General features: G+C 68.5%; 74 protein-coding genes, 1 tRNA gene and 6 pseudogenes (1 of these 81 cut by a window edge). 33 read left to right on the top strand and 48 right to left on the bottom strand.

Annotated features, from left to right (window positions below; all coding sequences use genetic code 11):
* Positions 1-48 precede the first annotated feature (48 nt).
* From ABD357_RS40615 to ABD357_RS40600, 4 genes are all read right to left on the bottom strand, one after another.
* Entirely contained in the window at positions 49-1,467 is a 1,419-nt protein-coding gene (locus tag ABD357_RS40615) for a GH1 family beta-glucosidase (RefSeq protein WP_344396465.1), read from the bottom strand.
* Between the two features lie 104 nt (positions 1,468-1,571).
* A complete protein-coding gene (locus ABD357_RS40610; RefSeq protein ID WP_344396476.1) occupies positions 1,572-2,405 on the bottom strand; it encodes a carbohydrate ABC transporter permease in 834 nt (277 codons plus the stop codon).
* Between the two features lie 86 nt (positions 2,406-2,491).
* On the bottom strand, positions 2,492-3,520 hold the full coding sequence (locus ABD357_RS40605; RefSeq protein ID WP_344396463.1) for a carbohydrate ABC transporter permease: 1,029 nt from the start codon (positions 3,518-3,520) through the stop codon (positions 2,492-2,494).
* Positions 3,517-4,845 (bottom strand): ABC transporter substrate-binding protein, encoded by a 1,329-nt coding sequence (locus ABD357_RS40600; RefSeq protein ID WP_344396462.1) that lies wholly within the window; start codon positions 4,843-4,845, stop codon positions 3,517-3,519. The genes ABD357_RS40605 and ABD357_RS40600 overlap by 4 nt, the downstream gene beginning before the upstream one ends.
* 347 nt (positions 4,846-5,192) lie before the next feature.
* Here ABD357_RS40600 and ABD357_RS40595 point away from each other — a divergent pair, with 347 nt between their 5' ends.
* Positions 5,193-6,248 carry a LacI family DNA-binding transcriptional regulator gene (locus ABD357_RS40595; protein ID WP_344396461.1) on the top strand — a complete coding sequence of 352 codons (1,056 nt, stop codon included), beginning with the start codon at positions 5,193-5,195 and terminating at the stop codon, positions 6,246-6,248.
* 76 nt (positions 6,249-6,324) lie between these two features.
* Here the strand turns inward: ABD357_RS40595 and ABD357_RS40590 are convergent.
* The 7 genes and pseudogenes from ABD357_RS40590 to ABD357_RS40560 form a co-directional block, all read right to left on the bottom strand.
* Positions 6,325-6,397: transfer RNA gene (locus tag ABD357_RS40590), tRNA-His, on the bottom strand.
* A 104-nt stretch (positions 6,398-6,501) separates the two neighbouring features.
* Positions 6,502-7,104: an oligoribonuclease gene (orn, locus tag ABD357_RS40585; RefSeq protein ID WP_344396460.1), complete on the bottom strand. Its 603-nt coding sequence runs from the start codon at positions 7,102-7,104 to the stop codon at positions 6,502-6,504.
* A gap of 14 nt (positions 7,105-7,118) precedes the next feature.
* Positions 7,119-7,604, bottom strand: a pseudogene (locus ABD357_RS40580) (IS200/IS605 family accessory protein TnpB-related protein); the annotation flags it as partial.
* Positions 7,604-8,069 (bottom strand): annotated as a pseudogene (locus ABD357_RS40575) (IS5 family transposase); the annotation flags it as partial. The pseudogenes ABD357_RS40580 and ABD357_RS40575, both read right to left, overlap by 1 nt.
* Positions 8,066-8,917 carry a methyltransferase domain-containing protein gene (locus ABD357_RS40570; protein WP_344396459.1) on the bottom strand — a complete coding sequence of 284 codons (852 nt, stop codon included), beginning with the start codon at positions 8,915-8,917 and terminating at the stop codon, positions 8,066-8,068. The gene ABD357_RS40570 and the pseudogene ABD357_RS40575, both read right to left, overlap by 4 nt.
* Before the next feature lie 376 nt (positions 8,918-9,293).
* Positions 9,294-10,517, bottom strand: coding sequence for a helix-turn-helix domain-containing protein (locus ABD357_RS40565; protein ID WP_344396458.1), 1,224 nt, complete (start codon positions 10,515-10,517; stop codon positions 9,294-9,296).
* A 377-nt stretch (positions 10,518-10,894) separates the two neighbouring features.
* Positions 10,895-11,239 (bottom strand): hypothetical protein, encoded by a 345-nt coding sequence (locus tag ABD357_RS40560; protein ID WP_344396457.1) that lies wholly within the window; start codon positions 11,237-11,239, stop codon positions 10,895-10,897.
* Between the two features lie 400 nt (positions 11,240-11,639).
* Between ABD357_RS40560 and ABD357_RS40555 the strand changes: the two genes are divergently transcribed.
* Positions 11,640-12,167 carry a universal stress protein gene (locus ABD357_RS40555; protein WP_344396456.1) on the top strand — a complete coding sequence of 176 codons (528 nt, stop codon included), beginning with the start codon at positions 11,640-11,642 and terminating at the stop codon, positions 12,165-12,167.
* A gap of 203 nt (positions 12,168-12,370) precedes the next feature.
* Positions 12,371-12,961: a GPR1/FUN34/YaaH family transporter gene (locus ABD357_RS40550; protein ID WP_344396455.1), complete on the top strand. Its 591-nt coding sequence runs from the start codon at positions 12,371-12,373 to the stop codon at positions 12,959-12,961.
* 101 nt (positions 12,962-13,062) lie between these two features.
* On the opposite strand, the gene glmS is transcribed toward ABD357_RS40550, so the two are convergent.
* The 9 genes from glmS to ABD357_RS40505 form a co-directional block, all read right to left on the bottom strand.
* On the bottom strand, positions 13,063-14,880 hold the full coding sequence (gene glmS / locus ABD357_RS40545; RefSeq protein ID WP_344396454.1) for a glutamine--fructose-6-phosphate transaminase (isomerizing): 1,818 nt from the start codon (positions 14,878-14,880) through the stop codon (positions 13,063-13,065).
* 26 nt (positions 14,881-14,906) lie between these two features.
* Positions 14,907-15,164, bottom strand: coding sequence for a hypothetical protein (locus ABD357_RS40540; RefSeq protein ID WP_328771391.1), 258 nt, complete (start codon positions 15,162-15,164; stop codon positions 14,907-14,909).
* 127 nt (positions 15,165-15,291) lie between these two features.
* Positions 15,292-16,179: a DUF4429 domain-containing protein gene (locus ABD357_RS40535; RefSeq protein WP_344396453.1), complete on the bottom strand. Its 888-nt coding sequence runs from the start codon at positions 16,177-16,179 to the stop codon at positions 15,292-15,294.
* 74 nt (positions 16,180-16,253) lie between these two features.
* The gene (locus ABD357_RS40530) at positions 16,254-18,056 is read right to left on the bottom strand and encodes an IucA/IucC family protein (RefSeq protein WP_344396452.1); all 1,803 of its coding nucleotides are present in this window, start codon (positions 18,054-18,056) and stop codon (positions 16,254-16,256) included.
* On the bottom strand, positions 18,053-18,601 hold the full coding sequence (locus tag ABD357_RS40525; RefSeq protein WP_344396451.1) for a GNAT family N-acetyltransferase: 549 nt from the start codon (positions 18,599-18,601) through the stop codon (positions 18,053-18,055). Before ABD357_RS40525 ends, ABD357_RS40530 begins: the two co-directional genes overlap by 4 nt.
* A complete protein-coding gene (locus tag ABD357_RS40520; RefSeq protein WP_344396450.1) occupies positions 18,598-19,875 on the bottom strand; it encodes a lysine N(6)-hydroxylase/L-ornithine N(5)-oxygenase family protein in 1,278 nt (425 codons plus the stop codon). The genes ABD357_RS40525 and ABD357_RS40520 overlap by 4 nt, the downstream gene beginning before the upstream one ends.
* Entirely contained in the window at positions 19,859-21,325 is a 1,467-nt protein-coding gene (gene desA, locus ABD357_RS40515; RefSeq protein WP_344396449.1) for a lysine decarboxylase DesA, read from the bottom strand. Before desA ends, ABD357_RS40520 begins: the two co-directional genes overlap by 17 nt.
* A gap of 186 nt (positions 21,326-21,511) precedes the next feature.
* Positions 21,512-22,357: a siderophore-interacting protein gene (locus ABD357_RS40510; RefSeq protein ID WP_344396448.1), complete on the bottom strand. Its 846-nt coding sequence runs from the start codon at positions 22,355-22,357 to the stop codon at positions 21,512-21,514.
* 316 nt (positions 22,358-22,673) lie between these two features.
* Positions 22,674-23,720, bottom strand: coding sequence for an ABC transporter substrate-binding protein (locus ABD357_RS40505; protein WP_344396447.1), 1,047 nt, complete (start codon positions 23,718-23,720; stop codon positions 22,674-22,676).
* Between the two features lie 838 nt (positions 23,721-24,558).
* Here ABD357_RS40505 and ABD357_RS40500 point away from each other — a divergent pair.
* Positions 24,559-25,614 (top strand): UDP-glucuronic acid decarboxylase family protein, encoded by a 1,056-nt coding sequence (locus ABD357_RS40500; RefSeq protein ID WP_344396446.1) that lies wholly within the window; start codon positions 24,559-24,561, stop codon positions 25,612-25,614.
* A gap of 154 nt (positions 25,615-25,768) precedes the next feature.
* Here ABD357_RS40500 and ABD357_RS40495 read toward each other — a convergent pair whose 3' ends face one another.
* Positions 25,769-26,086, bottom strand: coding sequence for a hypothetical protein (locus ABD357_RS40495; RefSeq protein WP_344396445.1), 318 nt, complete (start codon positions 26,084-26,086; stop codon positions 25,769-25,771).
* A 490-nt stretch (positions 26,087-26,576) separates the two neighbouring features.
* On the opposite strand from ABD357_RS40495, the gene ABD357_RS40490 reads away from it, so the two are divergent.
* The 9 genes from ABD357_RS40490 (at position 26,577) to ABD357_RS40450 (ending at position 34,177) form a co-directional block, all read left to right on the top strand.
* Positions 26,577-28,064: a prenyltransferase/squalene oxidase repeat-containing protein gene (locus tag ABD357_RS40490; RefSeq protein ID WP_344396444.1), complete on the top strand. Its 1,488-nt coding sequence runs from the start codon at positions 26,577-26,579 to the stop codon at positions 28,062-28,064.
* Positions 28,043-28,702: a hypothetical protein gene (locus tag ABD357_RS40485; protein ID WP_344396443.1), complete on the top strand. Its 660-nt coding sequence runs from the start codon at positions 28,043-28,045 to the stop codon at positions 28,700-28,702. The genes ABD357_RS40490 and ABD357_RS40485 overlap by 22 nt, the downstream gene beginning before the upstream one ends.
* A gap of 14 nt (positions 28,703-28,716) precedes the next feature.
* Complete coding sequence (locus tag ABD357_RS40480) at positions 28,717-29,058, top strand: cupin domain-containing protein (protein WP_344396442.1); 342 nt, start codon at positions 28,717-28,719, stop codon at positions 29,056-29,058.
* Positions 29,059-29,165: 107 nt separating this feature from the next.
* A complete protein-coding gene (locus ABD357_RS40475; RefSeq protein ID WP_344396441.1) occupies positions 29,166-29,687 on the top strand; it encodes a hypothetical protein in 522 nt (173 codons plus the stop codon).
* Positions 29,687-30,508, top strand: a complete 822-nt coding sequence (locus ABD357_RS40470) for a nucleotidyltransferase domain-containing protein (protein WP_344396439.1) — start codon at positions 29,687-29,689, stop codon at positions 30,506-30,508. Before ABD357_RS40475 ends, ABD357_RS40470 begins: the two co-directional genes overlap by 1 nt.
* A 275-nt stretch (positions 30,509-30,783) precedes the next feature.
* Positions 30,784-31,716 (top strand): glycosyltransferase, encoded by a 933-nt coding sequence (locus tag ABD357_RS40465; protein ID WP_344396438.1) that lies wholly within the window; start codon positions 30,784-30,786, stop codon positions 31,714-31,716.
* Positions 31,717-31,737: 21 nt separating this feature from the next.
* On the top strand, positions 31,738-32,409 hold the full coding sequence (locus ABD357_RS40460) for an O-methyltransferase (protein WP_344396437.1): 672 nt from the start codon (positions 31,738-31,740) through the stop codon (positions 32,407-32,409).
* Between the two features lie 22 nt (positions 32,410-32,431).
* The gene (locus ABD357_RS40455; RefSeq protein ID WP_344396436.1) at positions 32,432-33,253 is read left to right on the top strand and encodes an ATP-grasp domain-containing protein; all 822 of its coding nucleotides are present in this window, start codon (positions 32,432-32,434) and stop codon (positions 33,251-33,253) included.
* 183 nt (positions 33,254-33,436) lie between these two features.
* The gene (locus tag ABD357_RS40450) at positions 33,437-34,177 is read left to right on the top strand and encodes an SDR family NAD(P)-dependent oxidoreductase (RefSeq protein ID WP_344396435.1); all 741 of its coding nucleotides are present in this window, start codon (positions 33,437-33,439) and stop codon (positions 34,175-34,177) included.
* A 259-nt stretch (positions 34,178-34,436) separates the two neighbouring features.
* On the opposite strand, the gene ABD357_RS40445 is transcribed toward ABD357_RS40450, so the two are convergent.
* Genes ABD357_RS40445 through ABD357_RS40430 form a run of 4 tightly spaced genes read right to left on the bottom strand, consistent with a single transcriptional unit; the run spans position 34,437 to position 40,388 of the window.
* A complete protein-coding gene (locus ABD357_RS40445) occupies positions 34,437-35,603 on the bottom strand; it encodes an acyl-CoA dehydrogenase family protein (protein ID WP_344396434.1) in 1,167 nt (388 codons plus the stop codon).
* A gap of 6 nt (positions 35,604-35,609) precedes the next feature.
* Entirely contained in the window at positions 35,610-36,566 is a 957-nt protein-coding gene (locus tag ABD357_RS40440) for a hydroxymethylglutaryl-CoA lyase (protein WP_344396432.1), read from the bottom strand.
* The gene (locus ABD357_RS40435; RefSeq protein WP_344396431.1) at positions 36,563-38,752 is read right to left on the bottom strand and encodes an acetyl/propionyl/methylcrotonyl-CoA carboxylase subunit alpha; all 2,190 of its coding nucleotides are present in this window, start codon (positions 38,750-38,752) and stop codon (positions 36,563-36,565) included. The genes ABD357_RS40440 and ABD357_RS40435 overlap by 4 nt, the downstream gene beginning before the upstream one ends.
* A gap of 19 nt (positions 38,753-38,771) precedes the next feature.
* Positions 38,772-40,388, bottom strand: a complete 1,617-nt coding sequence (locus ABD357_RS40430) for a carboxyl transferase domain-containing protein (RefSeq protein WP_344396430.1) — start codon at positions 40,386-40,388, stop codon at positions 38,772-38,774.
* An 85-nt stretch (positions 40,389-40,473) separates the two neighbouring features.
* Between ABD357_RS40430 and ABD357_RS40425 the strand changes: the two genes are divergently transcribed.
* The 3 genes from ABD357_RS40425 (at position 40,474) to ABD357_RS40415 (ending at position 43,372) form a co-directional block, all read left to right on the top strand.
* The gene (locus ABD357_RS40425) at positions 40,474-41,076 is read left to right on the top strand and encodes an SACE_7040 family transcriptional regulator (RefSeq protein ID WP_344396429.1); all 603 of its coding nucleotides are present in this window, start codon (positions 40,474-40,476) and stop codon (positions 41,074-41,076) included.
* Positions 41,077-41,249: 173 nt separating this feature from the next.
* Positions 41,250-42,407, top strand: coding sequence for an acyl-CoA dehydrogenase family protein (locus tag ABD357_RS40420; RefSeq protein ID WP_344396428.1), 1,158 nt, complete (start codon positions 41,250-41,252; stop codon positions 42,405-42,407).
* Between the two features lie 35 nt (positions 42,408-42,442).
* The gene (locus ABD357_RS40415) at positions 42,443-43,372 is read left to right on the top strand and encodes an acyl-CoA thioesterase (protein ID WP_344396427.1); all 930 of its coding nucleotides are present in this window, start codon (positions 42,443-42,445) and stop codon (positions 43,370-43,372) included.
* A 486-nt stretch (positions 43,373-43,858) separates the two neighbouring features.
* On the opposite strand, the gene ABD357_RS40410 is transcribed toward ABD357_RS40415, so the two are convergent.
* The 4 genes from ABD357_RS40410 to ABD357_RS40395 form a co-directional block, all read right to left on the bottom strand.
* Positions 43,859-44,647 (bottom strand): phosphatase, encoded by a 789-nt coding sequence (locus ABD357_RS40410; protein ID WP_344396426.1) that lies wholly within the window; start codon positions 44,645-44,647, stop codon positions 43,859-43,861.
* A 146-nt stretch (positions 44,648-44,793) separates the two neighbouring features.
* The gene (locus ABD357_RS40405; protein WP_344396425.1) at positions 44,794-46,491 is read right to left on the bottom strand and encodes a thiamine pyrophosphate-binding protein; all 1,698 of its coding nucleotides are present in this window, start codon (positions 46,489-46,491) and stop codon (positions 44,794-44,796) included.
* Positions 46,488-47,468, bottom strand: coding sequence for an agmatinase (gene speB, locus ABD357_RS40400; RefSeq protein WP_344396423.1), 981 nt, complete (start codon positions 47,466-47,468; stop codon positions 46,488-46,490). Before speB ends, ABD357_RS40405 begins: the two co-directional genes overlap by 4 nt.
* Positions 47,469-47,522: 54 nt before the next feature.
* On the bottom strand, positions 47,523-48,983 hold the full coding sequence (locus tag ABD357_RS40395; protein WP_344396422.1) for a sodium:solute symporter family protein: 1,461 nt from the start codon (positions 48,981-48,983) through the stop codon (positions 47,523-47,525).
* Positions 48,984-49,106: 123 nt separating this feature from the next.
* On the opposite strand from ABD357_RS40395, the gene ABD357_RS40390 reads away from it, so the two are divergent.
* Positions 49,107-50,591, top strand: a complete 1,485-nt coding sequence (locus tag ABD357_RS40390) for a PucR family transcriptional regulator (RefSeq protein WP_344396421.1) — start codon at positions 49,107-49,109, stop codon at positions 50,589-50,591.
* A 17-nt stretch (positions 50,592-50,608) separates the two neighbouring features.
* On the opposite strand, the gene ABD357_RS40385 is transcribed toward ABD357_RS40390, so the two are convergent.
* The 3 genes and pseudogenes from ABD357_RS40385 to ABD357_RS40375 all read right to left on the bottom strand — a co-directional run.
* Positions 50,609-52,108, bottom strand: coding sequence for an FG-GAP-like repeat-containing protein (locus ABD357_RS40385; protein ID WP_344396419.1), 1,500 nt, complete (start codon positions 52,106-52,108; stop codon positions 50,609-50,611).
* A 207-nt stretch (positions 52,109-52,315) separates the two neighbouring features.
* Entirely contained in the window at positions 52,316-53,149 is an 834-nt protein-coding gene (locus tag ABD357_RS40380; protein WP_344396418.1) for an endonuclease I family protein, read from the bottom strand.
* A gap of 282 nt (positions 53,150-53,431) precedes the next feature.
* Positions 53,432-53,578, bottom strand: a pseudogene (locus ABD357_RS40375) (sigma factor); the annotation flags it as partial.
* A gap of 154 nt (positions 53,579-53,732) precedes the next feature.
* Here ABD357_RS40375 and ABD357_RS40370 point away from each other — a divergent pair.
* Positions 53,733-54,590 carry a serine hydrolase gene (locus tag ABD357_RS40370; protein ID WP_344396417.1) on the top strand — a complete coding sequence of 286 codons (858 nt, stop codon included), beginning with the start codon at positions 53,733-53,735 and terminating at the stop codon, positions 54,588-54,590.
* A 12-nt stretch (positions 54,591-54,602) separates the two neighbouring features.
* Here ABD357_RS40370 and ABD357_RS40365 read toward each other — a convergent pair whose 3' ends face one another.
* The 3 genes from ABD357_RS40365 to ABD357_RS40355 form a co-directional block, all read right to left on the bottom strand.
* On the bottom strand, positions 54,603-55,211 hold the full coding sequence (locus ABD357_RS40365) for a hypothetical protein (protein ID WP_344396416.1): 609 nt from the start codon (positions 55,209-55,211) through the stop codon (positions 54,603-54,605).
* Between the two features lie 131 nt (positions 55,212-55,342).
* Positions 55,343-55,564 carry a DUF397 domain-containing protein gene (locus ABD357_RS40360; RefSeq protein ID WP_344396415.1) on the bottom strand — a complete coding sequence of 74 codons (222 nt, stop codon included), beginning with the start codon at positions 55,562-55,564 and terminating at the stop codon, positions 55,343-55,345.
* Positions 55,557-56,351, bottom strand: coding sequence for a helix-turn-helix domain-containing protein (locus ABD357_RS40355; RefSeq protein WP_344396414.1), 795 nt, complete (start codon positions 56,349-56,351; stop codon positions 55,557-55,559). Before ABD357_RS40355 ends, ABD357_RS40360 begins: the two co-directional genes overlap by 8 nt.
* 115 nt (positions 56,352-56,466) lie before the next feature.
* Here ABD357_RS40355 and ABD357_RS40350 point away from each other — a divergent pair, with 115 nt between their 5' ends.
* The gene (locus tag ABD357_RS40350) at positions 56,467-56,751 is read left to right on the top strand and encodes a hypothetical protein (RefSeq protein WP_344396412.1); all 285 of its coding nucleotides are present in this window, start codon (positions 56,467-56,469) and stop codon (positions 56,749-56,751) included.
* Positions 56,752-56,794: 43 nt separating this feature from the next.
* Here the strand turns inward: ABD357_RS40350 and ABD357_RS40345 are convergent.
* Positions 56,795-57,451 (bottom strand): annotated as a pseudogene (locus tag ABD357_RS40345) (phosphotransferase family protein); the annotation flags it as partial.
* 177 nt (positions 57,452-57,628) lie between these two features.
* Here ABD357_RS40345 and ABD357_RS40340 point away from each other — a divergent pair.
* From ABD357_RS40340 to ABD357_RS40325, 4 genes are all read left to right on the top strand, one after another.
* The gene (locus ABD357_RS40340; protein ID WP_344396411.1) at positions 57,629-58,672 is read left to right on the top strand and encodes an esterase-like activity of phytase family protein; all 1,044 of its coding nucleotides are present in this window, start codon (positions 57,629-57,631) and stop codon (positions 58,670-58,672) included.
* A gap of 76 nt (positions 58,673-58,748) precedes the next feature.
* The gene (locus ABD357_RS40335; RefSeq protein ID WP_344396410.1) at positions 58,749-62,480 is read left to right on the top strand and encodes an ABC transporter ATP-binding protein; all 3,732 of its coding nucleotides are present in this window, start codon (positions 58,749-58,751) and stop codon (positions 62,478-62,480) included.
* Between the two features lie 91 nt (positions 62,481-62,571).
* Positions 62,572-62,964 carry a hypothetical protein gene (locus tag ABD357_RS40330; RefSeq protein WP_344396408.1) on the top strand — a complete coding sequence of 131 codons (393 nt, stop codon included), beginning with the start codon at positions 62,572-62,574 and terminating at the stop codon, positions 62,962-62,964.
* Between the two features lie 296 nt (positions 62,965-63,260).
* Positions 63,261-64,715 (top strand): aminopeptidase, encoded by a 1,455-nt coding sequence (locus ABD357_RS40325; RefSeq protein WP_344396407.1) that lies wholly within the window; start codon positions 63,261-63,263, stop codon positions 64,713-64,715.
* A 51-nt stretch (positions 64,716-64,766) separates the two neighbouring features.
* On the opposite strand, the gene ABD357_RS40320 is transcribed toward ABD357_RS40325, so the two are convergent.
* The 6 genes from ABD357_RS40320 to ABD357_RS40295 all read right to left on the bottom strand — a co-directional run bounded on the left by ABD357_RS40320 (position 64,767) and on the right by ABD357_RS40295 (position 71,595).
* Positions 64,767-65,402, bottom strand: a complete 636-nt coding sequence (locus ABD357_RS40320) for a hypothetical protein (protein WP_344396406.1) — start codon at positions 65,400-65,402, stop codon at positions 64,767-64,769.
* A 569-nt stretch (positions 65,403-65,971) separates the two neighbouring features.
* A complete protein-coding gene (locus ABD357_RS40315; protein WP_344396405.1) occupies positions 65,972-66,619 on the bottom strand; it encodes a Rid family hydrolase in 648 nt (215 codons plus the stop codon).
* Complete coding sequence (locus ABD357_RS40310) at positions 66,616-68,217, bottom strand: flavin monoamine oxidase family protein (RefSeq protein WP_344396404.1); 1,602 nt, start codon at positions 68,215-68,217, stop codon at positions 66,616-66,618. The genes ABD357_RS40315 and ABD357_RS40310 overlap by 4 nt, the downstream gene beginning before the upstream one ends.
* A gap of 202 nt (positions 68,218-68,419) precedes the next feature.
* Positions 68,420-69,220: a sugar phosphate isomerase/epimerase family protein gene (locus ABD357_RS40305; protein WP_344396403.1), complete on the bottom strand. Its 801-nt coding sequence runs from the start codon at positions 69,218-69,220 to the stop codon at positions 68,420-68,422.
* A 40-nt stretch (positions 69,221-69,260) separates the two neighbouring features.
* Entirely contained in the window at positions 69,261-70,229 is a 969-nt protein-coding gene (locus ABD357_RS40300) for a bifunctional helix-turn-helix transcriptional regulator/GNAT family N-acetyltransferase (RefSeq protein ID WP_344396402.1), read from the bottom strand.
* A 316-nt stretch (positions 70,230-70,545) separates the two neighbouring features.
* Positions 70,546-71,595: a LacI family DNA-binding transcriptional regulator gene (locus ABD357_RS40295; RefSeq protein ID WP_344396400.1), complete on the bottom strand. Its 1,050-nt coding sequence runs from the start codon at positions 71,593-71,595 to the stop codon at positions 70,546-70,548.
* A 179-nt stretch (positions 71,596-71,774) separates the two neighbouring features.
* Here ABD357_RS40295 and ABD357_RS40290 point away from each other — a divergent pair, with 179 nt between their 5' ends.
* Complete coding sequence (locus tag ABD357_RS40290; RefSeq protein WP_344396399.1) at positions 71,775-72,926, top strand: Gfo/Idh/MocA family protein; 1,152 nt, start codon at positions 71,775-71,777, stop codon at positions 72,924-72,926.
* A gap of 34 nt (positions 72,927-72,960) precedes the next feature.
* Here the strand turns inward: ABD357_RS40290 and ABD357_RS40285 are convergent, their stop codons facing one another.
* Positions 72,961-74,163: an RNA-guided endonuclease InsQ/TnpB family protein gene (locus ABD357_RS40285; protein WP_344396397.1), complete on the bottom strand. Its 1,203-nt coding sequence runs from the start codon at positions 74,161-74,163 to the stop codon at positions 72,961-72,963.
* Positions 74,164-74,192: 29 nt separating this feature from the next.
* On the opposite strand from ABD357_RS40285, the gene ABD357_RS40280 reads away from it, so the two are divergent.
* The 4 genes from ABD357_RS40280 to ABD357_RS40265 all read left to right on the top strand — a co-directional run bounded on the left by ABD357_RS40280 (position 74,193) and on the right by ABD357_RS40265 (position 77,497).
* Complete coding sequence (locus tag ABD357_RS40280) at positions 74,193-74,351, top strand: Arc family DNA-binding protein (protein WP_344396396.1); 159 nt, start codon at positions 74,193-74,195, stop codon at positions 74,349-74,351.
* Positions 74,352-74,435: 84 nt separating this feature from the next.
* Entirely contained in the window at positions 74,436-75,638 is a 1,203-nt protein-coding gene (locus tag ABD357_RS40275) for a dihydrodipicolinate synthase family protein (protein ID WP_344396395.1), read from the top strand.
* Between the two features lie 26 nt (positions 75,639-75,664).
* A complete protein-coding gene (locus ABD357_RS40270) occupies positions 75,665-76,462 on the top strand; it encodes a sugar phosphate isomerase/epimerase family protein (protein WP_344396474.1) in 798 nt (265 codons plus the stop codon).
* Between the two features lie 183 nt (positions 76,463-76,645).
* The gene (locus tag ABD357_RS40265; RefSeq protein WP_344396394.1) at positions 76,646-77,497 is read left to right on the top strand and encodes an MBL fold metallo-hydrolase; all 852 of its coding nucleotides are present in this window, start codon (positions 76,646-76,648) and stop codon (positions 77,495-77,497) included.
* Positions 77,498-77,569: 72 nt separating this feature from the next.
* Here ABD357_RS40265 and ABD357_RS40260 read toward each other — a convergent pair whose 3' ends face one another.
* Positions 77,570-78,028 carry a hypothetical protein gene (locus ABD357_RS40260; RefSeq protein ID WP_344396392.1) on the bottom strand — a complete coding sequence of 153 codons (459 nt, stop codon included), beginning with the start codon at positions 78,026-78,028 and terminating at the stop codon, positions 77,570-77,572.
* 131 nt (positions 78,029-78,159) lie between these two features.
* On the opposite strand from ABD357_RS40260, the gene ABD357_RS40255 reads away from it, so the two are divergent.
* Positions 78,160-79,347, top strand: coding sequence for a serine hydrolase domain-containing protein (locus ABD357_RS40255; RefSeq protein ID WP_344396391.1), 1,188 nt, complete (start codon positions 78,160-78,162; stop codon positions 79,345-79,347).
* A 191-nt stretch (positions 79,348-79,538) separates the two neighbouring features.
* Here ABD357_RS40255 and rbsK read toward each other — a convergent pair whose 3' ends face one another.
* Positions 79,539-80,438 carry a ribokinase gene (gene rbsK, locus ABD357_RS40250; RefSeq protein WP_344396390.1) on the bottom strand — a complete coding sequence of 300 codons (900 nt, stop codon included), beginning with the start codon at positions 80,436-80,438 and terminating at the stop codon, positions 79,539-79,541.
* Between the two features lie 186 nt (positions 80,439-80,624).
* Here rbsK and recD2 point away from each other — a divergent pair, with 186 nt between their 5' ends.
* Positions 80,625-82,895, top strand: coding sequence for an SF1B family DNA helicase RecD2 (gene recD2, locus ABD357_RS40245; protein ID WP_344396388.1), 2,271 nt, complete (start codon positions 80,625-80,627; stop codon positions 82,893-82,895).
* A gap of 209 nt (positions 82,896-83,104) precedes the next feature.
* A complete protein-coding gene (locus ABD357_RS40240) occupies positions 83,105-84,394 on the top strand; it encodes a citrate synthase (RefSeq protein ID WP_344396387.1) in 1,290 nt (429 codons plus the stop codon).
* A gap of 559 nt (positions 84,395-84,953) precedes the next feature.
* Here the strand turns inward: ABD357_RS40240 and ABD357_RS40235 are convergent.
* Positions 84,954-87,209: a heavy metal translocating P-type ATPase gene (locus ABD357_RS40235; protein ID WP_344396385.1), complete on the bottom strand. Its 2,256-nt coding sequence runs from the start codon at positions 87,207-87,209 to the stop codon at positions 84,954-84,956.
* A 21-nt stretch (positions 87,210-87,230) separates the two neighbouring features.
* Positions 87,231-87,455: a heavy-metal-associated domain-containing protein gene (locus tag ABD357_RS40230; protein ID WP_344396384.1), complete on the bottom strand. Its 225-nt coding sequence runs from the start codon at positions 87,453-87,455 to the stop codon at positions 87,231-87,233.
* Between the two features lie 560 nt (positions 87,456-88,015).
* Between ABD357_RS40230 and ABD357_RS40225 the strand changes: the two are divergent.
* A pseudogene (locus ABD357_RS40225) lies at positions 88,016-88,159 on the top strand (IS30 family transposase); the annotation flags it as partial.
* 167 nt (positions 88,160-88,326) lie between these two features.
* Here the strand turns inward: ABD357_RS40225 and ABD357_RS40220 are convergent.
* Complete coding sequence (locus tag ABD357_RS40220) at positions 88,327-88,530, bottom strand: helix-turn-helix transcriptional regulator (protein ID WP_344396382.1); 204 nt, start codon at positions 88,528-88,530, stop codon at positions 88,327-88,329.
* Positions 88,531-88,910: 380 nt separating this feature from the next.
* Here ABD357_RS40220 and ABD357_RS40215 point away from each other — a divergent pair.
* Positions 88,911-89,021: pseudogene (locus tag ABD357_RS40215) on the top strand (5-deoxy-glucuronate isomerase); its annotated part runs 352 nt beyond the window's last position; the annotation flags it as partial.

The raw sequence follows: 89,021 nt of genomic DNA, 5'->3' as shown, positions 1-89,021 counted from the left end.
CACCCCCCTCAAGTGCCGCGCCCCATCCCCCCGTTCCCCTGTTTCCCCCTACTCAGTGGTCACCGCAGGCAGCTCCCCCGTGCGAGCCGCCTGCGCGTACCAATGGGCGCTCGACTTGGGCGTACGAGCCAGGGTCGAGTAGTCGACGTACACCGCGCCGAAGCGCTTGCCGTAGCCGTAGGACCATTCGAAGTTGTCCATCAGGGACCAGAGGTAGTAGCCGCGGACGTCCGCGCCGTCGGTGATCGCGCGGCGGACGGCCGAGAGGTGGCCGTGGAGGTAGGCGATCCGCTCGGGGTCGTGGACGCGGCCGTCGGGGTCCGGCTTGTCGTCGTAGGCGGCGCCGTTCTCCGTGATGTACAGCGGGAGTCCGGGGGCCAGGCTCGTGTAGCGCATGATCAGCTCGTGGAGGCCGGTCGGGTCGATCGTCCAGCCCATCTCCGTGCGCTCGCCCGGGGTTTGGTGGAACATCACGTCCTCCGCGCCGGGCCAGGGGGAGTACGGGCTGGCGCCGTGGCCGTCCGCGCGCGGGCCGGTCGGGGCGGACCCGGCGGCTGAAACCAGTGCCGGGGTGTAGTAGTTGAGGCCCAGGGCGTCCAGGGGCTGGTGGATCAGCTGGAGGTCGCCGCCCTGGACGTAGGACCAGTCCGTGACCGATGACGTCGCCTCGAAGAGCGTCTCGGGGTACACGCCGTGCAGCATCGGCCCGTGGAAGACGCCGTTCGCCAGGTCGTCGATCCGCTGCCCGGCCGCCAGGTCCGCCGGGTCCTGCGAAACCGTCCTGACCACCGAGGAGTTGAGGCTCACCGCGATCGTGTTGCGGGCGGGCATCGCGGCGCGCAGGGCCGAAGTGCCGAGCCCGTGCGCCAGGTTGAGGTGATGGGCCGCCTTCAGCGAGGCCGCCGCGTCCGTACGGCCCGGAGCGTGCACCCCGGACCCGTACCCCAGAAAGGCGCTGCACCAGGGCTCGTTGAGGGTGATCCACTGCTCGACGCGGTCGCCGAGGGCCTCGCCGACGATCTGCGCGTACTCCGCGAAACGCAGCGCCGTGTCGCGCTCCGGCCAGCCGCCCGCGTCCTCCAGCTCCTGCGGCAGATCCCAGTGGTAGAGGGTGAGGGCCGGCTTGATGCCGTGCGCGAGCAACTCGTCCACCAGGCGGCGGTAGAAGTCGAGGCCGCGCTGGACGGCGGGGCCTCGGCCCGTGGGCTGCACCCGCGACCAGGACACCGAGAAGCGGTACGCGGTCAGGCCCAGTTCCGCCATGAGGGCCACGTCGTCGCGGTAGCGGTGGTAATGGTCGACAGCGATGTCACCGTGTTCGCCACCGGCCGTCTTCCCCGGCGTATGACTGAAGGTGTCCCAGATCGAGGGCGTACGGCCGTCCTCGCGCACCGCCCCTTCGATCTGGTACGCGGAGGTCGCGGCTCCCCAGAGGAAGGCGGGGGGAAAGGTCACAGGCTCAGGCATGGAAGCGCTCCCATAAGGGGTCGTGGAGGCCGAGGGGTAGGTGGGGGAGGTGAGCGGGGCCGAGGCGGCGATGACCCGGCCCCGTCGGGCGGAGGCGCGGCGGGTCAGCCCTTGATCGCGCCTTGCATGATCCCGCCCACGATCTGCTTGCCGAACAGGAGGAAGGCGATGAGCAGCGGCAACGTGCCGAGCAGCGCGCCCGCCATGATCACCGACTGGTCGGGGACGTAGCCGGTACCGAGGGCGTTGAGCGCGACCTGCACGGTCGGGTTCTCCTGGTTGAGGGCGATGATCGGCCACAGGAAGTCGTTCCAGGCGAACACGAAGGTCAGCAGGCCGAGCACGGCCATCGCGGGCCGCGCCGCGGGGAAGACCACGTGCCACACGATCCGCAGACTGCTCGCGCCGTCCACGCGCGCCGCCTCGATCAGCTCGGTGGGCAGCGCCTGCACCAGGTACTGCCGCATGAAGAACGTGCCGAAGGCGGTGACCAGCGTCGGCAGGATGACGGTCTGCAGCTGGTTGGACCAGCCGAGGTCGGCCATCCACAGGTACAGCGGTACGACGGCGAGCTGCGGCGGGATCATCATCGTGCCGATGGTCAGCAGCAGCAGGGCGCTGGAGAACTTGAACCGCAGCTTGGCGAAGGCGAAACCGGCCAGCGTGGAGAACAGGACCGTGCCGACGGTGATGGTGGTCGCGACCAGCGTGGTGTTGAACATCGCGGTGCCGAGAGAGGCCTCCTCCCATGCACGCTCAAGGTTCTTGAACAGATTCCCGCCGAACCACAGCGGCGGCGGCGTCTGTGCGAGCCGCTGGTCGGTGCGCGAGGCCGCGATCGCCGTCCACACCAGCGGCGCCAGCGAGACGAGAGCGAAGAGGGTCAGGACCGAATAGCTGAGCGGGCCCGCGTGCAGCTGCTTGCCCGCGCCGAGCATCCGGGGGCGCCGGAAGCCCCGGTCGCCCTTCGCCTTCGCCCCCTTCTCTTGCTCCTTCTCCTGAGTGAGGGGCACTTCGCTGGTGGTCATTGGGACTTCCTCAGGCGTCGGGAGACCAGCAGATTGATCACGGCGATGAGCAGCAGGATCAGGAACATCGACCAGGCGATCGCGGACGCCTTGCCGAGGTTGCCGACGATCCAGCCCTGGTCGTACATGTACAGACCGAGCGTCTGGTACTGGTGGTCGGAGCCGCCCTTCGAGCCGCTGACCCCGCCGAACAACAGGGGCTCGCCGAAGAGCTGCGTCGCGCCGATCGTGGAGACGACCACCGTGAACAGGATCGTCGGCCGCAGCATCGGGACCGTCACATGGCGGAACTGCTGCCAGCGCCCCGCACCGTCGAGGGCCGCCGACTCGTACAGGTCGGCGGGGATCGCCTGCATCGCCGCGAGGTAGATCAGCGCGTTGTAGCCGGTCCACCGCCAGATCACGATCGTGGACACGGCGAACTTGGAACCCCAGTCCGACTCACGCCAGTTGACGGGATCGACCCCGACGAAGTCGAGCAGCCAGTTGATCAGGCCGCCGTCCCAGGAGTACAGCAGCACGAACACCAGCGTGGCCGCCGCCACCGAGGTGGCGTACGGAGTGAGCATCACCACCCGCCACACGGTCGAGCCGCGCAGCTTGTAGTTGAGCAGGTGCGCGAGCCCGATCGCCATGATCAGCTGCGGCACGGTCGAGATCACGCCGATGAGGAGCGTGACCCACAGGGAGTTCCAGAAGAAGTCGGAGGACAACAGGTTCTGGTAGTTGTCCAGACCCGCCCAGGTCTGGTTGTCCAGGTCGGACAGCTGCACGTTGTGCAGCGAGTACCAGGCCGTGTACAGCAGCGGGACGAGCGAGAAGGCCCCGAAGAAGATGAAGAAGGGGGAGATGAACGCGTACGGCGACGCCTTCATGTCCCAGCGGTACAGCCGGCTGCGCCAGGAGCTGGGGCCTGGGGGCGGCGTACCGCGACCTTGAGCGCCCCGGGCCGCGCCCGGCTGTTCGCCGGGCGCGGCGTCGGCGCTCGCCGCGGGTTGCGCGAGAGCCTGCTTGGAGCTTGTCACTGGCCGAGCACGTCCTTGATCTCCTCGGTGGCCGCCTCCCAGCCCTCGTCCGGGGTCTTGCCCTTCTGCTCGACCTGCAGGACGCCGACGTCCGTGATGGCGGTGCCGATCGGCTGGTCCTTGATGCCGAAGATCTGCGTCGGGATGGTCTTCGCCGAGTCGGAGAAGATCTGCGCGATCGGAGCGTCCGAGAAGTACGCCGTGGTGTCGGCCTGCGGCTTCAGGTCAGCGTACGCCGACGGGGTCGAAGGGAAGCTCGCCTGCTTGGCGAAGACCTTCGCCTGCTGCTCGGGGGCGGTCAGCCACTTCGCCAGCTTGATGGCTTCCTTCTGGTTCTTGCCGGCCGTCGGGACGCCGACGAACGCGCCGCCCCAGTTGGCCGCGGTCGGCGCCGCCGCCACGTCCCACTTGCCCTTGCCGGAGTCACCGGACTTCTCCTGGATGTAGCCGATCATCCACGCCGGGCAGGCCACCGTCGCGAAGGTGCCGTTGGCGTAGCCCTGGTCCCACGGCTTGTCGAACTGCTTCAGCTTCGCCGACATGTCGCTGGTCGCCACTTCCATCGCGGCGTCCCAGGACTTCTTCACGCCGTCGGACTTGTCCCAGATGACCTCGCCGTCCTTGTCGTAGTACCGCTCGGCCTCGCCGCCGAGCGCGGCGTTGTAGACCGATGAGGCGGAGTCCACGAACTTGGTGCCCTTCGGCGCCTTCTCCATGTACTGCTTGCCGAGGTCGACGTACTTGGACCAGTCGCCCTTCCACTGCTCGGCGAGCTTGGTGCGGTCCGTCTCGAGGCCGGCCTTCTCGAAGAGGTCCTTGCGGTAGCAGACCGCCATGGGACCGATGTCGGTGCCGAGCCCGATCAGCTTGCCGTCCTTGGTGGTGGCCTGCGCGTTCTTCCAGTCCAGCCACTGGGACTTGTCGACTTCCTTGCCGAGGTCGACGAACTTGTCGCCCTGCGTCTGCACGGCTTCGGCGATGTTGCCGACCTCGATCGCCTGGATGTCGTCGGTACCGGAACCGGCTTGCAGGCGCGTGAGAGTCTTGGGCCAGTACACGTCGGTGCGGGTGGTGACGTTCTCCTTGATGGAGATGTCCGGGTTCAGCTTCATGTACTCGTCGTAGAGACCGGCCTGCTTGTAGCCGAAGACACCGAAGGTGCCGATGGTCAGCGTGGTCTTGCCGCTGCCGTCACTGCCACCGTCCGAGTTCGACGAGCCGCCGCCGGAGTCCTCTGCACAGCCGGCCAGCAGCCCGGCGCCCAGCGACGCCACGGCCGCGAGGACTACCACCTTGCGGCGGCCGGTTCGGGTACGTGCGCGCATTGTCGTCCTCCTGTTGCCCTGACGTGCCGACCCCCCGGCCAACTCTCTTGCTGGGCCCGTGTGTTCTGACTTGCGGCTCGGGCGGGGAACGTGCGGGATGTGTATGTGCCAGGTACTGTGGGAGCGCTCCCACTGATGATGTGTTGAAGGTTCGCCGCTCGATGCGGGGGTGTCAAGGGACCGGACAGCGAGATATGTCTTCAGTTATCGGGCTGTTAGCTAACAGCCGGGGAGTGATCAAGTCCGGTACGGGCGTCGGTGGAGGGGCGCCGGAAGCCGCGTACGGACCGACACTGTTAGATTCCAGGCCACACGCGGTGCGAGCCGTGTCGGACGGGAGGCAGGGGATGGTAGTCCACGGAGCGCGGGGCCGCAGCGGCAGGCGGCCGACGCTCGAGGAGGTCGCCGCGCGCGCCGGAGTGGGCCGCGGCACGGTCTCCCGCGTCATCAACGGCTCCCCCCGGGTCAGCGACGCCACGCGAGCCGCCGTCGAGGCGGCGGTCGCGGAACTCGGTTACGTCCCGAACACGGCGGCCCGCGCTCTCGCCGCGAACCGCACAGACGCGATCGCCCTCGTCGTCCCCGAGCCCGAGACCCGCTTCTTCGCGGAGCCGTACTTCTCGGACATGCTCCGGGGCGTGGGCGCGGCCCTCTCGGACACCGAGATGCAGCTCCTGCTGATCTTCGCCGGCAGTGACCGGGAGCGGCGCAGGCTGGCCCAGTACCTGGCGGCGCACCGGGTGGACGGTGTCCTGCTGGTCTCGGTCCACGCGGACGACCCGCTGCCGGATCTGCTGTCCCAGCTGGAGATCCCGGCGGTGATCAGTGGTCGCAGATCCGCGGAGGAGACGCTGCCGTCCGTCGACTCGGACAACTACGGCGGCGGCCGGGCCGCGGTGGAGCACCTGCTCGACCGGGGCTGCCGCACCGTGGCCCACATCGCGGGCCGCCTCGACGTCTTCGGCGCCCAGCGGCGCATCGACGGCTACCGCGACGCGCTGCGCGACGCGGGCAGGGAAGTCGACGAGGACCTGATCATCACCGGTGACTTCACGGAGGCGGGCGGTCGCCGCGCGATGACGGAACTGCTCGCCCGCCGCCCCGCCCTGGACGCCGTCTTCGCCGGCTCCGACGTCATGGCGGCCGGCGCCCGCCAGGTCCTGCGCGAGGTGGGCCGCCGCACACCCGACGACGTGGCCCTGGTCGGCTACGACGACTCCGCCATCGCCCGCCACATGGACCCGCCGCTGACCAGCGTCCGCCAGCCGATCGAGGACATGGGCCGCGCGATGCTCGACCTCCTGCTCGACGAGATCGCAGACCGCCGTCCGGCGGTCTCGCGGGGGCTGGACAAGCGGCAGTTGGTACTTCCCGCGACGTTGGTGGAGCGCGACTCGTCGTGAGGGGGCGCTCATCCCCCGGTACCGGCGAACGACGAAGGCCCGGCCTGTCTGTGCAGGTCGGGCCTTGATCTTTGAGGGTGAGTGACGGGACTTGAACCCGCGACATCCTGGACCACAACCAGGTGCTCTACCAGCTGAGCTACACCCACCATGACCGGCGGTTATCCGCGTGGACTTCCCGACCGGCCGAGAAAAAGTGTACAGGGTCTCGAGGGGTGCTCGCGCCCGCGTTTACGGGGCCGCCGGACATGCCCTACTGCGCAGGCAGAACGTGCTTCGCGGCGATCGTGCGGGCCGTGTCCGAGTCCGGGCCCGGGGGCGGAACGAAGATCGCCTCGCGGTAGTAGCGGAGTTCGGCGATGGATTCGCGGATGTCCGCCAGGGCGCGGTGGTTGCCGTTCTTCTCCGGGCTGTTGAAGTACGCCCGGGGATACCAGCGGCGGGCCAGCTCCTTGACGGAGGAGACGTCGACGATCCGGTAGTGGAGGTACTCCTCCAGGCTCGGCATGTCCCGCAGCAGGAAACCGCGGTCCGTGCCCACCGAGTTGCCGCACAGCGGGGCCTTGCCCGGCTCCTTCACGTGCTCCCGGACGTACGCCATGACCTGCTCCTCGGCGTCCGCCAGTGTCGTACCGGCGGCCAGCTCGGAGAGGAGACCGGAGGCGGTGTGCATGGCGCGCACCACCTCCGGCATGGTCTCCAGCGCCGTGTCGGGCGGGCGGATCACGATGTCCACCCCTTCGCCGAGCACGTTCAGCTCAGAGTCGGTGACCAGTGCGGCCACCTCGATGAGCGCGTCGTCGGACAGCGAGAGGCCGGTCATCTCGCAGTCGATCCACACCATGCGATCGTTCATATGTCTTACCGTACCTAGAGGCCGAGCGGAAGTGAGTCCTGGTGCCAGGACCACTGCTCAGCCGCGCACCCCGTACGGTGTTGGGGACGCTGGTCGCCCGCTTTCGCGCCACCTCCGGGCAGCACGCATCGCGTGTGTGTGCCGGGAAGTTGGGGGCGGGGTTCCTCACGCCTGCGGATCTCCGGTCTGGCCTGGTTGGTCCGATGCCCCGCGCGATCTCTCTGGTCGTGTGGGGGCGGTGCCGTCCGTCGCCGGATTGGATGGCCGAGGGCGCGTCGCCCGACCGCGATGCTCGCCGCATCGTGCCGGGACACCTTGCGATTCTTGCTGGTGAGGGGCCGCTGCCAGTGCTGGGCGCCCCATCGGGAGGTGTAGGCCGGGTCGACCGCGACGACGGCGATGTCCTGTTCAGCGGCCATCGAGGCCAAGCGGGTCTTGAGTTTCGCGGTGGGAAAGCGGGCCAGGAGGCGGCGGAATCGCTTGTTGTGACCGTTTCGCTCGTTGTCAGGCCCCCGCGGGATCGGCCTATTGCGTGGCCCGCTGGCTCACCCCTGCTCGCAGGAGCTTCGGTCTTGCTGCGGCAGGTGGCGGCGCCGGTGTCCTTCTCCGGCCGGGCCGTGTTCGTGGCGTGCTGGTGGGCCCGGTTGATTGTCGAGTCGACCGAGACCGTCCAGTCGATTCCGTCGATCGAGTCCGCCTGGGCGGTCAGCTGCGCCAGAACCGCGTCCCAGGTGCCGTCAGATGCCCACCCGCGATGGCGCTTCCATACCGTCTGCCAGGGCCCGAACGCTTCGCGGGGCAGATCTCCCAGGGGTCCCGGTGCGGTGCCGATAGATGATCCCTTCGATGATGCGACGGTGGTCGGCGAACGGACGCCCTGGCTTCCCTGCGTTGTGGGGAAGGCAGGGCGCCAGGCGTGCCCACTGCTCATCGGTCAGCAGACGCATGCGCCCGCTCGTGGTCACCGAGGCTGGTAGGCGGTGGCCAGCACGGAGACGGTGACCTGATCGGGCAGGAAGCCGTCATCGTTGAGGTCTGCACGGCTCACGTGGCGTGCGCTCGGCGTCATCGCTACCAGGTCCAGGGCATCCAGCCTGGTCAGGGTCGCGCAGTACTCCACCTGTTCGGTGACGGCGGCCTCGAAGAAGGGGGCCAGCGTCCGGTGTAGGCGCTGTTCCTTGGCCGGGTCGATCGTGACCATCGCAGGTAACCGGCCGCGCAGCTCGCCCAGGTGCCGCCCGGTGGGACGGACCACGATAAGCCGACCGGTCGGGCGCAGCACCCGGTGGAACTCGGCCGGGTTGCGCGGGGCGAACACGTCCAGCACGACATCGGCCACCCCGTCGGCAAGAGGGAAGGGACGGAAGACGTCCCAGGCCACCGCGGCGGCTCGGTCGTGGGCGCGGGCTGCCGAGCGCAGCGCGCGCACCGATGTGTCCAGGCCCAGACCGCGGGCGCCGGGCAACTGGTCGAGTACTCCGGCCAGGTAGTAGCCCGTGCCACATCCCACGTCCACAACCGTGGCCTGCTCAGACACGGCGTCGGCCGCCAGGCGGGCCCCAACTGTGCGGATGGGCACGTAGGTGCCGGTGGCCAGGAATCGGTCCCGGGCCTGGACCATCGCTGTGTCGTCGCCGCTGGTGGCGCGGGTGCCCGCCAGCAGGCTGGCGTAGCCGTGGCGGGCGATGTCGAAGGTGTGGCCCACCGGGCAGCGCAGTGCGCCGCGGTCGGGGTGCAGATGGCGTGTGCGGCACGTTGGGCAGCACAGCAGGTCGAGGGACAGTTCGAGGGCAGGGGGAAGCGACACGGGCACGAGGCACTCCTGGCAAGGGTGAAGGGAAGAGACCGTGCCTGCACGCGCGCTCAGACCGTCACTGCCTCAGGAAGGAATGGGCAGCGTTGGAACGTGGTTCACGCAGCAGGCACACCAAGGAGGGCGACGCCGTCCGGCATCGCCCTCAACGTCTTCCGATCACAGGAAGCAGCAGTGCGGGGTGCTCATGAATGCCACGTCATGAGTCTACGAGCATTGGCGAAGCCCCGCATGCCCCACCGGAGTTGGGAGACACGACCCAGCGTGCACCACGACCGGCCAGCGGTACCGCTCCGAGGTCGCTAAACCGCTTGTGCCCGGGGCGGGCGGCAGCCACTCGACGGCGCCGCGCCCGCCCCGCTACGGCCTTATGTCCCTACGGCGCGCTCCGCTGCCCCGGCAGGCTCGGCCGGCCGTTGGCGTACATCTCGTTGCCGCTCTTGCCCGGCTCCGTGGACAGGGACGCCGTCGGGCCCACCGCGTGGGCGGCGGCCGTGCGGCGGGTCTGCTGGGGGACCGGGGCGGACTCCTGCAAGGGCTGCGGCGGTGGCGGTTCCTCCGCGTCCGAGGGCTTGTCGGACTGCGGGCGCCGGGCGCGGTAGGCGGCCCGGTACGCGGCGGGGGACGAGCCGAGCTGCCGGCGGAAGTGACCGCGCAGGGCCACCGGGGAGCGGAAGCCGCAGCGGCCCGCCACCTCGTCCACCGAGTAGTCGGACGTCTCGAGGAGCCGCTGCGCCTGGAGCACCCGCTGGGTGATCAGCCACTGCAGCGGAGCGCTCCCAGTGAGCGAGCGGAACCGGCGGTCGAACGTACGACGGCTCATGTACGCGCGGGCCGCCAGCGTCTCCACGTCGAACTGCTCGTGGAGATGCTCCAGCGCCCAGGCGACGACCTCCGCGAGCGGGTCGGCGCCGATCTCCTCTGGTAAAGACCGATCGAGGTAGCGCTCCTGACCGCCACTGCGCCGGGGCGGGACCACCAGACGGCGGGCCAGCGCTCCGGCTGCTTCGTTTCCGTGGTCCGTCCGCACGATGTGCAGACAGAGGTCGATGCCCGCCGCCGTACCCGCCGATGTCAGTACGTCGCCGTCGTCCACGAACAGTTCGCGGGGATCGACGTGGACGGACGGATAGCGCTTGGCCAGCGTCGGTGCGTACATCCAGTGGGTGGTCGCCGGCCGGCCGTCCAGCAGCCCTGCCGCGGCGAGTACGAAGGCGCCGGTGCACAGCCCGACTATGCGGGCGCCCTCCTCGTGGGCCCGGCGCAGTGCGTCGAGCGCCTCCTCCGGCGGCGGCGAGGTGATCGACCGCCAGGCAGGCACGACTACGGTGCCCGCCCTGGATATCGCCTCCAGCCCCTGCGGCGCGGTGAGTTCGAGTCCCCCTGTGGTCCGCAGGGGCCCCTCCTCCCCGGCGCAGACAAGCAGCCTGTAGCGCGGCACGCCGGCGTCCTGGCGGTCAATCCCGAACACCGACAATGGAATGGAACTCTCGAAGATGGGGCCGCCGCTGAACAGCAGCACCGCGACGATCTCCTTGCGGCGTCGCCCGGAAAGTTTCCGGGCCGCGGCTTCCGGCGCGGCAGTGGAGTCGTGGCTCATACTGCTAAGCCCCCCTCGGTGGTCGCGGCTCCTCGGTTGTGTCGCTCCTGCACGTTTCCCCTCGGTCCTGCACGAGTCCCCCGCCGTAAGACAGCATGATCGAATCTACTGTGTCCCGTGGTACCTACGTGACCAGTTCAGCACTCGGCAGATTGTCGACATGGCAACTTGGCGTGAAGCATTCGATCACGAAGCGTTGCACTCGTGGGCCGTACAGGGAAGTGCGCCTCGCCTCCGTGGCCGGTCCCCGTAGGGTGCGACGCCCCTTGGTGCCCCTTTCGGTGCAGGTGGAACGGGGCGTGGAGACCCCTTCGGCCAAGGAATGCGCAGGAGCCGGAAGTTGGCTGAAAAGCACCGGGCGTGTGAGCGGAAACCGGTCAGTCGACCGGCGCGTTTTCTGAGGCCCTCCGGCCCCCTCTGTGCGCTCCTGTACCGCCCCTGACGCGCCGTCGGCGACTCGCAGCCCGTTTCCCGTCCGGTTTCTCGCTCACCGGGCCCGCAGCGAACCGCTCGGACCGCCTCAGCAGGGCCCGGCACACCGCCGTCACGGCCGCCAGCCCGAGGGCCGCGCCGGCCGCGCCCGCCAGGGAGGTTCCGTACGCGACGAGCACCACGGGGACCAGTACGCAGCTGAAGGCCGCCCAGCGCACCACATCGCTCACGGAGTCGCCGACGGAGTCCTGCGCGGCGGGCTTCCCGGAGGAGGGCTGGGGTGCGGACACGGTGGGCCTCCCTGGAGCGGTGGCTTGGGCCTCCATGGAGCGGTGGCTTACGGGAGTTCAACGCCTGTTCGACCGGCCGGTCACGGAATCCGTCCCGTAGCGGCAGGCGCCGGGTCAAACCGAGCGGTCGTAGCACACGGTGCAGCGGCAACGGACCGATCAACTGCCGTACCAGGACGATCGAAACCCTGTGCAAAGAGCCTGTACGTGGCAGCAACCATTGCGTTGCGGGTGCCCTCTCGTGCATGCTCCCTGGAACCCTCCCGCGGCCGTCGCGGGATCTGGGCAGAGGAGGCGTGCCGCCGTACCCTTGGGGGTATGGGGTTGGGAAGATGATTCCCGGACACAGCTCCGTAGCACCTGTCGTCCCACCCATGAGGATCCAAACGCCGAGACAGCCATGGCCGGTCAAGAATTCTTCGATCCCGCGGACCGCAAGCGCCCCGTCGTCGATCCCACGGCGTCCGAGCCCTTTGCGGCGGAAGAGACACGTCAGTCCTGTGACCCCGCGTTCAAACACGGCGTCGTCGTCGGTTTCGACGGCTCGACGTCCAGTGAGCGCGCCCTCGCCTATGCGATCGGGATGGCACACCGCTCCGGCTCCGGCCTGATCATCGTGCACGTCGCCAACCGGCTGCCGACCACGGTGTGGGCGGGCTGTGAACCCCCGGTCTTCGTTGACGTCCCGGACCACCGCACCGAGGTGCTCGGGCTGGAACTCGCCTGCGCGGACTATCTCGCCGAGGTGTCCTGGATCCTCGTCGAGCGCGGCGGCGACATCTGCCACGAGCTCGAGGAGGTCGGGCGGGAGTACGAGGCGGACGCGATCGTCGTCGGCTCCACGCACGGCATCGTCGGGCGGATCTTCGGCTCGGTCGCGGGGCGGCTCGCGAAGCGGGCGCAGCGCCCTGTCATCGTCATCCCGTGACGCGTCTTCGTCCCCGTTGCTCCAGGCGTCGTCCCAGGTGAGGCGAGGCGCGGCCGGGTGTCGGCGCGCTCGTGACGCGGCATAAACCTACTCGCGCGTAGAGGTGGTTTGTGCCCTTGTGAAGGGTACATACCGGTCGCTGGGGCGACACGGTCCCGGCGTAGGGCATCACGCAAGCGCTCCTGTACGAAAGGGGGCCCGCCGTGAACAACGACGTCACTGCGGGAAGCACCATCACCACCCTCGGTCATCTCGCCCTCGGTGTCACTCTGCTGTTCTTCGGTCTCGGTCACACCGAAGTGATCGACGGCGTGACGGCGGCCGACGCCGTGGGCCTCGCCACGTACGTAGGCGGTATCGCGCTCTTCATCGCGGGCCTGCTCGCGTTCCGCGACCGTGACATCGTCACCGGCACGGCCTTCGCGGGGTTCGGAGCCCTGTGGTTCGCCTGGGGTGCGATGGCGGGCGACTGGGGAGTCACCGCCGGTAGCGCGTTGTCGGACAACGCCGCAGGGCTCTTCTTCCTGCTGTTCGCTCTCGTCGCGCTGAGCCTGACCCTCGGGGCGGCGGCCCGCGGACCGCTCGCACAGGGCGCCTACGGGCTGTTCTTCGTCGCGCTTGTGCTTCTCGCCATCTCGAACTTCGCGGACAACGAAGCGCTCGGCAAGGTCGGCGGCTGGTTCGCCGTGGCAGGCGGTGCCGTGGCCTGGTACGCCGCGACGGCGTTCCTGGCCCACTGGCCCGCCGCACTCCCACGACGCGCTGCCGGCCGGAGGATGACGGCTCCCGGCTGAGGCAGCCACGAGCCGAGGTAATGGGCGACCTCGGCTCCCGCAGGAACGGTCCCCTGTGTGCTGGTGGCACACACAGGGGACCGTTCGCGCAGGTTCGGGGACTACTCCACCGTGACCGACTTCGCGAGGTTCCTGGGCTTGTCGATGTCCCGGCCCAGGGCCAACGCCGTGTGGTAGGCGAGGAGTTGGAGCGGGATGCCCATCAGGATCGGGTCCAGTTCGTCCTCGTTCTTCGGGACGACGATCGTCTGGTCGGCCTTCTCCTGCTCCTGGTGGGCCACCGCGAGGATCTTGCCGCTGCGGGCCTTGATCTCCTCCAGGGCGGCGCGGTTCTTCTCGAGCAGGTCGTCGTCGGGGACGATGGCCACGGTGGGCATGGCCGGCTCGATCAGAGCCAGCGGGCCGTGCTTCAGCTCGGATGCCGGGTAGGCCTCGGCGTGGATGTACGAGACCTCCTTGAGCTTCAGCGAGGCCTCGCGGGCCACCGGATAGCCGCGTACGCGACCGATGAAGAGCATCGAGCGGGCTTCGGCGTACTGCTCGGCCGTCTTCTTGATCGCGTCCTCCTGCTCGAGGATCTCGGAGATCTGGCCGGGCAGTTTGCGCAGGCCCTCGATGATCCGCTTGCCGTCCCGGACCGACAGGTCACGGGTGCGGCCCAGGTGCAGCGCGAGCAGTGCGAAGGCGACCGTGGTGTTGGTGAAGCACTTCGTGGAGACGACGCACACCTCGGGGCCCGCGTGCACGTACATGCCACCGTCGGCCTCACGGGCGATGGCGCTGCCCACCACGTTCACGATGCCCAGCACCCGCGCGCCCTTGCGCTTCAGCTCCTGCACGGCGGCCAGTACGTCGTACGTCTCACCGGACTGCGAGACCGCGACGTACAGTGTGTCGGGGTCGACGACCGCGTTGCGGTAGCGGAACTCGGAGGCCGGCTCGGCGTCCGCGGGGATACGGGCCATCTCCTCGATCATCTGGGCGCCGATCATGCCCGCGTGGTACGAGGTGCCGCAGCCGAGGATCTTCACGCGGCGGATCTTGCGCGCCGCGCGTGCGTCCAGATTCAGGCCACCCAGGTGCACGGTGGAGAACCGGTCGTCGATGCGGCCGCGCAGGCACCGGTCCACGGCGTCGGCCTGCTCGGAGATCTCCTTGTGCATGTACGTGTCGTGGCCGCCCATGTCGTACGAGGCCGCCTCCCACTCCACGGTGGTCGGCTCGGCCGTCGTACGGGTGCCCTCGGTGGTGTACGTACGGAAGTCGTCGGCTTTCAGCGTGGCCATCTCGCCGTCGTCGAGGGTGACGATCTGGCGGGTGTGGGCGACCAGGGCGGCGATGTCCGAGGCGACGAACATCTCCTTCTCGCCGATGCCGAGGACGACCGGGGAGCCGTTGCGGGCCACCACGATGCGGTCGGGGAAGTCGGCGTGCATGACGGCGATGCCGTACGTGCCCTCGATGACACGCAGCGTGTCGCGGACCTTGTCCTCCAGCTTCACGGCCTGCGAGCGGGCGATGAGATGCGTGAGGACCTCGGTGTCCGTCTCGGAGAGGAACTCGATTCCGTCCGCCTCCAGCTTCTTGCGCAGGTCGGAGGCGTTGTCGATGATGCCGTTGTGGACGACGGCGACCTTGCCCTCGGCATCCAGATGCGGGTGCGCGTTGACGTCGGAGGGTGCGCCGTGCGTGGCCCAGCGGGTGTGGGCGATGCCGGTGGTGCCCTTGAAGCGGGCCGGAATCTTCGCCTCCAGGTCGCGCACCCGGCCCTTGGCCTTGACCATCTTGAGGCCGGCCGTCTTCGGGCTGGTCACGACGATGCCGGCGGAGTCGTAGCCGCGGTACTCCAGGCGCTGCAGGCCTTCGAGCAGCAGCGGCGCCACGTCACGCTTGCCGATGTATCCGACGATTCCACACATACAGAAGGCCCCTAGCCCTAGACGATCTAGCCATAGACGATGCGGCGCAGCTGTCTGAGCGTGAGCTCGGGCGGTGCGACCGCGCGGTACTTCAGGTCTGCCGCGATCCGTTCGAAGATCGCCGCGTTCACCAGGCCCTGAACCTGGAGCTCGCGATGGCGGCGACGGACGTATTCCTCGGTCGTCTCGTCGAAGTAGGCGAGCACGTCCTGGATCACCCGCAGTGCTTCGCCCCGACTCAGGGCGGTGGAGCGCGTCAGATGATCAACGAGTTCGTCGTGCACTCGATGATCCTGAATGATGGGGCGAGTGATCGCAAGAAATCTGCCCGATATCGGGCAGTACTGTGGCGGAACTGTCTCAAAGAACCTGCACTGACCGCAAAAGATCTATGTCAGGCCGGAGGTCGTCTCAGAGGCGCTTCAGGATGGCCTGCTTGGCCAATGTGAACTCCTCGTCCGTGAGGATGCCCGACTTGTGTAGTTCGCCTAGTTCGCGCAGGCGGCGCAGGAGGGCGTCGTGGTCGGGCTCGGTGGGCGGCTCGGCGTCCTGGGCCGGGGAGTTGGACGGTGTGGGCACCCTGTCCTCCGGGGACGCCGCCGACGGGTGCGGCAGGCGAGCCTGTACCGCCGCCGCGACCAGTGCCATCAGCGGGTCCTTCTTGAAGCCCCACAGCTCAACGGAGTTCGGGTCGTACTTCGGCGGGGCCTTGGTCGGGGCGTTGCGGACGGTGAAGCGGAGACAGCCGTTCTCCAGGCCGACGGCCGGGTGCCACTCCACGGACTGGATGTCCGCGAGGTAGAGCGTGCGGGGACCGGCCGCCGCCTTGGCCTCCTCCGTCTTCCAGTTCCAGTCCAGCCGTACGCGCTCCCCGTCGAAGCTCGCGGTGCCGTCCCCGGCGGACACCGACAGCGGCACGGACGGGCCCGGCAGCAGATAGCGGTCGACGGCGGTGGCCGGTACCTGGTCCAGCAGCAGCGCGTTGCGGATCTCGTCCACGAAGTACTCGGCGACGCCGTAGCGGTCGGAGTCGACGGCGAGCTGATACGGGTCGTTCGGCTCGGCGAGCTTGCCGCCGGTCGCCTGCAGCAGGGGGTCCGCGCCCTCCCGCAGCCGGAGCTTCAACCGCCCGGACTTCTTGCCCTGCTCGAAGGAGATTCCCGCCAACGCGCCCAGCGGGACCGTCAGTTCACCCAGCGTCTTGCGCAGCAGGCTCACGCTCTTGTCACGCCCCGGAGTCAGATGCAGGGCATCGCCGTCGAAGGTCCAAGTACCGTCCTTTTGGATGATTTCCGCCATACGGCAATTCTGTACGACGGCGGGCGCCCCCCGGGACCGTACTTGGGGGCGCCCGCCTGCTTGTGGGGCTGCTGCTACAGCCCTGCTATGGGGTTCTTCAGGTTGCCGACGAGCTGGAGCGCTCCGGCCGGGTCGGCGAGGTCGACCATCTGCTTGTTGTTGCGCAGTTGCAGCCGGTTGAGGCACGACAGCGCGAACTCAGGCGCGAACATGTCGTACTGCCGGAACTTGTCGGCCAGTTCGGGCGCGGATGCCTGATAGTCGCGTACGCAGTCGGCGACCGTCCGCCAGAAGTCGCTCTCCTCGATGACGCCCTCCTCGGCGAGGTTCGCGGCCAGGAAGCGGAAGAAGCAGTCGAAGACGTCCGTGAGGATCGACAGGAGCTTCTTGTCCTCGGGTACCTCGACGCGGATCCGCTCGACCACCGGCGGCAGCACCGCGTCCGGGTCCATCACCGCGATCTCCTCGGCGATGTCCTTGTAGATCACGCGCTGTACGACGCCGTCCTGCAGGACGAGGATGACGTTCTCGCCGTGCGGCATGAAGACGAGGTCGTACGCGTAGAAGCTGTGCAGCAGCGGCGTGAGGTAGGCGTGCAGATAGCGGCGCAGCCACTCCGCCGGCGCGAGGCCCGAGCGCTCGATCAGCGCCGCCGCGACGGACGCGCCCTCGTGGTCGACGTGGACGAGGGAGGCCATGGTGGCGAGTTGCTCGCCCTCGCGGAGGGAGGGGACCGGGCTTTCGCGCCACAGGGCGGCGAGCATCTTGCGGTACGGGGAGTAGCGGTCGGTGGCGGCCTCGTACTCCAGGTGCCGATAGCCGACGGCCGCGCGCTCGCGGATGACGGACAGGCCGGTGGACTTCAGCACCGGGTCGTTCTCGACGAGTTGGGCCAGCCAGTCGTTGATGGCCGGCGTCGCCTCCATGTACGCGGCGGAAAGACCGCGCATGAAGCCCATGTTGATCACCGACAGGGCGGTCTTCACATAGTGCTTCTCCGGGGCGCTCTTGTTGAAGAACGTCCGGATCGACTGCTGGGCCAGATACTCGTCGTCTCCCTCACCCAGGCACACCAGGTGCTGCTGGGCGACTTCGGCCGCGAAGGTCACGGAGAGTTTGTTCCACCACTGCCAGGGGTGGACCGGGATGAGGAGGTAGTCCTCCGGGTCGAGGCCCTTTTCGGTCAAGGTGACGGAGAACCGCTTCAGCGTCTCGTCCCCGAGCTCGGACCGCAGCAGGGACTCGTAGTCCAGGCCCACGCCCGCCGTGAACGCCGCCCGCGAGCGGTGCGCCGCCAGCCAGATCAGCCGTACGGGGCTCGCGGTCTCAGGGGCGTACGAGAGGTACTCGTGGACCCCGAAGCCCAGCCGCCCGTTGTTGGCGACGAAGCAGGGGTGGCCCTCGGTCATCCCCGTCTCGATCTCCTGGAAGCCGCTCCTGGCGAGTTCGGCGGAGGTGAGCTGCTGCTTGGTGAGCTTGTAGCAGGTGCCGGAGACGGTGGAGGAGATCTCCTCCAGATAGACCGGCAGCACCTCGTCGCTCAGGCCCAGCGCACCCTTCAGCTCGATGAAGAACTCCAGGGCGTGCAGGGGGAGTTCCTTGCCGTCGCGGTGCCGGGTGATCGACTCGGCGTCGACCTGCCAGTGGTCGAGGGCGCGACGGGCGGCGGTGAAGCGGTAGCGGGTGAGGCCGTCGTCGCTGCGTACGACATACGAGCCGTCGTCGGCGGCCTCAGGCGTGAGGAGCCGCTCGTGCGCAAACTCGGCGAGGGCCTTGCGGATGAGGAGGCGGTTGGCGCGCGCCCAGCGTTCGGGGGTCAGGTGCGCCACGGCGTCGGACAGATGCGGTCCGGTTGCGGTGTCGGTGGTCAGGGTCATATCGCCACTCCTCGCGAAGCCAGGAACTGTGCCCGAGTGCAGAACGACAGCAACGCGCGCTTCTCCGGCTTCTGGATCTCACGTACGGGCACAAAGCCGACGGCCTTGTTCAGCGCGTGCACCGCCGTGTTCGTCACTTCCGGTTCGACGACGACCCGCCGGGTGCGCGGGTCCGCGAACAGGGACTCCATCACCGCGGTGATCACGGCCCGGGTGAACCCGTGCACGGGGGTGTCCGTCGGCGCCACCAGGAAGTGCATGCCGACGTCGCCGGGCTCGGGCTCGTACAGGCCGGCCAGTTCGACGTACCGCGGGTCGTAGCGCTCCATCAGGAACGCCGGCTCGCCGTCGTGCAGCCCGATGAACGCGTCATGGTGCTCATGGGCGGCGATCCGCATGTACTCGCGCTCCACGTCCTGGAGCCGGGCGCCCTGCATCATCCAGTAGGCCGCCTTGGGGTGGGTGACCCAGGAGTGCAGCAGCTCGGCGTCGGAGAGCGGGTCGAGGGGGCGCAGCGAGAGCGCCCCGATGGTGGTGGTGCTCATGCGGCGAACTCCTGGAACGCGATGGTCTTCTCCACGGGGTAGTACTCGGTGCCGAGCAGCTCGCGGATGATGTACGCGTTGCGGTACGCGCCCATGCCGAGGTCCGGCGACGTGATCGAGTGCGTGTGCACACCCGCGTTCTGCAGGAAGATGCCGCGCCCGGTCGTGTCGATGGCGTAGTTGCGGGCCACGTCGTAGTTGCCGTGCTCGTCGTAGAGGATCCGGTCCCGTACGGGCTTCAGGAACTCCGGCTCCGCGTACCTGTAGCCGGTCGCCAGGATCAGGCCCTCGGAGTGCAGCTCGTAGTCCTTCTCCTGCTCCTCCTGACGCAGGCCGAGGATGTACGTGCCGTTCTCATGACTCGCGCTGTTCAGCGAGGAGTTGGTGAGCAGCCGGGTGGGGACCGGACCGCCGAGGTTCTTCCGGTAGAGCAGATCGAAGATTTCGTTGATCAGCTCACCGTCGATGCCCTTGAAAAGGCCCTTCTGCTCGGACTGGAGCCGGTAGCGGGTCCGCTCCGGCAGCGCGTGGAAGTAGTCGATGTACTCCGGGGAGGTCATCTCCAGCGTGAGCTTGGTGTATTCGAGCGGGAAGAACCGCGGCGAGCGCGTGACCCAGTTCAGCCGGTAGCCGTGGACGTCGATCTCACTCAGCAGGTCGTAGTAGATCTCCGCGGCGGACTGCCCACTGCCGACCAGGGTGATCGAATTCTTCGCCTGGAGCTCCTGCTTGTGCTGCTGGTAGCGGGAGTTGTGGATGAAGTCCCCGCCGAGACCCTGACAGGCCTCGGGGATGTACGGCGGCGTTCCCGTGCCGAGCACGAGGTGGCGGGCGCGGTAGGTCTCGCCGGCTTCCGTCCGTACGACATAGACGTGATCGGCGTACGTGACCTCGGTGACCGTCGTGTTGAAGCAGATGCTGGAGAGCTGCGCGGCGGCCCAGCGGCAGTAGTCGTCGTACTCGACGCGCAGCGGATAGAAGTTCTCGCGGATGTAGAACGCGTACAGACGCCCGGAGGACTTCAGGTAGTTGAGGAAGGAGTACGGGGATGTCGGGTCGGCCAGGGTGACCAGGTCCGACATGAACGGCGTCTGGAGGTGCGCGCCCTCCAGGAACATCCCGGAGTGCCACTCGAAGTCCGGCTTGGACTCCAGGAAGATGCCGTCGAGTTCGGTGATCGGCTCGGTGAGACAGGCGAGGCCGAGATTGAAGGGGCCGAGGCCGATCCCGATGAAGTCGTAGGTCTTCTCGGGGGGTTCAGGAAGCGCGGTCAAGGGACTCTCCCAGGTACTGCTCGGCGTGGCCGGCTATCAGACCGAGTACGGCGGCGATGTCGTCCGTCGTGGTCTCGGGGTTGAGCAGGGTGAACTTCAGGTAGTGGCGGCCGGCGACCTTGGTGCCCGCGACGACCGCGTCACCGGAGGCGAACAGGGCCTTGCGGGCGTACAGGTTGGCGCGGTCGATCTCGGCCGGGTCGGTGTCGGACGCCGGGATGTAGCGGAAGACGAGGGTGGACAGCGACGGCTGAACCACCACGTCGAAGCGCGGGTCTGCGGCGAGCAACTCCCAGCCTTCTGCGGCCAGTTCACATACCTCGTCGAAGAGCTCGCCGATGCCGTCGGCGCCCATCACCCGCAGCGTCATCCACAGTTTGAGCGCGTCGAAGCGGCGGGTGGTCTGCAGGGACTTGTCGACCTGGTTGGGGATGCGCTCCTGCACCATGCGGCGCGGGTTGAGGTACTCCGCGTGATACGTGGCATGCCGCAGCGTGGCCGCGTCCCGGACCAGCACGGCGGATGAACTCACCGGCTGGAAGAAGGACTTGTGGTAGTCCACGGTGACGGAGTCGGCGCGCTCGATGCCGTCGATGAGGTGGCGGTTCTTGAGGGACGTGAGCAGCCCGCAGCCGTACGCCGCGTCGACGTGCAGCCAGGCGCCGAACTGCTCGCACAGCTCGGCGATCTCGGGCAGCGGGTCGATGGAGCCGAAGTCGGTGGTGCCCGCGGTGGCGACGACGGCCATCGGGACCAGCCCGTCGCGGCGGCAGCGCTCCAGCTCATGGGCGAGCGCGACGGTCTGCAGCCGCTTGTCGTGGCCGACGGGGATGGAGACCACGGAGTCCTCACCGAGCCCGAGGAGTTTCGCCGACTTCTTGACGCTGAAGTGGCTCACCTCGGAGGCGAAGACGCGCAGATTGGCGTACGAGGCCGGCTCTTCCCACCCTGCCCGCCCTGGCTTGGCCTCCTCGCGCGCCAGCAGCAGCGCCTGGAGGTTGGACTGGGTGCCGCCGGACGTGAACACGCCGTCGGCGGCCGGGCCGAGGCCGATGCGTTCGGTGGTCCAGTCGATGAGCCGGCGCTCGATGAGGGTGCCGCCGGCCGACTGGTCCCAGGTGTCGAGCGAGGAGTTGACGGCTGAGAGGACCGCCTCGCCGACGACGGCGGGGATCACGACCGGGCAGTTGAGATGCGCGAGATAGCGCGGGTGGTGGAAGTAGATCGCGTCGCGCAGATAGAGCTCTTCGAGCTCGTCCAGGGCCGCGGTGGTGTCGCGCAGCGGCCGGTCGAGGTCGATCCTGTCGATGCTCGGCGCGAGGGTGTCGACGGTGACGCCGGTGAACGGACGGTCGGTGGTGGCGAGTTTGGCCGCCACCCGCTCGATTCCTTCGGTCACGGAGCGGCGGTACCGCTCCGCGGTCGTGTCATTGAGCAGGTGCGAGCGCATGGGGGGTGTTTCCTCCGGGGCGGGAGCGGATGGGGTGGGGAGAGCGGTGTCCTTGAGAGTGCGTGGGGCGCCTTACTTAGGTAAGGCTAACCTAATTTCTCGAGCCTCGCTGGCCCCTCATGTCCCTTTAGTTGCGCGTTTGCTTGCCTTTGGTGGCTGTGCGTGTTGGATGAATCACCCTCCCTGTCACTCTGCTTGCGCGCGCAGTTGCTCCTCGGTCAGCCCGCGCCGCCAGTAACCGACGAACGTGACCTGTTGACGGTCGATCCCGCGCTCCCGCACGAGGTGCCGGCGCAGCTCCTTCACTTGGCCCGACTCGCCCGCGATCCAGGCGTACGGGCTGTCTGCGGACGGGAGTTGGGCGGCTCGGATCGCGTCGTGGGCCATGGAGGGCCCCTCGTCGCGTACGAGCCAGGTGATGTCGGCGTCGGCGGGGTTGATGAGTTCGAGACGGTCGCCTGCGTGCGGGACTTCCAGCCAGGCGGCCGCCCTGGTCCCGGCCGGCAGGGACTCCAGGATGGCTGCGGCGGCGGGCAGGGCGGTCTCGTCCGCCCAGAGGACGATCAGGTCGGTGTCGGCGGGTGGGCGGAAACGGATCGCTGTGTTGTCGGCTACGGCGGGGCCCAGCAGCACGACTCGGTCACCGGGCTCGGCGCCGGCGGCCCAGCGGGAGGCCGGGCCGGCCGGGGTGGCGGCGTCGGGTTCCGTGCCGTGCAGCACGAAGTCGATGTCGATCTCGTCGGGGGTGCGCCTGAGGGCGCGGAGGGTGTACGAGCGCATGGTCGCGCGTACGTCTTCGGGGGTGTCGATCCAGGCCTGGCGCCAGCCCTCGCCGTACTCCATCGGCATGACGGGGTGCTCCTGGCCGGGGCGCGGAAGGAAGAGGGAGAGGCTCTGGTCGAGGCCGTTGGAGGCGAAGGCCTTGAGGTCTTGGCCCGCGAAGGTGACTCGGACGAGGGAGGGGCTGAGCCGCCTCGTCCGGACGACCTGGAGGGAGAAGAAGCGGTACGGGGTGGCTGTGGCCGTTGCCATGCGGGCTCCTGAGTTTCGTCAGGGGGTGGGGGGTTGTTGTTGTTCCCGGGCTGCGGGTGAGTTGTGGCTTTCGCGCAGTTCCCCGCGCCCCTGAAGGGGCGCTGCTGCCGGCGACCGCCCTGAAAGGGAGCCGGGCCAGGCGCCGCAGGCAGAGGGGCCGGGGGCGCCCCGTTAGGGGCGCGGGGCTGTGTCAATATGCGGCTCGGCCGCGTGGGCGCGAGCAACCACGACGAAACCGCGCACCCGCTCAACCGCCGGAGGCACCCGCGGGGAACTGCGCGACCAGTCACGACCGGCCTGCTGTTTTCGAACCCGCTCAGCTGACCTTCTTGGCCTTCTCGATCGCCTCGGCAAGGTTCTCCAGAAGCGGCGCGCACTTGTCGTAGGACAAGATCGGCTCCGGGTCACGAGCGATGACCTGCCCAGCCTTCACCGCAGGCAACTGCTTCCACGTGCCCTCGGTGATGTCGGCGGGCTGGATCGCCGAGGAGCGGTTGTCCATCAAGATGAGGTCCGCGTCGTACTTGTCGACGTTCTCCCAGCTCAGGTTCTCGAACCAGCCGCCGCTGGCCTTCAGCACGTCGGCGGGGGGCTCGACGAAGTTCACGCCGAGTGCCTTGTAGTACTCCAGGTCGACGGAGAGGTTCGAGGTGGAGACGTAGAAGATGTCCTGGCTCGCGGAGCCGGCCAGCACCTTGATGCCGGGGTTGGCCTTGACGGCGGCGCGCACCTTGGCGGAGGCGTCCTCGAAGCGCTTCTTGGCGGCGGTCACCTTGGCGGCCTTGACGTCGGCGCCCAGTGACTCGGCGAGCGCCATCATGCGCTGCAGCGGCTCGGTCAGCCGACGGTCGTAGACGGAGATGCCGACGCTCGGGGCAAGGGCGGCGATCTTGTCCTTGGACTCCTCGGGGACGTACCAGAGCGTGCCCGCGTCGTCGAACATGGTGGTGATCAGCACGTCGGGCGCCAGGGTCGCGTACTTCTCGACGTTGAACTGGCCGAACTCGTTGCCGAGAATGGTCACTTTGTTGATGTCGAGGTCGCCGGCCTGGACGTCGGCCTTGCCGTCCTTGGTCTTGGTGGGGCCGAAGACGCCCTTGACCTCGATGCCGTAGTCGTGGAGGGCTGCGGCGACGCCGGTGAACGCGACGATGTTCGCCGGGACCTTGTCGGTCTTGGCGGTCTCGCCGCGGTCGTCCTTGAAGCTCCAGGGGCCGGACTTGGCGGCCTCCTTGGAGTCGGCCGAGCCACCGCTTTGCGCGTCGTCGTCGCCGCAGGCCGCGAGGACGGCGCCGAGGCCGAGGGCGCCGCCCGCGGCGAGAATGCCGCGGCGGGTGAGGTGGGCGGAACGGGCGTTGAACATGGTGGTGACTGCTTTCGCACAGGGCGGATCGCCCACGGGACAATTTCCAAGGAAGGTTAGCCTAACCTCACAAACTGTCCAGTGGGGGGGGTGACGAGGAGCGGGCAGAGGGTCAACCCGAGAGCGCCCAACTCCGGTGCCGCCGACAGGGGTTGCGCGCGGGTGGGGTTTTCTCGCCGGTTGCGGACACAGGCCCCCGGGCCGAAACGGTGAACCTGAAACCCCGCAAACTCACCCTGACCAGCTAGTCAGCACCTCCCGCGCAGCAGGGGAAGCTCAACCGTCGTCCGGAAGGGCTTCCCCAGGCCGCACAACGGCGCTTCCGTCTCACCAAAGAGCTCCTGGAAAGTGCCTGCTCAGCCGGTCGATCAGAAGGCATGTCGGACAAGGGGGGACGGCACATCCCGGGAGCGGTGGTACCGCAGGTCCAGGTGGTTGCCCCTCTGGCGGTATGGCTGTGACACAGGAGACACTTCCCTGGCCAGTGACACCGACGACCATGCTCGGCGTACGGCCCGACCCGTCCGCATTCCGGAACGCAGCAGCAGAACGCAGGACATTGATCGGGCGTGCGGCGTGGCCACGTCCTTGTGCTGTGATGTGGAGTGGGGGAGCCGATGGGTTCGCTGATTTGTGACGCGGCAGCTCAGAGGGCCGTGTCGCGTGGAGCAACCGGATGCGGGGGCCGCCGAGTTGGTCGCCCGCCCGGAGGGGGCGCGGGGACGTTCTGCAGCGGTCGGCAACGACTACTTCGGTGCCCACGGGGACCACCGCCTGAACGCGTGCACCCTGCCCGGACCGACCTTCTCCGACTGTGCGCGATCCGAGGACTACACAGGTGAAATTCACACGCATTGTCATAACAGGCGGAGCCGGGTTCCTCGGGTCCCACCTCTGCGACTACTTCCTGGCCGCCGGCGCGGAGGTCGTATGCCTGGACAACTTCAGCTCCGGCCGGAAGGAAAACCTGAAGTCGTCTGCGGCTTCAGGGCGACTGACGGTCGAAGTGACCGACGTTGCGGACGGCTGCGATGTCCCGGGCCCGGTCGACGCAGTGCTGCATCTCGCTTCGCCGGCGTCCCCGACGGACTATCTGAGCATGCCGTTGGCCACCATGAAGGCAGGTTCTTCAGGCACCTTCCACGCACTGGATCTGGCCCACCGCAAAGGCGCCCGCTTCGTGCTGGCATCGACCAGTGAGACGTACGGAAACCCACAGGTGCATCCGCAGCCGGAGACCTACTGGGGCAATGTCAATCCGGTTGGCCCGCGCAGTGTGTACGACGAGTCGAAGCGCTTCTCGGAAGCCCTGACCATGGCTTGTCACAGGAGCCAGGGCCTCGACACCGCCATCGTCCGCATCTTCAACACTTTCGGACCACGCATGCGTAAGGACGACGGCAGAGCGATACCCACCTTCATCACCCAGGCACTGGCCGGGAAACCCATCACTGTTGCGGGCTCCGGCACCCAGTCCCGCTCCCTCTGCTACGTGCACGACCTTGTCGCGGGCGTCGTCCGGATGCTCCATTCGAACCTCGCCGGCCCCGTCAATCTGGGCAACCCCGAGGAACTGACCGTCCTGCAGATCGCCGAGCTGGTCAGAGAGCTCACGGGATCCAGCTCGCCCATAGTCTTCGTGGATCGCCCCACGGACGATCCCGACGTTCGCTGCCCGGACACCACACTCGCCAACCGGCGACTCGACTGGGCACCTCGATTCTCTGTCATCGACGGCTTGAAGCAGACCATTGCCTGGTTCCGGGAGAACGAACAGGCTCCGCTGGAGCAGCCCAGCGGCCAGACAGCCTTTTCCACCACGGACGTTGGGGACATCGGACCACTGTCCGGCGCCACCGAGACCAACTCGGAACCCACGTGCGGCACGCCCTGACGGCCAGGGCATGCCACCTCCGCGGCGCCGATGCACGGCTCAACGACCATTCAGCCGCGAAGCGCTCCGTCCTCGAAGCCCTGGCAGGACTTCGAGGACGTCACACAGGGGGCTGACGACATCGGCCTCCATGAGGCCGCGGACCGCCGTCCGGTTACCGCTTGCGATCACCCCAAGACTGGCGCTTGCGGCGACGGAGGCGGCGGACATTGCCGCGGGGCCTCTTCGCGCGGGCCCGCGGTGACTTTTCGGCACGGAGCCAGTAGCGGACGAGCATGATCAGTCCGTCCTGGACGCTCGGCAGGAGCAGCACCACCACGCCGTCCAGCAGTCCGTCCACGGCCTCGACACCAGTCAGGACGAACAGCGCCCTGATGGCGACCCCGGCAATCCAGCCGATGTCGAAACGGGTCAACATCCGGCTGATGCGGCCGCGCAGGGCACGGGCACGCACAGCGATCTTGGCGAGCATGTTCTCGGGTTCCCTTCCGTGAGGAGTTGGAAGGGAGGCGCCTCCCGGGAATCAACGTGCCAAACAGTTGCCGGGAATTGCCGGGAAGGATCGTCGAGCTGCGGGAGAAAGCGCCGAGTCCCGGCTGCCGCACCGCCGATGTCCGGCGACCTTCCACGACGGCCGGACCGCTTGGCCGCGTCCGCGCCGCCGGCATGACCGCCTGCCCAGCGCACTTGCGCTCCTCAGCGATGACCGCGTCGTGGGTCTCGTTGAGACGTCAGGTGGGAGCCGAACGTGCCGTAGTGGCTGGTCACGGCTTTCTCCACCGGGCGGAATGCAGCGCTCTGCATCACTAACATCAAGAGCCTCGGTGGTCACCTTGAGAACAGTTTGATCGAACTGGAACATTTCGATTACGACGGGGAATCCAACACCGACGATTTCAGGTACAAAGAGCAGACAAGAGTAGGGTCGTGGGGTAGCCTCCCGTCAGGAGCTTGAGAACCGCATGGAAGAGACGCCACCTGCCGATGACATCGATATATACATCGAGGCCTTGAAAGCGCTCATCTCGCCTGGGGTATATGCGGCTCCGCTGGAGGACTCACCACTCATCGATCTTCCTGCGGTGGTCAGAAGGGTCGGACTGAGATCCTCGCCGGGAGCAAGAGCCCGAGGGTTCATTGTTGTCCTGGAAAGGGTTGTCGCCGAGCAACTCAAGATGAATGATCGTCAAGCGGCGGAGATGTTGTTCGCCCTTGGGGACTGGACCGGAAAGCCGGCACAGGAACGCCGTGTCGCCGTCGCCAAGCTCCGGGACAAGCACTGGACGTGGGAAAAGAATTATCGGAAGGAACCACTCCATCTTGACCTGCGCAAGGTCTACCTGGCGCTGAGCCGGGACGTCGACGCCCTCAGCGATTCGAGCTCGGTCCATAACCTCCTCCAACCGGTCCAGGTAACGCTTCAGTCAGCTGAGGAACCGCACTATCGGAATGTGGACTCGGTTGTTCGGCGATCGTGCGCATGGGTCCAGCGGGTGCAGAACAAGGATGGTGGCCTCCCTTCTGACAACGAGGGATCCATGAGCTGCACATGGTCGACCGCCGGCCTGCTCTGGGCCATGGCCGAGGCAGGGGAGGACGCCGCCGCTCTATGGAGGCAACGTGCCTTGATCTGGGTCCTCGACCACGGAAACCAGGACCGGGGTATTCCTATCGTCGGTAAGGGGGACCCGTCGATCACAGATGCCACCGCGCAGGCACTCCTGGCCACCCGCGCCTGCTATGAGTCGACTGGCGATCGTTTCTACCGGGACAAGATGACTGACCTCACGAACTGGCTGGTCCTGCACCAGGAACCCGGCTCAGGATGGGCGTGGCGACCCGGCAGGGAAGCCAGCTGGACCGCATCAACGTGCTTCGGTCTGATCGCTCTGGGCGCTGTCCTTCCCCTGCTCCCCGATCAGCGAGAAAACATCCAGAACTCGATCCGAGTCGCACAGCAGTGGTTGCTGACGACACAGAACAACGACTGCGGCTGGGGATCACAAGCAGGTGATACCTCACGGGTGGCGATTACCGGAATGGTACTGTTCACGCTTTCACGATTGGCTGCGGCGCCGCGGATGGATTCCACTGATCTCATCGGCGGAGCGCTCGATTTCATCAAGGAACGGCGGAGGCCGGATGGTACCTGGGCCTCTACGATTGACCGACCGATGGGGCATACGATAACAAGGTTCGGTGACGCATATTGTCTTCTGGGGATAGCCGCGGCATTGGCATCGGACTCCGAGCCCTCCATAGTTGACGGCGTCCGGGCACTGATGAAGTCGCATCAGGGCTCCTATTTCCAGTATGAAGACACCGTCATGCACAGCTGGCCGACAAGAGACGGGATCCTGGCTCTCTCGGCGGCGTGGGAGAGGCTCCGGCCGGAGAAACGGCCCAATGGGGATGAAGGTGGGGGAGCATGGGGTTACGCCAGCAACTGACGAGTATGAACCAGGAGCAGGCCGACTGGAACCACATCGCGCAGGCGGCACGTGGGCTGATTGCACGCGCTGACGCGGAGAACCTTGTAGCCAGATGGCATCCGCTCGGATTCATAGATATTCCCATATCAGAAGGGGCTGCGGCTGCGTGCCGCAAGAGCACCCATACCACGATCCACGTGTGGCACCCGGAATTCTCTCGTCCGCAGGATCCTCTCGATACTTGCCACTCACACGGCTGGCATCTGGACAGCGTGGTTCTTCATGGCAGCTTCGTGAACGAAACATATGATGTGGAGGCCGACGCGGCGGCCCCCTACATGCTGTATGAGGTGTCCTATGGCGCAGGCGTCTCTATTTCGCAATCCACGGGTCGGCGTGTCACCGTTCGGATCGAAAATGAAGAGCGAATACAACAGGGGACGCGTTACCAGATTCCGGCTGAATTCTTCCACTGGACACGAACGAACGGTGATGATCTGGTCATCACCGTGATGTCCAGCGGCGGTTTCACGGGAAAATCGCCCATGACCGTTCGGTCGGCCGACTCCCGACTCACCTATGAGTACGAACGCACGTTTTGTTCGAGTGGGGTGCGGAAAACCGTGTTTCAAGACATTCTGAGCAGGCTTACTTGAAAGGCGAAAAAGGGATGGCCATGTACCGCTTTCCGAATTCAGACGGTGTGATTCGCCGGTTCGCGGACGTAGAGATCACAAATCTGATCACCGGAGCAGCAAAGTCGGCCTTCAGTCTCTCCGTCGCAACGTTGAGGGGTGTGCACCCGCCGACCGTGAGCCGGCTCAGTGACCGGGCGTACTACATCGTCGAGGGGTCTCTCATGTTCACTGTGGCCACCGAGAAGTTCAAGGCGGCCGCGGGGGACGCCGTCCTGGTACCCAAGGGGGCGACACACGCGATGGAGGGAACGGCGCAGTACGTGGTGGTGAACGCACCCCCCTTTGATGCGACTGCTGAAGATGCAGCTTCATGACCGGGCCTGCGCCTGCCTGGCCTGTGGCCATCAAACCCACCGCCGCAACGCGAGAAGGGTCGTGTTACCACTGCCCGGACAGTGCCTTCGTCCCGGAACGAGGAACGATGAGGCGATTGGTGCGCGCCTGGAGTGATACGGCTGAAACGCCCGCGGCGGGCATCGTCGCACGGGGCGAGAACATCTGTGAGCTCCTGAGCATCAACATTCTGGGCGGGGTGTTCCTGGCATTCCTTGCGGAGCACCATGACCTGGCCTTTTCGCACCTTCTCACCGCGTATGTGGACGAGCGCAGGTCGGACATCATCAGGTTGCTTTACGCGGATCTGGACGACCAACCTCCGGGCGACCCGAGATATCGCCGCGTCTACCGGAACAACCAAGGCCGCTTCCTGGTGCTCCAGGCGGAGACGCGCCGCCTGGAGGTGTCTGTTCTGGCGCGCCTGCTGAACGAGGAGAAGAAGCGGTACCGGAGAGCAATGATCACGCACGTTCCACGACGGGACACAACGGCGGGTGATCACCTGATACATGTTCCGAGTGATTGCCGCGAAGCCGTCCACCATGTCGGAGCCCTCGCATCGGCCGCCGCTGACTTCCCTCAGCCGCACACCATCCAGGAGACTTGATGCCGCCCAACTCTCTTGCGCAACTGGTGGATCGCCTCGTGCGAACCGTCGGCGAAGACCTGCCGCTCTGGATCGAATCCGTGTCAATCGCGGGTTCGTACGCACGCGATGAACACGACGAGCACTCGGACCTCGATCTCTTCTTCCTCATCGCACCCGGTAGCGACGCGACCGTGGACCACGCTGCCGACATTCTGATCGACTGGGCCGGTGATGTCGTACTCCGCCGCGGTCCGGTATTAGTACCGCACTTCGGTTACTCGATCACCGCTGTCCTGGCGGATCTTTCCGTATGCCAGATGAATGTCAACACCCGGGAAACAATTGAGCTCAATCCGATGAGGTCCGCCAGCCGGCTAGTGTTGGACCGGAATGGATACATGACCTCGTTGGTCGCACAATCGAAGTCGATGCTCATCGATATCTCGAAGGTGTACCACGAGCACTACTGTTACTTCTGGATAAGGGCGTTGTACGCATTTCGCAGTGCCCAGAGAGGGGAGCTGTGGCGGGCAATCGAGTATCTGGCTGACATGCGCAAGGCGATGCAGCAGATCATTCGCATCCAACATGGACGTTATAGCCCGGTGGTGGGCCCGTACCATCCTGCCAAACGGTACGAAGAGCAGATGGGTGCTGACGGGGCCCGAATACTTGAGTTCAGTCAACCTGCATACTCCAGGCAAAGCATTCTGCAGAGCATACTCAAGTCCGTTGAATGGTTTATTCGGGAAACCCAGGACACTGCTCATTTTCCGATCGAGCCGGACATGCGCGGCTCTGCGGAAAAGATCGAGCGTGTTGTGCGGGGTGGAGTGTGAGCAGCCACATCATCGCATGCGGCCCAAGTGGCTTCGCTGGGGCGGGCCGAATCATGTGCAACGGTCTCCAGAACGCCGCCGAGCACGGGGGAAGATGCACTTATGTCGGGCCGGCCACACCCTTCCCATGGAGACGGGAGGGAAGCGGGGAAGTTGAGGTGACATGGCGAGACGGGCCGGTGAGGTCAGGCGCCATAGGAGCCGGTGCCGCCATCGCCAACGAGTCCGTACTACTGCCGCTGGAACTGGCGGATTCCTTGATGAGGGCAGCGCGGTTGTCCGCTGCCGAAGGAAACGCCCCCCTCATATGGGCGCACTACCTGTTCCCCTATGGCGCGGCCGGGCTGATGGCCGCCGGTCTCCTGCGTGGCTGCGGTGTACCGGTGCGGCTTTGGCTGAACCCGGCCGGCTCCGACATCTGGGAGATAGGACCCCAGCTCAGGGAGCTTGCCACTGGTCTCCTCCGCGATCCGGGAGTGGACCGTATTGTCACCTACTCCCCATCCTTCGCCGCCGAACTCTCGGACCAGTACGGGGTGAACCGGTCCATCGACGTGCTGAAGCCCTGCCTCAGCGGCAGGTACCGCCCACTGTCGGCCCTGGACCGTACTGCTGCACGGCGCAGACTGGGTCTGCCTGCCGATGCGTTTCTCATCTCGATGCACAGCAACATGCGGCCGGTGAAGGCGCCGGAAGACGTCCTGTGTGTCGCGCGCCGAGTGGCCGGCCTGCTCGACTCGAGGAACGTGGTTCTCCTTCTGGCCGGACCCGCGCCCAGTATCCCGTGGGACCTGTCACCCCTTGACATCCGATTGCTTGGGCTGCTCCGTGATGTGACCGAAGTTCTGCAGGTCTCGGACGCGGAACTCAACCTCAGTCGTCACGATTCGTTCAATCTGAGCCTCGCTGAGGCAATGGCGTGCGGCGTTCCGGTGGTCACCACCGATGTGGTCGGTATCGCCCCTGACATTCAAGCCTGTGATGCAGGCGCCACCGTCCCCCTGGAGCCTCCCGTACCGCGCGATCCGCGCCGGTGCTATCGGGCGGCGGTCGACGCACTGTGTCGTTTCGCTTCGAGGGAGGAAGAACGATCGGCCGCCGGCCGGCGCGCCGGCGAGCACGCTACGGCTGCCTTCTCCGGCGCGGCGCACTGGACGCGACTTCGTTCATTGCTGTCCGCCGAGTTCGCCGGGGCTTCGCAGCCGTGATCCACGACCGTCTGGGGAGCCATGGAGTTCGAGCTGGCAAGAGCTGTCGTCGATGAACTGCCCGGACCCCATATCCGGGCCCATCGCGGCCGCATGTTGTACGACCACATCAGGCAGTGGCGGCCCACCCGGGTACTGGAACTGGGAACAGCGCGTGGTGGTTCCGCAGTTTTCATCGCGGCCGCGCTCAGGGCCAACGGAGCCGGCCGTCTCACGAGTGTGGATTCATGCCGCAGGGAATGGAAAGAACCCTCTGCGCAGGAGACGCTGGAGAGAGTCGACCTGGCTGATCTGGTAGTGCTCGACCGAAGTTTCTCCACGTACACCTGGTTCCTGAAGGTGCAACTGGAACAACACCTCAAGAAGGGGGGAGACCCCGCTTCGGCCTACGACCTGATCTTTCTCGACGGGGCCAAAGAATGGTCGGTCGACGGCTTGGCCGTGGTGCTGGCGGAAAGGCTCCTTGCTCCGGGGGGATGGCTTGTCATGGATGATCTCGGATGGAACTTCGAAAAGCATTCATACGGCCCTAGGCACTATGAAGTGGAAGTCTCCGGACTGAGCGAGACGGAGCGACGCACACCCCATCTGCGCGCCGTATTCGACCTCCTGGTAAAAACGAACCCGGCGTTCGCCCGACTGATCGACGAGGATGGCTGGTGGGGCTGGGCACAGAAAAAGGAAGCCAGTTAGCCGGTTTCTGTCGAACACGACCGTGATCGCTCCGGAACTGGAGGCTGAGGCATTGCATGACATCGGATACTTCCTCAGGGGGGCTGCGGAAAATCTCGGTTGGGACTACCAGGCGCTGCGGGGTGGCTGGCTGCATGAACTGCAGAAGGGCGGCACGAAACACTACGTCATCGGCTACTCTTTTCCGCACAACTCAAATACCGCAGCCAGAGTCGCCATGGACAAGGTTGCGACGTACACAGTCCTGTCGGCCGCCGGCGTCGACGCCGTCCAGCACTTCCTGGTGCTGGCCAAAGGGCGAAGTCGGCGGGAGATTCGGCGGCTGTGCCACAACCAGCTGAGACTGGCCGGGCTGTCTGCCTCGGAAGTAGTCCTGAAACCCGTAACGGGAAGCAATGGCCGTGATGTCGAGCGAGCAGTCACATTCCGTGCCGCCCGGAAAAAGCTGAACCAGTTGCTGGGGCGCTACGATGGAGTGGCCGCTGTTTCTCCGTACTTGAACCTCCGGCGCGAAGTTCGAGTGATCGTCCTGGACGGTGCGCCGCTGCTCATCTTCGAGAAGATCCGCAATGCTGACTGGCGGCACAACCTTGCGTTCGGTGCAGCACCGAAATTGCTGTCCATCCATGAAAATGAGCGGTTGATCACTGGCGCCCTTCGTGCCTGTGAAGTTATCGGGCTCAGACTGGCCGCCGTAGATCTGGTTGAGTCCGGCGATCGATCGTGGCGGATACTCGAAGTGAATGAAGGAATCAACTTGGGGTCTGGATTCGCCGGGCAGGGTTCCGAGTATTTACGAGCTGCGGCAACCACGTATCACGCGATTGTGCGCGCTCTTGAATGACTCACGACCGGCAGCAGTACACGGAGTGCTTACCTTTTCATCCGCCCGGGGGTTCGAGAGTTCACCTGTTCGGAAGGTCACCTTGCCGTTGTGTCCTCGATTGACCGGTGCAAGGGGCCGGGGTAGTCTTCTGTGCCGGTATTACTCATGCGGTATTGCACATGCCGGTAGGGGGCTTGATTCGTGGATATCGAGGGTGCGCACGCTGTGGTCACTGGCGGCAGCCGGGGGCTGGGAAGGGCGATTGCATTATCGCTTGCCGATCGTGGTGCGACGGTGTCGATCACCTATAAGTCCGACAAGGAGGCTGCCGCGGAAGTAGGTGATCTCGTCGTTGCTCGTGGCGGAAAGTGCAACATTATTCAGCTCGATTTGCTTTCGGAGTCGAGCATTGAGAATTTCGCTCGCCGTGTCGCCGAACTCCAGGAGCCCGACATTCTGGTCAACAATGGCGGAGAGTTGCGGCGTCCAGGGAGTTGGGACAAGCTCCTCGGCAGTGACTTGGACGCCACCATCGCGGCGAACGTCACCGGGCACATCCGTGTCATGCAGAAGATCGTCCCTTCCATGGAACGGCGTGGTGGTGTAGTGGTCAACATCACTTCCGCATACGGCTTGGCAGGGTCGGCCGGCGTGACGGCCTATGCGGCTGCCAAAGCCGGATTGGTGTCGGTGACCTCCGGCCTCGCGAGGGAATTGGGTTCGAAGAATATCCGGGTCAACGCCGTGGCCCCTGGAAACTTCGACACGGCAATGACTCGGGGCGCCTCTCCGGAATTCAAGGAGCGCGTATTGTCAATGATTCCGCTGGGGCGATTCGGCCGACCCGAGGAGATCGGTCATGCGGTTGTCTTCCTGGCCGAGGCCGACTATGTCACGGGTCATGTACTGGTGGTTGACGGCGGCCAGCTGCTGCACATGTGAGTTCAGCGGGGCCGCTGATCGAGGGGGCCGGTGTCCGCAACGCTTGAGGCTCCCGTGCCGTTGAGGGAGGTGTTCGAAGTCTCAACTCACCGGCTCAGGAGCCTCGTTGGTTCCCTGTCCTGCCGCACTCGACCTGTCCCATGCCTTGGTCGAGAGGGTCATTATGCTCATCTGGAGGCCGCTGGGAAAGGGACCAGCTCAGCAGGCCGGCCCTTTTGTCCGGCGGTTCACATCACACGGATTTCCGACGGGGAAGGGATCATCCCGCCAGCCCCAACTCCCGTGCGATCAGCATGCGTTGGACCTCGCTCGTGCCCTCGCCGATCTCCAGGATCTTGGAGTCGCGCCACATACGGGCCACCGGGTACTCGTTCATGAAGCCGTAGCCGCCGTGGATCTGGGTGGCGTCGCGGGCGTTGTCCACGGCGATCGTGGAGGAGTAGAGCTTGGCCAGGGCCGCCTCCTTCTTGAAGGGGTCGCCGGTCACCAGGCGGGAGGCCGCGTCGCGCCAGGCCAGTCGGGCCGTGTGGGCCTTCATCTCCATGTCGGCGATCTTGAACTGGATCGCCTGGTTCGCGCCTATCGGCCGGCCGAAGGCCTGGCGCTCCTTGGCGTACTTGAGGGATTCGTCGACGCAGCCCTGCGCAAGACCCGTCGCCAGGGCCGCGATGGCGATACGGCCCTCGTCGAGGATGCGGAGGAACTGGGCGTAACCGCGGCCCTCCTCACCGAGCAGGTTCGCGGCCGGTACGCGGACGTCGTCGAAGGACAGCTCGCGCGTGTCCGAGGCGTTCCAGCCGACCTTCGAGTACGCGGGTGCCACCGTGAAGCCCGGCGTCCCCGACGGGACGATGATCGCCGAGATACGGGGCTTGCCCTCGGCCGTGCGGCCGGTCACCGCCGTGACCGTGACCAGACCTGTGATGTCCGTACCGGAGTTGGTGATGAAGCATTTGGTGCCGTTGATGACCCATTCGTTCGTCGCCTCGTCCAGACGGGCTGTCGTACGGGTCGCGCCCGCGTCCGAACCGCCGTCCGGTTCGGTCAGGCCGAAGGCGCCGAGGATCTCGCCCGTGCAGAGGCGGGGCAGCCATTCCCGCTTCTGGGCCTCCGTGCCGAAGAGATGGATCGGCATGGCGCCCAGCGAGACGCCCGCCTCCAGCGTGATCGCCACCGAGGAGTCCACGCGGGCCAGTTCCTCCAGCGCGATGCCCAGCGCCAGATAGTCGCCGCCCATGCCGCCGTACTCCTCCGGGAACGGCAGCCCGAACAGGCCCATCCGGCCCATCTCCCGCACGATCTCGTACGGGAACTCGTGCCGCTCGTAGAAATCACCGATCTTCGGGGCCACGACGTCGTGGGCGAACTCCTCGACCGTACGCCGGAGTTCTTCGAGTTCGGGGGAGAGTCGATGGTCAAGTGACATGGGGGATCACTCCTTGTGGGAGAGGGCGCGGACGGTGCGGGAAGGGCTGGGCCGGCCCAGTCGTTCGGCCATCCAGACGCTGGTGGCGACGAGACGGTCGAGGTCGACCCCGGTGCCGATGCCGAGGCCGTGCAGCATCCACACGAGGTCTTCGGTGGCGAGGTTGCCGGTGGCGGACTTGGCGAACGGGCAGCCGCCGAGGCCTCCGGCGGACGCGTCGACGGTCGTGACCCCGTGCTGAAGGGCCGCCAGGGTGTTGGCGAGGGCCTGCCCGTATGTGTCGTGGAAGTGCACGCCGAGGGCGTGCGTGGGGACGCCTGCTTCGTTCAGCGCGCTGAGCAGTGCCTGTACGTGCCCCGGGGTCGCCACGCCGATCGTGTCGCCGAGGCTCAGTTCGGCACAGCCCATGTCCAGGAGTGCCTTGCAGACCCGTACGACCTGGGGGACAGGGACCGGGCCCTCCCAGGGGTCGCCGAAGCACATGGAGAGATAGCCGCGGACGTGGGCCTGCTGCGTCCTCGCCCGCTCGACCACCGGCTCGAACATGGCCAGCGCCTCGTCGACGGTCCGGTTGAGGTTGGCCTTCGCGAAGGACTCCGTGGCGGACGCGAACACGGCGATACGGCTCGCGCCGAGCGCGAGGGCGCGGTCCAGCCCGCGTTCGTTGGGCACGAGCACGGGCAGGACGGTGTCGCTCAGGTCGGCGAGGTCCCGTACGAGGGGGAACAGCTGCTCCGCGTCGGCCAGTTGGGGCACCCACTTGGGGTGTACGAAGCTCGTGGCCTCGATGGTGGTGAGCCCCGCATCGGCGAGGCGCCGGATGAACTCGGCCTTGGTCTCCGTCGGGACGGTGGCCTTCTCGTTCTGCAGACCGTCGCGGGCACCGACCTCGTGGATCCGGACGGTGGCCGGGAGGCCCTGGGCGGGAACGGCCATCGGAAGTCCCAGTGCGGGTGTGGTCATGAGGTGGCCTCCTCCTGCTCCTGTCCCAGTTCCTGCTCCTGGGGAGCGATGACGGCCAGCACCTGGTCCATGGCGACGGTCGAACCCGCTGTGACGTCCAGCTCGGTGACGGTGCCGGCATGCGGGGCGGAGATGACGTGCTCCATCTTCATCGCCTCCACCACCAGCAGGCTCTGTCCGGCGGCCACTTCATCCCCCACGGCGACCTTCACGACGGTGACGGTGCCGGGCATGGGGGCGGTGAGGGAGTCGACGCCGGTGCGAGCAGCTCCGCTGAGGGAGGCGGCTACGGGGTCATGGTCGTGGACGTTCCAGGCGTCGCCGTCACGGCCGAGCCAGGTGCCTGCCGGCAGGGTGGTGAAGGTGTGGGTGACGCCGTTCAGGTGGAGGGTGACCGTGGAGGGGTTTTCTTCCCCAAACCCGCCCCTTCCCGAAGCTGGGGGCAAGCCCCCAGACCCCCGGAGCGGTTCGGCTGCGCCGTCGAGCAGGAACTCCATGCCTGCCGCGGTGCTCCGCACGCGGACGGTCACGGGTTCGTGGCCGGGTACGCGGAGGTGGTGCACGGTCCAGGCGGGCTCGCCGCCGAGCCGCCACCCATTGGGCACGGAGAAGGGATCCACCCAACTGCCACCCTCTGAGCCCGGTCCCGAACCCCTCAGCCCGTGGCTCACTTGTGAGGCCGGTCCCGCACCACTCAGCCCGTCCGGCGTTTGAGGACGAGGCCGTTCAGGCCGATCGGGGGTCTGGGGGCGGAGCCTCCAGTTTCGGGAAGGGGCGGGGCTGGGGAAAAGTTCCGCTTGTCGCAGCAACCCCGCCGCCACGTACACCTCACCCGGCACCTCAGCCGAGACCAGCCCGTCAACCTCCCGCTCCACGAGCCCTGTGTCCAACTCGCCCGCCACCACCGCGGGATGGGCCAGCAGGCGCCGCAGGAACCCGGCGTTGGTCTGCACGCCCAGCGTGACCGTCTCGGCAAGCGCAGCCCGCAGCTTCCGCAGCGCGGTCGCCCGGTCCGGTCCGTACGCGATGACCTTCGACAGCATCGGGTCGTACAGGCTGCCGACCTGCGTGCCCTCGCTCAGCCCCGAGTCGGTGCGGACCCCGTCCCCCTGCGGCTCGCGCAGAGCCAGAACCGTCCCCCCGGACGGCAGAAACCCCCGCGCCGGATCCTCCGCACAGATCCGCGCCTCAACCGCATGCCCCGTGAGCACAATGTCGCCCTGCCCGAACGCCAGCCGCTCACCCGCCGCAACCCGAAGCTGCCACTCGACAAGGTCGATCCCCGTGATCATCTCCGTCACCGGGTGCTCCACCTGAAGCCGGGTGTTCATCTCCATGAAGCAGTACGCCGACGGGTCGTCGCCCGGCACGATGAACTCGACCGTGCCCGCACCCACATACCCGCAGGACCGCGCCGCCTCGACCGCCGCCGCCCCCATGGCCGCCCGCGTCTTCTCGTCGAGCAGCACACTCGGCGCCTCCTCGATGATCTTCTGGTGCCGGCGCTGGAGGGAGCACTCACGCTCGCCCAGGTGCACCACATGGCCGTGGCCGTCCGCCAGGACCTGGATCTCGATGTGCCGGGGCCGGTCGATCCACCGCTCCACGAGCAGCGTGTCGTCACCGAAGGATGCCCGTGCCTCACGCCGGGCCGCCGCGATCTCCTCGCTCAGGACCGACAGGTCGCGCACCAGCCGCATCCCCTTGCCGCCACCGCCCGCCGAGGGCTTGAGCAGTACGGGAGCGCCCAACTCGCGGGCCGCGTCCTCCAGTTCGGGATCGGCTGCCCCCGGCACCACCGGCACCCCGGCCGCCCGCACCGTCTCCTTGGCGCGGATCTTGTCGCCCATGAGCTCGATGGCCGAGGCGGGCGGCCCGATGAAGACGAGCCCGGCGTCGGCGCAGGCACGCGCGAAGGAGGCGTTCTCGGCGAGGAAGCCATAGCCCGGATGCACCGCCTGCGCGCCCGTGCGTGCCGCCGCCTCCAGCAGCCGCTCCGCCGACAGATAGCTCTCACCCGCCGGCGCCGGACCGATCCGTACGGCCGTGTCGGCCTCCCGGACGTGCCGTGCGTCGGCGTCCGCATCGCTGAAGACGGCCACCGAGCGCACACCCAGCGACCGGAGCGTACGGATGACACGGACCGCGATCTCGCCCCGGTTGGCCACAAGCACTGTCTCGAACATCGTCAAGAGTCCCTCACCCTCACATCCGGAAGACGCCGAACTGGGGCTCGCCCAGCGGGGCGTTCGCGCACGCCGTCAAGGCCAGTCCCAGCACCTGCCGGGTCTCCATCGGGTCGATGACCCCGTCGTCCCAGAGCCGGGCCGTCGCGTAATAGGCGTTCCCCTGACGCTCGTACTGCGCGCGGATCGGCTCCTTGAAGGCCTCTTCCTCCTCCGCCGGCCAGGACTCGCCGCGGGCCTCCAACTGGTCGCGCTTGACGGTCGCGAGGACCGACGCGGCCTGCTCGCCGCCCATCACGGAGATCTTGGCGTTGGGCCACATCCACAGGAAGCGAGGGGAGTACGCCCGGCCGCACATCGAGTAGTTGCCCGCGCCGTACGACCCGCCGATCACCACCGTCAGCTTCGGTACGCGCGTACTGGCCACCGCCGTGACCATCTTGGCGCCGTGCTTGGCGATACCGCCCGCCTCGTAGTCACGCCCCACCATGAAGCCCGAGACGTTCTGCAGGAACAGCAGCGGGATCCCGCGCTGGTCGCACAGCTCGATGAAGTGGGCGCCCTTCTGGGCCGATTCGGAGAACAGGATGCCGTTGTTGGCGACGATCCCGACCGGATGCCCGTGCACCCGCGCGAACCCCGTCACCAGCGTCTGCCCGAACTCCGACTTGAACTCCGCGAAGCGCGAGCCGTCGACCACGCGCGCGATGACCTCGCGTACGTCATAGGGGGTACGGGAATCCACCGGCACCACGCCGTAAAGCCCGGCCGGGTCCACCTTCGGCTCCACGGCCGGTGCGACCGTCCAGGGCAGTGCCCCGCGCGCGGGGAGGGTGGAAACGATGGTGCGCACGATCCGCAGTGCGTGCGCGTCGTCCTCCGCGAGATGGTCGGTGACACCCGACACACGCGCGTGGACCTCGCCGCCGCCCAGCTCCTCGGCGGTGACGACCTCTCCGGTGGCGGCCTTCACCAGGGGCGGGCCGCCGAGGAAGATCGTGCCCTGGTTGCGCACGATCACGGCCTCGTCGCTCATGGCGGGGACATACGCCCCACCCGCCGTGCAGGAGCCGAGCACCGCCGCGATCTGCGGGATCCCCGCCCCCGACATCCGCGCCTGGTTGTAGAAGATCCGCCCGAAGTGCTCGCGGTCGGGGAAGACCTCGTCCTGCATGGGCAGGAACGCGCCCCCGGAGTCCACCAAGTACACACAGGGGAGGCGGTTCTCCAGCGCCACCTCCTGGGCGCGCAGGTGCTTCTTCACCGTCATCGGGTAGTACGTGCCGCCCTTGACGGTCGCGTCATTGGCGACGACCACGCACTCGCGGCCGCTCACCCGCCCGATCCCGGCGATGACCCCTGCCGCCGGAGCCTGGTCGTCGTACAGCCCGTCGGCGGCGAGCGGGGCCAGCTCCAGGAAGGGTGAGCCGGGATCCAGCAGGGTGTCCACGCGGTCGCGCGGCAGCAGCTTTCCGCGCGCGGTGTGCCGGGCGCGCGCCCGCTCGCCGCCGCCGAGCCGGGCCACGGCCAGCTTCTGCCGCAGCTCGTCCACGAGCGCGCGGTGCGCCGCCTCGTTGGCCCGCCAGGCCGCCGACGCAGGGTCAGCCGCGCTGGTCAGCTCCGGTGCCTCCTGCATCGTGGAGTCCCCTCACTTTGTTAATGAGCGTTAACCGTTTCCATCAGGTTAACGAGCGCTAACCTCGCTGTCTAGAATTGCCTCCATGGCCATCAGAACCGACGCCCTCACCCGCCGCGAGCAGATCCTCAAGGAAGCGGCCCGGCTCTTCGCCGAGCGAGGCTTCCACGGCGTCGGTGTCGACGAGATAGGGGCGGCGGTCGGCATCAGCGGACCGGGCCTGTACCGGCACTTCGCGGGCAAGGACGCGATGCTCGCCGAGCTGCTCGTGGGGATCAGCGAGCAGCTGCTGACCGGTGGCAAGCGGCGGGCCGCCGAGGCCGCCGGGAACCCCGAGGCGGTCCTCGACTCGCTCGTCGAGGGGCACATCGACTTCGCGCTCGACGACCGCCCTCTGATCACCTTGCACGACCGCGAGCTGGACCGCCTCCGGGACAGCGACCGCAAGCTCGTACGGCAGCTCCAACGGCAGTACGTGGAGCTGTGGGTGGAGGTCGTACGCGAGGTGTACCCGGACCTCGCGGAACCCGGCGCCCGGGCCGCCGTCCACGCGGTGTTCGGGCTGCTGAACTCGACACCGCATCTGGGGCGTCCGGGCTCGCTGCCCGGCCGGGCGGGGACGGCGGCGTTGCTGCACCGGATGGCGCGGGGGGCGTTCGAGGCGGCGGCCGTCTCGGCTCCGGGGTGAGCCGGTCCTACGGTGACTGGTTCCGGCGTGGCGCGGTGTCCGTGTGACCTGCCGTCAGCGTGACCTACGTCTCTGGACGACTGTAGTGACCGGCGGGTAGCGTTAGCTGAGCAAGCGCTTAGACGACACGCGGCGCTTGGGACCGAGCAGCGCGAGCCAAGGAGCCGTACACGATGCGCCGTACCGTCTTCACCGAGGATCACGAGGCGTTCCGGGAGACCCTGCGAGCCTTCATCGAGGCCGAGGTCGTCCCCGTGTACGACGAATGGTTCGCCGCGGGCCAGGCGCCGCGCGACTTCTACTACAAGCTCGCCGAGCTGGGCGTCTTCGGGATCCGCGTCCCCGAGGAGTTCGGCGGCGCGGGCATCGACTCGTACAAGTTCGAGGCCGTGATGTACGAGGAGACCGCCCGCGCGGGTGTCTCCTTCGGCGGCTCCGGTGTGCATGTGCTGCTCGGTCTGCCGTACATCAAGATGCTCGCCACCGACGAGCAGAAGAAGCGGTTCCTGCCGAAGTTCGTCTCCGGTGAGGAGATGTGGGCCCTCGCGATGACCGAGCCGGGCACCGGCTCCGACCTCGCGGGCATGAAGACCACCGCGAAGCTCTCCGACGACGGCACGCACTATGTGCTCAACGGCGCCAAGACCTTCATCACCGGCGGTGTGCACGCCGACCGCGTCATCGTCTGCGCCCGCACCTCCGCCCCGCGCGAGGACGACCGCCGCTTCGGCATCTCCCTGTTCGCCGTGGACACCAAGTCCGAGGGCTACTCCGTCGGCCGCAAGCTGGACAAGCTCGGGCTGAAGACCTCCGACACCGCCGAACTGGCCTTCGTCGACGTGAAGGTGCCGGTCGAGGACCTGCTCGGCGAGGAGAACAAGGGCTTCGCCTACCTCGGCACCAACCTCGCCTCGGAGCGCTGGGGCATCGCCTTCGGCGCGTACGCGCAGGCAGCGGCGGCGGTCCGGTTTGCCAAGGAGTACGTCCAGGACCGTACGGTCTTCGGCAAGACGGTCGCCTCCTTCCAGAACACCAAGTTCGAGCTGGCCGCCTGCCAGGCCGAGGTCGACGCCGCGCAGGCCGTCGCCGACCGCACGCTGGAAGCCCTGGACGCGGACGAGCTGTCCCCGGCCGAGGCCGCGAGCGCCAAGCTGTTCTGCACCGAGGTCGCGCACCGTGTCATCGACCGCTGCCTCCAGCTGCACGGCGGCTACGGCTTCATGAACGAGTACCCGATAGCCCGTCTGTACGCCGACAACCGCGTCAACCGGATCTACGGCGGCACCAGCGAGGTCATGAAGATGATCATCGCGAAGGACATGGGTCTGTAGGCCGTGCGCAGCTGCCGCACGGCACAACCGACATCATGAACGAGGCAAGCGAGGCAAACAGCGAGGCGAGCGAGGCAAGCCGGCCACGCGAGGCACTCGACTCCCTGCTCGATCTGCTCGACCTGGAGCGGATCGAGCAGGACATCTTCCGCGGCCGGTCCCGGTCCTCCGTCGTCCCGCGCGTCTTCGGCGGCCAGGTCGCGGCGCAGGCCCTGGTCGCCGCCGGGCGTACGGTTCCCGAGGACCGGCTCGCCCACTCCCTGCACTCGTACTTCCTGCGCCCCGGAGACCCCGGCGCGCCCATCGTCTACACCGTGGACCGGATCCGCGACGGACGTTCCTTCACGACCCGGAGGGTCGTGGCGGTCCAGCACGGGCAGCCGATCTTCCACCTCTCCGCGTCCTTCCAGACGTACGAGGAGGGCCTGGAGCACCAGGCCCCCATGCCTGACTCGCCCGACCCCGAGACCCTGCCGACCGCGGCGGAGACCCTGCCGACGTACGCGGACGCCTTCTGGGAACCGGGCGTTCTGGAGCGGCTGTTGGAGGCCCGCGCCGCGGTTGACCTCCGGTACGTGGACGCACCGCCGTTCGCCAGCGTCGGGGAGCCCCGCGAGCCGAGCTCCCAGGTGTGGTTCCGCACGAACGGCAAGCTCGACGACTTCACAGACGATCCCCTGCTGCACGTGTGCCTCGCCACCTACGTCTCCGACATGACGCTCCTCGACTCCGTGCTCCTCGCCCACGGGCGGGGTGGCTGGGCCGTGGGGGACGTGGTCGGGGCCTCGCTGGACCACGCGATGTGGTTCCACCGGCCGTTCCGGGCGGACGAGTGGCTCCTGTACGACCAGGAGTCGCCGTCGGCGTCGGGCGGGCGGGGGCTGGGGCAGGCCCGGATCTACACGCGGGAGGGCCAGTTGGCGATCACGGTGATCCAGGAGGGGGTTGTGCGGGTGCCGCGGTGACGGTTCCCTCCGGGGGTTGGGCGGGGTTTGTCTCGCCCCCGCCGCCCCTACCCGTCCCATACCAAGGGGCTGCGCCCCTGGGCCCCGCTGGGGCTGCGCCCCGGACCCCGCTGGGGGCTGCGCCCCCAGACCCCCTTCGGGGCTGCGCCCCCAGACCCCCTTCGGGGCTCCGCCCCGGACCCCCCTTCGGGGGCCAGCCCCCGGACCCCCCTTCGGGGGCCAGCCCCCGGACCCCCCTTCGGGGGCCAGCCCCCGGACCCCCGCTCCTCAAACGCCGGAGGGGCTGATTTCTTGCAGCCCCGGTCCGCATCAATCAGCCCGTCTGGGGGCACCTCCCAGCGATAGCTGGGGGAGTTTGAGGACGAGGCCGTTCAGGCCGATGGGGTCTGGGGCGCAGCCCCAGCGGGGTCCAAGGGGGAGCCCTTGGTGGGGTCCGGGGCTGGCCCCGGTATGGGACGGGTAGGGGCGGCGGGGGCGTATCCCCCTCTAGACCAAGTCCGCCGCGTCCAGCAGATACGCCGTCATCGGGTCATAGTGCCGCGGACTCGTGACGTGGTCGTCCAGGGGAATCGCCACCTGGAGCGTGCCCTCGGATTCCGCGAGGAACAGCGCGGGGTCGTTGGAGTCCGCGTACCCCATGGAGTCGATGCCCTGCTGGCCGGCGAAACCCGCCCAGCCGTGGTCGGCCACGACCAGGTCGGGCAGCGGCCGGCCCTCGCGCTCGAGCCCCGCCAGGATGGCCCGCATCGGCTCACCGGAATGCGTGTGCCAGAGCGTGGCCCCCTGCTCCAGAACCGCCACGTCCGCGAACTGCATGACGTACCCCTCGTCCGTCTGCAGCCCCTCCGGAATCACCACGATCTCGCACCCGGCGGCACGCAACGCCGCCGCCGTCGCCCGGTGCACATCCAGCAAGCCGCCCGGATGCCCCGTCGCGAACAGCACCCGCTGCTGCCCGGCCGCCGCCTTCCGCAGCCGTGACGCCATCCTGTCAAGGGCATCGACCGTCAGCTCCGGATCGATGGTGTCCTGCCCGTGGCGGTACTCCGGGTCGTCGTTCACTCCGCAACGCTCCGCCATCACCGCGAGCACGTCCTGCTCGTCGGTCCAGCGGTCGCCGAGCTCAAGGCCGAGCCAGAAGTTGCGGTCGCCGTTCGACAGTTTGCGGTAGTGGGAAAGGTTGTTCTCGCGGGGGGTGGCGACATCGCCCGCGATACGCGTCCGTACGAGGTGGTCGACGAGTTCGGCGCGGCTGGGGGTCCCGGGTATCGGCATGGTCCCTATTCTGCCGGTGCGCTCCGCTTGGCGAACTGGTGTTCCGCAGCCTGGGACGGGGGGTCACGTGGTGTTCGTCACCCAGGCCCCGTGACGGGCGGCGGGCAACCGGTGGGAGCGGGGCAGTCCGCAGGGTTCCATTCTCTTCAGCCCAGGTGCGTGGGCGCGAACATCCGTAGCACCGCCGGGAGGACGATCACCGACGGGCCGGGGCTTGACAGGGCCTTCGCCAAGTCGCCCTCGAGTGTCTCGGGGGTCGTACGGGCTCCTGGCACCCCGAACGACTCCGCCAGGGCCACATAGTCCGGGCGGGACAGTTCCGTCGCCGTCGCCGTCGCCGTCGTCTCGCCGAACGTGTCCGTCATGTACTCGCGGAGGATGCCGTAGCCGCCGTCGTCGATGATCAGCCAGGTGACGTCGAAGTCGTGTTGCTTCGCGGTGGCGAGTTCGGCGATGGAGTAGAGGGCGCCGCCGTCGCCGGAGACCGCGAGGACCGGGTGGGTGGGGTCCGCTGCCGCGGCGCCCAGTGCGGCGGGGAAGGCGTAGCCGAGGCCGCCCGCGCCCTGAGCCGAGTGCATGGTGTTCGGGTGGCGGGGGTCGAAGGCCGACCAGGCCCAGTACGACAGGATCGTCATGTCCCAGAAGGAGGGGGAGCGTGGGGGAAGTGCTCGGCGTATCGACGCCAACGCATCCTGTTCCAGGGTGAGTTCCTGGGCGGTGATGCGTGCATGGACCCGTTCCAGGAGCGTACGTACCCGCTCGGGAGCCGCCTCGTCCGGACGCTCGTCCACCGTCTCCAGCAGGGCGGAGAGCGCCGGCCTCGCATCGGCGTGGATGCCGAGCGCCGGGTAGTTGGACTCCAGCTTGCCCAGGTCCGCCTCGATCTGGATCAGCCGGCCCCGCGGCTTGAACGTGCGGTAGTTCGACGATATTTCGCCCAGACCCGAGCCGACGACGAGAAGTACGTCCGCGTCCTCCAGGAAGTCCGTGGTGTGCCGGTCCTCCAGCCAGGACTGCAAGGACAGCGGGTGCTTCCAGGGGAACGCGCCTTTGCCGCCGAAGGTGGTGACCACGGGGGCGTTCAGCCTCTCGGCGAGCGCGCGAAGCTTCCCCGACGCGTCCGCCCGTACCACCCCGCCTCCCGCGATGATCGCCGGCCGGGCCGCCCCCGACAGCAAGTGGGCCGCCACCGCCGTGAGTTCGGGGCGCGGGACCAGCTCCTCGGGCGTCGCGTCGGCTGCCGTCACCTCCGGCAGCAGCGTCTCGGCGAGCAGTACGTCCTGCGGGATCTCCACCCACACCGGCCCGTGCGGAGCCGTCAGCGCCGACTGCCACGCCGCCGCGATCGCCGACGGGATCTGTGACTGCGTACGGACCGTATGGACCGACTTGACGACGCCCCTGAACGAGGCTGCCTGGTCCGGGAGTTCATGGAGGTAGCCGTGACGGCCGCCGCCCAGGCCCGCCGTCGGGATCTGGCTGCTGATCGCCAGCACGGGCGCGCTCGCCGCCGCCGCCTCCTGGAGTGCGGCCAGGGACGTCAGCGCGCCGGGGCCCGTCGAGAGCAGCAGCGGGGCCGCCTCGCCGGTGATGCGGCCGTACGCGTCTGCCGCGAAGCCCGCGTTGTTCTCGACGCGCAGGCCGACGTACCGGAGCGAGGAGCGGCGCAGCGCGTCGAACAGGCCCAGGGCGTGCTGGCCGGGGAGACCGAAGACCGTCGTCGCGCCGAGACCGGACAGGGTTTCCACGACCAGGTCTCCGCCGATGCGTCCGGCGGGAGGATTCAGCGCGGCTGACATCTGGGCGGGTGTGGGGCGGAGGACCAGATCGTGGTCGTGCGTCACTTTGCCTCGGTCTCCTTACGAGCCTGCGCGATCTGGCGGGACATGATCGTCGTCAGTTCGTACGCCGTGTGGGACGCGGCGACCGACGTGATCTCGGCGTGATCGTACGCGGGCGCGACCTCCACGACGTCCGCCGAGACGAGGTTGCAGGACGCCAACCCGCGGAGGATCTCCAGGAGTTCGCGCGACGTCATGCCGCCTGCCTCCGGCGTACCCGTGCCGGGCGCGTGCGCCGGGTCCAGGACGTCGATGTCGATGGAGATGTAGAGCGGACGGTCGCCGATGCGCTGCCGCAGCTGGTCCGCCACCTCGTCGACGCCGCGTCGCATCACGTCCGCCGACGTCACGATCCCGAAGCCCATCTTCTCGTCGTCGTCCAGGTCCTTCCTGCCGTACAGCGGACCGCGGATACCCACGTGCGAGAGCGCCGAGGTGTCGAGGATCCCCTCCTCGACCGCCCGCCGGAACGGCGTGCCGTGCGTGTACTCCGCGCCGAAGTACGTGTCCCAGGTGTCGAGGTGCGCGTCGAAGTGGAGCAGGGCGACCGGGCCGTGCCGCTTCGCGACCGACCGCAGGAGGGGGAGCGCGATGGTGTGGTCGCCGCCGAGGGTCATCAACCGGGCGCCGTTGCCGAGGAGTTCGTCCGCGGCCCCCTCGACGGTCTCCACGGCCTCGTTGATGTCGAACGGGTTCGCGGCGATGTCCCCGGCGTCCGCGACCTGCGCGAGGGCGAACGGGGACGCGTCCTGCGCGGGATTGTACGGGCGCAGGAGACGGCTGGCCTCCCTGATCGCGTTCCCGCCGAACCGGGCACCCGGCCGGTACGAGACGCCCGCGTCGAACGGCACGCCCACGACCGCGACGTCGGCGCGGCCGACCTCGTCGAGGCGGGGCAGCCGGGCGAAGGTCGCGGGACCCGCGTACCGCGGAATGCGGGACGAGTCGACGGGACCGCGGGGCGTCTCGTTGCTGCTCATGGTTGCTCTGCCTTCTTTCCTACGCTTCGTCGCGTATGTACTGCACGGCCGACTCTAGTGGGGAGCCGGAACGGGTTCGGACACGGGTTCGGGAGCCCGGCCCGCCAGTCGCTCGCGCCAGGCGGCGAGCACGGCGGCATCGGTCGCGGGTGTGGCCAGCGAGACGATCACGTACGTGGCCAGCGAGGACAGCAGCCCGTAATAGATGGGCTCGTTGGCGAGGATTCCGTACGCCGCCATCAGCGCGATGACCGCGAGGCCGCCGACCGCGACGGAGGCCAGCGCGCCCTGCGCGGTGCCGCGCTTCCACAGCAGGCCGCCGAGGATGGGGACGAGGAGGCCGCCGACGAGGAGGTTGTAGGCGACGGTCAGGGCCTCGACGACGTTGTTCAGCGCGATGGCCGTACAGATCACCGCGACGCCCATGATGAGGATGAAGGCCCTGTTGCCTCTCACCTCGTCGTGCTGCTCCTCGGACGGTCGGACGGCGCCCCGCAGCCGCGACCAGATGTCGTTGTTCGCGACGGTCGCGCAGGCGATGAGAGCGCCCGAGGACGTCGACATCACGGCGGCCAGGGCCGCAGCGAGCACCAAGCCCCTTACTCCGATGGGAAGTTCGTCTTTCACGACGGTCGCGAAGGCGTCGTCCGCGCTGCCGAGCTTCGGGTAGAGGACCTTGGCCGCCGTACCGATGACGGCGCCGGCGAGCGCGTACGCCAGGCAGTAGGTGCCCGCGATCGTGCCGCCCCACTTGGCGGTCCGGTCGCTGCGCGCGGTGAACACGCGCTGCCAGATGTCCTGCCCGATCAGCATGCCGAAGGTGTAGATGAGGACGTACGTGAAGATCGTCTCGCCACCGATGCCCAGCGGGTCGAAGTACGACGTCGGCAGCTCGTCCCTCATCGCGCCGAAGCCGCCCGCCTTGACGACCGCGATGGGGAGCAGCAGGAGCAGTACGCCGATCGTCTTGACCACGAACTGCACCATGTCGGTGAGGGTGATCGACCACATGCCGCCGAGTGTCGAGTACGCGACCACGATCGAGCCGCCGAGGACGATCGCGATCGTGCGGTTCATGTCGAAGAGGACGTCGAAGATCGTGGCGTACGCGATGGTGGACGTGACGGCGAGCATCAGCGTGTACGCCCACATGACGACGCCGGAGATGACGCCGGCCCTGCCGCCGTAGCGCAGGTCGAGCATCTCGGAGACGGTGTAGACCTTCAGCCTGGCGATGCGGGCGGAGAAGAAGACGGACAGGGCGAGGAGCCCGAGGCCGATGGTGAAGACCATCCAGGCACCGGACAGGCCGTACTGGTACCCGAGGCCGACGCCGCCGATGGTGGACGCGCCGCCGAGGACGATCGCGGCCATGGTGCCGGAGTACATGGTGGGGCCGAGGCGGCGGCCCGCCACCAGGAACTCGCTCTTCGACCTGGCGCGGCGCATGCCCCACCACCCCATGGCCAGCATGCCTGCCAGATAGACGACGATGACTGTGTAGTCGACGGCCACGTGGGCCCTCCTTCACTCGGTGTCGCCTGCGGGTGACGAGCACCGACACTAGGTGGCCGGAAAGCGACTGCGAAGTGTACGTTTCATCCATTCAAGCCGCCCTGAGTGGAGGGAACGTCCACCATGCCGGACCCCGCCGTCCCTCCCACCCCACCGGTCCCGCTGGCGGCACTCCTGGCCCGCGAGGACCTCGCCCTCCGCCAGATCGCAGGGCCGGCCGATCCGGACCTCGTCATCCACTGGGCGCACACCTCGGAGATGGCGGACCCGTACCCGTACCTACTGGGCGGCGAGCTGCTGCTGACGGCCGGGGTGCACATCCCGGAGGCGGCGGGCTCGGGGACGTACTTCGAGGACTACGTGTCCAGGATCGTCGCGGCGGGCGGCGCGGCCCTCGGCTTCGGGGTGGCGCCGGTGCACGACACGGTGCCGCGGGCCCTGGTCGCGGCCTGCGAGACGTACGAGCTGCCGCTGGTCGAGGTCCCGCCGCAGACCACCTTCTCGGGCGTGGCCCGGGCGGTCTGGCAGCTCATGGCCCAGGCCCGGCACGCGGAGCTGCGCCGCGTGACCGAGGCCCAGCAGAGCCTGGCCGCGGCGGCATCCCGGCAGGACCCGGTGCCGTCGGTCCTGCGGCAACTGGCTCAGCGGGTGGGCGGCCGGGCGGTGCTGTACGGGACCGACGGGGCGGAAGTCGCGGTTGCGGGGCGGGAGTTGGGACCGGGAGTGAGTGGCGCGCTGGCCGAGCTGGCGGCGATCGTGCGGCCGGTCGAGGGCCCCGGTGCCACGCCCACGCCCGCCCCTTCCTCCGCCACCGACACCGTGGACGGCACCCACCTCGCCGCGTACGCCCTCGGTACGGAGCAGAGGTTCGTGCTCACAGTGGCGGCGCCCCGGCGCGAACCCGGCGACCACACCATCGCCTCCGTCGCCGCCGTACTCCTGTCCCTCCTCACCGGCGAGCACCAGAGCGGTACCGGCGCGGCCCGCTCCTCGGCTCTCGTACGACTGCTGCTGGGCGCCGCGCCCGAGGACGTGGCGCCTCTTCTGGGCGGGAAGCGGTGGGTCGTGGTGAACGCGTGTCCGGACGGCCCCGCTGCTGCGGACGCCGTCGCCGCGTCCGCGCTGGGGGCGGCACTCGGCTCGGCGCTCGTGGACGTGGACGGGGAAGTCGTACGCGTCCTCGTGCCCGCCGACCGTGAGCCGGCCCCGCAGCCCGGCTGGACGTGCGGGGCGAGCTCGGCCGTCGGCCCGCAGGAATGGGCGACCGGCGATACGCAGGCCGCCCGCGCGCTGGCTCGCGCGCGGGCCACCCGTACGCCCCTGGTCCGGCACAGCGAACGCCCCGGCCTGGCCGGTCTGATTCCGCCGGCTGAGGCCGAGGCTCACGCCCGTACGCTCCTCGCCCCGATCGCCACGAGCCCGGCCCTCCCCGAGACCCTCCGCACCTGGCTTTCCCTGCACGGCAGTTGGGACCGCACGGCGGTCGCCCTGTCCGTGCACCGGAACACGGTGCGGCAGCGGGTCGGGCGGTGTGCGGCCCTGCTGGACATGGACCTCGACGATCCGGACGTACGGATGGAGCTGTGGTTCGCGTTGAGGCAGGAGTGACCAAGCCGCTCAGTCGCTCAGCGGAGCGCCGAGCCGAACAGTGCGTCCGTGTAGGGCGCGGACAGGGCCTTGCCGCCGAAGGCGATGGCGGACGTGGTGGTGAGACCGGTGGTCCTGCCGCGCAGGAGCCAGACGGCGCCGTTGTTGCTGTTCTCTGCCGTGGAGGCCACGGCGAGGTCGCGGTAGCCGTTGCCGTTGACGTCCAGGAGCGCGGTGGTCGCGCCGAACCTGTCGTTCGTCTCGGCCACTCCGGGCACACCGGGGGTGTTCTGGTGGAACACCTGGGTTCCCGCGCCCGTGACGCCGGAGGCCGTGCCGGGTACCAGGGCGAACGAACCGGCGTTGGTGAGGCCGCTGAAGTCCTCGCCGGAGATGCCGAGCGCGATGTCCGCGTAGCCGTCGCCCGTGACGTCGGCGACCGAGACCGCCGAGCCGACGGCGTCGCCGGACTCCTGGGCGCCGTGGAAGCCGGGCAGGCTCTGGTCGAAGCTCTGGGTGTTGGAGCTGGACAGGCCGGAGGCCGAGCCGTAGGCGACGCGGACCTTCTCGGACCAGCCGTCGGCGCCGACCACCACGTCGTCGTAGCCGTCGCCGTTCACGTCACCCACGCCGGTGCCCGGCGCGGCGCCGCCCGCGGTGTCCCCGGGCGTCCCCGAGCCACGAGTGAAGCCCGAATCGCCGCCGTACAGCAGGCGGTTGCCCCAGGTGCCGTCACCGGAGTAACGCCACTGGACGATGTCGTCCTTGCCGTCGCCATTGATGTCGCCGGCCTGGCTGGACTTGATGGGACCGGTGATCGAGTCGGCGTCCTCCACGCAGCTGCCGTCGGTGGCGCAGGCGGCGCCGTCGGTGTCATGGCCCCACCACTCGGACTTGTTCAGGATGGGGAGAGTGGCGGTCGGCTTTCCGGTACGCGAGACCGGGCCCTTCCACAGGGTGGCCGGGGCGCCCGCGGGGTCGTCGCCGCCGACGTTCTGCGTGGTGAACAGGGCGAGGTCCGTCTTGCCGTCGCCGTCGAAGTCACCGGCCTGCGGGGCCGCCCCGTACCCGGCGATGTTCGTGCCGCCGGTGAGGCCGGTGGAGGAGCCCCACAGGATGACGGAGCCCGCGGAGCCGCCCGCGATCACGAGGTCGCCGAAGCCGTCGCCGTCCAGGTCGCCCTTGGTGAAGGTGGACCCGAAGCGCTGGTTGGCGGTGGCGGAGCCGGGGACCCCGCTGGTGGAGCGGCTGACGAGCTTCCTGTGGGAGGCGGAAAGCCCGCTGGACGAGCCGTACATGACGGCCACGTAGCCGGCCTTGGCCGCGCCGGACACCGTGGCGTTCGGGGCACCGACGGCCAGGTCGGCGTAGCCGTCCCCGTTGAAGTCGTCCTGTACTTCCACTTCCGCCGTTTCGGCGGCGCCGGCGGAGGCCGCGGTGAGGGTCCAGGTGCCGACCCCTCCGGCGAGCAGCGCCGCGGCGGCCAGAGGTGCGGTCAGCCGCGCGGTGGTGGCTTTTCTGCGTCGTGCTTGGGACATGCACATGCCTTTCGAGTCGGTTCGGTCCGGCGCGTCGGGGGGGCGCGTTCATGGAGTGCGACTCGGGCTGTGCATCATCGGTTGTACGACTGAATGTCATGTATCTGTAACCACGGATTGGCGACTGGTTTGGCGGCTGGTTTGAGCCCCCCTTTCGAAAACCTCGAGACGGGGAGCTCAAACCAGGACCACGCACCGTACGCCGCGCTACCAGATCGCCTCGACCCACTCCGGGTGGTCGATGAACGGGTTGCGGTTGTGCTGGTAGGTGTCGTAGATGATCTCGTTGCGGTTCTCCTCGAAGGCGCTCGGCGGGTCCTCGGCGTTCCACTGCTTCAGGACAGAGAGGCGGCCGTGGTACGGGGAACTGCCGTTGGAGACCGAGTCGTTGGGCTCCAGGTCCGCCCAGCTGTCGTCGCCCTCGTAACGGACGGCCATGTAGAGGATCATGCGGGCCACATCGCCCTTGACGGCGTCGCGCGGCTCGAAGGAGTTCGAGTCGGTGTAGTTGCCGGCCGCGCCGCTGACCGCGCTGCCGCCGTTGTCGAAGTCCTTGTTGCCGCGGATGCTGTTGATCTGCACGTCCTCGGGGCGCAGGTGGTGCAGGTCGGTTCCGGGGCCCGCCGAGGTGCCGAAGTCGCCGTGGGACTGGGCCCAGACGTGCTCGCGGTTCCAGTTGCCGGTGTTTCCGCCGTTGAGGGACTTGCTGCGGGAGGTGCCGCTGTAGAGCAGGATCACGTTGTTGCCGTTGTTCGGGTCCTGGTCCGTGGCCTTGAGGGCGTTCCAGACGGCGGAGTACGAGATCCTGGTCTGGTCGCTGATGATCGTGTGCAGCGCGTCCTTCAGCGCCGGGCCCGTCTTGCCGATCGCGCCTTCGTAGTACGTGTCGTCGTACGCGGTGGTGGTGGCCACTGCGGGGCTCGCGGCGGCGGTCGGCAGGGTGATGCCGACGAGTACGGCGGCGGCGGTCAGCGCGAGCGGCTTCCAGCCGCGTATTCGTCTGCCGGTCGGCCGGCTGGTGCCTGTCTGCGTAACGGACATGGGGGTGCCCTTTCCCGGGAACGGCACGCGAGCCCGCCCGGAGCCTGACGTGAGCGCCGGGCGTTCTACGCGAGTTGACCTTACGGTCAAGCGGGAGCGTGGCACGGGAGAGGGGTCCGCCGTGTAACCGGGAAGGGGCGTTTGTGTGACGTTCCCGTAGAGCCGCGTGGTGTGCGGGTTTTCCCCAACTGGCTGAGGGCTTCCCCTGGTTGACGGCTCATGCGGTCAGGCGGTAGAGGGTGATGCGGTGCCGGTCACTTGGGCGCAGCGGGCCGGGTCGGGTACGGACGCGCGCGTGCTGTCGTACCGGTCGCGGGCCTTCCAGGCGCGCAGCATCGTCTCCTGCACCAGGTCCTCGGCCTCGTGGAACGAGCCCAGCATCCGGTAGCAGTACGCCACCAACTCACCCCGGTACGGCTCGAAGTCCACGGGCTCATCATGGCGTGCCCGCTGAGCGTTGGGTCCCTCACCGCCCAGAACTTCCGTGCGGGAAACGTGTGTGCAACTTTCGGCCACTCAAATGAGTCAGAAGAGGCGAGTGCGCCGGAGCGCGCTCGGTGCTTCAAGGGGATGGGAAGCCTTCATGACTCACCGGATGTCCCGGCGTGCCCGGGTGCTGTGCGCGGGGCTCGGCGCGGGGGTGCTCGTGCCGTTCGTGGCGGGGGCGGGGCCCGTCGTCGCGGCGACGCCGCAGGTCAGTTGTACGTCCGGCAAGGCGGGCCTGGCCGCCAAGCTGCAGAAGGACATCACCACCGCCCTCGCGAACCGCAACGGCACGATCGCCGTCGGCCTCTACGACCGTACGACCAGGACGACTTGCTCGCTGCGGTCGACTACGGCGTACGACTCGGCCAGCGTCGTGAAGGTGACCGTGCTCGCCACGCTGCTGTGGGATGCCAGGAAGCACAACCGGTATCTCACTCAGCGCGAGGCCGATCTCGCCACCGCCATGATCACCAAGTCGGACAACTCCGCGACCAGCACGCTCTGGAGACAGCTGGGCGTGGCCAGGGTGAAGGGCTTCCTCACCGCCGCCGGCATGACCCAGACCAAGCCCGGCGCGAACGGCTACTGGGGACTCACCCAGATCACCGTCCGCGACGAGCAGAAGCTGCTCGCCCTCATCACCGCGAGGAACTCCGTTCTGAGCGACAACGCCCGTGCGTACATATCGAAGTTGATGGGGAAGGTCATCTCCTCGCAGAGATGGGGTACGCCGGCGGGGGCGCCCTCCTCCGTGTCCGTGCACGTCAAGAACGGCTGGCTGCCCCGCTCCACGCACGGCTGGCGCGTCCACAGCATCGGTACGTTCAAGGGCGGCGGCCACGACTACATGATCTCCGTCCTCACCCACGGCAACAGCACGATGAACTACGGCGTCACCACGATCCAGGGCGTGGCACGGGCGATCCACAAGGATCTTGTCCCTACGACCGGTTGACGCGTATGGCTGTTACTGCGTGGGTGGCCAGGGGGAGAGCAGGTCACGCAGCAGCTCGGTGAAGCCGCTGTCCAGGGTGTCCTCCCAGCGCTGGTCGCCGACTGCTTCGGGGCAGAGAGCGGCGGGGCGGGCGACCCAGAGGATCTTCCACGTTCTGGACTTCAGCGCGAGGTCGCCCCAGACCCCGCCGCGCGGGACGAGCGGGTGGAGCAGATCGCTGATCCGTTCCGTCGCGACCTCTACCAGCGGGCCCTCGATCGCCGTGTGCGCCGCTGCGAGCGCCATGGGGGAGGAGCGGGCGATCGCGGCCGTGGTCGGATGGCGGCGGACGATGCGCACCACGTGGGTCAGGTGGTCGATGATCCCCTGAGTGGTGCCGTCGCTGGGGCAGGTGTGTTGTGCCTCGTCAAAAGCGTGCGCAAGTTCGGCTTTGAGCGCGAGCTGGTGCAGTTTGGAGGCGGACTTCCAGTTGGAGTAGAGGAAGTTGCGTGACGTGCCACAGCTGCGGGCGATGGCGGTCAGGGGTACGTCCAGGCCGTCGGTACGCATCAGCGTGCGTACGGTGGTGATCACGTGCCCTGCGCTGTAGGGGTTGTGCTCGGATCTGAGTTGCGGGCTCATGGCCCCTATGGTGCGAAAAGCGTGAACACGCGGGGGTGTGATGCCCTTTGTGCACTCAAACGAGCGGTGTTTGAACGCGGTGGGGAGATGTGCTCACGCTTTTGCTAGGGGGTACTGGTGCGCCGGGCCGCTCAGGATGGGAACTTGCCGCCCTTGACGGCCGTGACGAACGCCGACCAATCACCCACCGAGAAGAGCAGCGCCGGGCCGTGGGGGGTTTTGGAGTCGCGGACGGGGACGCCTGAAGGGTAGTTGTCGAGGACTTCGAGGCAACTGCCCGATTCATTGCCGCTGTACGACGACTTGCGCCAGCCGTTCATCGTGGATGAGTCCGGGATGATGCGCTCAGTCATGGTGTCCGTATTCCTTCGCAATCGCCCTCAGGAGGGCAACAGACTCGTTCTGCGGTAGTGCGTCGCCCAGTCCGAGATCGTAGACGGCCTGGAGCCGATGGACCACGGCCGGGGAATCGTGCACTCTGCCGATAGACATGGCCTCGCTGTACGCGGCAGGAGGTTGGTCCTCGAACCACCACAGCGACAGCATGCTCTGCATCAGCGGATGAACGCCCAGGCCGAACGGCAGAACGTGAGCACGTACCCGCTCGCTCTCCACGAGGTGGACGATGTGCGTGATCTGCTCAGCCATGACGTCCTGGCCGCCGACCGGGCGACGTAGCACTGCCTCGTCCAGCAGCGTCCACACTACGGGCGTCACCGGATCGTCGAGGATCTTCGCGCGCTCAAGCCGTGTGACAACGTGCCTGTCACGCTCGTCGGGACTCCTGGGAGGGAACGTCGTGCCCAGCACCGCACGCGCGTATCTCTCCGTCTGAAGGATGCCGGGGATGAAGCTCAGCGCGAACTCGCGGATGACCGTTGCCTGTTGTTCGAGCTGGCGTGCCGCTTCGAAGTAGTCGGCAATCGTGCCGTCCTGCTGCGGCAGGAAGCTGCTCAGTACGTTTCCCGTGTTCAGTGCTCTGTCCAGGCGCCGGGCGTCCTCCTTGGAAGGGACTCGCCGCCCCGCCTCGATATGCGCGATGTGTGAGCGGGTCATGATCGCCGAGTCGGCCAGCTGCTGCTGCGTCAGCCCGGCCGCCTCGCGCTGCTCCTTGAGCCAGTCGCCGTAGATGGTGCTCACTTCGTCAACTCCCTTGCGACAAACGCCTCGTCACCAGCCACCCCCTGGCGAACCTAGCCCGCCCGGTTTCAGTCTGTGAGTGGATCGCTACACAAAGAAACCAATGGAGTTCACGATGGATGGCATCAGCGAGGTGCGACTGCTTCCCTGGGCGGGCCCGGAGGGCAAACGCTGCTATCTCCTGACCAACGGAACCGGCTGTCTCTCCCGAATCGCCGACACCATCGAGAGCGTCCAACTGGAGATGGCCGACGATCTCCTCGACCACGCGGCCGACATGCTCGCCGACCACCGAGCCACACCGGCGCAACTCCGCTTCCTGCTCGCGCGCATGACCGAGGCCCTGACCGACGTACACCGCATCGCAGAGAGTCGTGGCGCCCGCCTTCCCGAGACCTAGACCAGTGTCAGCGCCTCCTTCAGGTTGTGCTCGGCGATGTTCTTCGCGGCTGCACCTGCTCAGCCAGCACGTGCAGCCGCTCCTCCAGTTGGTCGCGGGCTGTCGCGATCCTGGGGTCGCGGGAGGCTGCCTCGGTGAGGTCCCGTAGCGCGCGCTCGAGGACGACCGCCTCGCATGACGTTCCGCGCGAGGTCCCGCCGGCGTCGACCACGGCCACCTTGCCGTACGTCGGTCCCCGGTGGTGTCGCATCGCCTCCAGTGCCTCTGCGAGGCGGGCCATGACCGGGGCGGCCGTGCGCGGGTCGCGTGCGAGGAGTTGCTCCAAGTTCTCGCCGGGGACGTCCTCGACGATGGCCAGGTCGGCCGGGTAGTGCGTACCGTCGCGGTCGAGGAGGCGTATCGCTGGGACGCGAACGCCGAGCGCATCCAGCCGTGCGTGAGCGGCCTCGAACAGGCCGAGGCCGAGGCCGGGCGAGAACGGATCGGTGAGGTCGTGGTCGCCCTCGGCCGACGGCCAGTAGTTCTCGGCGGCGTCCCACACGTAGGCGATCGCCGTTGTCGCGTCGTCCATCGTCAGGCGGTACACACCCTTCTTGCTGCCGCCCGCAACCCGTTCGACTCCCTCCAGCCACCGCCCGGCTCCCAGCGCCGCCCGCGCCGCGCCTGCGAGCTGATCCCGTGTCGCTGTCCCCGGTGCCATATTCGCGGACCGCCCCTCCGTCGCCACAGCCCGTGCACCTTACGGGAAAAAAAGCGCGAACACTGAGCGAAACAAGGCCCTTTGGCCACTCGAACGAGCGGCGACTGAACACCGCAGGGAGAACTGTTCACGTTTTTTCTGCATCCCCCTCCACCACCCTCGCCCTACCGTGATCCCATGCGCTTGAGATCCGTACTCGCGACCCTCACCGCCGGCCTGACCGCGGCCACCTGCCTCACAGCCGCCGGGCCCGCCGCGGCCGGAGCAACAGCCGCACCCGCCGCCGCTCCCCGCAACGCCTGTTCCCCCTCCGTCTCCATCGACGGGTTCTCCGACGCCCTCGACAAGACGACGTACGAGGGCACCTACGTCGGCAACTTCTCCGCGCTCGCCGTCGACCGGGACGGCAGGCTCGCCGCCCTCTCCGACCGGTCGTCCCTCTTCACCCTGGACCCGAAGACGCTCCAGCCCCGCTCCGTCGTCGCGCTCGCGGACGAGAACAGCGGTGCGCTCGACTCCGAGGGGCTGGTCGTCGAGCGGGACGGTACGCGGCTCGTGTCGTCCGAGGGGGAGCCGGCGGTCCGGCGGTACGGGCGGGACGGGGTGATCCTGGGCCGGCTTCCCGTGCCGGAGTACCTGCGCGTCGCGCCTGCCGGGCGTGCCGCCGGCAACCAGACCTTCGAGGCCCTGACCTTCCTCAACGACGGCCGCACCCTGCTGGCCGGCATGGAGGGCTCCCTGTCCGGTGACACCCCGGGCATCGTCCGCTTCCAGACCTGGCACCGGCACGGCTCCCAGGACTTCCGTCTCGCGGCCCAGTACGGCTACCGCGCGGACACCGGGCTCGGCGTCGTCGAGACCACCGCGACCCCCGACGGCCGCCTCCTCGTCCTGGAACGCGGCTTCACGCCGGGTGTCGGCAACACGGTCCGCCTCTACGCCGCCGACCTCCGCCGCGCCACGGACACGAGCGGCGTCGAGAACCTCACCGGCCAGAACGACGTACGCCTGATCAGGAAAACCCTCCTCGCCGACCTCGTGAACTGCCCCACCCTCGGCGCCACCGCCAAGCAGCCCCAGCCCAACCCCCTCCTCGACAACATCGAGGCCATGACCGTCACCGGCCACCGCCATGGCCGCCTCAAGATCCTCCTGGCCAGCGACGACAACCAGAACGCGGCGCAGATCACCCGCTTCTACTCCCTGCACATACGTCTCTGATTTTTGCGGAGGGATGAAATCCGGTTCCGATCGCGTTGGTGCCTTCCGGCGGACAAGGATCTCGGGAGGCACCGGCGTGGCAGCGCAACAGGGGGAGACGAGCGGCTGGGCACGGCGGCTCGCCGGATACGCATGGCGGTATCCGAAGGACGTCGTGCTCGCGCTCGGCTCCTCGCTCGCCGGTATGGCGGTCATGGCGCTGGTCCCGCTCGTCACCAAGGTGATCATCGATGACGTCATCGGGGACAAGAGCCGGGACATGGCCCCGTGGGCAGGCGCCCTCATCGGGGCGGCCCTCCTCGTGTACGTCCTCACGTACATCCGGCGCTACTACGGCGGCCGACTCGCTCTCGACGTCCAGCACGACCTGCGGACCGAGATGTACAAGGCGATCACCCGGCTCGACGGACGGCGGCAGGACGAGCTGTCGACCGGGCAGGTCGTGGGCCGGGCGACCAGTGACCTCCAGCTGATCCAGAGCCTGCTGTTCATGCTCCCGATGACCATCGGGAACGTGCTGCTCTTCCTGATCTCCCTCGGGATCATGGCCTCGCTGTCCCTGCCGCTCACCCTCGTCGCGCTGGCCGTCGCCCCCGCCCTGTGGTTCATCGCCAAACACAGCAGCAGCCGACTGCACCCCGCCACCTGGTACGCGCAGGGCCAGGCCGCCGCCGTCGCGGGAGTCGTCGACGGCGCCGTCAGCGGCGTACGCGTGGTGAAGGGGTTCGGGCAGGAGGACCAGGAGACCGGGAAGCTGAGGGAGGTCGGGCGGCGGCTCTTCGCGGGGCGGCTGCGGACCATCCGGCTGAACGCCCGCTACACCCCGGCCCTGCAGGCGGTGCCCGCGCTCGGGCAGGTCGCGATGCTCGCGCTGGGCGGCTGGCTCGCCATACGCGGGCACATCACGCTCGGTACGTTCGTCGCCTTCTCGACCTATCTCGCCCAGCTCGTCGGACCCGTCCGCATGCTGGCCATGGTGCTCACCGTCGGGCAGCAGGCCCGCGCCGGCGCCGAGCGCGTCATCGAGCTGATCGACACCGAGCCGTCCCTCGAGGACGGCACGAAGCCGCTGCCGGCCGACGCGCCCGCGACCGTCGAGTTCGACGATGTGAGCTTCGGGTACGCCGACGCCTCGCAACCCGTGCTCGGCGGGCTCAGCTTCGAGATCCGGCCGGGTGAGACCCTCGCGGTCGTCGGTTCCTCGGGGTCCGGCAAGTCGACGGTCTCCCTGCTCCTTCCGCGCTTCTACGACGTCACGCGCGGCGCCGTCCTCGTCGGCGGCCACGATGTGCGCGAACTGACCCTCGAATCACTGCGCGCCGCGATCGGGCTCGTCCCCGAGGACTCCTTCCTCTTCTCGGACACCGTGCGCGCCAACATCGCGTACGGCCGCCCCGACGCCACCCAGGAGGAGATCGAGGCCGCGGCACGGGCCGCGCAGGCGGACCGGTTCATCGACGAGCTGCCCGACGGGTACGACACCAAGGTCGGCGAGCAGGGCCTGACCCTCTCCGGCGGACAGCGCCAGCGCGTCGCCCTCGCCCGCGCGATCCTCACCGACCCGCGCCTGCTGGTCCTCGACGACGCGACCTCGGCCGTGGACGCCCGCGTCGAGCACGAGATCCACGAGGCGCTCAAGCACGTCATGGAAGGGCGTACGACCCTCCTCATCGCTCACCGCCGTTCCACGCTCAACCTCGCCGACCGCATCGCCGTCCTCGACGGCGGACGGCTCGCCGACATCGGTACGCACGACGAGCTCCAGCAGCGCTCGCCCCTGTACCGGCGGCTGCTCACCGACCCGGACGAGCTGGGCGGCGTCTCGCCGGGGCACACCCAGCCCGTCTGCCCGGTCGAGGACACGTCCGTACGGGATGAACTGGACGCCGAGTTCGATGCGGAGCGCGGGATCACGCCCAAGCTGTGGACGGGCGACCGTGAGCCCCGGGACGCGGCCATGGACGGGATGCCGGCGACACCCGAACTCCTCGCCCAGGTCGAGGCGTTGCCCCCGGCGGACGACAAGCCCGACATCGACGAGGCGCGGGCGGTCACCCCGGAGGAGTCGTACGGCCTGAGACGACTGCTGAGAGGCTTCGGGCTGCCTCTTCTCGTCAGCCTCGGCCTCGTGGCCGTCGACGCGGGCATGGGACTGCTGCTGCCGCTCATGATCCGCAACGGCATCGACGACGGTGTCACCAAGGTCGCCGAGGGCGCGGTGTGGACGGCGTCCCTGCTGGCCCTGCTCACCGTGATCGTCCAGTGGGCGGCGCAGACCGGTGAGATCCGCATGACCGGACGTACGGGGGAGAGGGTCCTGTACGCGCTCCGGCTGAAGATCTTCGCGCAGCTCCAGAGGCTCGGACTCGACTACTACGAGCGGGAGTTGACGGGCCGGATCATGACCCGGATGACGACCGACGTGGACGCCCTGTCGACGTTCCTGCAGACGGGACTCGTCACCGCCTTCGTCTCGGTCGTCACCTTCTTCGGCATCATGGTCGCGCTGTTCGTGATCGACATCCAGCTCGCGCTCGTCGTCTTCGCCACGCTGCCGCCGCTGATCATCGGCACGGTCTTCTTCCGCCGGGCGAGTGTGAAGGCGTACGAACTCGCCCGTGAGCGCGTGTCCGTGGTGAACGCGGACCTTCAGGAGTCGGTGGCGGGGCTGCGGATCGTGCAGGCGTTCCGGCGTGAGCGGGGCGGCCGGGAGCGGTTCGCGGCAGGCAGCGACAGCTATCGCAAGGCGCGGATCCGGGGGCAGTGGCTGATCTCGGTGTACTTCCCCTTCGTGCAGTTCCTGTCATCGGTCGCGGCGGCCGCGGTGATCATCGTGGGCGCGGGGCGGATCGACGCGGGGACGCTCAGCACCGGTGCGCTGGTCGCGTACCTGCTCTACATCGACCTGTTCTTCGCGCCCGTGCAGCAGCTCTCGCAGGTCTTCGACGGCTACCAGCAGGCGACCGTCTCGCTGGGCCGCGTCCAGGAACTCCTCCAGGAGCCGACCTCCACCAAGGCCGCCGACGCGGCACGCGAGGTGCCGTCCCTGCGGGGCGACATCGCCTTCGAGGACGTCGACTTCGCGTACAACGACAAGGAAGAGGCGCTCAGCGGGGTCTCCCTGCGCATCCCCGCCGGGCAGACCGTGGCCTTCGTCGGCGAGACGGGCGCGGGCAAGTCGACGCTGGTCAAGCTGGTCGCCCGGTTCTACGACCCGACGGGCGGGCGGGTGACCGTCGACGGCATGGATCTGCGCGCGCTGGACCTCACCTCGTACCGGCACCGTCTGGGCGTCGTCCCCCAGGAGGCGTACCTCTTCCAGGGCACGGTCCGGGACGCCATCGCGTACGGCCGCCCGGACGCCACCGACGCCGAGGTGGAGGCAGCCGCCCGCGCGGTCGGCGCACACGACATGATCGCCACGCTCGATGGCGGCTACCTCCACGAGGTCGCCGAACGCGGCCGCAACCTCTCCGCCGGGCAACGCCAGTTGATCGCCCTCGCCCGCGCCGAACTCGTCGACCCGGACATCCTCCTGCTCGACGAGGCCACCGCCGCCCTCGACCTGGCCACCGAGGCCCAGGTCAACCAGGCCACCGACCGCATCGCGGGCCGCCGCACCACGCTCGTGGTCGCCCACCGTCTGACGACGGCGGCCCGCGCGGACCGGGTCGTGGTCATGGACCACGGCCGGGTCGCGGAGGACGGCACACACGAGGAACTCCTCGAACGGGGCGGGCGGTACGCCGAGTTGTGGCAGATGTTCCTCGGGGAGCCGGTCACTGCCCCCACAGCCCCGCTTGCGTAGTCCTACGTCGGCTTTTCCTCCGCCACGCAACCAGACGGCCTACCTCATGCGTCCGTAGACGGAGTACGCCGATTGCTGCGGGAGGACAACAGTGGACAAGAGCGCGATACGCCGTCATATGGCGCTCGGTGTGGCTGTACTGACCGCTTCCGGACTGCTGTCCCTCGCAGGCCCGGGCACGGGCACCGCGGAGGCGGCGGCGCTCTGCTCCGGCCGCAAGGTCCGCACGCTGCCCTTCTCCACGGGATCCGTCCACATCTACAAGAAGCGCGGCTACGTCTGCGCGGTGACCCTCCGCAAGAGGCAGGGTGCCTATGCGTACATGTCCGTGAGCGTCCGGGCATGGCGCGCCCGCCCGGCCGTCAACAGAGGGCTTTTCAGGCACCACGCAGGCCCGGTGACCGCGCACATAGGACACCGCCGCGTACTGGTGACGGGTTCCGTCGGCTCGGACTCGGTGAACTCGGGCTGGATCCGCCTGTGAACCCGCGCCCCTAAAAGGAGGCCGCAGGCCTTCCTTTTTAGGGGCGCGGGGCTGTGACATAAGCGGCTCCGCCGCGATGGGGGTCCCCCCGCTCATGGGGGTCCCCCCGCTCGAGCGAAGCCGAGAGTGGGGGAGGAGCCGAGAGTGGGGGAGCGACCAGCCACAACGAACCCGCAGCTTCAACGAATTGCCCGCGGGGCGCACCGTTGTCCGGAATGCGCCCCAACATCCCCTGGTGTCAACGGAGTTGCTCCGCTAGGTTCCGGCGGACATCTGTGTTTCCCAGGGGAGTGTGCATGCGCAAGACGCTCAGATGGCTGCTGTCGCTCGTGGTGCTCATAGGCACCCTGAGCACGGCCGGCGCGGCCACCGCCGCGCAGCCGGAGGCCACCGGCAGCCGCGCCAGTGCCATAACGGACGACACCGCCGACATCAAGGACCGTCTCCTCGCGATACCGGGCATGAGCCTGATCGAGGAGAAGCCCTACGCCGGCTACCGCTACTTCGTCCTCAGCTACACCCAGCCGGTCGACCACCGGCACCCGTCCAAGGGCAGGTTCCAGCAGCGCATCACGGTGCTGCACAAGGACACGACCCGCCCGTCGGTGTTCTTCACCAGCGGTTACAACGTCTCGACGACGCCGCGCCGCAGCGAGCCGACCCAGATCGTGGACGGCAACCAGATCTCGATGGAGTACCGCTTCTTCACTCCGTCCCGCCCCGACCCGGCCGACTGGTCCAAGCTCGACATCTGGCAGGCGGCCAGCGACCAGCACCGTATCTTCAAGGCGCTCAAGAAGATCTACGCCAAGAAGTGGCTCTCCACGGGCGGCTCCAAGGGCGGCATGACCGCCACGTACTACGAGCGCTTCTACCCGCGTGACATGGACGGCGTCGTCGCGTACGTCGCCCCCAACGACGTGGTGAACAAGGAGGATTCGGCGTACGACAGGTTCTTCGCCGGCGTCGGCACCAAGGAGTGCCGAGACAAGCTGAACGCCGTGCAGCGCGAGGCGCTCGTACGCCGTGAGCCGCTGGAGAAGCGGTACGAGGAGTACGCGGCTGCCGAGGGCCTCACCTTCAACACCGTCGGCAGCCTCGACAAGGCGTACGAGGCCGTCGTACTCGACTACGTGTGGGGCTTCTGGCAGTACAGCCTGCTCGGCGACTGCGACACGATCCCGGCCGACGCCGCGAACGCCACCGACGACGAGATCTGGAGCACGATCGACACGATCGTCGGCTTCTCCGCCTACGCCGACCAGGGCCTGGAGCAGTACACGCCGTACTACTACCAGGCGGGTACGCAGCTCGGGGCGCCCACCATCGAGTTCCCGCACATCGAGCCGGGGCTGATCCGCTACGGCTACCAGCCGCCGCGGAACTTCGTGCCGCGCGACATCTCCATGAAGTTCCAGCCGTGGGCGATGCGCGACGTCGACACCTGGGTCAAGCACAACGCCCAGCAGATGCTGTTCGTGTACGGCGAGAACGACCCGTGGGGCGCCGAGCCGTTCCACCTCGGCAAGGGCGCCCGTGACTCGTACATCTTCACGGCCCCCGGCGCGAACCACGGCGCCAATGTCGCCGGCCTCGTCGCCGACGAGAAGGCCCTCGCCACGGCCCGCATCCTGAAGTGGGCGGGCGTCGCCTCCGCCACGGTCCAGGAGGACCCGTCGAAGGCCAAGCCGCTGGCCAAGTACGACAGGAAGCTGGACAAGCACAGCGCGGAGCGCCAGCTGCGGCCGTAATGCCGTAACTGACCTGTCTGCTCCAACTTCCTTGCTGCGCCCGTCCGTTGATCACAGCGGGCGGGCGCAGCCCACCGGCTTCGGCCCGCCGAGCCGGACGTACAGGGCCGTCGACGCAGGACACTGAGTCCGCTTCTCGACCGCCGAAGTCACCTTGTACTCCGGAGACTTCTCGCCCTTGCCGTCGCACGCCGTCTCGCGGACCTCGCCCTCGCCCGCGCTGTAGACGCAGTCGCCGACGATCGTGCGCGGGCCTCCGCCGCCGCCGGGGTCGCCGGGGTGCGGGTTCTCCAGGTTGCGCATGCAGGCGTAGCCCTGCGGGACCGCGCCGTCGCCGTCCTCGCCCGCGGACGGTTTCTGTTCGCTGATGTGCAGCACGAAGTCCGTGGTGGCGGGGCACGCAGGGCCCTCGCTCACCTTGCCGTCGTGGCGCGCGACGACCCGAGCCGCCGCCCGCTCACTGCCGCACAGCACCTCGGTGAACGACGTGCGCCCGAACGAACTGCACTCGTCGACCCCCAGGAACTCCGCCCCGAACCCGGCGGTCCGCGTAGGCGTCACCTGCCCGCTCTCGCCGAGCCGGCCCTCCCCGGAATCCGCGGATCCCGAAAGCCGCTCGCACCCGGTGAGCGCCGCCACCAGCATCACCAACGCGCACACCACCCACCCACACCTTGCCTTGCGCATGACGCTCCCCCCGATACCCCCGACCAGCGTGACCTGCCACAACGGGCCCACGCCAGACGTGCAGGGTGCTTTGCGTCTTTTGGGGGCGGTGCGCCGGGTGTGCGGCGTACGTGGCGTACGGCGGACTGTACAGCCGCACGTCATCCGATGTCCGACAAGGGCCTAGTAATTCGACCTGTTGTCCAAAGTCCGGCGCGGCACCGCGCGCGCCCCGTGAGGGGCGCGGCTGTGCTTCCAGCGGATGCTGGAGAGAAAGTGGCCCCGAGAGGGGCCGTCATCGGCGCTGTTGGAGGGGGGCGCGCCGATGACGGCATGCTGCCGGCCGCGGGCGGTTGGAGAGGGTAGGTCAGCGATCGCAGCCAGCAGCGAGGGCCGACACCGCACCGCGGAGACTCATCCGGCAGCCTGCGCATTGGACGCGAGGTGGCGCGGATGGGTTCCCCGGATCGGGACGACTCCCGGAAATTGGTACGGGGGTGCACCACCGTGTCCGATGGGGTTGCTGCGGCGCTGTTTTGGGCCGGTGCGCCGCAGCCAACCTGTGAACCCGCTGAAGCCGAACTCGCCGGTCAGCGCTTCTTGTCGTACGTCGCCGTCACCTCGACCTCGACGAGCCACCCCGGCACGGCCAGCGAGGCGACCTCCATCGTCGCCCGCGCCGGGCGGGCCTTGTTGGCGAGCAGCGGCGGCTCGGGGGTCGAGGTGCCCATGGGCACCGGCACGACCTGGAGCGACTTCAGGTCGATGTTGGCGAAGTACTGCCGGTACGCGCGGTTCCAGCCCGCGTAGTCGGCGATCTCGGCGCCAGGCGGCTTCATCAGATAGGCCTTCATCGTGATGACGTCGGCCGGTTTCACGCCCGCGGTCTCGAGGTTGGTCTTGATGTTGCGGAGGACGACGAGCGCCTGCGCCTCGGTGATCGTGACGCCCTGCGCCCCTTCGGTGAGGGCGGGGTCGGTGTAGCGCTCGGGCGTGCCCTCCGGCGCGGCCGGGTTCAGCGCGGACGGGCCGAGACCGCTGCTCTGGTAGACGGCGACTTCCCCGCCCGTCGCCACGCCGTTCGCGATGGCCGGGTTGGACTGCCCCTCGGGCAGCATGACCCGTACCTCCTGCGGGCCCGGCGACCACCAGCCCTTGGCGCCCGCCAGTGTCGCCGAGCCGGTCAGCAGCGCCCCGGTCAGGGCCGTACCGACGACAATCTTCGTACGCCGCTTCATCCGGCCATCACCCTCTCGTGGATCCCGGTCACGACCTTGCGGGCCGAGGTGAACGCTCCGTGCTGCCAGGCGATGACGTGGCTGAGCCAGTCGCCGGCGAAGTAGACGTGTCCCGCGGGCTGGTTGAGCAGCCTGTACTCGGGGCCGGTCTGCGAGGGCCAGCCGACCCAGCCGCCCTCGATGTGTGGCGTGCGGTGCCAGGCGACGCTGAAGGAGTGGTCGAGTTCGGTGCGGTACTTGTCGCCGTGGATCTTCACGCCCCGGCTCACCGCCCGCTTCAGCCGCTCGGCGTGCGGCAGACCGCTGTACGCGACAGCGTTGTCACCGAAGTTGTAGTAGCCGATGAGCGTGCCGCGGCGGCCCTGATAGCCGTACGACGGGTACCAGATGGTGGCCAGGTCCGTGTCGGTCGGAGTGATGCCGCCGTAGATGTGCTCGTCCGTCTCCCACCAGCGGCTTCGGTACTCGAGCCCGATCTTGCCGACGGGCGTCGCGACGGGGTACTTCAGCGCCGCGGTGACGTCCGCGCCCAGGTTGTGCTTGATGCGGGCCATGACCATGGGCGGGATGGCCGCCACGACGAAGTCGGCGCGCCGGGTGCGGATACGGCCCTCGGCGTCCTCGTACGTGACCTCCGCGCCGTCCGGAAGGTCCTTGACCTCCATCGCCTTGGCGCCGTACGTGATCCGGTCCGGGCCGATGGCCTTCGCCAGTGCGTACGGGATCGCGTCCATCCCGCCCACCGGCTGGAACATCAGCATGGCCTGGTCGTAGCCGAACTCGAAGGAGAAGCGCTGCCCGACGCCGCTCGCGACCACGTCCGACAGGGAGGGCACCGGGCCGAGGACCGTGCCCTCCTCGAAGGCCGCACCCGGCTCGACCGAATACCCCCGGCGGTCGCTTCCGGTGTACGCGAAGCCGTCCGCCTTGCCCTTGATGGCGCCGAAGTTCTGCAGGAACGCGATGAGCCGTTCCTTGTCGGCGGCGGTGAGTTCCCGGTCCAGGGCGCCCTGGTCGGTGGCCTTGGCGAGCAACTCGGAGACATAGCCGTAGACATCGGCCTTCGCCGTGCGCCACCGCATCGGCTTGCCCGCCAGGGCGGCGCTCTTCTCGTGGTAGATGTACGCGTTGGCGTTCTGGTTGGTGAACACCTCGAGGGGAACGCCGAGTTCACGGCAGTACTCGAGGGTGACATGGGACTGCGGCAGCCGGGCAGGGCCCGCGTTCATGTACTGGCCCCTGGAGAACGAGCTCTTCTGCGTACGCCCGTCAAGATCGGTCAGCGTGGCGCCGCCGCGGACCGTCCAGTTCCGTCCGCCCGGGCGGTCCTTCGCCTCCAGGATCCGGCAGTCGTAGCCCGCCTTGCCCAGCTCGTACGCCGTCGCCAGGCCGGCTATGCCACCGCCGAGCACGAGGACCTTCTTGCCGCTCCGCCCGGTGAGCGCGAAGTCGCCGCTCCGGGGCGCCCGGTACTCCTCGGCCCGCACCTCCGGGGCCGGCGCGAGCCCCAGGGCCCCCATCGCCGAGTACAGCATTCCGGCGCCGCCCGCGACCCCGACCGATCTGAGAAAGCCACGGCGAGATGCCTCTGCAACCATCCAATTCCTCCTCGCCCGCGGCCCATGGCCATGCCGGCCGCGGGCCGCATCGTTGGGTCAACCCGGCCCGGTGGGAGGTGAATTGCGGGTGAGGCCGGAGTGCCCTACGAGCCTCCGTCAGAGGTGTTACAGGTGCATGCCAATGACGTATACGGAGACGATCAGAGGAGCGGGGTGCGGTCGGAGCCCTGGCAGCCCGGGCTCACGCCGACTCGTTCAGCAACCGCGAAAGGTGCTCCCGCCCCGCCCCCAGCAACTCCTCCAGCGGCGCGGCCGACTCGTACCAGCGCTTCTCGTACTCCCAGCACAACCAGCCGTCCCAGCCCTCGCGGGAGAGGAGTTCCACGCACTCGGTGAGAGGCAGGACACCCGAGCCGAGCGGCAGCGGAGTGGTGTCGTCGGCCGAGGCGATGTCCTTGACCTGGACGTAGCCGAGGTAGGGGGAGAGGGCCACATACGTCGAGCCGGGCTGTTCGCCGCCGAGCCAGGTGTGCATGATGTCCCACAGGGCGCCGACGCGAGGGTGGCCGACGAGTCCGAGGACACGGATCGCGTCCGCGCCCGTGCGGTGCGAGTCGTGGGTCTCCAGGAGGATGCGTACGCCCAGATCGGCGGCGTACTCCGCGGCCGTGCCCAGTCGCCGCGCGGCCGTCGCATCCGCTTCCTCCGGGCTCTGGTCGGTTCCGCCGCCGGGGAAGACACGGATGAAGGGGGCGCCCAAGTCGCGGGCCAGCTCCAGGAGTTCGCGGATCTCCTGGATTACGGGACCGTCCTCGCCCGGTGCGGCCACGCGCGCGTACCCCGCAAGGCCCAGGATCTCGACGCCGGCCGCCTTGAACTCGGCGGCCACGTCGGCCCGTCGGCTCAGTGCGATACCGGGGTGGACCGGCTCCTCGGGGTGCGCGCGAAGCTCGACACCGTGGTAGCCGTGTGCGGCCGCGAGCCGCACCACGTCGGAGATGGGCAGTCCGGGAACGCCGAGAGTGGAGAAGGCCAACTTCATGCTGCGGACCCTACCTGCCACCCCCGCATGCTGGGCAGAGTCAGTCCTGTGCGCCGTGCAGGTCCAGGCGCCAGTCCTGGCCGACCAGGTCCACGCCGAAGGAGCGGTGCGGTTTCTCGGCGAGGAGGACGAAGCCGTGGCGCTGGTAGATCTTGCGGGCCGCCGTCAGTGCGTCGTTCGTCCACAGCACCATCTCGCGGTAGCCGACACCCAGCGCGAACTCGATGCAGGCACGCACGAGCCGGTCGCCGATGCCGAGGCCGCGGGCGTCCGGTTCGACGAGGAGGAGCCGCAGGCGTGCGGCACCCGGCGCCTCGTCCCGTACGCACATCACGCAGCCCACCGCGCGGCCGTCCAGCTCCGCGATCCACACCCGCTCCAGGTGCGGGTCGTGATCCTCCGCGAAGTCCGCGACGATCCGGGCGACCAGGCCCTCGTAGTCCGTGTTCCACCCGTGCTCGGCGGCGTACAGCGCGGCGTTGCGCTGCACGATCCAGCCGAGGTCGCCGGGGCCGGGCTCCCGCAGGACGACGTCCTCGCCGCGATGGGGGTCCCCCCGCTCGAGCGAAGCCGAGAGTGGGGGAGGCCGGCCGTCGGACAGCACGTCCCGAATCGTGCGCATCGCCTCTGCGAGCCGGGGCCGCTCGCCCGCCGGAACGGTCGCCAGCAGCGAGCCCACCGACTCCTGCGACCGCTCGTCGAGCAGATCGGCCGCCTCACGCCCGCGCGCGGTGAGCGTGACGTGCCGCCGCCGCGTGTCCTTCTCGGACGGCACGCGCTCGATCAGCCCGTCCTGCTCGAACTTCGCCAGGATCCGGCTCAAGTACCCGGCGTCCAGCGACAGTTCGCCCCGCAGGTCGGCGGCGTCCGTACGGGGTGAGTGCGCGAGCTCGTACAGCACGCGGGCCTCGGTCAGCGTGTACGGGGCGTACAGCTGACGGCTGTAGTCCAGCGCGCCGATGACGTTCGTGTAGAAGCGGTTGAAAGAGCGGATGTCCTGGATGGTCATGACCCGACCTCAAGATGGTTGACTCAGTCAGAGATCTCGCTACTCCGACAGTAGGCCGCTTCCGGCTCCGCGTCCATGGATCGCCCGGTCGCGCCCCACGGCGGAGCCGCATGGTGGCCGGCGGCTCCGGGAGCGCCCCTTCAGGGGCGCGGGGCTGTTACATCAGCGGCTCCGCCGCGGGGCGCGACCAGCCACGACGGACCCGCAGTCGCCAACGGACGAACCCACCCGCCCGGTAGGCGCCCTGCTCAGCCGCCGGCGGCAGTCGCGGGGAATTGCGCGACCAGCCACAACGAACCCGCGGCTTCGAACCGCATCACCCCTTGGGTACTCCCGTAGACCCCCGCACCATCAACTCCCCCCGCACCGTCACGATCCCGCCCTCCGGCGCCTCCTCCCGCCCCATGGCGATCCGCCCGGCCAGGGTCCCCGCCTCCGAGAGAGGCAACCGCACCGTCGTCAGCGCGGGCACCGCATCGACGCTGAAGGGCAGGTCGTCGAAGCCCACGACCGAGACGTCGTCGGGGATTCGGAGCCCGGAGTCCCGCAGCGCGGCACACGCGCCCAGCGCAACCGTGTCGTTCGCGGCGACAACGGCCGTCAACGACGGCTCACGGCGCAGGAGTTCGAGCGTCGCCTCGTAACCCGCCCGGCGGTCGTAGCGGCCGTGGACAGTCCACGCGGGCTCGTCGGGAATGCCGTGCGCGGCCAGCGCGGCCCGGTGACCTTCAAGACGGTGCCGCGTAGTCGTCCGCTCCTGAGGCCCCGCGATATACCCCATACGCCGATGCCCGAGCCCGATCAGGTGCTCGGTGAGCTCTCGCCCGCCCCCGCGGTTGTCGAACGTGAGCGCCACCGCCTCGGTGTCCGAAGGCGCAGGCGGACGCCCGCACAGAACAACCCGCGTCCCCGCATCCGCCAGCTTCCGCAACTTCGTCGCGACGGCCGCCGCGTGCGCGGTGTTCTCGACGGCCCCCCCGGTCAGTACGACCGCGGCAGCGCGCTGTCGCTGAAGGAGCGTGAGGTAGGTGAGCTCACGCTCCGGGGAGCCGCCCGTGTTGCAGACGACCCCCAGCCGCTCCCCGCCCGCGCGCCCGCCCGGCCCGCCGATCTCGGACTGGATCGCCGCCGCCATGATCCCGAAGAAGGGGTCGGCGATGTCGTTGACCAGGATCCCGACCAGGTCGGAGGTGGCGGCGGCCAACGCGCTCGCCGGGCCGTTCAGCACGTAGTCCAGCTCGTCCACGGCCCGCAGCACCCGCTCCCGCGTGGTCGCCGCCACGGGGTAGTTGCCGTTCAGCACGCGGGACACGGTGGCGGGCGAGACCTGCGCGCGAGCCGCCACGTCCGCCAGGGTCACGGTCATCTATCGTCCTCCGGTCAGGCATCTGCTCAGGCATCTGCGTCGCATATCTCATCACCGCGCGGGGTTGTCCGATCCGCTGCACAGAGGCTAGCTTCTTCACACATAGAAAGCGCTTGCTGCAACGCTCACCTGTTCACTGTGGGGCGTACGCGGCGCAGGACGCGTACGAAGGGAATGACGTGACACGCAAGACGGTGCGCATCGCGATGAACGGCGTGACGGGACGCATGGGCTACCGCCAGCATCTCGTCCGCTCCATCCTCGCCCTGCGCGAACAGGGCGGCCTCGATCTCGGCGACGGCACCGTGCTGTTGCCCGAGCCGGTGCTCGTCGGCCGCCGCGAGCACGCGCTGAAGGCGCTCGCGGACCAGCACGGCCTCGAGCACTGGTCCACCAGCCTCGACGCCGTACTCGACGACCCGTCCATCGACATCTACTTCGACGCCCAGGTCACCTCCGCCCGCGAGGACGCCCTCAAGAAGGCGATCGAGGCCGGAAAGCACATCTACACCGAGAAGCCGACCGCGACCGGCCTCGACGGTGCCCTGGAGCTGGCCCGGCTGGCCGCGGACAAGGGCATCAAGCACGGCGTCGTCCAGGACAAGCTGTTCCTGCCCGGCCTGCTCAAGCTGAAGCGCCTCATCGAGGGCGGCTTCTTCGGGCGGATCCTGTCCGTTCGCGGCGAGTTCGGCTACTGGGTCTTCGAGGGCGACTGGCAGCCCGCCCAGCGCCCGTCCTGGAACTACCGCGCCGAGGACGGCGGCGGCATCGTCGTCGACATGTTCCCGCACTGGGAGTACGTACTCCACGAGCTGTTCGGCCGCGTCAAGTCCGTACAGGCGCTGACCGCGACCCACATCCCGCAGCGCTGGGACGAGCAGGGCAAGCCGTACGCCGCGACGGCCGACGACGCCGCGTACGGCATCTTCGAGCTGGAGAACGGCGCCATCGCGCAGATCAACTCCTCCTGGACCGTACGCGTCAACCGCGACGAACTCGTGGAGTTCCAGGTCGACGGGACCGAGGGCTCCGCGGTCGCGGGCCTGCGCAACTGCCGGGTCCAGCACCGCAGTTCGACACCCAAGCCGGTGTGGAACCCGGACATCCCCGCCACCGAGGTCTTCCGCGACCAGTGGCAGGAGGTGCCCGACAACGCCGAGTTCGACAACGGCTTCAAGGCGCAGTGGGAGCTGTTCCTCAAGCATGTGTACGCCGACGCGCCGTACCACTGGGACCTGCTCGCAGGCGCCCGCGGTGTCCAGCTCGCCGAGCTGGGGCTGAAGTCCTCGGCCGAGGGCCGCCGCTTCGACGTACCGGAGATCTCGCTTTGACCGCTCCCCTCCCTGAAGGGAGGGGATCCCTGGCTCAGGCTGCCTCCTGGAGCGGCGCTCCAGGAGGTCTTATGCCCTCGACACCAGCCGGGTTCAGACCAGCCCGGACGAGCATCACATGGGCGGAGTTCTTGTCCCTGGGGGATACGACTCCGCACGCGGTGCAGGTGTAGGTACGTTCCGAAAGAGGAAGTGCGTGCTTGGTTCTCGCTCCGCACGACGCACAATCCATGGTGGTGTGCGCGGGATGCACGAGGCGGACGTCCCGCCCGTGCTTGCGGCCCATTTCGATCAGGGCCTTCTTGGTGGCGCCGATGGCGGCGTCCGCCGCCTTCCGGGCCATGGTCGTTTTGGCGAGGAACTTTGGGCGGAAGTCCTCGACCGCGATGGCGTCGTGGTCGGTCACGACCTTCTTGGCCCACTTGCGAGCGGTGTCCTGCCTCTGCCGGGCGATCTTCTGGCAGGTCTTTGCCCGCGACTTCTTCGCTTCGAGGTAGCCCCTGGAAGCGGCCTGACCTTTCTTCGGTTTGCGGCGGGCCATCATCCGGTCGTATCGGGTCAGTTTTTTCTTGGCCTTGTTGCCGTGTTCGGCGTGCGGGAGGTCGTGGGCGTCGGAGGTGGTGGTGGCGATCTCTCTGACCCCCCAGTCGACGCCGACTGCCCGGCCTGTAGCTGGCAGCGGCTGGAGTTCGATGGGGACGACGAAGGAGGCGTACCAATTCCCGATGCTGTCCTGGTGTACACGTACCGAGGAGGGGGCGGTGGGCAGCTCTCGGGACCACACCATCGTCAGTACGATCCCGCCCGCCAGGTGCAGGCGACCGTCCTTCAGGCGAAAGCCGCGCCGGGTGTAGTTCAGCGTCGGGTTGGCTTCGCGCTTCTTCTTGTACTTCGGCATCCCGGCCCGGCGGCGCATCGGCAGCCGTTCCTTGATGTCCTTCTGCGCCTTCGCGCGGGACTTGCCGAAGTCACGGATGAGCTGCTGTTGCGGCACCGAAGAACCCTCAGCCAGCCATGGTGTTATCGACCGGGCCTCTGTCAGCATCCTGTCCAGTCGGGCCGGGCCGCACGTCTCGCCCTCGGCGTAGGCCTTCTTCGACCAGGCCACGCACTCGTTCCAGAGCCACCGGCACCGGTCCCACTCCGCGCGAAGCGCCGCGAGAGCCGTCGACGACACACGAAGCCGGTAGGTGTACCGGGCGTGCCCAGTCTTCCCGTCCGTCATTGGTGTCGTCATGACACCACGCTAGCACTACAATCGAGGTCATGGACCACGAAGTACGCATCACGCTCAGACTGCCCGCTGACCTTCACGAATGGCTGGTCAGTCAGGCCAAGTCCGCGCGCCGGTCTCTCAACTCCGAGATCGTGTACCGCCTGGAGCGCGAGCGCGTCGCTGTCGAGGCGGACAGCGAATCGCCCTGACGGCGACTCCCCTTCACCTTCCCTGCCCCGCAGGAGTCCGATTCCCGTCCGGCCTGAAGATCGGGCCATCCTCGGAGGTTCCCGGTGACCATCCAACTCCCCGATACGCAGGGTGGACTGCGGAGCTACGAGCCCCGCGTCGAGCCCCTCGCCCTCACCCCCGGCTCGCCCTTCACCTCTCGTACGGTCTTCTCGGCGGCCCACGTCGTCGCCGATCCGTTCGCCGACACCACCCCCGACTCGCCCGCCGCCGTCGACTGGGACGCCACCCTCGCCTTCCGCCGGCACCTGTGGTCGCACGGGCTCGGCGTCGCCGAGGCCATGGACACCGCCCAGCGCGGGATGGGCCTGGACTGGGCGGGCGCGGCGGAACTGATCCGACGCAGCGCCGCCGAGGCCAAGTCGGTCGGCGGCCGCATCGCATGCGGCGTCGGCACGGACCAGATCGCTTCCGGCACCCTGGAGGAGGTCCGGGCGGCCTACGAGGAGCAGCTCGCGCTGGTGGAGGAGTCCGGCGCGCAGGCCATCCTGATGGCGTCCCGGGCGCTCGCGGCCGCGGCCAAGGGCCCCGAGGACTACCTCGATGTCTACGGCCACCTTCTCCGCCAGTCCGCAGAGCCGGTGATCCTGCACTGGCTGGGCCCGATGTTCGACCCTGCCCTGGAGGGCTACTGGGGCTCGTCGGACCTGGACACCGCGACCGACACCTTCCTGGAGGTCATCGCCGCCCACTCGGACAAGGTCGACGGCATCAAGGTCTCCCTCCTGGACGCCCAGCGGGAGATCGACCTGCGCCGCCGTCTGCAATCAATAGGGGCGGCCCGAAGGGCCTCCGGTAAGGGTGGTGGTGGGCGACGGGAGGGAGTCCGCTGCTACACGGGCGACGACTTCAACTACCCCGAACTCATCGCGGGCGACGACCACGGCTTCAGCCACGCGCTCCTCGGCATCTTCGACCCGCTGGGCCCGCTGGCGGCGGAAGCGGTACGGGTCCTCGACACGGGTGACGTGAAGGGTTTCCGTGAACTCCTCGACCCCACGGTCGAGTTGTCCCGCCATCTCTTCCAGACCCCGACCCGCTTCTACAAGACGGGCGTGGTCTTCCTGGCCTGGCTCGCCGGCCACCAGTCGCATTTCACGATGGTCGGCGGCCTCCAGTCCGCCCGCTCGCTCCCGCACTTCGCCCGCGCGTACGAACTGGCCGACGGACTGGGCCTGTTCCCGGATCCGGCGCAGGCCGCGGCGCGGATGAAGAACCTGCTGTCGCTGTACGGAGTGGAACAGTGAGCCTGTCGCGTTTCTCCATCAACCAGATGACGGTCAAGCAACTGTCGCTGCCCGAACTGGTCGACGCCTGCCTGGAGTTGGGCGTACCGGGCGTGGGCCTGTGGCGAGAGCCGGTTCAGTCGTACGGCGTGGAGGCGACGGCCAAGCTCATCCGTGACGCGGGCCTGACGGTCACGACCCTCTGCCGGGGCGGCTTCTTCACAGCGATCGACCCGGACGAGCGGGCGAAGGCACTGGACGACAACAGGGCGGCCATCGACGAGGCGGCCACCCTCGGCACGGACACCCTGGTCCTGGTCTCGGGCGGCCTCCCGGCGGGCTCGAAGGACCTGCACGGCGCACGGGAGCGCATCGCCGACGCGCTGGCGGAGCTGGGGCCGTACGCCCAGGAGCGTGGCGTACGGATGGCCATCGAGCCGTTGCACCCGATGTACGCCTCGGACCGCTGCGTGGTGTCGACCCTCACCCAGGCCCTCGACCTGGCGGAACGCTTCCCGGCGAACCAGGTCGGCGTGACGGTCGACACGTACCACATCTGGTGGGACGACCAGGCACCCGCCCAGATCGCCCGCGCGGGCGCCTCGGGCCGCATCCACACCTTCCAACTGGCCGACTGGACGACCCCGTTGCCGGAGGGCGTCCTCACCGGCCGCGGTCAGATCGGCGACGGTGCGATCGACATGAGGGAGTGGAAGGGCTACGTCGAGGCGGCGGGCTACACCGGTCCCATCGAGGTCGAGCTCTTCAACACCGGCCTGTGGGCACGGGACGGCCGCGAGGTGCTGGCGGAGACGGCGGCACGGTTCGTGGAGCACGCCGCGTAGGGGGCGCATGGACTGACGCGCGTGGGGCGCCCTGCGAGGGAAGGGGCGCCCCACGTGGCGTCCACTGCCGATGGCTGCTTCTTCCCGGTGGGCGCTTGTCTGCGTTTGACGAGGGCCTGCCGTGGGGCTGGACTGGAATCACGGGCGGCGCTGCGGCCGGACTCCGTTCTAGGGAGAGCAGCGATGACGACCATGGAAACTTTCAATCTTCTGCAGCCGTACCGGATCGCCGAGGAGACGTTCGTCATCCCGTGGGCCTTGGAAGCCCCGCCGGTCGGCCACTTCCCGATGAATTCGATGGTGATCCGGGGAGCCGAACCGGTGCTTGTGGACACCGGGGCACCGGCGGTGCGGTCCCAGTGGCTGGAGGCGGCGTGGTCCGTGGTGGATCCGTTGGACGTGCGGTGGATCTTCCTCACCCACGACGACCGTGACCACGCCGGCAACCTCTTGTCGGTCCTCGCTGAATGCCCGAACGCGACGCTGCTGACGACGTGGTTCTCGATCGGGCGCATGGCCGAGGAGTGGGAGACGCCCATCAACCGGTGCCGCTTCATGATCGACGGCGATACGGTGGATGTGGGTGACCGGACGCTGGTGGCCAAGCGGCCGCCGTTGTACGACAACCCCACGACCCGCGCCCTGTTCGACCCGAAGACCAATGTCCTGTGGGCGGTGGACACCTTCGCTACGAACGTGCCCACTCCCATCCCCGAAATCGCCGACCTGTCCGCCGATGAATTTCGCGACGGCCAGTTCTTCGGCGGGCGCCTGGTCTCGCCCTGGGTCGCGTTGCTCGACGGCCGGAAGTTCCGGGCGGTGGTGGACGACTTCCAGTGGCTGGACGCCGAGGTCATCGCCGGCTGCCACGCGCCGGTACTTCGCGGGCCGCAGATCGCGGAGGCGTACGACCTTCTCCGCCGGCTTCCCGAGATTCCGGCGTGGCCGGACTTCACGCTGGCCGACCTGGACCAGTGGATGGCGGTCGCCGAGGGGTCGGTCCCGCCGGAACAGCCACGGCCATCGGCCACCTGACGGGAGTTCCCACCGGCATCAGGCCGAGCGGCACACGGTCGCTGGTGGGCGGTCGACACCTGCTCAAGCGCGCTACAAGCCGAGAGACGTCTGCGTCTCCCGCGTCTCCTGTACCTCCTGGTCGTCGGTGAAGACACCGGACGCCACCGCCCCGCCGAGGAGTGCGGTGACGAGCGCCGCCGCACCGACGAACGCCCAGCGTGACCGCCACGAGCGCTTGGTCGCGCTGTTGCGCGCGGGTGGGGCTTCCACGTGCCCGCAGGCGATCGTGGTGCGCGCGTCCACCCACGCCTCCGCCTCGTCCTCCCGCACTCCGCAGGCCGTGACGAACGCGACGACCAGCTCCTCGCGGGGCAGCCGTTCCCTGCCGAGCATCGTCGCCGCCGTGGAGTAGGGCAGCGTGTGGCCCGCCGCCGTCGCGCGGCGTTCCAGCTGGCGGTAGCTCAGGCCCGACCACGCCTTGAGGCGTCGTAGCGCCGCCATGAAGGCGGCTGTGTCGGTGTCCGGCGGTGTGGGCGGTGCTGTGGTCATGGCGGTGGTCCCCCCTGTTGAGCTGGACGTACACGAGCTCGCACAAGCTCGAACACCCTGACAGCTTGAGGAACGGCGAGAGCCGCGGTCAACCTCGGTGCGGATTCCCGAGGTTGGAGGTCATAGGTCCTATGGGTCTGCCCCACTGTCGCCGTACCGGCGCCGCCGTCATCGCCCTGGCGGCCCTTCTGATGCCGGGCGCGTGCGCCGACGAGCGCGATGCCGGCCGGCCGGACACCGAGTCCGCCGCGCGACCCGCCGCCGGATCGGCCGAGGCCGCCCCGAAGGCGTACGACGGGGAGTCGGTCGCCGACTTCCTCCGCCGTGCCCTCCCCGCCGGACCCGGCGGCACGGTGGTCGCCGCACGGGGCGACGAACTCGCGTACTGCGGCGGCTTCGGGACGGCGGACCGCGCCGCCGGCACTCCCGCGAGCTGCCGCACCGTGTACGACGTCATGTCGATCACGAAGCAGTTCACCGCGGCGGCGATCCTGAAGCTGGAGGTGATGGGACGGCTGCGGGTGACCGACTCGATCAGCCGGTTCCTCGGGCCGGTGCCCGAGGACAAGCGCGAGATCACGGTCGAACAACTGCTCACGCACACGTCGGGCCTCGTCGAGGGGCTCGGCGACGACTACGCCCCCGTCTCGCGCGACGAACTGGTCCGCCGGGCCCTGGCGTCGAAGCCGCAGTCGGCCCCGGGGAAGGAGTTCCATTACTCCAACACCGGCTACAGCCTGCTCGCCGTGATCGTCGAGAAGGCGTCCGGGGAGGGTTACGAGCCCTTCCTGGCCCGGTACCTGTTCGCCCCGGCGGGGATGGAACGGACCGGATACGTGCTGCCCCGGTGGCCGAAGCACCTGATCGCGGAGGAGTACGACAGCAAGGGCCGGAGCAAGGGCAGGCCGGTCGACCACCCCTGGGCCGCCGACGGGCCGTACTGGAACCTGCGCGGCAACGGCGGCATGCTGTCCACCGCGGGTGACATGTTCCGCTGGCACCGGGCCCTTGCGGGCGACGAGATCCTGCCCGCGCGGGCCAGGGAGAAGCTGTTCGCGCCCCGCGTGAGGGTGCCCGACTCCGACGACGGCTGGTACGGATACGGCTGGGCCGTCCGCGACACCCCCGACGGCCGGGTCGTCTGGCACGACGGCGGCAACGACTGGTCACTCGCGGTTCTCACGAGGTCGCTGCGCGACGGCGTCCTCGTCTTCTGGATCAGCAACCACGCCTACCGGGACGGCAAGTGGAACCTGGAGGACCGTGCGGAGAAGCTGACCCTGGGCATCGCCGACCGCGTACGGGCGGAGGACAACTGAGGTCCCGCAAAAAATCTCCGGAGGCCGTGCAACCCTCTGCCCACCCCGCGGGTCGTACTTGGCATCAGGGCTTCTGGAGGGGGGATCTGGGGGGATCCGCGGGGGTTCTGAATGTTGGGGGAGGGGTAGAACGAGGGGCCTGGTCGACGGACCGGGCCCCTCGAAGCCTTTCCGCCTGCCTTCCGCCCACTTCACAGCGCGGCTACCTCCGACGCGGTGGGGAAAGAGACCTGGGCGCCCTCCCTGGTGACGGCCAGGGCGCCCACGCGTGCCGCATACCTCGCAGCTTGTGCCAGGGACTCCCCGAGCCCCAGCCGCCAGGCCAGCGCCGCCGTGAAGGAGTCGCCCGCACCCGTCGTGTCCACGGCGTCGACCTTCACGGACGGGACGTGGGTCTCCCCGGTGGCGTCCGCAACCAGCGCGCCGTCCCCGCCGAGGGTGACGACCACCGAACGCGGGCCGAGGGCGAGCAGCGCCTCGGCCCACTGCGAGGGCGTCGAGCCCGCATCAGCGCCCAGCACCACCCGCGCCTCGTGCTCGTTCACGATCAGCGGATCGCAGGCCGCGAGCACCTCGTCCGGCAGTTCCCGCGGCGGCGACGGGTTGAGCACGAAGCGGGTGCCGGGTCCCAGGCTCCGTACCACCTCCACGACCGTCTCCAGCGGGATCTCCAGCTGGGCGGACACCACCTGCGAGGCCGTGAAGAGGCCTGCGGCGGCTCGTACGTCCGCGGGCGTCAGGCGTGCGTTCGCGCCCGGCGACACCACGATGCTGTTGTCGCCTGACGGGTCCACCGTGATCAGCGCGACGCCGGTGGGCGCCCCGCCGACGAGGACGCCGGTTGTGTCGACGCCGGCGTCCCGCATCGAGTCGAGCAGCAGCCGCCCGTGGCCGTCGTCGCCGACCCGCGCCAGCAGCGCCGTACGGGCCCCGAGGCGGGCGGCGGCGACCGCCTGGTTCGCGCCCTTGCCGCCCGGGTGGACGGCCAGGTCGGAGCCGAGGACGGTCTCCCCGGCGCCGGGGCGGCGCTCGACACCGATCACCAGGTCGGCGTTGGCCGAACCGACGACCAGCAGGTCGTAGTCGTACATGAACTTCTCCCTGTACGGGTCAGTGGGTACGGCGAGACGCCGAGCAGCCGGAAGAAGAGCCCGCCCGGCCGTTCGGCGACATCAGCCGCCGAACTCGGCCACGTTTTCCTTCGTGCCCCATCTTCACCCGGTAGCGGTTGTCCACGCGCTTTCCGCACTGTCGGACCCTGGCGGTAGCGTCGGATCATGTCGAATCTGGCGGGGAACCAGGCGGGCACCGGGGCGCGGAACCTGGCGGTCCTCGAGGGCGTGCTGGAGCGAATCACGTACGCCAACGAGGAGAACGGCTACACGGTCGCCCGGGTGGACACCGGACGGGGCGGCGGCGATCTGCTGACGGTGGTGGGGGCGCTGCTCGGTGCGCAGGTGGGGGAGTCCCTGCGGATGGAGGGGCGCTGGGGGTCGCATCCTCAGTACGGCAAGCAGTTCACGGTGGAGAACTACACGACGGTGCTGCCCGCCACAGTCCAGGGCATCCGCCGCTATCTGGGCTCCGGCCTGGTCAAGGGCATCGGGCCGGTCTTCGCGGACCGCATCACCCAGCACTTCGGGCTCGACACCCTCCAGATCATCGAGGAGGAGCCGAAGCGGCTCATCGAGGTCCCCGGCCTCGGCCCCAAGCGGACCAAGAAGATCGCCGACGCCTGGGAGGAACAGAAGGCGATCAAGGAGGTCATGCTCTTCCTCCAGACCGTCGAGGTGTCGACGTCGATCGCGGTCCGCATCTACAAGAAGTACGGCGACGCCTCGATCTCGGTGGTCAAGAACCAGCCGTACCGGCTCGCGTCCGACGTCTGGGGCATCGGCTTCCTCACCGCCGACAAGATCGCCCAGTCCGTCGGCATCCCGCACGACAGCCCGGAACGCGTCAAGGCCGGTCTCCAGTACGCCCTTTCGCAGTCCACCGACCAGGGCCACTGCTTCCTCCCGGAGGAGCAGCTGATCGCCGACGCGGTGAAGCTGCTCCAGGTGGACACCGGCCTGGTCATCGAGTGCCTCGGGGAGCTGGCGGCGCCCCAGGAGGACGACGGCGACCCCGGAGTCGTACGGGAAAAGGTCCCCGGCCACGACGGCGGCGACCCCGTGACGGCCGTCTACCTGGTCCCCTTCCACCGGGCCGAACTCTCCCTGACCGCCCAGCTGTTGCGGCTCCTGCGCACCGACGGGGACCGGATGCCGTCTTTCCGGAACGTGGCCTGGGACAAGGCCCTGGCCTGGCTCAAGGACCGTACGGGAGCGGAACTGGCCCCCGAGCAGGAGGAGGCCGTGCGCCTCGCGCTCACCGAGAAGGTCGCCGTGCTCACCGGAGGCCCCGGCTGCGGCAAGTCCTTCACGGTCCGCTCGATCGTGGAGCTGGCCCGCGCCAAGAAGGCCAAGGTCGTGCTGGCGGCGCCCACTGGCCGGGCCGCCAAGCGGCTGTCCGAGCTCACGGGCGCGGACGCCTCGACCGTGCACCGGCTCCTGGAGCTCAAGCCCGGCGGGGATGCGGCGTACGACAAGGACCGCCCGCTGGACGCCGACCTCGTGGTCGTGGACGAGGCCTCGATGCTCGACCTGCTGCTGGCCAACAAGCTGGTGAAGGCGGTGCCTCCGGGGGCGCATCTGCTCTTCGTGGGAGACGTCGACCAGCTGCCGAGCGTCGGCGCCGGCGAGGTCCTGCGCGACCTGCTCGCCGACGGCAGCCCGGTCCCGGCCGTCCGCCTCACCCGTGTCTTCCGGCAGGCCCAGCAGTCGGGGGTGGTGACGAACGCCCACCGGATCAATGCGGGCAAGCAGCCGGTCACCCAGGACCTGAAGGACTTCTTCCTCTTCGTCGAGGACGACACGGAGGAGGCGGGCCGGCTCACGGTGGACGTGGCGGCCCGCCGCATCCCTGCGAAGTTCGGCCTCGATCCGCGCCGCGACATCCAGGTCCTCGCCCCCATGCACCGCGGCCCGGCGGGCGCCGGCACCCTCAACGGACTGCTCCAGCAGGCGATCACACCCGCCCGCCCCGACCTCCCGGAGAAGCGCTTCGGAGGCCGGGTCTTCCGCGTCGGCGACAAGGTCACGCAGATTCGCAACAATTACGAGAAGGGCACGAACGGTGTCTTCAACGGCACGGTCGGCGTGGTCACCTCCCTCAACCTGGACGACCAGCGCCTGACGGTGCTGACCGACGAGGACGAGGAGGTGCCGTACGAATTCGACGAGCTCGACGAGCTGGCGCACGCGTACGCGGTGACGATCCACCGCTCCCAGGGCAGTGAGTACCCGGCGGTGGTGATCCCGGTGACCACCAGTGCCTGGATGATGCTCCAGCGCAACCTGCTCTACACGGCGGTCACCCGCGCCAAGAAGCTTGTGGTGCTGGTCGGTTCACGCAGGGCGATAGGCCAGGCGGTGCGCACGGTGTCGGCGGGACGGCGCTGTACGGCCCTGGATTTCCGGCTCTCACCCCGGCCTCTCGACCCGTGAGCGAGATTTGATCGATCAAATGAGTCGCAAGGGTCACAGAGCACTTCCGGAAGCAGGGCGAAGGGGGGCAGGATGAGCAGGGTGACGGCACTGAGTGCCGCCAATAGGCCCCATGGTCGACCCCGAGTGCACTCTCCTGCGCCAAATGGGGGATGGTAGAAGCAGTCAGGGCACCTCGAAGAAGAGGCACAACGTCGGTGAGGGATGACGTGAGCGACAACTCTGTAGTACTGCGGTACGGCGACGGCGAGTACACCTACCCGGTGATAGACAGCACCGTCGGTGACAAGGGCTTCGACATCGGGAAGCTCCGCGCTCAGACCGGTCTGGTCACGCTGGACAGTGGTTACGGCAACACCGCCGCCTATAAATCCGCCATCACCTATCTCGACGGTGAGCAGGGCATCCTCCGCTACCGCGGTTACCCGATCGAGCAGCTGGCAGAGCGCTCCACCTTCCTCGAGGTGGCCTACCTGCTGATCAACGGCGAACTGCCCACGGTGGACGAGCTCGCCACCTTCAAGGGCGACATCACGCAGCACACCCTGCTGCATGAGGACGTCAAGAACTTCTACCGTGGCTTCCCGCGCGACGCCCACCCGATGGCGATGCTGTCCTCGGTGGTCTCCGCGCTGTCCACCTTCTACCAGGACAGCCACAATCCGTTCGACGAGACGCAGCGCAACCTCTCCACGATCCGCCTGCTCGCCAAGCTTCCGACGATCGCGGCGTACGCGTACAAGAAGTCGATCGGGCACCCCTTCGTCTACCCGCGCAACGATCTCGGTTACGTCGAGAACTTCCTGCGTATGACCTTCTCGGTGCCGGCCCAGGAGTACGACCTGGACCCGGTCGTCGTCTCCGCGCTCGACAAGCTGCTGATCCTGCATGCGGACCACGAGCAGAACTGTTCGACGTCCACGGTCCGCCTGGTCGGCTCCTCGCAGGCGAACATGTTCGCCTCGATCTCCGCCGGTATCTCCGCGCTCTGGGGCCCGCTGCACGGCGGCGCCAACCAGTCCGTCCTGGAGATGCTGGAGGGCATCCAGGCGACCGGCGGCGACGTGGACTCCTTCATCCGCAAGGTGAAGAACAAGGAGGACGGCGTCCGCCTGATGGGCTTCGGCCACCGGGTGTACAAGTCCTTCGACCCGCGCGCCAAGATCATCAAGGCCGCCGCGCACGACGTCCTCTCGGCCCTCGGCAAGTCCGACGAACTGCTGGACATCGCGCTCAAGCTGGAGGAGCACGCGCTCTCCGACGACTACTTCGTCTCGCGCAACCTCTACCCGAACGTGGACTTCTACACCGGCCTGATCTACCGCGCCATGGGCTTCCCGACCGAGATGTTCACGGTCCTGTTCGCGCTCGGCCGTCTGCCCGGCTGGATCGCCCAGTGGCACGAGATGATCAAGGAGCCGGGTTCCCGTATCGGCCGCCCGCGCCAGATCTACACGGGCGAGGTTCTGCGGGACTTCGTCCCGGTCGAGTCTCGCTGAACGGCCGGCTGCCGTACGTACGCGTAGCTGTCGTACGTACTCCTATGCAAAACGGAAGGCGCCCCGCTGCCGGTCCCCCCACGGGCCGGAGTCGGGGCGCCTTCCTTGTCCCGGTTCGGATTCCCCCCACGGGATCCGGCCGGGCGCCTGAGGACAGCGCCTGAATCGCTGTGATCTGAACGAGCAGAACTCGGTGTACTGCGTGTACTGCTGAACTCCGTGCACTGCGGCGAGTGCGGTCTGCCGGGACCCGTACGGGAGGGCCGCTCAAGCTCCCCGAGTACGTGTCCCGGCAACGCAGTTCCGGGAACGTCCCCCAAGACATCCCCAGATGCCAGTCACGCCCCCCAAGACGCTTCTGACATCGCCAACTTAGACTCACGAACTCCTTCGAGGGTTACGTTCACATCACTGTGATCTGCGTCTCTTGCATATGTCCTGAAGATGCACAAGAGACCCGATATCGCTATCGGAGCCCAAGCGTAAGGAAGATGCGCGAGCCTTGTGAAGAGCTTATGTGAGGCTCGCGTAGGACTCCAGAGGAGTTCTTACTTCGACATCACCGAAATGCCCGGAGTCGAAGACTGTTCGTCACCACGAACACCGAGGAGAACGCCATCGCGGCGCCCGCGATCATCGGATTCAGCAGCCCCGCCGCGGCCAGCGGCAGCGCGGCCACGTTGTAGCCGAAGGCCCAGACGAGATTGCCCTTGATCGTGGAAAGGGTCTTCCGCGACAGCCGGATCGCGTCCGCGGCCACCCGCAGATCCCCGCGTACAAGCGTCAGATCGCCCGCCTCGATCGCCGCGTCAGTCCCCGTGCCCATGGCAAGCCCCAGATCGGCGACGGCGAGCGCGGCCGCGTCGTTGACGCCGTCGCCGACCATCGCGACGGCCCGGCCCTCGGCCTGGAGCCGCCTGATCACCTCGACCTTGTCCTGCGGCAGCACCTCGGCGAAGACGAACGGGTCGTCGATGCCGACGCGGCGCGCCACGGACTCGGCGACGGTCCGGTTGTCCCCGGTCAGCAGGACGGGCGTCAGCCCCAGGGCGCGCAGTTCGCGGACCGCCTCGGCGCTGGTCTCCTTGACCGCGTCGGCGACGGTCACGACACCGCGTGCCACCCCGTCCCAGGCGACGGCCACGGCGGTACGCCCCTCCGCCTCGGCCCGCGTCTTCAGCGCGGCCAGTTCCTCCGGCAGCGCGACACCGGCCTCGTCGAGCAGCCGCGCCCGCCCGACGAGCACCTCGTGCCCGTCGACCGTCCCGCGTACGCCGAGCCCCAGGACGTTCTCGAAGCCGGCGACGGGGGGCAGGGGCTCCCCAGCCCGCTCCTCGGCGCCCGTCGCGACGGCGCGTGCGATCGGGTGCTCGGAGGCGTGCTCCAGGGCGCCCGCGAGCCGTAGTACCTGCTTCTCGTCGGCGCCGGCAGCGGCGTACACCTCCTGGAGCGTCATACGGCCGGTGGTGACCGTGCCGGTCTTGTCCAGGACGACCGTGTCGACGCGGCGCGTGGACTCCAGGACCTCGGGGCCCTTGATGAGGATGCCGAGCTGGGCGCCGCGGCCGGTGCCGACCATGAGGGCGGTCGGGGTCGCGAGGCCGAGCGCGCACGGGCAGGCGATGATCAGCACCGCGACGGCGGCCGTGAAGGAGGCGGTCAGCTCGTCCGTCATGCCGAGCCAGACGCCGAAGGTGGCGACGGCGATCAGCAGAACGGCGGGGACGAAGACGGCGGAGATCCGGTCGGCGAGACGCTGCGCCTCGGCCTTCCCGTTCTGCGCGTCCTCGACGAGCTTCGCCATCCGCGCCAGCTGTGTGTCCGCACCGATGCGGGTCGCCTCGACGACGAGCCTGCCGCCGGCGTTCACGGTCGCGCCCGTCACGGCGTCGCCGACGGTCACGTCCACCGGCACCGACTCGCCGGTCAGCATCGACGCGTCGACCGCCGAGGTGCCCTCGACGACGGTGCCGTCGGTGGCGACCTTCTCGCCGGGCCGTACGACGAAGCGGACACCGACCTTGAGATCGCCGACGGGGACGCGTACCTCACGACCCTCCCGCAGTACGGAGACGTCCCTGGCGCCCAGCTCCATGAGGGCCCTCAGAGCGGCGCCCGCGCTCCGCTTGGAACGGGCCTCCAGATAGCGGCCGAGGAGGATGAACGTGACGACTCCGGCGGCCACTTCGAGGTAGATGGTCGACGAGGCGTCCGCACGCGACACCGTGAAGTCGAAGCCGTGCCGCATGCCCGGCATCCCCGCGTGGCCCCAGAACAGCGCCCACACCGACCAGCCGAAGGCGGCCAGCGTGCCGACGGAGACGAGCGTGTCCATGGTGGCCGCGCCGTGACGGGCGTTCGTGAACGTCGCCCGGTGGAACGGCAGTCCGCCCCATACGACGACGGGTGCGGCGAGTGTGAGGGACAGCCACTGCCAGTTGTCGAACTGGAGGGACGGGATCATGGAGAGGAGGACCACGGGGAGGGCGAGCACGACGGAGACGGTCAGGCGCTCGCGCAGGGAGGCGAGTTCCGGGTCTTCGCGGGGTGCCGCTGCCTCGGGCTCGGGCTCCGGGGGCGCCGGCTCCTCGGCGGTGTAGCCGGTCTTCTCCACGGTGGCGATCAGATCGGCGACGCGTATGCCGTCTCCGTACGAGACCTTCGCACGCTCCGTCGCGAAGTTCACCGTGGCGGTGACGCCGTCCATGCGGTTGAGCTTCTTCTCGACGCGGGCCGCGCAGGAGGCGCAGGTCATGCCGCCGATGGTGAGCTCGACGCTCTTGTCCGTGACGGGGGGTGCTGCCGTGCTGCTCATGACGGGGTGTCCGGTGTCTGGTCAGGCCTTGCCGACGAGTTCGAACCCGGCCTCGTCGATCGCGGCACGTACGGCGTCCTCGTCGAGCGGGGCGGCGGAGACGACGGTGACCTCACCGGTCGAGGCGACGGCCTTCACCTCGCTGACGCCCGGGAGCGCGGAGAGCTCGCTGGAGACGGAGCCTTCGCAGTGGGCGCAGCTCATTCCGGTCACCTGGTAGGTGACGGCGACGGTCTGCTCGGTCATGTCGATGCTCCTTGTCGGGGCGGGTGGCCGGTCGTCGCTCCCACTGTACCCCTAGGGGGTATTTCTCCAAAGTGCGGGTTCGTTGGGGCTGGTCGCGCCCACGCGGCGGAGCCGCAGATTGGCACGGCCCCGCGCCCCTTGGATGGGTGGTGGATCGGGGCCGCGGGCCGGTGCGTCAGCCTGTCGCAGGCGGGGCACGCGGCAGCCCTTTGCTGGTACAGGGTGAGGGTGGCCTGAGACAGAACCTACGCGACGGGCATACGACGCACCGGCCCACGTCCCCTCCCGCCGGTGGGAAGCTGCGGGTAGTCGGGGGTACGGGCTTGCCCGGGGCGCCGGGGGAGCCGCAGGCTTTTGCTTTTCAGTAGTCCGGTCGCCTGACGGCGACACCCTGTGTGCGTGAAATCGGTAGGTGGCCGTCTGGGCGCGGGGCTGTGACATCAGCGGCTCCGCCGCGGGGCGCGACCAGCCACGACGCACCCGCAGCCGCGACACGCAGTGTCACCCCCACCCCCCTTGGGTTCTAGTGGTCGTTGCAACACCCCAGTTCAAGGGGTGCGATGGACTTCGAGATCCGTAAGAACAGGAAGCCGGGGGGCGGGAAGCTCACCCGGGAGCGAGCCGCATACTTCCAGCTCATGGAGCAGGGTTACAGCACCCGGGAAGCGGCCCGGATCATCGGGATCAACCTCCGCACGGGCAAAACGCTCGGCTGGCAAACCCCAGCCGAGCGCCTCGCTAAGCTACTGGACCTAGCCAGCTGACCAGCAGTGTTGCAACGACCCCTCGAATACGCCCCCTGGCGGGGGGCCTGGGGGCGCAGCCCCAGGAATGGGACGGGTAGGGGCGGTGGGGGCGAGGAACCCGGGGGTCAGTCGGCGCGGCGCCGCCCCCTGTTCCCCGGCCGGGAGGCCACCCACGCCCGGATGGTGTCCGCATACCAATACGGCTTGCCGGACTCCACGTGATCCGGCGGCGGAAGCATCCCGTGCTTGCGATAAGACCGCACGGTGTCCGGCTGCACCTGAATATGCGCCGCGATGTCCTTGTACGACCAGAGCTGTCGGTCGGTCATCAGTTGCACCTCCCCGCGCGCGCCGCGAGGCACTGCGCTGGCGATCACTTTGCTGTGACCGTCCAACGACATGGCGTGACCGCGGGCCAGTGCCTGTCGCCCGGGTGTGACACAAGCCCCGCGCGACCGGGACACGTGTGACAGAACGGCGGTATCTGTGACACAGGTGACGCTTTGCGTCAACTGAGACCTAGTCCGAATGTCCGGACAACCAATTGACAGGCATCGCGCAGCGCCGCTACACCTGGGAGCAGCCGAAGCGAAGGGAACCCGATGGGCGAGTCCGCGGTGTCCGATGCCCTGGAATCCGATGCCCTGGAATCCGGTGCGCCGGAGCCCAGTGGCGAGGACGCTGAAGACGGGGCGGCCCGGTGAACGACGGCACCCGTACCGCCCCGGCAGACGCCACACCACTTGAACCCCCGGGCAGAGAGGGCGTGTTCAGCGGAGTGACGGACTTCGCGTACGCCCCTTTCGACGCCCGGGTGCAG

This window comes from Streptomyces vastus (genome assembly GCF_039532825.1).
GTDB classification, from domain to species: domain Bacteria; phylum Actinomycetota; class Actinomycetes; order Streptomycetales; family Streptomycetaceae; genus Streptomyces; species Streptomyces vastus.
This window is presented reverse-complemented; position numbering and strand designations above follow the sequence as displayed.

Coding starts and splice junctions, on each gene's coding strand:
- ABD357_RS40325 (WP_344396407.1), top strand. CDS start 63,261: ATGCGCAAGACGCTCAGATGGCTGCTGTCGCTCGTGGTGCTCATAGGC.
- ABD357_RS40230 (WP_344396384.1), bottom strand. CDS start 87,455: ATGACCGAGCAGACCGTCGCCGTCACCTACCAGGTGACCGGAATGAGC.
- ABD357_RS40610 (WP_344396476.1), bottom strand. CDS start 2,405: ATGCTCGGCGCGGGCAAGCAGCTGCACGCGGGCCCGCTCAGCTATTCG.
- speB (WP_344396423.1), bottom strand. CDS start 47,468: ATGAGCAGCAACGAGACGCCCCGCGGTCCCGTCGACTCGTCCCGCATT.
- ABD357_RS40490 (WP_344396444.1), top strand. CDS start 26,577: ATGGAAGAGACGCCACCTGCCGATGACATCGATATATACATCGAGGCC.
- ABD357_RS40420 (WP_344396428.1), top strand. CDS start 41,250: ATGCGCCGTACCGTCTTCACCGAGGATCACGAGGCGTTCCGGGAGACC.
- ABD357_RS40470 (WP_344396439.1), top strand. CDS start 29,687: ATGCCGCCCAACTCTCTTGCGCAACTGGTGGATCGCCTCGTGCGAACC.
- ABD357_RS40415 (WP_344396427.1), top strand. CDS start 42,443: ATGAACGAGGCAAGCGAGGCAAACAGCGAGGCGAGCGAGGCAAGCCGG.
- ABD357_RS40595 (WP_344396461.1), top strand. CDS start 5,193: ATGGTAGTCCACGGAGCGCGGGGCCGCAGCGGCAGGCGGCCGACGCTC.
- ABD357_RS40505 (WP_344396447.1), bottom strand. CDS start 23,720: ATGTTCAACGCCCGTTCCGCCCACCTCACCCGCCGCGGCATTCTCGCC.
- ABD357_RS40235 (WP_344396385.1), bottom strand. CDS start 87,209: ATGAGCAGCACGGCAGCACCCCCCGTCACGGACAAGAGCGTCGAGCTC.
- ABD357_RS40525 (WP_344396451.1), bottom strand. CDS start 18,601: ATGAGCACCACCACCATCGGGGCGCTCTCGCTGCGCCCCCTCGACCCG.
- ABD357_RS40615 (WP_344396465.1), bottom strand. CDS start 1,467: ATGCCTGAGCCTGTGACCTTTCCCCCCGCCTTCCTCTGGGGAGCCGCG.
- ABD357_RS40390 (WP_344396421.1), top strand. CDS start 49,107: ATGCCGGACCCCGCCGTCCCTCCCACCCCACCGGTCCCGCTGGCGGCA.
- ABD357_RS40315 (WP_344396405.1), bottom strand. CDS start 66,619: ATGAAGCGGCGTACGAAGATTGTCGTCGGTACGGCCCTGACCGGGGCG.
- ABD357_RS40485 (WP_344396443.1), top strand. CDS start 28,043: ATGGGGTTACGCCAGCAACTGACGAGTATGAACCAGGAGCAGGCCGAC.
- ABD357_RS40320 (WP_344396406.1), bottom strand. CDS start 65,402: ATGCGCAAGGCAAGGTGTGGGTGGGTGGTGTGCGCGTTGGTGATGCTG.
- ABD357_RS40370 (WP_344396417.1), top strand. CDS start 53,733: ATGACTCACCGGATGTCCCGGCGTGCCCGGGTGCTGTGCGCGGGGCTC.
- ABD357_RS40365 (WP_344396416.1), bottom strand. CDS start 55,211: ATGAGCCCGCAACTCAGATCCGAGCACAACCCCTACAGCGCAGGGCAC.
- ABD357_RS40510 (WP_344396448.1), bottom strand. CDS start 22,357: ATGGCAACGGCCACAGCCACCCCGTACCGCTTCTTCTCCCTCCAGGTC.
- ABD357_RS40435 (WP_344396431.1), bottom strand. CDS start 38,752: ATGTTCGAGACAGTGCTTGTGGCCAACCGGGGCGAGATCGCGGTCCGT.
- ABD357_RS40535 (WP_344396453.1), bottom strand. CDS start 16,179: ATGGCGGAAATCATCCAAAAGGACGGTACTTGGACCTTCGACGGCGAT.
- ABD357_RS40430 (WP_344396430.1), bottom strand. CDS start 40,388: ATGCAGGAGGCACCGGAGCTGACCAGCGCGGCTGACCCTGCGTCGGCG.
- ABD357_RS40255 (WP_344396391.1), top strand. CDS start 78,160: ATGGGTCTGCCCCACTGTCGCCGTACCGGCGCCGCCGTCATCGCCCTG.
- ABD357_RS40460 (WP_344396437.1), top strand. CDS start 31,738: ATGGAGTTCGAGCTGGCAAGAGCTGTCGTCGATGAACTGCCCGGACCC.
- ABD357_RS40425 (WP_344396429.1), top strand. CDS start 40,474: ATGGCCATCAGAACCGACGCCCTCACCCGCCGCGAGCAGATCCTCAAG.
- ABD357_RS40300 (WP_344396402.1), bottom strand. CDS start 70,229: ATGACCATCCAGGACATCCGCTCTTTCAACCGCTTCTACACGAACGTC.
- ABD357_RS40440 (WP_344396432.1), bottom strand. CDS start 36,566: ATGACCACACCCGCACTGGGACTTCCGATGGCCGTTCCCGCCCAGGGC.
- ABD357_RS40340 (WP_344396411.1), top strand. CDS start 57,629: ATGCGCTTGAGATCCGTACTCGCGACCCTCACCGCCGGCCTGACCGCG.
- ABD357_RS40310 (WP_344396404.1), bottom strand. CDS start 68,217: ATGGTTGCAGAGGCATCTCGCCGTGGCTTTCTCAGATCGGTCGGGGTC.
- orn (WP_344396460.1), bottom strand. CDS start 7,104: ATGAACGATCGCATGGTGTGGATCGACTGCGAGATGACCGGCCTCTCG.
- ABD357_RS40385 (WP_344396419.1), bottom strand. CDS start 52,108: ATGTCCCAAGCACGACGCAGAAAAGCCACCACCGCGCGGCTGACCGCA.
- ABD357_RS40410 (WP_344396426.1), bottom strand. CDS start 44,647: ATGCCGATACCCGGGACCCCCAGCCGCGCCGAACTCGTCGACCACCTC.
- ABD357_RS40280 (WP_344396396.1), top strand. CDS start 74,193: ATGGACCACGAAGTACGCATCACGCTCAGACTGCCCGCTGACCTTCAC.
- ABD357_RS40285 (WP_344396397.1), bottom strand. CDS start 74,163: ATGACGACACCAATGACGGACGGGAAGACTGGGCACGCCCGGTACACC.
- ABD357_RS40380 (WP_344396418.1), bottom strand. CDS start 53,149: ATGTCCGTTACGCAGACAGGCACCAGCCGGCCGACCGGCAGACGAATA.
- ABD357_RS40270 (WP_344396474.1), top strand. CDS start 75,665: ATGACGGTCAAGCAACTGTCGCTGCCCGAACTGGTCGACGCCTGCCTG.
- ABD357_RS40555 (WP_344396456.1), top strand. CDS start 11,640: ATGGCCGGTCAAGAATTCTTCGATCCCGCGGACCGCAAGCGCCCCGTC.
- ABD357_RS40600 (WP_344396462.1), bottom strand. CDS start 4,845: ATGCGCGCACGTACCCGAACCGGCCGCCGCAAGGTGGTAGTCCTCGCG.
- ABD357_RS40565 (WP_344396458.1), bottom strand. CDS start 10,517: ATGAGCCACGACTCCACTGCCGCGCCGGAAGCCGCGGCCCGGAAACTT.
- ABD357_RS40530 (WP_344396452.1), bottom strand. CDS start 18,056: ATGACCCTGACCACCGACACCGCAACCGGACCGCATCTGTCCGACGCC.
- rbsK (WP_344396390.1), bottom strand. CDS start 80,438: ATGTACGACTACGACCTGCTGGTCGTCGGTTCGGCCAACGCCGACCTG.
- ABD357_RS40220 (WP_344396382.1), bottom strand. CDS start 88,530: ATGACCGACCGACAGCTCTGGTCGTACAAGGACATCGCGGCGCATATT.
- ABD357_RS40295 (WP_344396400.1), bottom strand. CDS start 71,595: ATGACCGTGACCCTGGCGGACGTGGCGGCTCGCGCGCAGGTCTCGCCC.
- ABD357_RS40305 (WP_344396403.1), bottom strand. CDS start 69,220: ATGAAGTTGGCCTTCTCCACTCTCGGCGTTCCCGGACTGCCCATCTCC.
- ABD357_RS40480 (WP_344396442.1), top strand. CDS start 28,717: ATGGCCATGTACCGCTTTCCGAATTCAGACGGTGTGATTCGCCGGTTC.
- ABD357_RS40475 (WP_344396441.1), top strand. CDS start 29,166: ATGAGGCGATTGGTGCGCGCCTGGAGTGATACGGCTGAAACGCCCGCG.
- ABD357_RS40495 (WP_344396445.1), bottom strand. CDS start 26,086: ATGCTCGCCAAGATCGCTGTGCGTGCCCGTGCCCTGCGCGGCCGCATC.
- ABD357_RS40445 (WP_344396434.1), bottom strand. CDS start 35,603: ATGTCACTTGACCATCGACTCTCCCCCGAACTCGAAGAACTCCGGCGT.
- ABD357_RS40350 (WP_344396412.1), top strand. CDS start 56,467: ATGGATGGCATCAGCGAGGTGCGACTGCTTCCCTGGGCGGGCCCGGAG.
- ABD357_RS40265 (WP_344396394.1), top strand. CDS start 76,646: ATGACGACCATGGAAACTTTCAATCTTCTGCAGCCGTACCGGATCGCC.
- recD2 (WP_344396388.1), top strand. CDS start 80,625: ATGTCGAATCTGGCGGGGAACCAGGCGGGCACCGGGGCGCGGAACCTG.
- ABD357_RS40260 (WP_344396392.1), bottom strand. CDS start 78,028: ATGACCACAGCACCGCCCACACCGCCGGACACCGACACAGCCGCCTTC.
- glmS (WP_344396454.1), bottom strand. CDS start 14,880: ATGTGTGGAATCGTCGGATACATCGGCAAGCGTGACGTGGCGCCGCTG.
- desA (WP_344396449.1), bottom strand. CDS start 21,325: ATGCGCTCGCACCTGCTCAATGACACGACCGCGGAGCGGTACCGCCGC.
- ABD357_RS40360 (WP_344396415.1), bottom strand. CDS start 55,564: ATGACTGAGCGCATCATCCCGGACTCATCCACGATGAACGGCTGGCGC.